General features: G+C 68.7%; 103 protein-coding genes and 2 pseudogenes (2 of these 105 running past the window's edge). 35 read left to right on the top strand and 70 right to left on the bottom strand.

The annotated features are described in order from the left end of the window. The 3 genes from KXD96_RS14220 to trxA form a co-directional block, all read right to left on the bottom strand. Nucleotides 1–127: the beginning of an ABC-F family ATP-binding cassette domain-containing protein gene (locus tag KXD96_RS14220; RefSeq protein ID WP_260745150.1), read on the bottom strand. It extends 1,502 nt beyond the left edge of the window; the window shows 127 of its 1,629 coding nt (coding positions 1–127); the start codon lies at nucleotides 125–127; the stop codon falls past the left edge of the window. A gap of 23 nt (nucleotides 128–150) precedes the next feature. Next, nucleotides 151–960, bottom strand: coding sequence for an enoyl-CoA hydratase (locus tag KXD96_RS14215; protein ID WP_260745149.1), 810 nt, complete (start codon nucleotides 958–960; stop codon nucleotides 151–153). 1,841 nt (nucleotides 961–2,801) lie between these two features. Continuing rightward, entirely contained in the window at nucleotides 2,802–3,155 is a 354-nt protein-coding gene (trxA, locus tag KXD96_RS14210) for a thioredoxin (protein ID WP_260745148.1), read from the bottom strand. Between the two features lie 204 nt (nucleotides 3,156–3,359). On the opposite strand from trxA, the gene KXD96_RS14205 reads away from it, so the two are divergent. Further along, the gene (locus KXD96_RS14205; RefSeq protein ID WP_260745147.1) at nucleotides 3,360–5,186 is read left to right on the top strand and encodes an acyl-CoA dehydrogenase; all 1,827 of its coding nucleotides are present in this window, start codon (nucleotides 3,360–3,362) and stop codon (nucleotides 5,184–5,186) included. 19 nt (nucleotides 5,187–5,205) lie between these two features. Here KXD96_RS14205 and KXD96_RS14200 read toward each other — a convergent pair whose 3' ends face one another. Genes KXD96_RS14200 through KXD96_RS14170 form a run of 7 tightly spaced genes read right to left on the bottom strand, consistent with a single transcriptional unit; the run spans nucleotide 5,206 to nucleotide 11,450 of the window. After that, nucleotides 5,206–5,553: a metal-sulfur cluster assembly factor gene (locus tag KXD96_RS14200; protein ID WP_260745146.1), complete on the bottom strand. Its 348-nt coding sequence runs from the start codon at nucleotides 5,551–5,553 to the stop codon at nucleotides 5,206–5,208. Further along, nucleotides 5,528–6,028 (bottom strand): Fe-S cluster assembly sulfur transfer protein SufU, encoded by a 501-nt coding sequence (sufU, locus tag KXD96_RS14195; RefSeq protein ID WP_260745145.1) that lies wholly within the window; start codon nucleotides 6,026–6,028, stop codon nucleotides 5,528–5,530. The genes KXD96_RS14200 and sufU overlap by 26 nt, the downstream gene beginning before the upstream one ends. Continuing rightward, entirely contained in the window at nucleotides 6,025–7,272 is a 1,248-nt protein-coding gene (locus KXD96_RS14190; RefSeq protein WP_260745144.1) for a cysteine desulfurase, read from the bottom strand. Before KXD96_RS14190 ends, sufU begins: the two co-directional genes overlap by 4 nt. A gap of 2 nt (nucleotides 7,273–7,274) precedes the next feature. Next, nucleotides 7,275–8,057, bottom strand: coding sequence for a Fe-S cluster assembly ATPase SufC (gene sufC, locus KXD96_RS14185; RefSeq protein ID WP_260745143.1), 783 nt, complete (start codon nucleotides 8,055–8,057; stop codon nucleotides 7,275–7,277). Continuing rightward, nucleotides 8,054–9,208, bottom strand: coding sequence for a Fe-S cluster assembly protein SufD (gene sufD, locus KXD96_RS14180; protein ID WP_260745142.1), 1,155 nt, complete (start codon nucleotides 9,206–9,208; stop codon nucleotides 8,054–8,056). The genes sufC and sufD overlap by 4 nt, the downstream gene beginning before the upstream one ends. After that, nucleotides 9,205–10,650, bottom strand: a complete 1,446-nt coding sequence (gene sufB / locus KXD96_RS14175) for a Fe-S cluster assembly protein SufB (protein WP_260745141.1) — start codon at nucleotides 10,648–10,650, stop codon at nucleotides 9,205–9,207. Before sufB ends, sufD begins: the two co-directional genes overlap by 4 nt. Then, nucleotides 10,647–11,450, bottom strand: coding sequence for a metalloregulator ArsR/SmtB family transcription factor (locus KXD96_RS14170; RefSeq protein ID WP_260745140.1), 804 nt, complete (start codon nucleotides 11,448–11,450; stop codon nucleotides 10,647–10,649). The genes sufB and KXD96_RS14170 overlap by 4 nt, the downstream gene beginning before the upstream one ends. A gap of 250 nt (nucleotides 11,451–11,700) precedes the next feature. Between KXD96_RS14170 and mptB the strand changes: the two genes are divergently transcribed. The 4 genes from mptB to KXD96_RS14145 all read left to right on the top strand — a co-directional run bounded on the left by mptB (nucleotide 11,701) and on the right by KXD96_RS14145 (nucleotide 16,190). Beyond that, nucleotides 11,701–13,413, top strand: coding sequence for a polyprenol phosphomannose-dependent alpha 1,6 mannosyltransferase MptB (gene mptB / locus KXD96_RS14160; protein ID WP_260745139.1), 1,713 nt, complete (start codon nucleotides 11,701–11,703; stop codon nucleotides 13,411–13,413). After that, nucleotides 13,410–14,345, top strand: coding sequence for an ABC transporter ATP-binding protein (locus tag KXD96_RS14155; RefSeq protein ID WP_260745138.1), 936 nt, complete (start codon nucleotides 13,410–13,412; stop codon nucleotides 14,343–14,345). The genes mptB and KXD96_RS14155 overlap by 4 nt, the downstream gene beginning before the upstream one ends. Next, complete coding sequence (locus KXD96_RS14150) at nucleotides 14,342–15,115, top strand: ABC transporter permease (RefSeq protein WP_260745137.1); 774 nt, start codon at nucleotides 14,342–14,344, stop codon at nucleotides 15,113–15,115. The genes KXD96_RS14155 and KXD96_RS14150 overlap by 4 nt, the downstream gene beginning before the upstream one ends. A 139-nt stretch (nucleotides 15,116–15,254) precedes the next feature. Next, nucleotides 15,255–16,190: a heme A synthase gene (locus KXD96_RS14145; protein ID WP_260745374.1), complete on the top strand. Its 936-nt coding sequence runs from the start codon at nucleotides 15,255–15,257 to the stop codon at nucleotides 16,188–16,190. Here KXD96_RS14145 and KXD96_RS14140 read toward each other — a convergent pair. Continuing rightward, nucleotides 16,140–16,775 carry a hypothetical protein gene (locus tag KXD96_RS14140; RefSeq protein WP_260745136.1) on the bottom strand — a complete coding sequence of 212 codons (636 nt, stop codon included), beginning with the start codon at nucleotides 16,773–16,775 and terminating at the stop codon, nucleotides 16,140–16,142. The two genes, KXD96_RS14145 and KXD96_RS14140, sit on opposite strands and share 51 nt — an antisense overlap. Nucleotides 16,776–16,794: 19 nt before the next feature. Here KXD96_RS14140 and KXD96_RS14135 point away from each other — a divergent pair, with 19 nt between their 5' ends. After that, nucleotides 16,795–17,769, top strand: a complete 975-nt coding sequence (locus tag KXD96_RS14135) for a quinone oxidoreductase (RefSeq protein ID WP_260745135.1) — start codon at nucleotides 16,795–16,797, stop codon at nucleotides 17,767–17,769. Between the two features lie 4 nt (nucleotides 17,770–17,773). Here KXD96_RS14135 and otsB read toward each other — a convergent pair whose 3' ends face one another. Together otsB and KXD96_RS14125 are read right to left on the bottom strand one after the other, a co-directional pair. Continuing rightward, nucleotides 17,774–21,451, bottom strand: a complete 3,678-nt coding sequence (gene otsB, locus KXD96_RS14130; protein ID WP_260745134.1) for a trehalose-phosphatase — start codon at nucleotides 21,449–21,451, stop codon at nucleotides 17,774–17,776. 356 nt (nucleotides 21,452–21,807) lie between these two features. After that, on the bottom strand, nucleotides 21,808–22,722 hold the full coding sequence (locus KXD96_RS14125; RefSeq protein ID WP_260745133.1) for a heme o synthase: 915 nt from the start codon (nucleotides 22,720–22,722) through the stop codon (nucleotides 21,808–21,810). A 256-nt stretch (nucleotides 22,723–22,978) separates the two neighbouring features. On the opposite strand from KXD96_RS14125, the gene tkt reads away from it, so the two are divergent. Genes tkt through KXD96_RS14095 form a run of 6 tightly spaced genes read left to right on the top strand, consistent with a single transcriptional unit; the run spans nucleotide 22,979 to nucleotide 29,830 of the window. Then, the gene (gene tkt / locus KXD96_RS14120) at nucleotides 22,979–25,066 is read left to right on the top strand and encodes a transketolase (protein ID WP_260745132.1); all 2,088 of its coding nucleotides are present in this window, start codon (nucleotides 22,979–22,981) and stop codon (nucleotides 25,064–25,066) included. A 15-nt stretch (nucleotides 25,067–25,081) separates the two neighbouring features. Further along, entirely contained in the window at nucleotides 25,082–26,200 is a 1,119-nt protein-coding gene (gene tal / locus KXD96_RS14115; RefSeq protein WP_260745131.1) for a transaldolase, read from the top strand. Continuing rightward, a complete protein-coding gene (gene zwf / locus KXD96_RS14110) occupies nucleotides 26,197–27,741 on the top strand; it encodes a glucose-6-phosphate dehydrogenase (RefSeq protein WP_260745130.1) in 1,545 nt (514 codons plus the stop codon). Before tal ends, zwf begins: the two co-directional genes overlap by 4 nt. Beyond that, nucleotides 27,741–28,652 (top strand): glucose-6-phosphate dehydrogenase assembly protein OpcA, encoded by a 912-nt coding sequence (gene opcA / locus KXD96_RS14105; RefSeq protein WP_260745129.1) that lies wholly within the window; start codon nucleotides 27,741–27,743, stop codon nucleotides 28,650–28,652. The genes zwf and opcA overlap by 1 nt, the downstream gene beginning before the upstream one ends. After that, nucleotides 28,649–29,404: a 6-phosphogluconolactonase gene (gene pgl / locus KXD96_RS14100; protein ID WP_260745128.1), complete on the top strand. Its 756-nt coding sequence runs from the start codon at nucleotides 28,649–28,651 to the stop codon at nucleotides 29,402–29,404. Before opcA ends, pgl begins: the two co-directional genes overlap by 4 nt. A 27-nt stretch (nucleotides 29,405–29,431) precedes the next feature. After that, complete coding sequence (locus KXD96_RS14095) at nucleotides 29,432–29,830, top strand: ATPase (RefSeq protein ID WP_260745127.1); 399 nt, start codon at nucleotides 29,432–29,434, stop codon at nucleotides 29,828–29,830. Between the two features lie 22 nt (nucleotides 29,831–29,852). On the opposite strand, the gene KXD96_RS14090 is transcribed toward KXD96_RS14095, so the two are convergent. The 3 genes from KXD96_RS14090 to secG form a co-directional block, all read right to left on the bottom strand. Further along, complete coding sequence (locus KXD96_RS14090; RefSeq protein WP_260745126.1) at nucleotides 29,853–30,629, bottom strand: DUF4239 domain-containing protein; 777 nt, start codon at nucleotides 30,627–30,629, stop codon at nucleotides 29,853–29,855. Nucleotides 30,630–30,747: 118 nt separating this feature from the next. Beyond that, nucleotides 30,748–33,579 (bottom strand): phosphoenolpyruvate carboxylase, encoded by a 2,832-nt coding sequence (gene ppc / locus KXD96_RS14085; RefSeq protein WP_260745125.1) that lies wholly within the window; start codon nucleotides 33,577–33,579, stop codon nucleotides 30,748–30,750. Nucleotides 33,580–33,624: 45 nt separating this feature from the next. Beyond that, nucleotides 33,625–33,858 (bottom strand): preprotein translocase subunit SecG, encoded by a 234-nt coding sequence (gene secG, locus KXD96_RS14080; RefSeq protein ID WP_040624202.1) that lies wholly within the window; start codon nucleotides 33,856–33,858, stop codon nucleotides 33,625–33,627. Nucleotides 33,859–34,064: 206 nt separating this feature from the next. Between secG and KXD96_RS14075 the strand changes: the two genes are divergently transcribed. Beyond that, nucleotides 34,065–34,751 carry a PAS and ANTAR domain-containing protein gene (locus KXD96_RS14075; protein WP_260745124.1) on the top strand — a complete coding sequence of 229 codons (687 nt, stop codon included), beginning with the start codon at nucleotides 34,065–34,067 and terminating at the stop codon, nucleotides 34,749–34,751. A gap of 11 nt (nucleotides 34,752–34,762) precedes the next feature. Here KXD96_RS14075 and tpiA read toward each other — a convergent pair whose 3' ends face one another. The 6 genes and pseudogenes from tpiA to KXD96_RS14040 form a co-directional block, all read right to left on the bottom strand. After that, nucleotides 34,763–35,548, bottom strand: a complete 786-nt coding sequence (gene tpiA, locus KXD96_RS14070) for a triose-phosphate isomerase (protein WP_260745123.1) — start codon at nucleotides 35,546–35,548, stop codon at nucleotides 34,763–34,765. Further along, nucleotides 35,545–36,780 (bottom strand): phosphoglycerate kinase, encoded by a 1,236-nt coding sequence (locus KXD96_RS14065; RefSeq protein WP_260745122.1) that lies wholly within the window; start codon nucleotides 36,778–36,780, stop codon nucleotides 35,545–35,547. The genes tpiA and KXD96_RS14065 overlap by 4 nt, the downstream gene beginning before the upstream one ends. Nucleotides 36,781–36,782: 2 nt before the next feature. After that, nucleotides 36,783–37,802 carry a type I glyceraldehyde-3-phosphate dehydrogenase gene (gene gap, locus KXD96_RS14060; protein WP_260745121.1) on the bottom strand — a complete coding sequence of 340 codons (1,020 nt, stop codon included), beginning with the start codon at nucleotides 37,800–37,802 and terminating at the stop codon, nucleotides 36,783–36,785. Nucleotides 37,803–37,952: 150 nt separating this feature from the next. After that, nucleotides 37,953–39,368, bottom strand: a pseudogene (locus KXD96_RS14055) (phytoene desaturase family protein); the annotation flags it as partial. Nucleotides 39,369–39,544: 176 nt separating this feature from the next. Then, nucleotides 39,545–41,284, bottom strand: a pseudogene (locus KXD96_RS14045) (DUF3556 domain-containing protein); the annotation flags it as partial. 154 nt (nucleotides 41,285–41,438) lie between these two features. Next, nucleotides 41,439–41,885: a hypothetical protein gene (locus tag KXD96_RS14040; RefSeq protein ID WP_260745120.1), complete on the bottom strand. Its 447-nt coding sequence runs from the start codon at nucleotides 41,883–41,885 to the stop codon at nucleotides 41,439–41,441. Between the two features lie 261 nt (nucleotides 41,886–42,146). Between KXD96_RS14040 and KXD96_RS14035 the strand changes: the two genes are divergently transcribed. The 5 genes from KXD96_RS14035 to KXD96_RS14015 all read left to right on the top strand — a co-directional run bounded on the left by KXD96_RS14035 (nucleotide 42,147) and on the right by KXD96_RS14015 (nucleotide 48,625). Further along, nucleotides 42,147–42,887, top strand: a complete 741-nt coding sequence (locus KXD96_RS14035) for a lysophospholipid acyltransferase family protein (protein WP_260745373.1) — start codon at nucleotides 42,147–42,149, stop codon at nucleotides 42,885–42,887. Between the two features lie 69 nt (nucleotides 42,888–42,956). Further along, entirely contained in the window at nucleotides 42,957–44,522 is a 1,566-nt protein-coding gene (gene fadD12, locus KXD96_RS14030) for an acyl-CoA ligase FadD12 (protein WP_260745372.1), read from the top strand. Beyond that, a complete protein-coding gene (locus KXD96_RS14025; RefSeq protein WP_260745119.1) occupies nucleotides 44,522–45,784 on the top strand; it encodes an alpha/beta hydrolase in 1,263 nt (420 codons plus the stop codon). Before fadD12 ends, KXD96_RS14025 begins: the two co-directional genes overlap by 1 nt. 119 nt (nucleotides 45,785–45,903) lie before the next feature. Further along, nucleotides 45,904–47,268 (top strand): HNH endonuclease signature motif containing protein, encoded by a 1,365-nt coding sequence (locus KXD96_RS14020; protein WP_260745118.1) that lies wholly within the window; start codon nucleotides 45,904–45,906, stop codon nucleotides 47,266–47,268. A 211-nt stretch (nucleotides 47,269–47,479) separates the two neighbouring features. After that, nucleotides 47,480–48,625, top strand: a complete 1,146-nt coding sequence (locus KXD96_RS14015) for an aromatic ring-hydroxylating dioxygenase subunit alpha (RefSeq protein WP_260745117.1) — start codon at nucleotides 47,480–47,482, stop codon at nucleotides 48,623–48,625. 47 nt (nucleotides 48,626–48,672) lie between these two features. Here the strand turns inward: KXD96_RS14015 and KXD96_RS14010 are convergent, their stop codons facing one another. From KXD96_RS14010 to uvrC, 7 genes are all read right to left on the bottom strand, one after another. Continuing rightward, nucleotides 48,673–49,923, bottom strand: a complete 1,251-nt coding sequence (locus KXD96_RS14010; protein ID WP_260745116.1) for a cytochrome P450 — start codon at nucleotides 49,921–49,923, stop codon at nucleotides 48,673–48,675. Between the two features lie 18 nt (nucleotides 49,924–49,941). Then, a complete protein-coding gene (gene hsaA, locus KXD96_RS14005) occupies nucleotides 49,942–51,126 on the bottom strand; it encodes a 3-hydroxy-9,10-secoandrosta-1,3,5(10)-triene-9,17-dione monooxygenase oxygenase subunit (protein ID WP_260745115.1) in 1,185 nt (394 codons plus the stop codon). Nucleotides 51,127–51,383: 257 nt separating this feature from the next. Beyond that, nucleotides 51,384–52,772, bottom strand: a complete 1,389-nt coding sequence (locus KXD96_RS14000; protein WP_260745114.1) for a wax ester/triacylglycerol synthase family O-acyltransferase — start codon at nucleotides 52,770–52,772, stop codon at nucleotides 51,384–51,386. Between the two features lie 52 nt (nucleotides 52,773–52,824). Next, nucleotides 52,825–53,802: a DNA-binding protein WhiA gene (whiA, locus tag KXD96_RS13995; protein ID WP_260745371.1), complete on the bottom strand. Its 978-nt coding sequence runs from the start codon at nucleotides 53,800–53,802 to the stop codon at nucleotides 52,825–52,827. Further along, the gene (gene yvcK, locus KXD96_RS13990) at nucleotides 53,799–54,875 is read right to left on the bottom strand and encodes a uridine diphosphate-N-acetylglucosamine-binding protein YvcK (protein ID WP_260745113.1); all 1,077 of its coding nucleotides are present in this window, start codon (nucleotides 54,873–54,875) and stop codon (nucleotides 53,799–53,801) included. The genes whiA and yvcK overlap by 4 nt, the downstream gene beginning before the upstream one ends. Then, entirely contained in the window at nucleotides 54,872–55,759 is an 888-nt protein-coding gene (gene rapZ / locus KXD96_RS13985) for an RNase adapter RapZ (protein ID WP_260745370.1), read from the bottom strand. The genes yvcK and rapZ overlap by 4 nt, the downstream gene beginning before the upstream one ends. Before the next feature lie 26 nt (nucleotides 55,760–55,785). Next, entirely contained in the window at nucleotides 55,786–57,744 is a 1,959-nt protein-coding gene (uvrC, locus tag KXD96_RS13980; protein ID WP_260745112.1) for an excinuclease ABC subunit UvrC, read from the bottom strand. Nucleotides 57,745–57,889: 145 nt separating this feature from the next. On the opposite strand from uvrC, the gene KXD96_RS13975 reads away from it, so the two are divergent. The 3 genes from KXD96_RS13975 (at nucleotide 57,890) to KXD96_RS13965 (ending at nucleotide 61,064) form a co-directional block, all read left to right on the top strand. Further along, nucleotides 57,890–59,044 carry a cupin domain-containing protein gene (locus tag KXD96_RS13975; RefSeq protein WP_260745111.1) on the top strand — a complete coding sequence of 385 codons (1,155 nt, stop codon included), beginning with the start codon at nucleotides 57,890–57,892 and terminating at the stop codon, nucleotides 59,042–59,044. A 122-nt stretch (nucleotides 59,045–59,166) separates the two neighbouring features. Then, a complete protein-coding gene (locus KXD96_RS13970; protein WP_260745110.1) occupies nucleotides 59,167–60,618 on the top strand; it encodes a PPE family protein in 1,452 nt (483 codons plus the stop codon). A 107-nt stretch (nucleotides 60,619–60,725) separates the two neighbouring features. After that, a complete protein-coding gene (locus tag KXD96_RS13965; protein ID WP_260745369.1) occupies nucleotides 60,726–61,064 on the top strand; it encodes a hemophore-related protein in 339 nt (112 codons plus the stop codon). A 49-nt stretch (nucleotides 61,065–61,113) separates the two neighbouring features. On the opposite strand, the gene KXD96_RS13960 is transcribed toward KXD96_RS13965, so the two are convergent. From KXD96_RS13960 to KXD96_RS13950, 3 genes are read right to left on the bottom strand one after another with little or no spacing between them, the layout of a single operon-like run. Beyond that, the gene (locus KXD96_RS13960) at nucleotides 61,114–61,575 is read right to left on the bottom strand and encodes a PH domain-containing protein (protein WP_260745109.1); all 462 of its coding nucleotides are present in this window, start codon (nucleotides 61,573–61,575) and stop codon (nucleotides 61,114–61,116) included. Next, entirely contained in the window at nucleotides 61,572–62,051 is a 480-nt protein-coding gene (gene ribH, locus KXD96_RS13955; RefSeq protein WP_260745108.1) for a 6,7-dimethyl-8-ribityllumazine synthase, read from the bottom strand. The genes KXD96_RS13960 and ribH overlap by 4 nt, the downstream gene beginning before the upstream one ends. A 35-nt stretch (nucleotides 62,052–62,086) precedes the next feature. Next, nucleotides 62,087–63,364 (bottom strand): bifunctional 3,4-dihydroxy-2-butanone-4-phosphate synthase/GTP cyclohydrolase II, encoded by a 1,278-nt coding sequence (locus KXD96_RS13950; RefSeq protein ID WP_260745107.1) that lies wholly within the window; start codon nucleotides 63,362–63,364, stop codon nucleotides 62,087–62,089. A 574-nt stretch (nucleotides 63,365–63,938) separates the two neighbouring features. On the opposite strand from KXD96_RS13950, the gene KXD96_RS13945 reads away from it, so the two are divergent. Further along, nucleotides 63,939–64,214: a hypothetical protein gene (locus KXD96_RS13945; protein WP_260745106.1), complete on the top strand. Its 276-nt coding sequence runs from the start codon at nucleotides 63,939–63,941 to the stop codon at nucleotides 64,212–64,214. Between the two features lie 30 nt (nucleotides 64,215–64,244). On the opposite strand, the gene KXD96_RS13940 is transcribed toward KXD96_RS13945, so the two are convergent. Beyond that, nucleotides 64,245–64,844, bottom strand: a complete 600-nt coding sequence (locus KXD96_RS13940; protein ID WP_260745105.1) for a riboflavin synthase — start codon at nucleotides 64,842–64,844, stop codon at nucleotides 64,245–64,247. Between the two features lie 129 nt (nucleotides 64,845–64,973). On the opposite strand from KXD96_RS13940, the gene KXD96_RS13935 reads away from it, so the two are divergent. Together KXD96_RS13935 and KXD96_RS13930 are read left to right on the top strand one after the other, a co-directional pair. Further along, on the top strand, nucleotides 64,974–65,681 hold the full coding sequence (locus KXD96_RS13935; protein WP_260745104.1) for an LppX_LprAFG lipoprotein: 708 nt from the start codon (nucleotides 64,974–64,976) through the stop codon (nucleotides 65,679–65,681). Beyond that, nucleotides 65,678–67,234, top strand: coding sequence for an MFS transporter (locus tag KXD96_RS13930; protein WP_260745103.1), 1,557 nt, complete (start codon nucleotides 65,678–65,680; stop codon nucleotides 67,232–67,234). Before KXD96_RS13935 ends, KXD96_RS13930 begins: the two co-directional genes overlap by 4 nt. A gap of 6 nt (nucleotides 67,235–67,240) precedes the next feature. Here the strand turns inward: KXD96_RS13930 and ribD are convergent, their stop codons facing one another. From ribD to fmt, 4 genes are all read right to left on the bottom strand, one after another. After that, complete coding sequence (gene ribD / locus KXD96_RS13925) at nucleotides 67,241–68,263, bottom strand: bifunctional diaminohydroxyphosphoribosylaminopyrimidine deaminase/5-amino-6-(5-phosphoribosylamino)uracil reductase RibD (protein WP_260745102.1); 1,023 nt, start codon at nucleotides 68,261–68,263, stop codon at nucleotides 67,241–67,243. After that, on the bottom strand, nucleotides 68,260–68,949 hold the full coding sequence (rpe, locus tag KXD96_RS13920) for a ribulose-phosphate 3-epimerase (RefSeq protein WP_396878643.1): 690 nt from the start codon (nucleotides 68,947–68,949) through the stop codon (nucleotides 68,260–68,262). The genes ribD and rpe overlap by 4 nt, the downstream gene beginning before the upstream one ends. An 86-nt stretch (nucleotides 68,950–69,035) precedes the next feature. After that, entirely contained in the window at nucleotides 69,036–70,424 is a 1,389-nt protein-coding gene (locus KXD96_RS13915) for an RsmB/NOP family class I SAM-dependent RNA methyltransferase (protein ID WP_260745100.1), read from the bottom strand. After that, on the bottom strand, nucleotides 70,421–71,353 hold the full coding sequence (fmt, locus tag KXD96_RS13910; RefSeq protein WP_260745099.1) for a methionyl-tRNA formyltransferase: 933 nt from the start codon (nucleotides 71,351–71,353) through the stop codon (nucleotides 70,421–70,423). Before fmt ends, KXD96_RS13915 begins: the two co-directional genes overlap by 4 nt. A gap of 168 nt (nucleotides 71,354–71,521) precedes the next feature. On the opposite strand from fmt, the gene KXD96_RS13905 reads away from it, so the two are divergent. Beyond that, nucleotides 71,522–72,334: a class I SAM-dependent methyltransferase gene (locus KXD96_RS13905; RefSeq protein WP_260745098.1), complete on the top strand. Its 813-nt coding sequence runs from the start codon at nucleotides 71,522–71,524 to the stop codon at nucleotides 72,332–72,334. Here KXD96_RS13905 and KXD96_RS13900 read toward each other — a convergent pair. From KXD96_RS13900 to KXD96_RS13890, 3 genes are all read right to left on the bottom strand, one after another. Further along, a complete protein-coding gene (locus KXD96_RS13900) occupies nucleotides 72,331–72,819 on the bottom strand; it encodes a MarR family winged helix-turn-helix transcriptional regulator (RefSeq protein ID WP_260745097.1) in 489 nt (162 codons plus the stop codon). The two genes, KXD96_RS13905 and KXD96_RS13900, sit on opposite strands and share 4 nt — an antisense overlap. A gap of 128 nt (nucleotides 72,820–72,947) precedes the next feature. After that, nucleotides 72,948–74,960, bottom strand: coding sequence for a primosomal protein N' (locus tag KXD96_RS13895; protein ID WP_260745096.1), 2,013 nt, complete (start codon nucleotides 74,958–74,960; stop codon nucleotides 72,948–72,950). Between the two features lie 51 nt (nucleotides 74,961–75,011). Continuing rightward, nucleotides 75,012–75,740 carry a lysoplasmalogenase gene (locus KXD96_RS13890; protein ID WP_260745095.1) on the bottom strand — a complete coding sequence of 243 codons (729 nt, stop codon included), beginning with the start codon at nucleotides 75,738–75,740 and terminating at the stop codon, nucleotides 75,012–75,014. On the opposite strand from KXD96_RS13890, the gene KXD96_RS13885 reads away from it, so the two are divergent. From KXD96_RS13885 to KXD96_RS13875, 3 genes are read left to right on the top strand one after another with little or no spacing between them, the layout of a single operon-like run. Further along, nucleotides 75,739–76,701, top strand: coding sequence for an alpha/beta hydrolase (locus KXD96_RS13885; RefSeq protein WP_260745094.1), 963 nt, complete (start codon nucleotides 75,739–75,741; stop codon nucleotides 76,699–76,701). The genes KXD96_RS13890 and KXD96_RS13885 overlap by 2 nt on opposite strands. A 21-nt stretch (nucleotides 76,702–76,722) precedes the next feature. After that, the gene (locus KXD96_RS13880; protein WP_260745093.1) at nucleotides 76,723–77,688 is read left to right on the top strand and encodes an alpha/beta hydrolase; all 966 of its coding nucleotides are present in this window, start codon (nucleotides 76,723–76,725) and stop codon (nucleotides 77,686–77,688) included. A gap of 9 nt (nucleotides 77,689–77,697) precedes the next feature. Next, nucleotides 77,698–79,182, top strand: coding sequence for an NAD(P)/FAD-dependent oxidoreductase (locus KXD96_RS13875; protein ID WP_260745092.1), 1,485 nt, complete (start codon nucleotides 77,698–77,700; stop codon nucleotides 79,180–79,182). A gap of 88 nt (nucleotides 79,183–79,270) precedes the next feature. On the opposite strand, the gene metK is transcribed toward KXD96_RS13875, so the two are convergent. From metK to mihF, 5 genes are all read right to left on the bottom strand, one after another. After that, nucleotides 79,271–80,482 (bottom strand): methionine adenosyltransferase, encoded by a 1,212-nt coding sequence (metK, locus tag KXD96_RS13870; RefSeq protein ID WP_260745091.1) that lies wholly within the window; start codon nucleotides 80,480–80,482, stop codon nucleotides 79,271–79,273. A 98-nt stretch (nucleotides 80,483–80,580) separates the two neighbouring features. Continuing rightward, the gene (gene coaBC / locus KXD96_RS13865; protein WP_260745090.1) at nucleotides 80,581–81,843 is read right to left on the bottom strand and encodes a bifunctional phosphopantothenoylcysteine decarboxylase/phosphopantothenate--cysteine ligase CoaBC; all 1,263 of its coding nucleotides are present in this window, start codon (nucleotides 81,841–81,843) and stop codon (nucleotides 80,581–80,583) included. Between the two features lie 19 nt (nucleotides 81,844–81,862). Then, a complete protein-coding gene (gene rpoZ / locus KXD96_RS13860) occupies nucleotides 81,863–82,189 on the bottom strand; it encodes a DNA-directed RNA polymerase subunit omega (protein ID WP_260745089.1) in 327 nt (108 codons plus the stop codon). 56 nt (nucleotides 82,190–82,245) lie between these two features. Further along, on the bottom strand, nucleotides 82,246–82,917 hold the full coding sequence (gmk, locus tag KXD96_RS13855; protein WP_260745088.1) for a guanylate kinase: 672 nt from the start codon (nucleotides 82,915–82,917) through the stop codon (nucleotides 82,246–82,248). A 49-nt stretch (nucleotides 82,918–82,966) separates the two neighbouring features. Beyond that, nucleotides 82,967–83,281 (bottom strand): integration host factor, actinobacterial type, encoded by a 315-nt coding sequence (gene mihF / locus KXD96_RS13850; protein WP_007171927.1) that lies wholly within the window; start codon nucleotides 83,279–83,281, stop codon nucleotides 82,967–82,969. A gap of 466 nt (nucleotides 83,282–83,747) precedes the next feature. On the opposite strand from mihF, the gene KXD96_RS13845 reads away from it, so the two are divergent. Further along, entirely contained in the window at nucleotides 83,748–84,170 is a 423-nt protein-coding gene (locus KXD96_RS13845) for a molybdopterin-binding protein (RefSeq protein WP_260745080.1), read from the top strand. A 90-nt stretch (nucleotides 84,171–84,260) separates the two neighbouring features. On the opposite strand, the gene pyrF is transcribed toward KXD96_RS13845, so the two are convergent. The 8 genes from pyrF to KXD96_RS13805 form a co-directional block, all read right to left on the bottom strand. Beyond that, nucleotides 84,261–85,088 (bottom strand): orotidine-5'-phosphate decarboxylase, encoded by an 828-nt coding sequence (gene pyrF / locus KXD96_RS13840; protein ID WP_260745079.1) that lies wholly within the window; start codon nucleotides 85,086–85,088, stop codon nucleotides 84,261–84,263. Continuing rightward, nucleotides 85,085–88,450: a carbamoyl-phosphate synthase large subunit gene (carB, locus tag KXD96_RS13835; protein WP_260745078.1), complete on the bottom strand. Its 3,366-nt coding sequence runs from the start codon at nucleotides 88,448–88,450 to the stop codon at nucleotides 85,085–85,087. The genes pyrF and carB overlap by 4 nt, the downstream gene beginning before the upstream one ends. A 91-nt stretch (nucleotides 88,451–88,541) precedes the next feature. Beyond that, the gene (gene carA / locus KXD96_RS13830; RefSeq protein WP_260745077.1) at nucleotides 88,542–89,660 is read right to left on the bottom strand and encodes a glutamine-hydrolyzing carbamoyl-phosphate synthase small subunit; all 1,119 of its coding nucleotides are present in this window, start codon (nucleotides 89,658–89,660) and stop codon (nucleotides 88,542–88,544) included. Further along, nucleotides 89,657–90,166: a transporter gene (locus KXD96_RS13825; RefSeq protein WP_260745076.1), complete on the bottom strand. Its 510-nt coding sequence runs from the start codon at nucleotides 90,164–90,166 to the stop codon at nucleotides 89,657–89,659. The genes carA and KXD96_RS13825 overlap by 4 nt, the downstream gene beginning before the upstream one ends. Next, nucleotides 90,163–91,455: a dihydroorotase gene (locus tag KXD96_RS13820; protein WP_260745075.1), complete on the bottom strand. Its 1,293-nt coding sequence runs from the start codon at nucleotides 91,453–91,455 to the stop codon at nucleotides 90,163–90,165. Before KXD96_RS13820 ends, KXD96_RS13825 begins: the two co-directional genes overlap by 4 nt. After that, complete coding sequence (locus KXD96_RS13815; RefSeq protein ID WP_260745074.1) at nucleotides 91,452–92,411, bottom strand: aspartate carbamoyltransferase catalytic subunit; 960 nt, start codon at nucleotides 92,409–92,411, stop codon at nucleotides 91,452–91,454. The genes KXD96_RS13820 and KXD96_RS13815 overlap by 4 nt, the downstream gene beginning before the upstream one ends. After that, a complete protein-coding gene (gene pyrR, locus KXD96_RS13810; protein WP_260745073.1) occupies nucleotides 92,408–92,965 on the bottom strand; it encodes a bifunctional pyr operon transcriptional regulator/uracil phosphoribosyltransferase PyrR in 558 nt (185 codons plus the stop codon). The genes KXD96_RS13815 and pyrR overlap by 4 nt, the downstream gene beginning before the upstream one ends. A 174-nt stretch (nucleotides 92,966–93,139) precedes the next feature. Beyond that, nucleotides 93,140–93,568, bottom strand: a complete 429-nt coding sequence (locus KXD96_RS13805; protein ID WP_260745072.1) for a cellulose-binding domain-containing protein — start codon at nucleotides 93,566–93,568, stop codon at nucleotides 93,140–93,142. 181 nt (nucleotides 93,569–93,749) lie between these two features. Between KXD96_RS13805 and KXD96_RS13800 the strand changes: the two genes are divergently transcribed. The 4 genes from KXD96_RS13800 to KXD96_RS13785 all read left to right on the top strand — a co-directional run bounded on the left by KXD96_RS13800 (nucleotide 93,750) and on the right by KXD96_RS13785 (nucleotide 96,940). After that, nucleotides 93,750–94,118 (top strand): STAS domain-containing protein, encoded by a 369-nt coding sequence (locus KXD96_RS13800; protein WP_260745071.1) that lies wholly within the window; start codon nucleotides 93,750–93,752, stop codon nucleotides 94,116–94,118. A gap of 4 nt (nucleotides 94,119–94,122) precedes the next feature. Beyond that, the gene (locus tag KXD96_RS13795; RefSeq protein ID WP_260745070.1) at nucleotides 94,123–95,328 is read left to right on the top strand and encodes a serine hydrolase; all 1,206 of its coding nucleotides are present in this window, start codon (nucleotides 94,123–94,125) and stop codon (nucleotides 95,326–95,328) included. Between the two features lies 1 nt (nucleotide 95,329). Beyond that, nucleotides 95,330–95,869 (top strand): GNAT family N-acetyltransferase, encoded by a 540-nt coding sequence (locus KXD96_RS13790; protein ID WP_396878632.1) that lies wholly within the window; start codon nucleotides 95,330–95,332, stop codon nucleotides 95,867–95,869. Nucleotides 95,870–96,271: 402 nt separating this feature from the next. Then, nucleotides 96,272–96,940 carry a response regulator transcription factor gene (locus KXD96_RS13785; protein ID WP_260745069.1) on the top strand — a complete coding sequence of 223 codons (669 nt, stop codon included), beginning with the start codon at nucleotides 96,272–96,274 and terminating at the stop codon, nucleotides 96,938–96,940. On the opposite strand, the gene KXD96_RS13780 is transcribed toward KXD96_RS13785, so the two are convergent. The 7 genes from KXD96_RS13780 to KXD96_RS13750 all read right to left on the bottom strand — a co-directional run bounded on the left by KXD96_RS13780 (nucleotide 96,922) and on the right by KXD96_RS13750 (nucleotide 104,488). Then, nucleotides 96,922–98,343, bottom strand: a complete 1,422-nt coding sequence (locus KXD96_RS13780; protein ID WP_260745068.1) for a HAMP domain-containing sensor histidine kinase — start codon at nucleotides 98,341–98,343, stop codon at nucleotides 96,922–96,924. The genes KXD96_RS13785 and KXD96_RS13780 overlap by 19 nt on opposite strands. A 303-nt stretch (nucleotides 98,344–98,646) precedes the next feature. After that, a complete protein-coding gene (locus tag KXD96_RS13775) occupies nucleotides 98,647–101,493 on the bottom strand; it encodes an aminotransferase class I/II-fold pyridoxal phosphate-dependent enzyme (RefSeq protein ID WP_260745067.1) in 2,847 nt (948 codons plus the stop codon). Between the two features lie 5 nt (nucleotides 101,494–101,498). Beyond that, nucleotides 101,499–101,897, bottom strand: coding sequence for an antitermination protein NusB (locus KXD96_RS13770; RefSeq protein WP_260745066.1), 399 nt, complete (start codon nucleotides 101,895–101,897; stop codon nucleotides 101,499–101,501). Further along, nucleotides 101,894–102,400, bottom strand: coding sequence for a transcription antitermination factor NusB (gene nusB, locus KXD96_RS13765; protein ID WP_260745065.1), 507 nt, complete (start codon nucleotides 102,398–102,400; stop codon nucleotides 101,894–101,896). The genes KXD96_RS13770 and nusB overlap by 4 nt, the downstream gene beginning before the upstream one ends. Next, nucleotides 102,397–102,960 carry an elongation factor P gene (gene efp, locus KXD96_RS13760; RefSeq protein WP_260745064.1) on the bottom strand — a complete coding sequence of 188 codons (564 nt, stop codon included), beginning with the start codon at nucleotides 102,958–102,960 and terminating at the stop codon, nucleotides 102,397–102,399. The genes nusB and efp overlap by 4 nt, the downstream gene beginning before the upstream one ends. Nucleotides 102,961–103,098: 138 nt before the next feature. Next, nucleotides 103,099–103,281 carry a hypothetical protein gene (locus KXD96_RS13755; protein ID WP_260745063.1) on the bottom strand — a complete coding sequence of 61 codons (183 nt, stop codon included), beginning with the start codon at nucleotides 103,279–103,281 and terminating at the stop codon, nucleotides 103,099–103,101. A gap of 88 nt (nucleotides 103,282–103,369) precedes the next feature. Beyond that, nucleotides 103,370–104,488 carry a Xaa-Pro peptidase family protein gene (locus KXD96_RS13750; protein ID WP_260745062.1) on the bottom strand — a complete coding sequence of 373 codons (1,119 nt, stop codon included), beginning with the start codon at nucleotides 104,486–104,488 and terminating at the stop codon, nucleotides 103,370–103,372. Nucleotides 104,489–104,521: 33 nt separating this feature from the next. Here KXD96_RS13750 and KXD96_RS13745 point away from each other — a divergent pair, with 33 nt between their 5' ends. Beyond that, the gene (locus KXD96_RS13745; protein ID WP_260745061.1) at nucleotides 104,522–105,214 is read left to right on the top strand and encodes a B-4DMT family transporter; all 693 of its coding nucleotides are present in this window, start codon (nucleotides 104,522–104,524) and stop codon (nucleotides 105,212–105,214) included. A gap of 56 nt (nucleotides 105,215–105,270) precedes the next feature. Here KXD96_RS13745 and aroQ read toward each other — a convergent pair whose 3' ends face one another. The 10 genes from aroQ to KXD96_RS13695 all read right to left on the bottom strand — a co-directional run bounded on the left by aroQ (nucleotide 105,271) and on the right by KXD96_RS13695 (nucleotide 114,860). Beyond that, nucleotides 105,271–105,711, bottom strand: coding sequence for a type II 3-dehydroquinate dehydratase (gene aroQ, locus KXD96_RS13740; RefSeq protein ID WP_260745060.1), 441 nt, complete (start codon nucleotides 105,709–105,711; stop codon nucleotides 105,271–105,273). Beyond that, nucleotides 105,704–106,789 (bottom strand): 3-dehydroquinate synthase, encoded by a 1,086-nt coding sequence (gene aroB / locus KXD96_RS13735; RefSeq protein WP_260745059.1) that lies wholly within the window; start codon nucleotides 106,787–106,789, stop codon nucleotides 105,704–105,706. The genes aroQ and aroB overlap by 8 nt, the downstream gene beginning before the upstream one ends. Continuing rightward, nucleotides 106,786–107,322 (bottom strand): shikimate kinase, encoded by a 537-nt coding sequence (locus KXD96_RS13730; protein ID WP_260745058.1) that lies wholly within the window; start codon nucleotides 107,320–107,322, stop codon nucleotides 106,786–106,788. The genes aroB and KXD96_RS13730 overlap by 4 nt, the downstream gene beginning before the upstream one ends. After that, the gene (aroC, locus tag KXD96_RS13725; RefSeq protein ID WP_260745057.1) at nucleotides 107,322–108,527 is read right to left on the bottom strand and encodes a chorismate synthase; all 1,206 of its coding nucleotides are present in this window, start codon (nucleotides 108,525–108,527) and stop codon (nucleotides 107,322–107,324) included. The genes KXD96_RS13730 and aroC overlap by 1 nt, the downstream gene beginning before the upstream one ends. A 154-nt stretch (nucleotides 108,528–108,681) precedes the next feature. Then, complete coding sequence (locus tag KXD96_RS13720) at nucleotides 108,682–109,062, bottom strand: A24 family peptidase (RefSeq protein ID WP_260745367.1); 381 nt, start codon at nucleotides 109,060–109,062, stop codon at nucleotides 108,682–108,684. A gap of 35 nt (nucleotides 109,063–109,097) precedes the next feature. Then, nucleotides 109,098–109,946, bottom strand: coding sequence for a shikimate dehydrogenase (locus KXD96_RS13715; protein WP_260745056.1), 849 nt, complete (start codon nucleotides 109,944–109,946; stop codon nucleotides 109,098–109,100). Then, the gene (mltG, locus tag KXD96_RS13710) at nucleotides 109,924–111,165 is read right to left on the bottom strand and encodes an endolytic transglycosylase MltG (RefSeq protein WP_260745055.1); all 1,242 of its coding nucleotides are present in this window, start codon (nucleotides 111,163–111,165) and stop codon (nucleotides 109,924–109,926) included. Before mltG ends, KXD96_RS13715 begins: the two co-directional genes overlap by 23 nt. After that, complete coding sequence (ruvX, locus tag KXD96_RS13705) at nucleotides 111,158–111,682, bottom strand: Holliday junction resolvase RuvX (RefSeq protein ID WP_260745054.1); 525 nt, start codon at nucleotides 111,680–111,682, stop codon at nucleotides 111,158–111,160. The genes mltG and ruvX overlap by 8 nt, the downstream gene beginning before the upstream one ends. After that, the gene (alaS, locus tag KXD96_RS13700) at nucleotides 111,683–114,388 is read right to left on the bottom strand and encodes an alanine--tRNA ligase (protein ID WP_260745053.1); all 2,706 of its coding nucleotides are present in this window, start codon (nucleotides 114,386–114,388) and stop codon (nucleotides 111,683–111,685) included. Between the two features lie 82 nt (nucleotides 114,389–114,470). Beyond that, entirely contained in the window at nucleotides 114,471–114,860 is a 390-nt protein-coding gene (locus KXD96_RS13695) for a secondary thiamine-phosphate synthase enzyme YjbQ (RefSeq protein WP_260745366.1), read from the bottom strand. Nucleotides 114,861–115,138: 278 nt separating this feature from the next. Here KXD96_RS13695 and KXD96_RS13690 point away from each other — a divergent pair, with 278 nt between their 5' ends. Continuing rightward, nucleotides 115,139–115,343, top strand: partial view of a hypothetical protein gene (locus KXD96_RS13690; protein WP_260745052.1) — the 5' end (the start) only. 419 nt of this gene lie beyond the right edge of the window; only the first 205 of its 624 coding nucleotides appear in the window; it begins with the start codon at nucleotides 115,139–115,141; its stop codon lies beyond the right edge, outside the window.

Raw genomic sequence — 115,343 nt, 5'->3', positions numbered from 1 at the left:
TCTTGCCCGCGCCGTTACGGCCGACCAGCCCGATGCGGTCGCCCGGCTGCACGCGCAGGTCCGGGCCGTCGGGCGAGAGCAGGATGCGCGCACCAGCGCGGACCTCGAGGTCCGTGGCCGTGATCACATTCGCTCTCCTGAGTTGGTCGGTTACTTGTCGTCGGTGAACACCGGGGGCCGCCGCTCGGCGCGCGCGGCAACCGCTTCTTCGAAGTTGGCGGTGAGCAGGCGGACGAATAGCTGTCCCAAGCCTTCGGCTTGCATGTGCCCTTCCAGGCTACCGGCGTCCAGTCCACTCCACAGTGTGCGCTTGGTCAATTCGATTCCCGGCCGCGAGAACGCCGCTATGCGCGCGGCGATGGCGTAGCAGGTGTCCAGCAGCTGCTCCCCGGGCACCTGGCACGACACCAGCCCGATGCGCTCGGCCTCCTCGGCGGTGACGTCGCGGCCCGTCAGCATGATTTCGAACGCCCGTGACGATCCGATGGCCCTGGGCAGCAGGTAGCTCAGCCCCAGTTCGCTGGCGGTCAGGCCGTTGTTGATGCCCGCCGCGCGAAAGTACGCGCCGGTCGAGGCCACCCGGATGTCGGCGGCCAGCGCCAAGCACAGCCCACCGCCGATGGCCGGCCCGTTCACTGCGGCGATCACCGGCTGGTGCAGGCGCCGCAGCCCCAGGATCACCTCGTCGAGGAGTTCCATGGAGCGCAGCGCGTAGGTCGGCCGGGTCAGCCCCTCGACGTGGGGCACCGCGCCCGCGGACTTGTGGTCGGCGCCCGAGGAGAACCCCCGGCCCGCCCCGGTCAGCACGACGACGCGCACCTCGTTGTCGTAGGTGACCTTCTCCAGGGCCTCCTTGAGCGGCACCATGACGTCGAACGCCATGGAATTCATCCGCTCGGGGCGATTGAGGGTTATCAGCGCAACGCCGGGCCGCGGGTGCTCCACCAGTACGAGACTCACCCAAGCAACCTAGCGTGTGGGGTGGGCAGTCCCGGGGGCAGACTTCGACCTCACCTGACGCCGGCGCTATGTCCCGCGCCAAGGCCGCTCCATACGGTCGCTGATTCGATCGCTTTGAGGCCAAAAGACCCTTTTAGTTGCCGTGGCCCTGTTGGATTCTCTTTTAACAGATACGTGTGGATCTCGGCCTCGAACAGGTTTACATGCGGTATTGATCCCCGACCGGGCAAGCTTGTAGGTTGCCTAGGTACGCTTCACCAAGCATTCAAGAAGAAGCCTGTCGTTTGTTCAACAACTCAATGACTTGTCCAGATAAAAGCCTAGGGGGGATATCTTGAGTGTCCGCGCGATCGTTGTGCTCGTGGGTGCGATAGTGACGGTGGCCGGACTGGTGATGCCCGTCGCATGTAGTCGCAACGAGCCGACGAAAGGTACGCCGAGCGCGGAAAACGGACCGGCTGCAGATAGAAAGCACGCGGGCCGGTTAATTGATGCCGTTCAGTTGTGCGAGGCTGATATGCAGGCCACTCCGCCACCTGAGACTTGTTTCGTTGTTATCTCATGGGAGAACAATCGGAAAGTCCCCTACCAAGAGGCTGCCGCACTTGCGAAAAGGTTGAGACGTCAATCGCTAGAGGGGGCCATCTCGCAAGCTTCCGAAGCACCGTATGCACCATATTCCTTGCAAGCCTGTAACTGGTATTTAGGCGCGGTCGGAAAGATATTGGATATCCCCTATTTCAGGGACCGTTATTACGATGGATCGGCAGACGAAAAGTTGCGTACTGCTGATAAAATCAACGAGTTCCTGGCTCAAGCGGTCAAAGATCCGCTCAAAACTGGCTGGCGACAAGTCGGCGTGGGTATCGATCCCGGGCAAGAAATAACGGATTTAGCAAATCAGGGTGAGTTTGTTATCGCGTCTTCGCATAGCATTCCGGGCAAGACGGAATATGGTCACATCGCGCTCGCGGCACCGGATTACCTGGCGAAGGAATCCGACCCGGCAATAGCCGGTCTCACCGGGCCTTGGATCAGGTATTCAGTGTATAAAGGCACACCCCATACCACCAAGAGCACCCGAACCAGCATCATCTTCGGTTCACGCGTTAGCCCGCCAATCTGGGTGGAGTATGTCGGGAACGATTGGCGCACAGCTTCCGGGGAGAAGAAGATCCCCTGCGTTGACTTGGACGGCGACGGTGTCTGTGATCCTCTCCCGAGCGGAGGTACACCACCTGAACCGACGCCCCAGTGCGTCGGCTGTCCCCCCGGGTATCACTGCGAGCACAACCCGGAAAGGTGCGTCCGTGACCAAACCACATCGGTGGTAACTCCGCCCACCACGCACCCGCCAGCAACAACCAAACCTACGGTAACTACGCCGAAGACAACCAAACCGACTCCGCCGACAACCAAGCCCACAACGGCTCCGCCGACAACCAAGCCCACAACGGCTCCGCCGACAACCAAGCCGACGACAAAGCCACCCACAACGACCCAACACCCGGCTTGATGAGTCAACATCGACGGATCTTCTGCGCCATCCCGCGGAGAGGTCGAGCCCTAGTGAGTTAGCTGTCTTCGGCACGCCGATTGCTGCGGCGCAACGTTGATCATGGCGCCGTCATGGCGATGGGATGATCACCGCCGGCTTGCTTTAGACGTGCCCAATCGGATAGCCGCATCACCTGGCTACTAGTGGAGATGCACAACGCGGCGCAGACGCTCGATCGCGGGCGGACACCACATGCTGACCGCATAACTAGGTCAGACTGGGCCACGAGCAGCGCTAGTGGTCAGATAGGGGTTAGCAATCAGCCACCCGCCCAGGGTCTGCGCTATTCGGCCTGCCCGGCCTGCGCGGCGTCGACGTCGAACGCCCTGACTTGCTGCACCAGGTCTTCGAGAGCCGCCGGCGGCAACGCCCCGGCCTGGTTGAACAGCAGTTTGCCCTTCTTGAAGGCCATCAGCGTCGGGATGGACCGGATCTGGGCGGCCGCGGCCAGCTGCTGTTCGGCTTCGGTGTCGACCTTGGCGTGCACGATGTCGGGGTGCTTCTCCGAGGACGCCTGGAAAGTGGGGCCGAACTGGCGGCACGGCCCGCACCAGGACGCCCAGAAATCGACGAGCACGATGTCGTTGCCCTCGATGGTTTCGTTGAACTTCTCAGCGGTGAGATCGAGTGTTGTCACATTTGCCGTAACGCCGGAACCCGACGTCATGTTCCCGGGCGGCGAAGCCGGCGCACCGGAAGCTGGCTTGCGCGCGGTTCGCCGCGAAGACGCCGGCGCGTAACCCGCCCGCGGCCCGCCGTAGGTTACGGTTGCGTACGTTTTCCCACGTCGGACACACTGAGCGGACGATCCGCCGCCTCAGGGACCAGTGAGGGAATCGCGTTGGGCCACTACATCGCTAATGTCCGTGATCTCGAGTTCAACCTGTTCGAAGTGCTCGACGTGGGCGCCGTGCTGGGCGACGGGCGCTTCAGCGACCTCGACGAGGAAACCGCTCGAACCATCTTGGCCGAGGCCGCTCGCCTGGCCGAAGGCCCGGTGGCCGAAACCTTCGCCTTCGCCGACCGCAATCCGCCGGTCTTCGACCCGGCCGAGCACGCGATCAGCGTGTCCGACGAGTTGGCCAAGACGGTGGAGGCCATCAAGGAGGCCGGCTGGTGGCGACTGATGCTCGACGAAGAGATCGGCGGCATGGCCGCGCCGCCGCCGCTGGCCTGGGCCGTCAACGAAATGATCATCTGCGCCAACCCTTCTGCTAATTTCTTCAGCCTGGGTCCACTGATGGCGCAGGCCCTCTACGTCGAGGGCAACGAAGAACAGCGGCGCTGGGCGGCGGAGGGTGTGGAGCGCGGCTGGGCGGCCACCATGGTGCTCACCGAACCCGACGCGGGCTCGGACGTCGGGGCCGGCCGCGCCAAGGCCATCGCGCAACCCGACGGCACCTGGCACATCGAGGGCGTCAAGCGGTTCATTTCTGGTGGGGACGTGGGCGACACCGCCGAGAACATCTTCCATCTGGTGCTGGCCCGGCCGGAGGGCGCGGGCCCGGGCACCAAGGGGCTGAGCCTGTTCTACGTGCCGAAATTCCTGTTCGATCCAGAGACATTCGAACTCGGCGCGCGCAACGGCGTTTTCGCCACCGGGCTGGAACACAAGATGGGGATCAAATCCTCCCCGACATGCGAATTGACTTTTGGCGCAACGGACGTGCCCGCGGTCGGTTACCTGGTCGGTGACGTACACAATGGGATCGCGCAGATGTTCACGGTGATCGAGCACGCACGCATGACGATCGGGGTGAAGGCGGCGGGCACGCTGTCCACGGGCTACCTGAATGCGCTGGCCTTCGCCAAAGAGCGGGTGCAGGGTGCGGACCTCACCCAGATGGCGGACAAGACCGCGCCGCGGGTGACCATCATCCACCACCCCGACGTGCGTCGCAGCCTGATGACGCAGAAGGCCTACGCCGAGGGTCTGCGGGCACTGTACCTGTATGCCGCCGCACACCAGGACGACGCTGTGGCGCAACGTGTTTCGGGCGCAGATCACGACATGGCGCACCGCGTAGACGACTTACTGCTGCCGATCGTGAAAGGCGTGAGCTCGGAACGTGCCTACGAAGTCCTGACCGAGTCGCTGCAGACGCTCGGCGGTTCGGGCTTCCTACAGGACTATCCCCTCGAGCAATACATCCGGGACGCCAAGATCGACTCGCTCTACGAGGGCACGACGGCCATTCAGGCGCTGGACTTCTTCTTCCGCAAGATCGTTCGCGACCGCGGCGAGGCCCTGCAGTTCGTGACCGCGCAGATCACCGCGACGATCGATGCCTGCGACGAGGCGCTCAAACCGCAGGCCGAGCTGCTGCAGACCGCGCTCGACGAGGTCACGGCCATGACTGGTGCCCTGACCGGATACCTGATGTCGGCCGCGCAACACCCGACCGAGATCTACAAAGTCGGGCTCGGATCGGTGCGTTATCTGCTCGCGGTCGGTGATCTGCTCATCGGCTGGCGGCTGCTGGTGCAGGCCGGTATCGCGCACGCCGCGCTGGCAGATGCGACCGGAAAGGATGCGTCGTTCTATCGGGGCAAGGTGGCGACCGCGGCGTTCTTCGCCAAGAACATGCTGCCGAAGCTCACCTCGCTGCGGAAAGTCATCGAGTCCATCGACGACGACATCATGCGCGTTTCGGAACAGGCGTTCTGACCGTCCCCGGGTGGGGGGTTCAGACGGTGAAGCCGAGGGCGCGCAGTTGCTCGCGACCGTCGTCGGTGATCTTGTCCGGGCCCCACGGCGGGTTCCACACCCAGTTGATCCGCAGGTCGTCGACCAGACCGCTGCTGACGAGCGCGCTGCGGGACTGGTCCTCGATGACGTCGGTCAGCGGGCAGGCCGCCGAGGTCAACGTCATGTCGAGCAGGGCGACGGTTCCGTCTTCGCCCTCTTCCACGTTGAGCCCGTAGACCAGTCCGAGGTCGACGACATTGATGCCCAATTCGGGGTCGACGACGTCGCGCATCGCCTCCTCGAGGTCGGCAATAAACTCGTCACCCGGTGCGGCGGTCTCGCTCATCTTCCTCCTCCTCGAAGTCCGCGCCCCTGTCTGAGCAGGCCTGGGCCAATGCGTCCTTGAATGCCATCCACCCCAGCAGAGCGCATTTCACCCGGGCCGGATACTTGGCCACTCCGGCGAACGCGATCCCATCGCCCAGGACGTCCTCATCACCTTCGATGGTGCCGCGCGAGGACACCATTTCGGTGAACGCGGCGACGGTGTTCAGCGCCTCGCGCACCGTCTGACCGATCACCTGCTGGGTGAGCACCGAGGTGGCCGCCTGGCTGATCGAACAGCCCTGGCCGTCATAGGACACGTCCGCGATGCGCTGACCGTCCTCGGACAGCGCGACCCGCAGGGTCACCTCGTCACCGCAGACCGGGTTGACGTGGTGGACCTGCGCGCCGAACGGCTCCCGCAGCCCGCGGTGCTGCGGATGCTTGTAGTGGTCGAGGATCACGTCCTGATACATCTGCTCGAGGCGCACTGTCATTCTCTCCCAAAGAATTCGAGCGCGCGGCGCACGCCGGCCACCAGACGCTCGACCTCGTCGGCGGTGTTGTACACCGCGAACGACGCCCGGGCGGTGGCCGCCAGGCCGAACCGGCGGTGCAGCGGCATCGCACAGTGATGCCCCACGCGCACCGCGACGCCGTCGTCGTCGAGCACCTGGCCGACGTCGTGGGCGTGCACACCGTCGACGACGAACGAGACGGGCGACCCGCGGTCTTCCATGACGGTCGGCCCGACGATCCGCACGCCCTCGATGCCCGAGAGGCCCGCCAGGGTCGCGGCGACCAGGTCGCGCTCGTGCGCCTCGACCGCCTCCATGCCGATGGCGCCCAGATACCGTGCGGCCGCGCCCAACCCGACGACCTGGGAGGTCATCGGCGTGCCGGCTTCGAACCGTTGCGGTGCCGGCGCGTAGGTCGACGCCTCCATGGTCACCGTCTCGATCATCGACCCGCCGGTGAGGAAGGGCGGCAGTTCCGACAGCACGTCGCGACGGGCGTAGAGCACGCCGACCCCGTTGGGGGCCAACATCTTGTGTCCGGAGAAGGCGGCGAAGTCGACGTCCAGCGCGTGCAGGTTGACCGGCTGGTGCGGCACCGACTGGCAGGCGTCCAGCACCGTCACGGCGCCCACCGCCTTCGCGCGGCCGACCAGTTCGGCCACCGGCGCCACCGCGCCGGTGACGTTCGAATGATGGCTGAAGGCAACGACTTTCACGCGCTCGTCGAGTTCCAGCGAGTCCAGGTCGATGCGCCCGTCGTCGGTCACGCCGTACCAGCGCAGCGTGGCGCCGCTGCGCCGGGCCAGCTCCTGCCACGGCACGATGTTCGCGTGGTGCTCGAGCTCGGTGGTCACGATGACGTCGCCCTCGCCGACGGCCCGGTCGGACCTCTTGTCGCCCAGCACGTATGACGCGAGGTTGAGCGCCTCGGTGGCATTTCGGGTGAAGACCAGCTCGTCGGCGCCGGCGCCGACGAACGCGGCGACGTCGGCGCGGCCCCGCTCGTAGGCGTCCGTCGCCTCCTCCATCAGCTGGTGCGCGCCGCGATGCACCGCGCCGTTGGAGGTGATCAAGAACTCGCGCTCGGCGTCGAGCACCTGCACTGGGCGCTGCGACGTCGCGCCGGAATCCAGGTACGCCAACTGCTTTCCGCCGCGCATCACGCGCTTCAAGATGGGAAAGTCCGCACGGATGGCGTCGACGTCCAGTTGTGTCGCGGTCATGCTTACGCTCCCGCGGCCGCCGCTTCGGTGAATCGCACGTACCCGTTCTCCTCGAGCTCGTCGGCCAGCTCCGGGCCGCCGGATTCGACGATCCGGCCCCCGACGAACACGTGCACGAATTGCGGGCGGATGTAGCGCAGGATCCGGGTGTAGTGGGTGATCAGCAGGATGCCGCCGTGCTCGGCCTCGGCGTAGCGGTTGACGCCCTCACTGACCACCCGCAGCGCGTCCACGTCAAGACCGGAGTCGGTCTCGTCGAGGATGGCGATCTTCGGCTTGAGCAGGCCCAGCTGCAGGATTTCGTGGCGCTTCTTCTCGCCGCCGGAAAAACCTTCGTTGACACTGCGTTCCGCGAACGCGGGGTCGATGTCGAGGTCGGCCATCGCGGCCTTGACCTCCTTGACCCAGTGCCGCAGTTTCGGCGGCTCGCCACGCACGGCGGTCGCGGCGCTGCGCAGGAAGTTCGACATCGACACGCCCGGCACCTCGACGGGGTACTGCATGGCCAGGAACAACCCGGCGCGGGCGCGTTCGTCGACGCTCATGTCCAGCACGTTCTGGCCGTCCAGCGTGATCGACCCCGACGTCACCCGATACTTCGGGTGGCCCGCGATGGCGTAGGACAGCGTCGACTTTCCCGAGCCGTTGGGACCCATGACCGCGTGCGTCTCACCGGATTTGACCGTCAGGTTGACGCCGTTGAGGATGGGGATCTCGCGGTGTCCCTCGGGGGCGTTCGGGTCTTCGACGCTGACGTGCAGGTCTTTGATTTCCAAAGTCGTCATGAGGCGGCTGTCTTCTCCGTGAGTTCCAGTTCGTGTTCGATGGCGGCGGTCAGGCGTTCCCGGACGTCGGGCACGGCGATCTTCGAGATGATCTCACCGAAGAAGCCGCGCACCACCAGCCGGCGCGCCTGGTCTTCGGGGATGCCGCGGGCACGCAGGTAGAACAGTTGCTCGTCGTCGAAACGCCCGGTGGCACTGGCGTGTCCGGCGCCGAGGATTTCCCCGGTCTCGATCTCCAGGTTGGGCACCGAGTCGGCGCGCGCCCCGTCGGTGAGCACCAGGTTGCGGTTCACCTCGAAGGTGTCGGTGTCGGTGGCCTCGGCGCGGATCAGCACGTCGCCCACCCACACGGTGTGCGCGTCGGGCCGCTCCGATGCCGGATCCCCTTGCAGGGCGCCCTTATAGAGCACGTTCGACTTGCAGTTGGGCTGCGCGTGGTCGATCAGCAGCCGCGACTCCAGGTGCTGCCCGTCGTCGGCGAAGTACAGGCCGAGCAGCTCGGCATCCCCGCCCGGGGCGGCGTACCGCACGGTGGCCGACATCCGCACCACCTCGCCGCCCAGGGTGACCGCGACGTGGCGCAGTACCGCGTCCTTGCCGAGCGTGGCGTGGTGCGCGCTCAGGTGAACCATGTCGTCGGCCCAGTCCGCGATCCACACCACCGTGAGCCGCGCGGCGTCGTCGACGATGAATTCGACGTTGTCGGCGTAGGTTCCGCTGCCCCGGTGGTCGATCACCACGACCGCCGCACCGAGTTCGGCGACGCTGATCTGCAGGTGCCCGTAGGCCACGGCGCCCGCACCGGGGCCCGTCACGGTGATGTTGACCGGCTCGGCGACCTGCGTGTCACGACCGATGCTCACCAGCGTCGCGGAATTGAACGACGAAAAGGCTTGTGCTGCAACCCGGTCGGTGGGCACACCACCGCGGCCGAGCCGCTCGTCGCCGCGGCGGACGGTTTCGACCTGCACGCCCGGTTGCTCACTGACGCTGATCTGCGCCTTGCCGGTGGCCTGAGCCGAGCCGTCGTGCAGCCCGCGCAGCCGCCGCAGCGGGGTGAACCGCCAGATTTCGTCGCGCCCGCTGGGCACCTCGAACGCGTCGACATCGAAGGAAGAGAACAGCTCTCCCTTGTTCAGAACGGCGGTCATCCAACCGCGCCTTCCATCTGCAACTCGATCAGCCGGTTGAGCTCCAGGGCGTACTCCATGGGCAGCTCCTTGGCGATCGGCTCGACGAAGCCGCGTACCACCATCGCCATCGCTTCGTCCTCGGTCAGCCCGCGGCTCATCAGGTAGAACAGCTGGTTGTCGCTGACCTTGGACACGGTGGCCTCGTGGCCCATCGTGACGTCGTCCTCGCGGATGTCGACATAGGGGTAGGTGTCGCTGCGGCTGATCGTATCGACCAGCAGCGCATCGCATTTCACGCTGGAGCGCGAGCCGTGCGCGCCCTTGTTCACCTGTACAAGGCCGCGGTAGGAGGTGCGGCCGCCGCCGCGGGCCACCGACTTCGAGACGATGTTGCTCGACGTATTGGGCGCCAGGTGCAGCATCTTGGCGCCGGCGTCCTGGTGCTGGCCCTCGCCGGCGAAGGCGACCGACAAGACCTCGCCCTTGGCGTGTTCACCGGTCATCCAGACGGCCGGGTATTTCATGGTCACCTTGGACCCGATGTTGCCGTCGACCCATTCCATGGTGGCGCCGGCTTCCGCGCGGGCCCGCTTGGTGACCAGGTTGTAGACGTTGTTCGACCAGTTCTGAATGGTGGTGTAACGGCAACGGCCACCGGGCTTTACGATGATCTCCACCACCGCCGAGTGCAACGAGTCCGACGTGTAGATGGGCGCGGTGCAGCCCTCCACGTAGTGCACGTACGCGTTTTCGTCGACGATGATCAGGGTCCGCTCGAACTGGCCCATGTTCTCGGTGTTGATCCGGAAGTAGGCCTGCAGCGGGATGTCGACGTGCACGCCGGGCGGGACGTAGATGAAGGATCCCCCGCTCCACACGGCGGTGTTCAGCGCGGAGAACTTGTTGTCCCCCGCCGGGATCACGGTGCCGAAGTACTGCTTGAAGAGGTCGGGGTGCTCCCGCAGACCCGTGTCGGTGTCGAGGAAGATCACGCCCTGGGACTCCAGGTCCTCGCGGATCTGGTGGTATACCACCTCCGACTCGTACTGGGCGGCCACACCGGCGACCAGCCGCTGCTTTTCGGCCTCCGGGATGCCAAGGCGGTCGTAGGTGTTGCGGATGTCCTCGGGCAGGTCATCCCAAGTGGCGGCCTGCTTTTCGGTGGACCGCACGAAGTACTTGATGTTGTCGAAGTCGATGCCCCCGAGGTTGGAGCCCCACGTCGGCATCGGCTTGCGATCGAAGATCCGCAGCGCCTTCAGCCGGGTCTGCAGCATCCACTCGGGCTCGTTCTTCTTCGCCGAGATGTCGCGGACCACCGCCTCGGACAGCCCGCGCTGCGCGCTGGCCCCCGCGACGTCGGAGTCCGCCCAGCCATAGCCGTAGCGGCCCAGCGAGGCGATCGCCTGCTCCTGGGTCAACGGCTCGGCAGTCTTCTGGGCCTCTGGCGTGAGGGTCATAACGACGCTCCTTCGATGCTCGTGGTGTCGCGGCGCGGGCCGGGCGCCTTAGAGACGGGAACAGTAAGAGGCACGTGGGTGGTGCAGGCACAGTCCCCGTTGACGATGGTCGCCAACCGCTGCACGTGCGTCCCGAGCACCTCGGCCATGGCCTGCTGCTCGGCTTCACACAGTTCCGGGAACTCCTCGGCGACGTGCGAAACCGGGCAGTGGTGCTGGCAGATCTGCACGCCGTGGATCGGGCCGCCGACCCGCGTCGTGGTTGCGACGTAGCCGGCCTTGCTCAGCGCGCCGGCCACCCGCTCGGCGGCCGCCTCGACTGCGGCGTCATCGGCGTTGTCGTCCGCCGCCGGCACGCCTGCCAGGATTGCGTCGACGCGGCGCCGGGCGAACGCGCGGACGGCGTCCTCGCCACCGATCTCCCGCAGCTGCCGCATGGCCGCCGATGCCAGGTCGTCGTACGCGTGCTCGAGCTTGGCGCGACCCGCCGACGTGAGGCGAAAACGCTTGGCGGGGCGCCCGCGCCCCACCTGCTGCCACGACGCGGCGGGCACCGACTCGGCGTCGCCCGCCTCGATCAAGGCGTCGAGGTGACGCCGCGCGCCGGCGGCCGTAAGCCCGAGCCGGTCGCCGATCTCGCCGGCGGTGATCGATCCGGACTCCACCAGCAGGCGCACGATGGCGCGGCGGGTGTGGCCATCCCGTACCGCCGCGGCCGCCGCGCCCACGGCAGCGTCGTCGAGATCGGTGCGGATTTTCACAACACCAGTGTGACGCAATTCCGGGAATCGGTCTACCAAGGGTCCCCTGACTGGGTGTTGCCCTGGTCACACTCAGTACAACGGGCGGCGACCCGTTGCGCCCGGCTGCGCCGCGCTTGCGATCGCCACCGGGTACAACGGGCGGCGACCCGTTGCGCCCGGCTGCGCCGCGCTTGCGATCGCCACCGGGTACAACGGGCGGCGACCCGTTGCGCCCGGCTGCGCCGCGCTTGCGATCGCCACCGGGTTGGCCAGCGGGCCGGCACGCCTCGGCGGCTACGCTGCTCTGATGGCAGCCCGCCACCACGCGCTGAGCTCGTCGATCGCCAGCCTGCACGGCGACGAGCAAGCGGTGGGCACGCCGCTGAACGATACCGAGCTCACCGCGGTGCAGCGCACCCGGCTCTTCGGCGCCACCGGCACCATCCTGATGGCCATCGGCGCGCTGGGCGCCGGGGCCCGGCCCGTCGTGCAGGACCCCACGTTCGGGGTGCGGTTGCTCAACCTGCCGTCCCGAATCCAGACGGTGTCCCTGACGATGACGACGACCGGCGCGGTCATGATGGCGCTGGCCTGGCTGATGCTCGGGCGATTCGCGCTGGGCAGCAGGCGGATGTCGCGCGGCGACCTGGACCGCACCCTGCTGCTGTGGACGCTGCCGCTGCTGATCGCCCCGCCGATGTACAGCAAGGACGTCTACTCCTATCTGGCGCAGAGCCAGATCTCGCTGGAAGGGCTCGACCCCTACCGGGTGGGCCCGGCGTCGGGGCTCGGCCTGTCCCACGTCTTCACGCTGTCGGTCCCCACCCTGTGGCGGGAGACGCCGGCGCCGTACGGCCCGCTCTTCCTGTGGATCGGGCGGGGCATCTCGGCGCTCACCGGGGAGAACATCGTCGCCGCCGTGCTGTGTCACCGGCTGGTCGAGCTGATCGGCGTGGGGCTGATCGTCTGGGCCACCCCGCGGCTGGCCCGGCGCTGCGGCGTCGCGGAGGTCAGCGCGCTGTGGCTGGGCGCGGCCAATCCACTGCTGATCATGCATCTGGTCGCCGGGGTCCACAACGAGGCGTTGATGCTCGGGCTGATGCTGGCCGGCGCCGAATTCGCGCTGCGGGGTATCGAGTCGCCTCGGCTGTTGCCGGCCTCCTGGCGGCCCGGCCCCGACTGGGAACCGGTGGGCATGCTGCTGGCCGGCGCCGTCCTGATCACGCTGTCGTCGCAGGTGAAGCTGCCGTCGCTGCTGGCGCTCGGCTTCGTCACGATGGCGCTGGCCTACCGCTGCGGCGGCAACCTGCGGGCGTTGCTGCTGACGGGCGGCGCGATGACCGGGCTGTCGCTGGCCGTGATGGCGGTCGTCGGCTGGGCCAGCGGCCTCGGGTTCGGCTGGATCTACACGCTGGGCACCGCCAACGTCGTGCGCAGCTGGATGTCCCCCCCGACCCTGCTGGCGCTGGGCACCGGGCAGGTGGGGATCCTGCTGGGGCTGGGCGATCACACCACCGCGGTGCTGGGGCTCACCCGCGCGATCGGCGTGCTGATCATCACGGTGATGGTGGGCTGGTTGTTGGTGGCCGTCTTCCGCGGCCGGTTGCACCCGGTCGGCGGGCTGGGCGTGGCGCTGGGCGTCACCGTGCTGCTGTTTCCCGTGGTGCAGCCCTGGTACCTGCTGTGGGCGATCATTCCGCTGGCCGCGTGGGCGACCCGCAGCGGCTTCCGGGTCGCCGTCATCGTCATCACGCTCGTCGTCGGCATCTTCGGCCCGACGGCCAACGGGGACCGCTTCGCGCTGTTTCAGATCGTGGACGCCACCCTGGCCAGCACCCTGATCGTGGCGGTGCTCATCGCGGTGACGTACACCCGACTGCCGTGGCGGTGGCTCCCGGCCGACGGCGCCGATACCCGGGAGCCGGCCGTCGAAGCCGCGCCGGCGCCCGCGGCCGATCACACCCCCCGGGCCACCCCCAGTTCCGAGGCGGTACCTGACGCCTACGCTGATTCCACGTGAGCTCGGACGTTCCCGAAACAGTCGTGCGGCTGCGCGGCGTGAGCAAGCATTACGGATCCACCACGGCCGTCGCCGATCTCGACCTCGAGGTGCACGCCGCCGAAGTGCTCGCCCTGCTGGGCCCCAACGGCGCCGGCAAGACCACGACGGTCGAGATGTGCGAGGGCTTCGTGCGCCCGGACGCCGGCACCATCGAGGTGCTGGGGCTGGACCCGATCGCCGACAACGCCCGCCTGCGCACCCGCATCGGGGTGATGTTGCAGGGCGGCGGCGGCTACCCCACCGCCCGCGCGGGCGAAATGCTCAACCTGGTCGCGTCCTACGCGGCCGACCCGCTCGACCCGGCGTGGCTGCTGGACACCCTGGGCCTCACCGATGCCGCCCGCACCACCTACCGCCGGCTCTCCGGCGGGCAGCAGCAGCGGCTCGCGCTGGCCTGCGCGCTGGTCGGCCGCCCCGAACTGGTCTTCCTCGACGAACCGACCGCGGGCATGGACGCGCACGCGCGGCTGCTGGTGTGGGAGCTGATCGACGCGCTGCGCCGCGACGGCGTGACCGTGCTGCTGACCACCCACCAACTCAAGGAGGCCGAGGAGCTCGCCGACCGGCTGGTCATCATCGACCACGGCGCGACCGTGGCCGCCGGCACACCTGCCGAGCTGATGCGCACCGGCGCCAAGGACGAGTTGCGGTTCACCGCGCCGCCGCGGCTCGATCTGTCCCTGCTGAGCGCCGCCCTGCCGGAGAACTACCGGGCCAGCGAGGTGACGCCGGGCGAGTACCTGGTCGAAGGCCCGGTCGACCCGCAGGTGCTGGCCACTGTCACGGCGTGGTGCGCGCGGATCGACGTGCTGGCGACGGACATGCGCGTCGAGCAGCGCAGCCTCGAGGACGTGTTCCTCGACCTCACCGGCAGGAAGTTACGCCAATGAGCGACGTTTTCCCGACGGGGACCTTCACCCCCGACCCGAGGCCCAACACCGTGCCGAGGATGCTGGCCGCGCAGTTCGCCCTGGAGCTCAAGCTGCTGCTGCGCAATGGCGAGCAGCTGCTGCTGACCATGTTCATCCCGATCACGCTGCTGGTCGGGTTGACGCTGCTGCCGTTCGGCTCCTTCGGCCAGAACCGCGCCGCCACCTTCGTCCCGGTCATCATGGCCCTCGCGGTGATCTCGACCGCGTTCACCGGGCAGGCCATCGCGGTGGCTTTCGACCGCCGCTACGGCGCGCTCAAGCGCTTGGGCGCTACCCCGCTTCCGGTGTGGGGCATCATCGCCGGCAAGTCGCTGGCCGTGGTCACGGTGGTGTTCCTACAGGCAATCCTGTTGGGCGCCATCGGGTTTGCGCTGGGCTGGCGGCCCACCCCCTTGTCGCTCGGTCTTGGCGCGGCGGTCATCGCGCTGGGCACCGCGGGCTTCGCGGCCCTGGGGCTGCTGCTCGGCGGGACCTTGCGGGCCGAGATCGTGCTCGCCGTCGCCAACCTGCTGTGGTTCGTCTTCGCCGGGCTCGGCGCGCTGACGGTGGAAAGCGGGATGATCCCGCCCTGGGTTAAATGGTCTTCCCGGCTCACCCCATCGGGTGCGCTCACCGAGGCCCTGACGCGGGCGATGGCGCTGTCGGTGGACTGGTTCGGCGTCCTCGTCCTGGCGGTCTGGGGCGCGCTCGCGGCGCTGGCCGCGCTGCGCTGGTTCCGGTTCACCTGACGCGCGGCGAGATTGCCGCCATGGTCGTGGTCGGTACCGCGAGAACAGCCATGACGGCAATCTCGGCGACGCCGGGGTTTACTACAGGACGTAGTTTTCATTGGCCTACCATCGGGCCATGCCAGTGGGACGGACGCTGATGCGGTTGGTGGACCTCCTCCCCAACCCGAGCGTGCGTGTCCAGCGCCTCATCGCCGCGGCCGTCATCCTCACCCAGGGCGGCATCGCGGTCACCGGGGCGATCGTCCGCGTCACCGCGTCCGGACTGGGGTGTCCCACCTGGCCGCAGTGCTTTCCGGGCAGCTTCACGCCGGTCGCCCACGCCGAGGTGCCGCGCATCCACCAGGCCGTGGAATTCGGCAATCGCATGGTCACCTTCGCGGTGGTCATCGCCGCGGCGCTGGCCGTGCTGGCCGTGACCCGGGCCCGGCGCCGCACGGAAGTCTTGGTGTACGCGTGGCTGATGCCGCTGTCGACGGTGGTGCAGGCGGTCATCGGCGGTATCACCGTGCGCACCGGGTTGCTGTGGTGGACGGTGGCGATCCACCTGCTCACGTCGATGACGATGGTCTGGCTGTCGGTGCTGCTCTACGTCAAGATCGGCGAGCCCGACGACGGGGTGGTGCGCCGGCGCGTCCCGGGGCCGCTGCGGGCCCTGACAGCGCTGATCGGGCTGGACCTGGCCGTGGTGTTGGTCACCGGCACGCTCGTGACGGCCGCGGGCCCGCATGCGGGTGACCGCAGCCCCACCCGGACCGTGCCCCGACTCCAGGTCGCGGTCGACACGCTGGTGCACGCGCATTCGTCGCTGCTGGTCGCCTACCTCGCCCTGGTCGTGGGTCTGGGGTTCGGGCTGCTGGCGGTGCGCGCCGCCCGGCCCATCCTGCGGCGGCTGATCCTGCTGCTCGCCCTGGTGTGCGCGCAGGCCGCCGTCGGCACCGCTCAGTACTTCACGGGGGTGCCCGCCGCGCTGGTCGCGCTGCACGTGGCCGGCGCCGCGGCGTGCACCGCGGCCACCGCCGCGCTATGGGCCTCGATGCGGGAGCGGGCCGAGCCCGAGCCGCTCGCAGGCTGACTCCACGGCCAGCGCGAACTGGCGCTCGGCGCGCTCGCGCTCGGCGGCGTCGAGGTGTCGCCAGCCCAGCGGCGGCGCGACGAGGTCAAGCCCCACCAGCCTGTCGCCTGCCACGTCTGCGCGCGCGTACAGCAGTTCGCGCGGGCCGACTCCGGTGTGGTGAGCGGCCGCCGCGAGCACGGCGTAACCGAGGTCCCACGACTCGAAATCGGGCTCGCCCGGCCAGGCGTGCGACTGCTGCCCGCCGAGAAAGATCAGCGCCGACTGCGCCGTTCCGCCGGGCAGCGTGGGAATCCCGGCGCTCTCGAGGTCGCGCAGATATCCCTCATCGAGGTTCCAGGCGACCGCGTCGGGCGGGTTGAGCAGGTGGCGCACTCGCCGGGTCCAGGCGAGGAACTCGTCGCGCCGGTCCGCGGTGGTGCGCAGGATCACGAGGTCGGCGTCGAGGGTCTCCGGGTCGTCCCACGGCAACCAGCGGGCGTGCAGCCCACGGGTGCGCAGCGCGGGCACCAGCCCGGCATCGTCGTCGCCGGGCCCCGCCAGCACGATGCGGGGATGGAAGATGTCCGGGCGGGCGAGTTTCATGCCCGGGCATCATAAGCACATGCACGCAATCGAAGTCAGGGAAACCGGCGGCCCCGAGGTGCTGCGCTACGTCGACGCGCCGGAACCGGCGCCCGGGCCCGGCGAGGTGCTGATCAAGGCCGAGGCGATCGGCGTCAACTACATCGACACCTACTTCCGCTCGGGGCTGTACCCGCGCGAGCTGCCGTTCATCCTGGGTTCCGAGCTGTGCGGCACCGTCGCGGCCACCGGTGACGGCGTCGACGGTTTCCGCGTGGGTGACCGGGTGGTCAGCGCGTCGGCGTCCGGCAGTTACGCCGAGTACGCCACGGCCCCAGCGTTTTCGACGGCACACGTGCCGGACGGCGTGAGTTCCGACGTGGCGGCGTCGGTACTGCTGAAGGGCCTGACTGCGCACTACCTGCTCAAGTCGGTGTATCCGGTGCAGGCGGGCGACACCGTGTTGGTGCACGCCGGCGCGGGCGGGGTCGGGCTGATCCTGACGCAGTGGGCTCATCTGCTCGGCGCGCGGGTCATCACCACGGTCTCCACGCCGGAGAAGGCCAAGATGTCCAGGCAGGCCGGCGCGGATGAGGTGCTTTCCTACCCCGACGACGCGGACGAATTCGGCCGGCAGATTCGCGGGCTCACCGACGGCGCCGGCGTCGAAGCCGTGTACGACGGCGTCGGCGCCTCCACCTTCGACGCCAGCCTGGCCAGCCTCGCCATCCGGGGGACGCTCGCGTTGTTCGGTGCCGCCAGTGGACCGGTACCCCCTGTGGACCCGCAGCGGCTCAATGCCGCCGGCTCGGTGTACCTGACTCGGCCGATGCTCGCCCACTTCACCCGTAGTGAACAGGAATTCGCTTGGCGCGCAGGGGAATTGTTCGACTCGATCGCCGCGGGCTCGATCAGCGTCACCGTGAGCCGGCGTTACCCACTGGCCGACGCCGCCCGGGCCCACCGCGACCTGCAAGGGCGTCAGACGGTCGGCTCGGTCGTGCTGGTGCCATAGGTTGTCAGGTGAATCGAACGACGCTGCCCGGCATTAACCGCTCCACTCGTCCGCGGCACTCGACTTCGACCGGTGGGACATCGCGTGGGTCGACGCTGATCTCCGCACCCTTACCGCTGACCCGCACGTGCAGGTGGCTGCCTCGGTAATGAATTGGAAAGCCTAGTGGCCCAAGATATTCCGGCCATTGCGGTGACAGCACGATGCGATTGCTACGAATCTCCAGACCGGTGAAGCACCGCTGCACGAAGTCGACGCTGCCGGCCATCGCGGCCAGGTGAACACCTTCGGAAGTGGTGCCGCCCTGGATGTCGGAGATATCGGATGCGAGCGCTTTCTGGAAGAATTCCAGCGCGCGATCGCGATTGGCCCGGGCCAGCACCCATGCGTGAACGACCGCACTCAATGTCGACCCGTCTGAGGTGCGGGCCAGGTAGTAGTCCACCATCTCGGGGATCTTCGCGGGGGCCAGGTGGTAGCCGAGCCGGCTTAGCAGCTCACGCAGTTCGTCCGATGACAGCAGGTAGAGCAGCATCAGTGCGTCGGCCTGCTTGGACGCTTGGTACCGGTTGACGTCGTCATCCTCGGCTTCGAGAATGCGGTCGAGGCGCTGAATGTTGCCGTAGCGCTCCCGGTAGGCATCCCAATCCAGTTCCGCCAGTTCCTCATATCCTTCGAACTGGCTGATCATGCCGTCGTGGAACGGGACGAACATGCGCCGGCTGACGTGGTCCCACTGGGTCAGCTCGTCGTCGGTCAGTTCTAGCTTCTCGCGCAGATCCAACCGGTTGGGCAGCGGCATCAGCTCGAGCGCGTCGATAGCCCGCAGGATCACCCAGGCGGCCATCACGTTCGTATATGCGTTGTTGTTTACCCCCTCATATGGCCGGTCCGGGTAGCCTGCGTGGAATTCGTCGGGTCCGACGACCCCGTTGATGCTGTAGCGATCTCGGTCGGAATCGTAAGTGGCCCTGCTCACCCAGAACCGGGCTATCTCGGCCAGCATCTCGGTCCCGTAGTCGATCAGGTACGCCAGATCGCCGGTGGCTTGGTAGAACTGCCACACGTTGTAGGCGACGGCAATGCCAATGTGGTGCGCGCGATGGCTGGGATCGGGCAGCCACCGGCCGGACCGCGGATTCAGGTGTCGCTCCGGGCTTTCCTCGCGCCCATCGCTGCCGGACTGCCACGGGTACATCGCGCCACGGTAACCGGCCAGCTTGGCGAGGCGGCGGGCCTCCATCAGGCGGCGATATCGGTAGCGCAGCAGCGATCGGGTGACCGTGGGCAGTCTCAGGTTCAGTACCTGGAAGATGAATAGCTCGTCCCAGAAAATGTGCCCGCGGTATGCCTCACCATGCAGCCCGCGGGCTGGTACCCCTACATCGAGTTCCTCGCTGTTGTACGACACAGTCTGCAGCAGGTGCAGCAGGTGTAGGCGCAGGACGCGCAAGTGCTCGGCGTGGTTGCCGAATTCAAAGGACAGCCGTTCCCACAGATGTGCCCAGGCGGTCTTGTGGGCGTCGCATATCCCGGCGTATCGCAGCTGGCGGCCGAGCCTGCGTTCGGCGCCAGTGGCCGGATGGGATGTGGCAACATCACGCCCGGTCACCAGGACGACGACCTTCTCCACGGTCAGCGCCTGGCCCTCTCGCAGGTCGGTGAAGATCTGATGGCCGATTTCGAATTCTTCGTCGAGTACTCGATAGGTTGCGGGCGCCGGCGCGTCGCCGTGCCAGATGCTGGTCCGCACGGCCAGCGCGACCGGGATCTTCGATTGGGTGGTCTCGACGGTCATCAGCACCGAGTTTTCCGACAGCACGCGCTTTTCCAGTCCCTGCAGGTGATTGCTGGCCAAGTCTCGATAACGCTCTACCCCCGAATTGCGGACGTTTCCGTCGATCGTCGACCGGAATTCGACAGTGCCCGACCAGTCCTCGGCCACGATGGTGGTTTCCATCGCGGCCACGTGTACGACGTGCATCGCTACAAACCGCTGCTGTGTCACTGAGGTGGTGCGGCCGGCGTCGTCGCGAAAACGCAGTTTGCGCATCAGCACCGCGCTACGAAGGTCAAGGGTTTGTCGGTAGGACAGCAATTTCACCGCGTCGATGTCGAACCAGTCGCCATCGTTGATGCGAAAGGTAAGCGGAAGCCAGTTGGGCAGATTCACCAAGCTTTCATGTTCTGCTCGGGTTCCGCTGATCAGGTCGTCAAGCCGGTTGTACACGCCGGCCGCGTACGTTCCCGGGTAATGAATCTGACCGGCCCTCGATTCCGGCGCGGCGCCGCGGGTGGCGAAGTAACCGTTACCGACCGTGCACAGTGCTTCGCGCAGCTTTTCGCTGGGCGGGTCATAACCCTCGAACGTGAGAGTCCAAGCGCGACTGTGCGTCTCGCGCTCATATGCCAGCCACCTGCTGCCGCGCTGGACGAAGTCACGGACTTCGGTGGGGCTTCTCAGCGTGAAGCTGGCAGCGGTCGGCCGGTCGCCATCTTCGTCGTGCCGGATTAGTATCCCGATGCCGCTGAAGCGAACCGCATCGAACGCATCCTCGTCGGTAATGTCATCACCGATATAAATGGGCAGCACCCGTTCCGTGTCAAAGATGCGATCGCGGATCCAGGTGAGGGCGGTGCCCTTGTCCCAGCCGATATCCGGCCGCAGCTCGACGACCTTGCGACCGGACGTCAGCCTCAGGCCAGGCCGAAGACCTCGCCGGCGTACCGCCGCGATCACCTCGGCCACGCGGTCGGGTGCGACATTGCGGTAATGCACCGCGATTGCGAACCGCTTGTGTTCGATGCGCGCTCCCGGGATCCGGCTCAGTTCGCCGCGAAGGTCGTCCGCAACTTTCCCAAGCACGCCTACCGCGGCGCCCGCCGCCTCGTATTGGTGGTGGCTGCCGTCGGGTGCGATCAACTCGAAGCCGTGGCTGCCGGCATACCAGATACCCGGGACCCCGACCCGAGCGCGGATATCCGCCAGATCCCGGCCGGACAGTATCGCGACCGGGCACTGCTTCGCCAGATGCGCGAGCGCCTCGGCTGCGCCCTCGACAAGCTTGGCGGTATCGGGGTCCGGCACGATTTCGGATAACGTCCCGTCGTAATCCAGGCAGATGAATGGCTGCCGGCCGGCGACAATACCGATGACCTGACCGTACGAGTCCAGCGCGTTGGGACGCTGTGACATGCGTTTGTTACCCGTGGTGACGTCGACGTAAGCGAGGTCGGGGACGACGACGTCGGCGCCGCAACGCAGGAGCTTGTCGGCTCGCCCGCCCCGCCCGACACCGATGACGAAGGCGAAGCCACCTTCCCGTGCGGCCTCCACCCCGGAATCGGCACCGGCGACGACCACCGACCGCTGCGGGGCCATCCCCAACTTGCGGGCGGCCGCCAATAAAATCGTCGGGTCCGGCAGCGGGGGAACTTCGGGTACTCCTGGGGCACGGTCGAACCGGACGGTGAACGCTTTGGCGATCCGACCCGCTGCCATCGCCTGTCCGGGCTGCGCAGCCAGGGAATAGGCAGCGGTCGCGACGCCGGCCGCCCGCAGCTTCTGCGCTAGCTCAACAGCCGACTCCAACGCCGAGTCATCGGTGCCCGGCCCGATCACGCCGTCGAGATCGAAGATCACCGCATCGTGCGAGCGCGGGTCGATAGTGACCGGCTTCATTGTGGTAGTCCCCCTCCCCGAACTCGTTGCGGCGGCATGAGAACCGGCGGCACACCGGGAGATGTGCTCGCTGTCTCATCGTTGCGTGTGGGTGAAGCGACGAGAACCTTTTGTGCGCGATCCGAGCCCTTCGGCAGCCGGGTTGTGACTAAGGTCCACTGAGAGCGGTTGGGTGCAAACCTCAGCGGCCCGGATCAGGCCACATCTGCCCCATCAGCCTCTGCGCGGGAGGAACTTGCCGTCGTGCCCGCCTCCGCGCGACAACGTAAGCGGCGCGGCACATTGTCGCTTCGATGCGGGCACGACGAGTGCCGTCCGTCCCGCGTGTGGCCGCTGCGACGGGGGCCTAGATGGGCTCAGAACAGGCGGGGCAGCGCGATCACCGAGTCGACCGCCAACGCGCAGAACACGACAGCCAGATAGTTGTTCGATTGCATGAACAACCGCAGCGGCTTGACCGGCTCGCCGGCACGCACCCCGGCGTACAGTTGGTGGGCCATCGCCAGGAACCACACCCCGGCCACCACGGCGACCGCCGCGTAGAGCCAGCCGGTGGCCAGCGCCAGCGCCAGCGTCGACGCCACCGTCAGCCAGGTGTAGATGAGGATCTGCTTGGTGACCTGACGCTCGGTCGCCACGGCGGGCAGCATCGGGACGCCGGCCGCTTTGTAGTCGTCCTTGTAACGCATCGCCAGCGCCCAGGTGTGCGGCGGCGTCCAGAAGAAAATGATCGCGAACATCACCAGCGCCGGCCAGCCGATGGTGCCGGTCACCGCCGACCAGCCGATCATCACCGGCATGCAGCCCGCTGCGCCGCCCCACACCACGTTCTGCGAGGTGCGGCGCTTGAGCAGCAGCGTGTAGACCAGCACGTAGAAGGCGATGGTAGCGCCGGCCAGGTGTGCCGACAGCATGTTCGTCGTCCACCACAGCCAGAAGAACGAGGCCACCGACAGCGCCAACCCGAACACCAGCGCGTGGCTGCGCGGGACCCTGGCATTGGCCAGCGGCCGGCGCGCCGTGCGCTTCATCACCTTGTCGATGTCGGCGTCGGCCACGCAGTTCAGGGTGTTGGCACCCCCGGCGGCGAGCATCCCACCGATCAACGTGTTGAGGACGAGCAGCGGGTCCACCGTGCCGCGGTGGGCGAGCAGCATGGCCGGAATCGTGGTGACGAGCAGCAGCTCGATGACCCGCGGCTTGGTCAGCGCCAAATACGCCAGCACTGTGCTTTGTACTCGGCTCGGGGCGACGCTCCCGCGAACGCTCACGCAATAACTCCTTGGGTCGCAGCAGCGCGCAGCATCTACTACGCACGATGGTAGACCGCGGGCCGGTAATGGCTTGCCCGCAGGGTCCATTCACCCAGATTTTCCCAAGATTTCCGAACTGAATGTTACTGGTCGACGACCACCGCGTAATTTTCACACCAGCCGGCGGCGGGTACCCGAAATCCTGCACTGCAAGAGCCGGCCGTCCCGCACTAGGGTGGGATTGATCAGCTTGATGACCCCAAGGACTGAGTCTGTGACCACACTCGAAGAGATCTCCACGCTGACCCAACCGCACCTCCCCGACGACTGGTCCGAGATCGACTCGGCGGCCGTGGACACGATTCGGGTGCTGGCCGCCGACGCGGTCCAAAAGGTCGGCAACGGACATCCCGGAACGGCGATGAGCCTGGCTCCCCTGGCCTACACCCTGTTCCAGCGCACGATGCGACACGACCCCAGTGACACCCATTGGCTGGGCCGTGACCGGTTCGTGCTGTCCTGCGGGCACAGCAGTCTGACGTTGTACATCCAGCTCTACCTGGGTGGGTTCGGCCTGGAGCTGTCCGACATCGAGTCGCTGCGCACGTGGGGGTCCAAGACGCCCGGACACCCCGAGTTCCGGCACACCAAGGGCGTTGAGATCACCACCGGTCCGCTCGGGCAGGGTCTGGCCTCGGCGGTGGGCATGGCGATGGCGTCGCGCTACGAGCGCGGGCTCTTCGACCCGGACGCCGCCGGAGGCACCAGCCCGTTCGACCACTTCATCTACGTGATCGCCTCCGATGGCGACATCGAGGAGGGCGTCACCTCGGAAGCCTCGTCGCTGGCGGCCGTGCAGCAGCTGGGCAACCTGATCGTCTTCTACGACCACAACCAGATCTCGATCGAGGACGACACCAACATCGCGCTGTGCGAGGACACCGCCGCGCGCTACGAGGCCTACGGCTGGCACGTGCAGAGGGTCGAAGGCGGCGAGAACGTGATCGGCATCGAGGAAGCCATCGCCAACGCCAAGGCCGTCACCGATCGGCCGTCCTTCATCGAGTTGCGCACCATCATCGGCTTCCCGGCGCCCAAGTTGATGAACACCGGCAAGGCGCACGGCGCGGCGCTGGGCGACGAGGAAGTCGCGGCCGTCAAGGAAATCCTGGGCTTCGATCCCGAGAAGAAGTTCCAGGTGCGCGACGAGGTCATCGCCCACACCCGCAAGCTGGTGGACCGGGGCAAGGAAGCGCACGAGAAGTGGCAGGCGGACTTCGACGCGTGGGCGCAGCGCGAACCCGACCGCAAGGCGCTGCTGGACCGGTTGACCGCCGAGGAGCTGCCCGAGGGCTGGGACGCCGACATCCCGTATTGGGAGCCCGGGTCCAAAGCGCTGGCCACCCGCGCCGCCTCGGGTGAGGTGTTGTCCGCGATAGGCCCGAAGCTGCCGGAGTTGTGGGGCGGTTCGGCCGACCTGGCCGGCAGCAACAACACCACCATGAAGGGCGCCGATTCGTTTGGGCCGCCGTCGATTTCGACGAAGGACTACACCGCCCACTGGTACGGCCGCACGCTGCACTTCGGTGTCCGCGAGCACGCGATGGGCGCGATCCTGTCCGGCATCGTGCTGCACGGCCCGACCCGCGCCTACGGCGGCACCTTCCTGCAGTTCTCGGACTACATGCGCCCGGCGGTGCGGCTGGCCGCGCTGATGGACATCGACACCATCTACGTGTGGACGCACGACTCGATCGGGCTTGGCGAGGACGGTCCCACCCATCAGCCGATCGAGCACCTCGCGGCGTTGCGCGCCATCCCCAAGCTCTCGGTGGTGCGCCCGGCCGACGCCAACGAGACCGCCTACGCCTGGCGCACCATCCTGGCCCGCGGCAACGGCAGCGGGCCTGTCGGGCTGGCCCTCACGCGCCAGGGTGTGCCGGTGCTGGAGGGCACCAGCGCCGAGGGGGTGGCCCGGGGTGGTTACATCCTGGGTGACGAAGCAGAGGATCCCGACGTGGTGTTGATCGCCACCGGCTCTGAGGTTCAGCTCGCGGTCGAGGCCCAGAAGCTGTTGGCGGACAAGGACATTGTCGCGCGGGTGGTGTCCATGCCGTGTGTGGAATGGTTCGAGTCGCAGCCCGAGGACTACCGCGACAGCGTGCTGCCCCCGTCGGTGTCAGCCCGGGTGGCCGTCGAGGCGGGCGTCGCGCAGCCCTGGCACAAGCTCGTCGGGGACACCGGCCGGATCGTGTCGATCGAGCACTACGGCGAATCCGCCGATTACAAGACTTTGTTCCGTGAATTCGGTTTCACCGCAGAAGCCGTCGCGGCCGCCGCGGAACAGGTCGTAGACAACTGAGAAGGGGTAATTCACATGACTCAGAACCCTAACCTCGCGGCGCTGTCCGCTGCGGGTGTATCCGTTTGGCTGGACGACCTGTCGCGCCAGCGGCTGCAGTCGGGCAACCTGCAGGAGCTGATCGACACCAAAAGCGTTGTCGGAGTGACCACCAACCCGTCGATCTTCCAGAAGGCGTTCGCCGAGGGCGACATTTACGACGCTCAGATCCACGAGCTCGCGGAGCGTGGCGCCGACGTCGACGCCACCATCCGCACCATCACCACCGACGACGTCCGCAACGGCTGCGACGTGCTGAGACCGCAGTGGGAGGCCTCCGACGGCGTCGACGGCCGGGTGTCCATCGAGGTGGATCCGCGGCTGGCGGCAGAGACCGACAAGACCATCGCGCAGGCCGTCGAGCTGTGGAAGATCGTCGACCGGCCGAACGCCTACATCAAGATCCCGGCGACCAGGGCCGGGATTCCGGCCATCACCGCCGTACTCGCGGAAGGGATTTCGGTCAACGTGACCCTCATCTTCTCGGTGGAGCGGCACCGCGAGGTGATGGACGCCTACCTGGCAGGCATGGAGAAGGCCCGCGAATCAGGACACGACCTGTCCAAGATCCATTCCGTGGCATCGTTTTTCGTGTCCCGGGTGGATACCGAGGTGGACAAGCGACTGGAGAAGATCGGCACCGAGGAGGCGCTGGCGTTGCGAGGCCAGGCCGGTGTGGCCAACGCCCGGCTGGCCTACGCCGCCTACCAGGAGGTGTTCGAGGGCGGCGATCGCTACGAGGCGCTCAAGGCTGACGGCGCCCGCGTGCAGCGCCCGCTGTGGGCGTCGACCGGGGTCAAGAACCCCGACTACTCCGACACCCTGTACGTCACCGAGCTCGTCGCTCCGAACACGGTCAACACCATGCCGGAGAAGACGATTGACGCCGTGGCCGACCACGGCGTGATCAAGGGCGACACCGTCACCGGCACCGCTTCCGCGGCCCAGGAGGTGTTCGACAAGCTCTCCGCGGTCGGGATCGACTTGGCCGACGTGTTCGTGGTGTTGGAGAACGAGGGCGTCGAGAAGTTCGTGGATTCGTGGGCCGAGCTGGCGGAGGAGACGCAGAAGCAGCTGGATTCCGCCTCGAAATGAGCCCGGCTCGTACCGCTGCACAATGGCATAACCCGTTACGGGACAAGCGGGACAAGCGGCTGCCGAGGATCGCCGGCCCCTGCGGCATGGTGATCTTCGGCGTCACCGGCGACCTCGCCCGCAAGAAGGTGATGCCGGCCATCTACGACCTGGCCAACCGCGGGCTGCTGCCGCCGAGCTTCTCGCTGGTGGGCTTCGCCCGTCGCGACTGGGAAACCCAGGATTTCCGCAAGGTGGTCTACCAGGCCGTCAAGGAGCACTGCCGCACGCCCTTTCGGGAGGAAAACTGGGAGCGGCTGGCGGAGGGGTTCCGTTTCGTGCCAGGCTCTTTCGACGACGACGAGTCGTTCGGCCGGCTGGCCGAAACCCTGGACAAGCTGGACGCCGAGCGCGGTACCGGCGGCAACCACGCCTTCTACCTGGCCATCCCGCCCAGGTCCTTTCCGGTGGTGTGCGACCAGCTGCACAAGTCCGGGTTGGCCCGCCCGCAGGGTGATCGATGGAGCCGGGTGGTGATCGAGAAGCCGTTCGGGCACGACCTGGAGAGCGCGCAGGCCCTCAACCATGCGGTCAACGCCGTCTTCCCGGAGGAGGCGGTGTTCCGCATCGACCACTATCTGGGCAAGGAGACCGTGCGCAACATCCTGGCGTTGCGGTTCGCCAATCAGTTGTTCGACCCGATCTGGAACTCGCACTACGTCGATCACGTGCAGATCACCATGGCCGAGGACATCGGATTGGGCGGGCGGGCCGGCTATTACGACGGCATCGGCGCCGCCCGCGATGTCATCCAGAACCACCTGATGCAGCTGCTGGCGCTGACCGCGATGGAAGAGCCGGTCAGCTTCAACCCGGCGGCATTGCAGACCGAGAAGATCAAGGTGCTCTCGGCGACCCAGCTGGCCCAGCCGCTCGACGAGACGACCAGCCGCGGCCAATACACCGGCGGTTGGCAGGGCGGGGAGAAGGTCGTCGGACTGCTCGACGAGGAGGGGTTCGCCAAGGACTCCGCCACCGAGACGTTCGCCGCCATCACGCTCGAGGTCGACACCCGCCGCTGGGCCGGCGTGCCGTTCTATCTGCGGACCGGGAAGCGCTTGGGCCGCAGGGTGACCGAGATCGCGCTGGTCTTCAAACGCGCGCCGCACCTGCCGTTCGACGCCACCATGACCGACGAGCTGGGCGCCAACGCCATGGTCATCCGCGTGCAGCCCGACGAGGGCATCACGCTGCGGTTCGGCTCCAAGGTACCCGGCACCGCGATGGAGGTCCGCGACGTCAACATGGACTTCTCCTACGGCTCGGCGTTCGCCGAGGAGTCGCCGGAAGCCTACGAACAGCTGATCCTCGACGTGCTGCTGGGCGAGCCGTCCCTGTTTCCGGTCAACGCAGAGGTCGAATTGGCTTGGCAGATACTGGATCCCGTCCTCGATAATTGGGCGGCCGACGGCAAACCCGAGCCGTACGAGGCGGGCACCTGGGGGCCGGAGTCGTCGTTCGAGATGCTGCGCCGGACGGGCCGCGAATGGCGGCGGCCCTGATGATTATCGACATGCCGGACACCACCACCACCGCGGTCAACAAGAAGCTCGACGAACTGCGGGAGAGGGTCGGCGCCGTGACGATGGGCCGGGTGCTCACGCTGATCATCGCGCCGGACAGCGAGGCCATCCTGGAGGAGTCGCTCGAAGCGGCCAACGACGCCAGCCACGAGCATCCCAGCCGGATCATCGTCACGATGCGGGGCGACCCGTACGCCGACAAACCGCGCCTGGATGCGCAGTTGCGCGCGGGCGGCGACACCGGCGCCAGCGAGGTGGTGATCCTGAACCTGTCGGGGGCGCTGGCCGGGCACGCCTCCAGCGTCGTGACCCCGTTCCTGCTGCCCGACATCCCGGTGGTGGCGTGGTGGCCTGACATCGCCCCGGCCGTCCCGGCGCAAGACCCGTTGGGCAGGCTGGCGATTCGGCGCATCACCGACGCCACCAACGGAACCGACCCGCTGTCGGCCATCAAGAGCCGGCTGCGCGGGTACACCGCCGGCGACACCGACCTGGCCTGGGCCCGCATCACCTACTGGCGGGCGCTGCTGACCTCCGCGGTCGACCTGGCGCCCCACGAACCGATCGAGTCGGCCCTGGTGTCCGGCTTGAAAACCGAACCGGCGCTTGACATCCTGGCGGGCTGGCTGGCCAGCCGCATCGATGGCCCGGTGCGCCGGGCGGTCGGCGAACTCAAGGTGGAACTCGTACGCAAGAGCGAGACCATCGTCTTGAGCCGGCCCCAAGAGGGCAGGACGGCGACACTGAGCCGCACCGCCAAGCCGGAGGCGCTGCTTCCCTTGGCGCGCAGGGAAACCGGCGAATGCCTGGCCGAGGACCTGCGGCGGCTGGACCCCGACGAGATTTATCAGACAGCGCTGGAAGGCATTGAGAAAGTGCAGTACGTGTGAGCACCATCATCGAAGTTTTTCCGGAAGGTCACGCCCTGATCGAGGCGGCCGCCGCCCGGCTGGCCGAGACCATCCGCACCGCCGTGGCGGCCCGGGACCGGGCACTCGTCGTGCTGACCGGCGGCAGTAACGGCATCGGGTTGCTCAAGTCGTTGGCGGGGCGCGAGATCGCCTGGCCCAAGGTGCACCTGTTCTGGGGTGACGAACGCTACGTCCCCGAGGACGACGACGAGCGCAACGACAAGCAGGCGCGCGAGGCGTTGCTGGACCGGATCGACATTCCGTCCAGCCATGTGCACACGATGCCGGCCAGCGACGGCGAATTCGGCACCGACATCGCCGCCGCGGCACTGGCCTACGAGCAGCTGCTGGCGGCCAACGCCGAACCCGGCCAGCCGGTTCCGAATTTCGACGTGCACCTGTTGGGCATGGGGCCGGAGGGCCACATCAACTCGCTGTTCCCGGATACCCCCGCCGTGCTGGAAACCAGCCGCATGGTGGTCCCGGTCGAGGACTCCCCGAAGCCGCCTCCCCAGCGAATCACCTTGACCCTGCCCGCGGTTCAGCGTTCACGCGAGGTGTGGCTGATGGTGTCGGGAGCGTCGAAGGCCGACGCGGTGGCCGCGGCCATCGGCGGCGCCGCCCCGGTTTCGGTGCCCGCAGCCGGCGCGATCGGCCAGGAAACCACGCTGTGGCTGCTCGACGAGGAGGCGGCGGCCAAACTGCCCGCTCGCCCGGGTCAGCCGGCCTAGCCCCGGCCCGGTGTGATCCGGGCCATAATGACGGTCATGGCAGACAGAACCGTGCGCGGAGGGCAGGAGCGAAGCCGGCTCAAAACCCTCACCCAGGCCGCGTTGAACGCCGACAAGACGGTGGAGCAGGTCGAAGACGTCCTCGACGGCCTGAGCACGACCATGAAAGAGCTGAACACGTCCCTTTCAGCCCTGAACGCCACGGTCGAGCGCATGGAAAGCGGCCTGGACCACCTCGACGGCACCCTGTCGCGGCTCGACGATCTGGCCAGGCGGCTGATCGTCCTGGTCGAGCCCATCGAGGCGATCGTCGGGCGGATCGACGGCATGGTGAAGGTGGGCGAGACGATGATGACGCCGGTCGCGATGACCGAGCACGCCGTGCGCGGCGTTCTGGACCGGCTGCGCAACCGGACGGCGGAGTGACGACGCACCGGATTCGCCGCGTCTAGGTCCCACGGTCGACGGCGTCGAAAACCTCCATCGCATGCCGAAACGGCGCCGAGGTGATTCCCGGGTCCGTGGAGAGCGGATGGTCCAGCGAGAATACGATGGACAGCAGCAGGCCGAGAAGGACTGCAATCGCGCTGGAAACGAGCGCGTGACCGATGGTGCTGCCCAGGCGCAGAAAACCGGTGAACGCTACCAACACGGTCCCACCGAACACCAGCCCCAGCCATAGCAACGGCGGTATGCGCGGCCTGGTGTCGATGATGCGCTGGGTGCGGTCGGACGCCAACACGGTCAACTGGCCGACGAACTCGGCATTGATCGGGCTAGACGCGACGCCAGGCGGCTGACGACCGACGATGCGGTACATGTTGGTGATTGCGGCTCGGGCGCCGTCGTTGCCGCCATTGCTTGGCTTCCGTCCGGAATCCGCGACCGCGGTCGCGTACTGGCGCAGCAGCTGTTGAAGCTGCGTCCGCTCCGGTTCTGGCATGGCGACGGTCTGCCGGTACATCGTCGTCAGCGCCGAGGCCTCGTTGGCGGCAATCGCCTCGGCCGCGGAGAACTGTTGCCAGGAGACGACCACGGTGAATCCGAGCAGAGCCCCGTATACCAGCGCGACAATGGCGATGAACGGTGACACCGACGGGTTGTGCAAGGGATCGACGGTCCGCAGGGTGCGTTTTGCCACCCAAATGCCGCCGAGCGCGAGCGCGATGGCGGCGACGACGACCAGAACCAGAAGTTGCCACAGAGGTGGTCCGGATCCGCGCATCGGCCTCCTGCCAGGCATCGCTCACCGGCGTCCGGGGCGGCTTCCGCCTGGGGCTGGCCGTCATCATATTCGCGTCTTGCTCAACACGCGTCGAATTCGGCCCGGATTCGGCGGGGCGTCACCCGCTGTTGCGCAGCGCGCTGGCCAGCCCGTTCATCGTCAACAGGATGCCGCGCTGCACCAGTTCGTCGTCATCGCCGGAGCGGTAGCGGCGCAGCAGCTCGACCTGCAGGTGGTTGAGCGGTTCGAGATACGGAAACCGGTTGAACACGGAACGGGCCAGCGCCGGGTTGTCGGCCAACAGATCGTCCTGACCGGTGATGAGCTTGTGCATCGCGATGGTTCGCCGGTGCTCGTCGACGATCTTGTCGAACACCCGGCGCCGCAGTTCCTCGTCGTCCACCAGTTCGGCGTACCGGGCCGCCAGGCCGAGGTCGCTCTTGGCCAGCACCTGCGCCATGTTGGACAGCACGCTGGCGAAGAACGGCCACCGCTCGTACAGTCCGTGCAGGACCGCCACGCGCTCGTCTTCGCTTTCCGGGCCAGCCGCGATCCACTGCTCGAACGCCGAGCCGGTGCCATACCAGCCGGGAAGCATGACGCGGGATTGGCTCCACGCGAGCACCCACGGGATGGCGCGCAGGTCCGCGATCGACGACGTCGGTTTGCGTGACGTCGGGCGGCTGCCGATGTTCAACGAACCGATCTCGCTGACCGGCGTGGAAGCCATGAAGTACTCGACGAAACCCGGTGTGTCGTGCACCAATTCGGTGTATGCGCGCTGCGCCAGGCCGGCGACTTCGTCGAGCACCGCGTAGGCCGGCTCCGCCGCGTCGCCGAGGCCCTCGACGTCGAGCAGCGTCGACTCCAGCGTGGCCGCCACCAAGCTCTCCAGGTTGCGCCGCGCCGCCTGGGGTTCGGCGTACTTGGCGGCGATCACCTCGCCCTGCTCGGTGAGCCGCAGCGAGCCGTTCACCGCGCCCGGCGGTTGCGCCAGGATGGCCTGGTAGCTCGGCCCACCGCCGCGGCCGACGGTGCCGCCGCGACCGTGGAAGAGCCGCAACCGGATTCCCGCTTTGCGCGCGACCTCGACCAGGGCCAGCTCGGCTCGGTAGACCGCCCAGCTGGAGGCCAGGTAACCGCCGTCCTTGTTCGAGTCGGAGTAGCCGAGCATCACCTCATGGCGTCCGCCCTGCGCGTCGACGACCGCCCGGTACAGCGGAAGCTCCAGCATCGCCTGCAGGATGGCCGCGCCGTTGTGCAGGTCCTCGATCGTCTCGAAGAGCGGCGAAATGGCCACCGGGCAATACGGTTCCGGCCCCGAGGCGTCCAGCAGCCCAGCCTCTTTCAGCAGGATCGCCACCTCTAAGACGTCGGACACCGAGCGGCACATGGAGATGACGTAGTTCGGGACGGCGGCCGCACCGTAGCGCCCGACGGCGTGCGCCGCGGCGCTGACGACCTCGAGCTCCTTGCGGGCCAGGTCGGACAGGCCCCCGCACGCGGGCGGCACCCCCAGCACCCGATCGCCGACCAAGGGACGGCGGGTGGCCAGTTCGCCGACCAGCAGTTCGACGCGCTCGTCCTCGGGCAGCGAGCCGTAGTCCGGGTGCACCCCGGCCCACGCCAGCAACTCCCCCACCACCTCTTCGTGGACGTCGGAATTCTGCCGCAGGTCCAGCCCGCTCAAGTGAAACCCGAAGACGCTCACGCCTTCTCGCAACAGGGCCAGCCGGTCGTCGGCCAGCAGCGCGCTGCCGTGGGTGCGCAGCGACTGGTCGATCGTGTCCAGATCTGCCTGCAGTTCGGCCGGGTCGGAATACCGTGTCAGGCCGAGGTTGAGCTCGTTCTGCGGTTGGCGGTCCAGGATCTCGGCGGCGGTCGCGGTCAGCCGGGCGCGGATCACCCGCACCGCCCGCCGGTACGGCTCGTCGGCGCGGGCCTTCTCTTGGCAGCCCTCGGCCAGTTCGGCCAGCCCGGGGGTCACGGCCACGAGTCGGGCGGACATCGATAGATCCTGCTCGAGGGCGGTGAGTTCGGCCAGGTAATGCGACAGCGCGGTGAACGCGGCGCTGCCGGTGGCCTCGCGCACCACATCGCCCGTCACGTTCGGATTGCCGTCGCGGTCGCCACCGATCCAGGAGCCCGGCCGCAGGATCGGGGCGGCGAGCAGATCGGTGTCGGGCCAGCGCGCCCGCAACGCGTCGCGCACCTCGGCATTGACCTGCGGGATGACCTGGAAGAAGGCGGCGGGGTAATAGCGCAGCCCCACCTCGATCTCGTCGGTGATCTGCAGCCGGGACAACCGGAGCAGCGCGGTCTGCCACAGGGTGAGGACCTGGCGGCGCAACTCGCGCTCGACGTTGCGGCCGTCGTCGGTTTCGGTGTGCCCCTCCGCGTGCAACCGCATCAGCTGGGTGATCCGGTGCTGGGTGACGAAGACGGTGCGCCGCCGGGTTTCGGTGGGGTGCGCGGTGATCACCGGGGAGATCAGGGCATCCCGCAGCGCATCGGAAACCGTGGCCGAATCCAGTTCGGCCCCATCGAGTTTCGCGTAAGTGGCGGCCAGGCTGCTGTCCTGCGGCGGCTCGCCTGCGGCGACGTGGATCGCACGGCGGCGCTCCCGGTGGATGTCCTCGGCCACATTGGCCAGCAGCGCGAAGTGGCTGAACGCACGGATGACCGGGAGCGCTTGGTGAATGTCGATGCGAAAGAACATCCGCGCCAGGTCGGCCCGGTCGATCTCGGAGCGGCGCACCCGGAACGATTCGACTCGGGCGCGTTCCACGAGGTCGAAAACCTCGTCGCCGTTCTGCTCGCGCACGGTGTCGCCGAGGATCGCGCCCAGCAGCCTGATGTCGGCACGCATCGGCTCGGTCGCCTCGCGACCGACCAGCGTCCGTTGCACGGCGCCGATCGGTTCCAGCGCGATGTCGGAAACGTCAACCATGCGTCCCAGTATCGGCGCGGATCACGTGGTCCGCCCGCCGACGGGTCACCGGTACTTGATGAGCAGCGCCACCCCGATGATGGAAACCAGCCAGATGCCGGTGATGAACAGCGTCAACCGGTCCAGGTTCTTCTCCACGACCGTCGAGCCGGAAAGACTGGACTGCACACCGCCACCGAACAGCGTCGACAGGCCGCCACCCTTGGCGCGGTGCAGCAGCACCAGCAACACCACCAGCACGCTGGTGACCACCAGGGTGATCTGCAGAGCCAACTCCATGACCGGCAGCTTACCGGGCGGCGCTCAATCGGCCGCAAATGGCCTGGATGCTCGTAGCCGATGCCTTGTACTCCCAGTGGGTGCATGCGAGGATCAGCGATAGATGCTCCGCTGACGAAGTCGGCGCCGGCGTTGAGCGATTCCTTGCAACCATCGCTGTTTGTTCCTTTGCACCCTTGCTACGTGCCACAACATTGGACGTAGCGATGGTTACGGATTTCAGCAGACCGAAGCCCGCCGACCCGGTTGTTCAGGCGTTGGCGGCCGGTTCGCCGCAACGCATGGGGACGTTCCGCTTCTACTTCGACGGCGAACGCTGGGAGTGGTGCGAACAGGTGGCACGGTTACACGGCTACGAGCCGGGCACCGTGACACCGACAACGGAGTTGGTGCTATCGCACAAGCATCCCGACGACCGCAAGCAGATCGCGGCCACGCTGGATGACATCCGCCGCACCCAGGGTGCGTTCGGCACGCGGCATCGGATCATCGACGTGCAGGGCCACGTCCACGACGTCGTCGTGATCGGCAACCGGCTCCTGGATGCGGCGGGCAAGGTCGTCGGCACGGAAGGCTTCTACGTCGACGTGACGCCCACCGAGCACGTGGACCAGGAGGCCCTGACCGCCGAAGTGGCGAAGTTCAGCAAGAACCGCGCCGTCATCGAACAGGCCAAGGGCATGCTGATGGTGATCTACGGGATCGACGACAAGACAGCGTTCGGGTTGCTGAGGTGGCGATCCCAGCAGCACAACGTCAAGCTGCGCCCGCTGGCACGACAGATCGTCACCGAGTTTCTGGCCTTGTCGCGCAGGGACTCCCACCCCCTTCGGTCCGCTTACGACGACATCGTGCTGACCGCTCATCTGCGGGTCGGCCCGCAGGTCTGCTGACGCCTGCCGCGTTACGGCAGCGGCCCGCCGGCGGCGATGGCCGCCAGCGTCGCGAACTGCTCACCGTCCAGAGACGCCCCACCGACCAGCGCCCCGTCGATGTCCTCGCGGGCGATGATGTCGCCGATGTTCTTGGCGTTCACCGAGCCGCCGTAGAGCACCCGCACGCCCTCGGCAACCTTCGACGAGGCGAGAGACGCCAACGTCGCGCGGATCGCGGCGCACACCTCCTGAGCATCGGACGCGCTGGCCACCCGTCCGGTTCCGATCGCCCAGACCGGCTCGTAGGCGACGACGACCTTGTCCAGCTGTTCGGCCGACAGGCCGGCCAGCGAGCCGCGCAGCTGCTCCTCGCAGTGGCTGACGTGCCCGCCGGCCTCACGTACCTCCAGGTTTTCACCGATGCACACGATGGGCGTCAGCTCGTGCTTGAGCGCCGCGGCGGCCTTGGCGGCCACCAGCGCGTCGTCCTCGTTGTGGTAGGTGCGCCGCTCGGAGTGGCCGACCACGACGAAGCTGCAGCCGAGCTTGGCCAGGAACGCCCCGCTGATGTCACCGGTGTAGGCGCCGGAGTCGTGCTGGGACAGGTCCTGGCCGCCGTACGTCAGCCGCAGCTTGTCGCCGTCGACCAGGGTCTGCACGCTGCGCAGGTCGGTGAACGGCGGCAAGACCGTGACGTCGACCTTGTCGTAGTACTTGTCCGGCAGCGCGAACGCAATCTTCTGCACCAGCGCGATCGCCTCGAAGTGGTTGAGATTCATCTTCCAGTTGCCGGCGATCAGTGGCTTGCGGCTCACGCGTCTCCTCCACTTGGTTGCGGACGGCCCAGCACCTCGATGCCCGGCAGCGTCTTGCCCTCGAGGTATTCCAGCGACGCGCCCCCGCCGGTGGAGATGTGCGAGAAGTCGCCCTCCGGGATGCCCAGCGCACGCACCGCGGCCGCGGAGTCGCCGCCACCCACCACGCTGAACGCACCCTTGCCGGTGGCCGCGGCGATGGCCTCGGCGACACCGCGGGTGCCCGCGGCGAACGCGGGGAACTCGAACACGCCCATCGGGCCGTTCCAGAAGACGGTCCGGGCGTTGGACAGCAGCGCCGCAAAGCGTTTGACCGATCCCGGCCCGATGTCCAGCCCGATCATGTTGTCTCCGATGGCGTCGGCGGCCACTGTCTGCGACGGCGAGTCGGCGGCGAACTGCTCGGCCACCACGACGTCCACCGGAAGTCGCAACACGTCGACGTAGGTGTCCAGCAGCCGGCGGCAGGTGTCCACCATCTCGGTTTCCAGCAGCGATTTGCCCACCGAAAATCCTTGCGCGGCAAGGAAGGTGAAACACATCCCGCCGCCGATCACGATGCTGTCGGCCTTGGTCGCCAGCGATTCGATGACGCCGAGCTTGTCGGACACCTTCGACCCGCCGAGCACCACCGCGTAGGGACGGGTGGTCGAACTGGTCAATTGCTCCAGCACCCGGATCTCGTCGGCCACCAGCGTGCCGGCGTAGTGCGGCAGCAACGTGGCCACGTCGTACACCGAGGCCTGCTTGCGGTGCACCACCCCGAAGCCGTCGGAGACGAAAGCCCCTCCGGGCGAGACTAATTCGGCGAGTTCACGGGCGAGCGCGAGGCGCTCGCCGTCGTCCTTGCTGGTTTCCCGCGGGTCGAAGCGAATGTTCTCCAGCAGCAACACGTCGCCGTCCGTGAGGCCTTCGGCCCGGGCCAGCGCGTCACCGCCGACGACGTCACCGGCCAGCTGCACGTGCCGGCCCAGTCGCTCACCGAGCGCCGCCGCGACCGGCGCGAGCGACAACTTCGGGTCGGGCCCGTTCTCGGGCCGGCCGAGGTGCGCGGTCACCACCACCTTCGCGCCGGCGTCGACGAGCGCCTGCAACGTCGGCACCGACGCGGTGATCCGGCCCGGGTCGGTGATGGCGCCGTCGTCGAGCGGCACGTTCAGATCGGAGCGCACCAGCACGGCCCGCCCCGAAACCCCCTCGGCCAGCAGGTCTTCGAGTGTCGGAACGGCCACGACTACAGTGACTTGCCGACCAGCGCGACGAGGTCAACGAGGCGGTTGGAGTACCCCCACTCGTTGTCGTACCAGGACACCACCTTGGCCTGGTTGTCGATCACCTTGGTCAGACCGGAGTCGAAGATCGAGCTGTGCGGATCGGTGACGATGTCGCTGGAGACGATCGGGGCGTCGTAGTACTTCAGGATGCCCTTCAGCTTGCCCTCGGCGGCGGCCTTGAAGGCCGCGTTGATGTCTTCGGCGCTGGCGGCCTTGGACAACTCGGCCGTGAGGTCGGTCACCGAGCCGGTGGGGATCGGCACCCGCAGCGCGTAACCGTCGAGCTTGCCCTTCAGTTCGGGCAGTACCAGCCCGATGGCCTTGGCCGCACCGGTCGAGGTCGGCACGATGTTCAGCGCCGCGGCGCGCGCCCGGCGCAGGTCCTTGTGCGGGCCGTCCTGCAGGTTCTGGTCCTGGGTGTAGGCGTGCACGGTGGTCATCAGGCCCTTGACGATGCCGAACTCGTCGTTGAGAACCTTGGCCAGCGGCCCGAGGCAGTTCGTGGTGCACGACGCGTTGGAGATGATGTTCTGGCTGCCGTCGTACTTGTCGTCGTTGACGCCCAGGACGATGGTGATGTCCTCGTCGGTGGCGGGCGCCGAGATGATCACCTTCTTGGCGCCGGCGTCCAGGTGGCCCTTGGCCTTGGCCGCGTTGGTGAACAGGCCGGTGGACTCCACGACGACGTCCACACCCAGGTCGCCCCACGGCAGCGCCGCCGGGCCCTCCCGGACCTCGAGCGCCTTGATCTTGTGCGGGCCCACGACGATGGTGTCCTGGCCTTCCAGGCTGACGTCGAAGGGCAGCCGGCCCAGGATCGAGTCGAATTTGAGCAGGTGCGCCAGTGTGTGGTTGTCGGTGATGTCGTTGACCGCCACCACCTCGATGTCAGCGGTGCCCTGCTCCTGTTGGCCCAGCAGGGCCCGGTAGAAGTTGCGTCCGATTCGGCCGAAGCCGTTGACGCCTACTCGGACCGTCACTTGATCTCTCCCTGTCTTGGTGATGTCTTTCCTGAGTCCGCTGATTTCGCGCTCGTGGTCAGCCTAGATGAGCAGCATGCGCGGTTGCCGCCCCGGTTCCCGCGACCAATGTGACGTCAGCCCGCCGCCCGGCTTCCTCTTCTTCTTGTTCTGCTTCTTAAGCCGCCTCAGCGCCGACTCGGCGGCGTGGTAGCCGCACAGGCCGTGGACGCCGGCCCCCGGCGGCGTGGACTGCGAACACAGATAGACGCCCGGCACGCCGGTCGCGTACGGATCGAGGGCGATGCGGGGACGGAAGATGACCTGGAGCCCGTCGTTGGCGCCGCCGATGATGTCGCCGCCGATGAAATTGGCGTTGTAGGCCTGCAGTTCGGCGGTCCCCTTGCTGACCGTCGCGAGGACGCGCTCGGAGAATCCCGGCGCGAACCGCTCGATCTGGCCGACCACGGCGGCGGTGGCGTCCCCGTCGTAGCCGAACGGCACGTGCGCGTACGCCCAGATCGGGTTGACGCTGCCCGCCGAGCGGGACGGGTCGGCCAGGTATTGCTGGCCGAGCAGAACGAACGGCCGCTCGGGCATCTTGCCTTGTGCGCGTTGGCGTTCCGTGTCCGCGATCTCGGCGAACGTCCCGCCGAGGTGCACGGTCCCGGCCCGGGCGCAGTCGGGGTTCGTCCACGGGATGTCGCCCTCGATGGCGAAGTCGACCTTGAACGCCGAGGAACCCTCGCGGTAGCGCCGATACGACCGCCTGATCCGGGCGGGCATCGCGTCGCCGTAGAGGGCGAGTGCCGCGGCCGGGCTGAGGTCGAGCATGACGATGTCGGCGTCCGGGACATCCTTGCGGCTGGCGACGGTCACCCCGGTGGTAATGCTGCCGGCGTACTCCTTCAGGGCGGCGGTCAGGGCTTGGCTGATCGACCCGGAGCCCCCTTGCGCGACGGGCCAGCCGTACCGGTGCCCGCTGGCCAGGATCATCAGCCCCAGGGACGCGGTGAGCGGGCGGTCCAGCCGGGTGTAGACGTGCGCGGCGGCGCCGCCGAACAACGCGCGGGCCTGCTCGGTGCGAAACCAGCGGGCCATGGTGGTGGCCGGCAGCAGCGCCCGCGGCCCGAAGCCGGCCAGGCGCACCGGGTGACGCGGGATGCCCAGCACCGGGCCGAGCAGATCCTCGGCCAGCTCGTCGAAGCCCGTCGCCAGGTCGCCGATCGCCCGCCGCCACCGGGCGCCATCGGGCCCCATCCGCGCCACCGTCTCGTCGATCGACTGGTAGAGCACGCCGGCGGTGCCATCGTCGAGCGGGTGCGCGCAGTCGACCTCCGGCCACTTCCACTGCAGCCCGTAGCGCTGCAGGTCGATCTCCTTCCACAACGGCGAACCGACGCCCAGCGGGTGAAACGCCGAGCAGTGGTCGTGGATGACGCCGGGCATCGTCAATTCGCCCGAGCGGGCTCCCCCACCGACGGTGTCGCGCGCCTCGAGCACCTGAACGTCGACACCGTGGCGGGCCAGGTGCACCGCCGCCGCCAGGCCGTTGGGGCCGGCACCGACCACCACCGCCCTGGTCATCGATCGGCGCGCCGGGTGGTCCGCGGCGATCGCGAGCGCGGCGAAGCCGGGCGCGGCGGGTCGCCGCCATCGAGGCGCGGCGATCGCGAGCGCGGCGAAGCCGGGCGCGGCGGGTCGCCGCCATCGAGGCGCGGCGATCGCGAGCGCGGCGAAGCCGGGCGCGGCGGGTCGCCGCCATCGGTGACGTGGACCGGGTACTCGTCGCCCGGCTCCGGCCATGGCTGACGGGCCAGCATGCTTTCCACGTCGACGTAACCCTCTTCGATCAGGCCGGTTTTCGCGTCGACGATGCGGTACTCCTGGCGCTGGACGTGGATCGGCTGACTTTCCAGGATGATGACCCGGACGTCCCCGTCCTCGAACTGACAGCGCCGCTGCACCGCCGCGAGCAACTGCTCGTTGTGCAGGTGGCCCTCGCCGAAGTTCCACCCGATCAGCGGTCCGGCGATGATCTCGCCGTCACGCAGTTTGTAGTCCGCCTCGTTCATGCCGTCCAGGGCGCGGGCCACCAGGCCGTTGAGCGTCCGCCCGTGGGTGTGCATGGAGCGCCACCCCATCAACTTGTCGATCATCATCTCGGCGGTGCTCGGATCGTAAAGCCGGGCAAGCTGTTTGGGCACCAGCGCCGAGGCCTTGGTGATGTTGGCGTCCATCTTCTCCTCGGCACCCGCGCGCAGGCACCAGGTGCTGGTGGCCCAGTTTCCAGCGTAATAGCGCATCGCGGGCAGGAACGAAACCTGCTTGGGGAAAAGGTTTCCCACGATGGGGACCACCGCAAGCGCGGCGATCAGGATGGCCAGCAGCAGCGGCGAGCGTAGCCCCGTGGCGGTGACACCGGCATAGTGCCCGAACAAGTAGAACAGCGAGAAGAGGAAGAACACGTTCCACTCCAGGGGCACTCCCATCGGAATGGTCGAGGTGATGTTGAGGTGGAAGAGGACCATGAAGCCGATGAGGAACCACGCCCACCGGTGCCCGTCGGCGAAGAAGACCAGCAGCAAGGGCACTAGGAATTCGGCCGTCGTCCCGCCGACATGGGCCATCACCTTCGGAATCCACGACGGGCGCAGGTCGTCGACCGGGTCGAGGTAGAGCCTGCGCTTGAACCAGTTGAACGCCTTGCTGCGCAACAGCGGACTGTTGCTCATCATGACCGCCACAACGTACGGGAAGTGGTGGTTGAGTTTCGACGTCGCCGCCCCCCACCACAGCGCCAGCATGATGATCTTGAAGGCGGCGATCTGGTCGGTGAACGAAAAGAAGAACACCAGCAGGGTCAGCCCGTAGTGTTCGCCGCGCGCCGCGAGGAAGACGGTCTTGTCGCGCAGCCCCAGCAGGGCCAGCGCGACGATGGTCGGCACCACGAGAACGGGATTGATCAGGCCGACGTCGCCGCCGGCGGTCACCGGCCCGCCCCGCCCGGGCGACAGCAAAGCCCAGGCGCCCGAGACCAGCACGACCAGGTATAGCGCCACGTCGACGAGGGTGCGGTTGTCACCACCGGTGAACGGGACCCTGCCGGGCCACGGCGGCAGCCGGATTGTGTTGGGCCGCAACCAATACAAGAAGCCGCCGAACACCGGCCAGAATCGGGCGGTCAGCGGACCCGATCCACAGCCCAATCCCAGGATCTCGAACAGCAGCGTGAAGATGACCACCTTCTGATACACGATCGGCTGTGTCCACCAGTCGGCGATGCGCCCGAGCCCGCCCAGCCCGGGCGTCAGCGAGATCACCGCGGCGGCGCCCACGACGTACAGGGCGATCTTGACGACATAGAAAAGATAGACCGCGTACGGCGAGCCGAAGCCATGCTCAACCCAGTGCCGGGTCATGATCTGTCGCCTTCTCGATCGGGGCAGACCGGGCCAACTCTCGGGGTCGACGTCGGGAAGGTCCGGGGTCATGAATCCCATGGGCGGCCTCATTCGGTGTCGGTAGAAACCAGGTGGCCCGTCAAATGTATCGGCACCGCGATGCGGGCGTGGCCGATTCCGCGCGCCTCAACCCTTCGCCGGCCGCCCGAGCGGCCAAAAGCTCTGCCACTGAGCTGAATTGATCGTCCAGGAGCTACCGGACCGCGGACCGCGGGGAAGGCGCGGGCGGCCCACCCGGGGTCCGGCGGGCGAATCGGCGCCGCAACTTCTCGAGCATGGCGTTAAGAATTTCCCGATCCTGTTCCTCGATCCGCGCCATGCGCCGAAGGTTGGCTACCGCGTCGACGTCGCCGTTGGCCTGCGCGGCGCCGAGCGCCTTCTGGTAGTCGTCGATCCGCTGGCCGATGAGCCGAAGCTTCTGGGAGAGCAGCCGAACGAAGTAGTCGGCCTGGCGTTGGTCCGCCTCGTCCGGTGCGGCCGGATCGGCGTCACCGGACGGCGGGGGCCCCTGATCGAGCTGGGCCGGTTCCGGGCGGAGGACGCCGGCGCGGGGCCTGCGGGCACGTCGATCAAGAGAGCTAATGCCACGTGCGGTACCCGGGCGAGCGATGGGCTCATGGGACAAGCCGGCAAGGTCCATCGAATTCCCCTTTGCTCGAGGATTCACGCAGGGCGTCGTAACAATAGCGCCCGCGCCCCGCCGGCACCATATCCGCAGACCAGGAAAGAGACAGTCGCCATGACCGCCGCCGCGCCCCGATCGCTACCATCGAGGAACTCGACGCGGCTCTTTAGACCTGAGGCAGCCTCGCGGGAGCGTCAAGGGAGGAACGTGACCGACGACGACCATCCCGATGTCGGCGACATCGGCAAATTCGACCCCGTCTTGACCCAGCGCCTGATGGCGGTGATGCGCCCGGTCCTGAAGACCTACTTCCGGTCGGAGGTGCACGGCCTCAACTCGTTCCCGCCCGGTGGTGCGCTGGTGGTCGGCAACCACTCCGGCGGCATGTTCCCGATGGACGTCCCCATCTTCAGCGTCCACTTCTACGAGAAATTCGGCTACGACAGGCCGGTCTACACGCTCAGCCACGACATCCTGATGACCGGTCCCACCGGCGAGTTCTTCCGGCGCACCGGATACATCCGGGCCAACCGTGAGAACGCGGCCCAGGCCCTGCGGTCCGGGGGGGTGGTGATCGTCTTCCCCGGCGGAGACTACGACGCGTACCGGCCCACGCTCTCGGAGAACGTCATCGACTTCGATGGCCGGAAGGGATACGTCAGGACGGCGATCGAGGCCGGCGTTCCCATCGTGCCTGCGGTGTCCATCGGCGGGCAGGAGACCCAGCTCTACCTGTCCCGCGGCACCTGGTTGGCCGAGCGGCTGGGGGTGAAGCGCTTGCTGCGCAGCGCCATCCTGCCGCTGTCGTTCGGCTTCCCCTTCGGCTTCAGCGCGGTGATCCCGCCCAACCTGCCGCTGCCCACCAAGATCGTCACCCAGGTGCTGGAGCCGATCCACATCGCCGCGCAATTCGGTGACGACCCGGACGTCGACGAGGTCGACGAGCACGTCCGGTCGGTGATGCAGGAGGCCCTCAACGGGCTGGCGGCCAAGCGACGTTTCCCGATCCTGGGCTGAGCCGTGGCTTCTCTGTTGCGTCCCATCAACCAAGCTCTCGGCGTCATCACCACCCTGAGGCGCGCCGGCATGATCGCGCCGATGCGACCCGACCGCTACCTCAAGATCGCCGCGGCCATGCGCCGCGAGGGCCTGGGGATGACCGTGGGCTTCGCCAGTGCGGCACAACGCTGCCCGGACCGGCCCGGCCTGATCGACGAGCTCGGCACACTGACCTGGCGGGAGCTCGACGACCGGATCAACGCGTTCGCCGCGGCGCTGCAGCACCTGCCCGCGGGCCGGCCGAGGGTCGTCGGGGTCATGTGCCGCAACCACCGTGGCTTCGTCGAGGCGGTGGTGGCCGCCAGCCGGCTCGGCTCCGACGTCGTGCTGCTCAACACGTCGTTCGCCGGTCCGGCGCTCGCCGAGGTCGTCAACCGCGAAGGCGTCGACACCGTCGTCTACGACGAGGAATTCACCGAAACCGTGGACCGCGCGCTGGCCGACAAACCGGACGCCACCCGCATCCTGGCCTGGACCTCCGACCGCCAGCGCGAGGCGACGGTGGAGCAGCTCATCGCCGATCACACCGGCCAACGGCCCGAGCTCACGGGCCGCAAGGGCAGGATGATCCTGCTGACTTCCGGCACCACCGGAACACCCAAGGGCGCCAACCAAACTGGCGGCAACGCCGGCGTCGGCACGCTCAAGGCCATCCTGGACCGCACGCCGTGGCGTGCCGAGGAGACGATCGTGATCGTCGCGCCGATGTTCCACGCCTGGGGCTTTTCCCAGTTGATCTTCGCGGCGTCGATGGCGTGCACGGTGGTCACCCGGCGCATGTTCGACCCGGAGGCGACGCTGGACCTCATCGACCGGCACCACGCCACCGGCCTGGCGGTGGTGCCGGTGATGTTCGACCGCATCATGGAGCTGCCGCCCGCGGTGCGAAAGCGGTACAGCTGCAAGTCATTGCGATTCGCGGCGGCATCCGGTTCCCGAATGCGGCCCGACGTCGTCACCGCATTCATGGACGAGTTCGGCGACGTGATCTACAACAACTACAACGCCACCGAGGCCGGCATGATCGCCACCGCTACCCCGCAAGACCTGCGCGCGGCGCCCGACACCGCGGGGCGGGCGGCAGGCGGGACCGAAATCCGGATCCTGGACAAGAATTTCAACGAGATGCCGACCGGCGAGGTGGGCACCATCTACGTCCGCAACGACACCCAATTCGAGGGCTACACGTCGGGCACCACCAAGGATTTTCACGCCGGGTTCATGTCGTCGGGCGACGTCGGCTACCTGGACGAGGCCGGCCGGTTGTTCGTGGTCGGCCGCGACGACGAGATGATCGTCTCCGGCGGCGAGAACGTCTATCCGATCGAGGTGGAGAAGACGCTGGCGGCACACGACGACGTGGCCGAGGCCGCGGTGATCGGCGTCGACGACGAGCAGTACGGGCAGCGCCTGGCGGCGTTCGTGGTGTTGCGCCCGGGCGCCCGGGCCACGCCCGATACCCTCAAACAGCACGTCCGGCAAAACCTGGCCAACTACAAGGTGCCCCGCGAGATCACTGTGCTGGACGAACTCCCGCGCGGCAGCACCGGCAAAATCCTGCGCAACGAACTGCAATCTCAGGTCAACGGCTGATGAGTCGCCTCGTACGCCCCCGGCCTCTGGCGCGCGCCGCATTGGAACTGGCCAACGCCGCCAACGGATTACGGCCGCTGGCCCGCAAGGGCTACAGCACCGTGCTGGTCTTCTGGTTCGGCTGGCCGACGTCGGAGGTGCCGGGCGTCTACTTCACCGTCTCGCTGCTGGACGCGCTGCGGCGCGGGCGGCGCGGCCACTTCTCTGGACGGCGCGGCAAGGCGGCGCTGGCCATGACGGCCGCGTCGTGGGCCGTCCTGGCGGTGATCCGCTACCGCGGCGTCACCACCCCGGGCCCCGTGCTGGAGGCCGGCCTGCGCGAGCAGCTCGGCCACGACTACGAAGAGGCGCTGCACAAGCTGCCCCGCACCAAGCCCACGCGCAGCGGACGGCGCAGCCTGCCGCTGGCCAACACCGTGGCGCGCCGGCGGTACGTCGAGAAGACGAATGTGGTGTCCTACGGCCCGAACGGCCGCGCCAACCTCGCCGACATCTGGCGCCGCCGCGACCTGCCGCGCGACGCCAAGGCGCCGGTGTTGCTGCAAGTTCCGGGCGGCGCCTGGATGATCGGGATGCGCCGGCCGCAGGCCTACCCGCTGATGAGCCACCTGGCCGCCCGCGGCTGGGTGTGCGTGTCGATCGGTTATCGCGTCTCCCCCCGCCACACCTGGCCCGACCACATCGTCGACGTCAAACGGGCGCTGGCGTGGGTCAAAGAGAACATCGCCGACTACGGCGGTGACCCCGACTTCGTCGCGGTCACCGGCGGCTCGGCGGGCGGACACCTGTGCGCGCTGGCCGCGCTCACCCCCAACGACCCGCAATTCCAGCCGGGCTTCGAAGACGCCGACACGTCGGTGGCGGCCGCGGTCCCGATCTACGGCCGCTACGACTGGTTCTCCACCGACGGCGAGGGCCGGCCCGAATTCGTCTCGCTGCTCGAAAAATTCGTGGTGAAGCGGGGATTCGCGTCGCACCGTGACGTCTACGTCGATGCCTCGCCTATCCGGCGACTGCGGGCCGACGCGCCGCCGTTCTTCGTGTTGCACGGCCGCGACGATTCGCTGATCCCCGTCGGCGAGGCCCAGGAGTTCATCGAAGAACTGCGGGCGGTGTCCAAGTCCCCGGTCGCCTACGCCGAATTGCCCAGCGCGCAACACGCCTTCGACATCTTCAGTTCCCCGCGGGCGCATCGATCCGCGGAGGCCGTCGCGCGGTTCCTGTCCTGGGTGTACGCGACGAACCCGCCCGATCGCGACTAGCCGCCTCGCGGTGGCCACTAGGGTGGGGCTTTCAGTCCTCTGTAATCCCTTGTGTCACTTTGGCTTCTGTGGTCACAAGATGGTCTTTTTTGTCGGTGGGTGTTCGTAGGGTTGGGGGCATGGGTGCGAGCAGTCGTGAGGAGATCGTTGAGGTCTTCGACGCGCTCGACGACGACGTGGATCGGCTGTGCGCGTTGTCCTTTGACGTGCTGACCACCGCGGAGCGGTTGCGCGCCCTGGAGCGCCTGGAACGCGCTTATCGCCGGCTGCGCGCCCCCCAGCATGCGTTGATCAACCAACTCGATGCGCAGGCCAGCGCGCAGGAGTTGGGTGGGTCGCTGCGCTGCGGGTTGGCCGACCGGTTGCGCATCACCACCGGCGAGGCCGCCCGGCGCCTCGGGGAAGCCCGCGATCTTGGGGAGCGCCGGGCGTTGACCGGGGAACCGTTGGCGCCGCTGTTGGCCGCGACCGCGGCCGGGCAACGCGACGGGCTGATCGGCGACGGGCACATCAAAGTGATCCGCGGCTTTTTTGCCCAGCTGCCCGCCGCGGTGGACGTGTTCACCCGCCAAGCCGCCGAGGCCGACCTGGCCGCCAAAGCCACCGGATACCGGCCCGACGAGTTGGCCAAATACGCCCAGCGGATCATGGATTGGCTGCACCCCGACGGGGACTTCAGCGACGCCGAGCGGGCCCGCAAACGCGGCATCACCCTGGGCGCCCAGGAATTCGACGGCATGTCCCGCCTGAGCGGCCTGCTGACCCCGGAGTTGCGGGCCGCCGTCGAGGCGATGTTGGCCAAGCTGGCCGCCCCCGGGGTGTGTAATCCCGACGACCAAGCCCCGGTGGTCGACGCCACCCCCGACCAAGACGCGGTGCGCCGCGACACCCGCTCCCCGGCGCAGCGCAACCACGACGCCTTGCTGGCCGGGCTGCGCGGCCTGCTGGCCTCCGGACAACTGGGCCAACATAACGGGCTGCCGGTGTCGATCGTGGTCACCACCACACTGCAGGATCTCGAGGCGGCCGCCGGCAAGGCCCTGACCGCCGGGGGCACCCTGGTGCCCATGTCCGATGTGATCCGTTGGGCCGGCCACGCCCACCACTACCTGGCCATCTTTGAGCAGAGCAAACCCCTGGCGCTGTATCACAGCAAACGGCTGGCCTCCCCGGCGCAACGGATCATGTTGTATGCCAAGGATCGTGGCTGTACCAAGCCGGGCTGTGATGCCCCGGCCTACCACAGCCAGGTCCACCACATCACAGGCTGGCAAGCCACCGGCCGCACCGACATCGACGACCTCACCCTGGCCTGCGGCCCCGACAACCGGCTCGCCGAAAACGGCTGGACCACCCGCACCAACGCCAAAGGCGAAACCGAATGGCTCCCACCACCCCACCTCGACCACGGCCAACCCCGCACCAACAACTTCCACCACCCCGAACGACTCCTCAACGACAGCGACGACGACGAACCCGATTGACGTCCGGCCGCGAGCCGCAAGCGCCCGGCTCCGCGCGGGCGTGGTGTGCATCCCGGCCACTGATCAGCTCAGGGCGCGAGATCGAGCAAGGCTAGTTCGACTAGGGCAATAAGTCACATATTTAGTGGCTTTAGCCTGCATTCCTGCACGGCTGGTGGGCGGAAACTGTAACGTGTTCTAGTTCGGACTAGTCAGCTAGTGGAGGCGCGGAGTGAGTATCGACACCGCTGGGGTCGGCGTCCGGGAAATAGACGTCGGAACGTTGCCGACCCGGTTCGCCCGCGGGTGGCACTGCCTGGGTGTGGCCAAGGACTTCCTCGACGGCAAGCCACACCCGGTCAACATCTTCGGCACCAAGCTGGTCGTCTTCGCCGACACCGACCACAATCTGCGAGTCCTCGACGCGTACTGCCGGCACATGGGCGGAGACCTGTCGCAGGGCATGGTCAAGGGCGACACGGTCGCATGCCCGTTTCACGACTGGCGGTGGGGCGGCGACGGCAGGTGCAAGCAGGTGCCGTACGCCAAGCGCACACCAAAAATGGCACGCACCCGCTCTTGGCTTACCGAGGTGCACAACGGTCTGTTGTTCGTCTGGCACGACCACGAAGGCAACTTGCCGTCACCGGAATTACAGATCCCCGACATTCCCGAGGCCGCTAGCCCCGCATGGACCGACTGGCGGTGGCGCAGTGAGCTCATCGAGGGTTCGAACTGCCGCGAGATCGTCGACAACATCGTCGACATGGCGCACTTCTTCTACATCCACTACGGCTTCCCGACGTACTTCAAGAACGTCTTCGAGGGCCATATCGCTTCGCAATACCTGCGCACCGTCGGCCGGCCCGATGTGCTGCTCGGCGGTTCGCACTACACCGGTGAACAAACTCTGGATTCCGAGGCCTCCTACTTCGGCCCGTCGTTCATGATCAACTGGCTACACAACAGTTACGGCGGCTACAAAGTGGAGTCGATCCTCGTCAACTGCCACTACCCGGTCACGCAGGACTCCTTCATGCTGCAGTGGGGCATCATCGTGCGGAAGCCCGAGGGCATGGACGAGGCCGCAACCGAGAGGCTGTCCAAAGCGTTCACCGATGGCGTCAGCATGGGCTTCCTGCAGGATGTCGAGATCTGGAAGCACAAGACTCGGATCGAAAACCCGTTGCTGGTCGAAGAGGATGGCCCGGTCTATCAGCTGCGCCGCTGGTATCAGCAGTTCTATGAGGATGCCGCCGACGTCACGCCACAGATGACCGACCGCTTCGAGTATGAGGTCGACACCACCGCCGCGAACGAGCACTGGCGCGCCGAGGTGGAAGAGAATCTGCGGCCCAAGATAGAGCAGCCCCAATAGGAGGCCGCGTCAATTGCCTACACCGGCAAGCGGATTCGTCGCGCCATTCAGTGGGCGATTGGACACTTGCCGGTGTAGTCGACTTGCCAGTGCTTGATGCCGTTGAGCCACCCCGACCGGATCCGCTCCGGTTTCGAAATGGGCGTGAGGTCCGGCATGTGGTCGGCGATGGCGTTGAACATGAGGTTGATCGTCAACTTGGCCAGGTTGGCGCCGATGCAGTAGTGCTCGCCGGTGCCGCCAAATCCGACGTGCGGGTTGGGGTTACGCAAGATGTCGAACTTGAACGGATCGGTGAAGACGTCCTCGTCGAAGTTGGCTGAGCGGTAGAACATCAACACCCGCTGGCCCTTCTTGATCGTCACCCCCGACAGTTCGGTGTCCTGGTTGGCGGTGCGCTGGAACGCGGTAACCGGGGTGGCCCACCGGACGATCTCGTCTGCCGCAGTCTCCGGGCGCTCCTTCTTGTACAGCTCCCACTGGTCGGGGAAGTCGACGAACGCCATCATGCCTTGGGTGATCGAATTGCGGGTGGTCTCGTTACCGGCGACCGCCAGCATCATGACGAAAAAGCCGAACTCGTCGTCGGAGAGTTTCTCGCCGTCGATATCCGCCTGCAGCAGCGTGGAAACGATGTCGTCGCCGGGATTTTCGGCCTTGATCTCGGCCATTTTCATGGCGTAGGCCAGCACCTCCGCCGAGGACGCCTTGGGATCGATGTGCGCGTACTCGGGGTCCTCGGCGCCGGTCATCTCGTTGGACCACCGGAACAGCTTGCCGCGGTCCTCCTGGGGCACACCGAGCAGCCCGGCGATGGCCTGCAGCGGCAGTTCGCACGCGACCTGCTCGACGAAATCGCCGGAACCCCCGGCGGCGGCGGCCTTGGCGATGGCCTGCGCACGCTCGTTGAGCTCGTCGCGCAGCCTGCCGATGGCGCGCGGCGTGAATCCGCGCGAGATGATCCTCCGCAGCCGGGTGTGCTGCGGGGGATCCATGTTGAGCAGAACCAACCGCTGCAGGTCGATGTCTTCGCGCTTCATGTCGTCGGCGAAGCGCGGAATGGCACCGTTGAGCCAGCTGGAGAAGACGTCGTTGCGCAGCGAAACCTCCTTCACGTCCTTGTGCTTGGTCACCACCCAGAAGCCGCCGTCGTTGAAGCCACCCTTGCCGATCGGCTGGTCACACCACCAAATGGGCGCGTTGTGGCGCAGCTCGGCGAGCTCCTCGACGGGTAAGCGCTTGGCGTAGATGTCCGGGTCGGTCGGGTCGAAGCCGGGGGGAAGGTGGGGGCAGGTCATCGGTGGCTCCTCTGCGATTCAGACCATCGTGTCGCCGGGCGGCAGCCCGAACTCGTGGTTACCGAAGATCATGTAGGCCCGCTCGGGATCGTTGGCCGCGTGCACGCGGCCGGCGTGTGCGTCGCGCCAGAACCGTTGCAGCGGAGCACTATTGGCCAACGCGGTGGCACCCGAGGCGTCGAATAGACGGTCTATCGAGGCGATGGCGCGGGCGGTGGCACGCACCTGGTCACGACGGGCCCGGGCCCGCAGCTCGAACGGGACCTCCTGACCCGCCACCAGACACGAGTACTCATCACGGACGTTGCCCATCAGCTGTCGCCACGCAGCGTCGATATCGCTGGCCGCCTCGGCGATACGCACCTTGGCGAAGGGGTCGTCTTTCGACTTCTCGCCCGCGAACGCGGCGCGCACCCGCTGGCCTTGATGCTCGACGTGGGATTCGTAGGCGCCGTAGGCCATGCCGACGATGGGGGCTGTGATCGTGGTGGGATGCATAGTGCCCCAAGGCATCTTGTAAACCGGGTCGGTGTTGACCGCCAACCCGCCGGCGGTGTGGTCGTTCATCGACTTGTAGGACAGGAACCGGTGCCGGGGCACGAACACGTCCTTGACTATCAAGGTGTTGCTGCCGGTGCCCTTCAGGCCGACAACATGCCAGACGTCGTCGATGCGGTAATCGCTTATCGGGATCAAGAAGCTGCCGAAGTCGACCGGCTGGCCGTCCTTGATCACCGGGCCACCGACGAAGGTCCACGTGGCGTGGTCGCAACCCGACGACCAGTTCCACGATCCATTGACCAGGTAACCACCGTCGACCACCTGACCGGCGCCCATCGGGGCGTATGACGAGGAGATCCGCACGCCCGTGTCCTTGCCCCACACGTCCTCCTGGGCCTGCTGGTCGAACTGCGCCGCGTGCCAGTTGTGCACGCCGAGGATCGACGCCACCCACCCGGTAGACCCGCACGCACTGGCCAGGCGCCGGACGGCCTCGAAGAACACCGTTGGATCGCATTGCATCCCGCCCCACTGCCCCGGCTGCAGCAGCCGGAAGAAGCCGATTTCTTGGAGCTCGCTGACGGTGGCATCGGGCAGCCGGCGCAGTTCCTCGGTTTCCTGTGCCCGCTGCCGCAGCTTGGGCAAAAGATCGTCGATGGCGGCCAACACGGACTGGGCACCGATTTCTTGAATGGACGTCACTGCTCACCTCCAGACGTGCACTCGATCACAAGACTAGAGCACGTTGCAACTAGCGTCGAGTATTTTATTGTTTTTGCTGTACAGAGGCAATAACCCGCGCACTGTAACTCGTTCTAGTTATGGCCTCACTGCGGGCCCGCGCTAGGGCAGAAAGTCCCAAATCTGTTCCGGAGTTCACCCGCAGCCGGGCTCGGCGTCGGCCATGGCACGACGACGCTTCGCCCGGCTTCGCCGCGCTCGCGATCGCCGCGAGCCGCTCACTCCCGCGCGGCGGCCTTCTCCAACTCGGTGAGCGCCGGCTCGATGCGGTCGGCCATGTCGTCGATGTCGTTGGCCACCTCGGGCGTGGTCACGAAGCCGAAGTCCAAATAGTCGGTGTAGGAGAAGCAGGTGATGTTCAGCGCGACGTCCATGACGGGCGGCCCGAGCGGCACCAGCGAAGCCAGTCGGGCGCCGGCCATGTACAACGGGAACGGCGGGCCCGGCACATTGGAGACAACCAGGTTGATGGGGGCCAGGTTTCGCGACAACCCGCTGGCCGTGTAGGCCCGGGCGGCCAACTGCAGCAGCCCCGGCGGCGTCGTCTCGGTCAGCCCCATGATCTGGTGGGCCGACAACGCCTTGGCCATCAGCTTGGCGTTCTGGGTGCTTTCGTGGATGGCCCGCAACCGCTCGGCCGGATCGTCGATGTGGGTGGCGAGCGACACCGTCATCGAGCTCACCTGGTTGCCGACGTCGTCCTTGTTGTCATCGGTGCGGGTGGAGACGGGGATCTGGGCGATCAGCGGTTTGGCGGGCAGCTCGCCGCGCTTCTGCAAGTACTCGCGGGCCGCGCCGGCCACCAGCGCCAGCACGACGTCGTTGAGCTTGACGCCGTAGGCGTCCTTGACGGCCTTGGCCCGGGCCAGCTCGACGCGGCAGCCGGTGATCCGCCGGTGCGGCGACACGGGCGCGTTGAACCGGGTCTTGGGCGCTTCGAAGTAACGCGGGGGCCGGCCGCTCACGCCCAGCGCGGCGACCTGCTGGCGCACGGTCTGCTCCACGAGCCGGGCGATGCGGAAGGGCGTCTTGACGCCGAGGTTGATCAGCGCGCCCACCGCCCGCCGTTCGATGCCCGGAATCTTCGATCCCACCAGCGATCCCACTGTATCCCGTTGCGGCGGGCGGGGTTCCGGCGTGACGTCCAAGAGGATTTCACCCAGGCCGGCGCCCGAGACGCCGTCGACGATGGCGTGGTGCATCTTGGTCAGCGACGCGACCTGGCCGCCCTCGACGCCCTCGATCACCCACATCTCCCACAGCGGCCGGGAGCGGTCCAGCTTGTAGGACATCAGCCGGCCCACCAGCTCCTCGAGCTCGCGGCGACCCCCTGGCGACGGGACGGCGATGCGCCGGATGTGGAAGTCGATGTCCAGCTCCTCGTCTTCGACGAACCACGGCCGGTCCAACCCGAGCGGCGCCCCGGCGACCCGCCAGCGCAGCTGCGGCAGCTCGGGCAGCCGCTCGATGATCAGTTCGCGCAGCCGCTGAAAGCTGTACTCGGGCGCGTCCTTCGGGTCGCAAATCGCAAGTGCGCCCACGTGCATGTGCCAGCCCGCGGTTTCGGCCGACCAAAACGCCGCATCAACGCTCGAAAGCCGTTTCATCCCCCGACCGTAGCCCCCCGTGACTGTTGCGAACAGCGATTCGCGCGACCAGTTAGGCGTCCTCGAGCAGGTCCGGCGTCACCGCCGACTCGGTGTCGGGAATGCCTTCGATCTTGGCCTTGCGGTCGGCCATCGACAACAACCGCCGAATACGCCCGGCCACAGCGTCTTTCGTCATCGGCGGGTCGGCGAGCCGGCCGAGCTCCTCCAGTGAGGCCTGCCGGTGCTCGACGCGCAGCTTGCCGGCCGAGGCGAGGTGGTCGGGGACGGTGTCGCCGAGAATCTCCAGCGCGCGCTCCACCCGGGCGGCCGCCGCGACCGCGGCCCGCGCCGAGCGGCGCAGGTTGGCATCGTCGAAGTTGGCGAGCCGGTTGGCCGTCGCACGCACCTCGCGGCGCATCCGGCGCTCCTCCCAGATGAGCCGGGTGTCCTGGGCGCCCATCCGGGTCAGCAATGCGCCGATCGCCTCGCCGTCCCGCACCACCACCCGGTCGGCGCCGCGCACCTCGCGGGCCTTCGCGCTCACCCCGAGCCGGCGGGCCGCGCCCACCAACGCCAGCGCGGCCTCCGGTCCGGGACAGCTGACCTCCAGGGCCGACGAGCGTCCCGGCTCGGTCAGCGACCCGTGCGCCAGGAAGGCACCGCGCCAGGCGGCTTCGGCGTCGGCGACGCTGCCGCCCACCACCTGGGCGGGCAGGCCGCGCACCGGCCGGCCGCGGTTGTCGAGCAGCCCGGTCTGGCGGGCCAGCGCCTCGCCGTCGTTGGCCACCCGCAGCACGTAGCGGGTGGTCTTGCGAATCCCGCTGGCCGACAACACATGAACGACCGCGTTGTAGCCGTAGAGCTCGAAGATGTCCTTACGCAGCCGGCGCGCGACGTTGCCCAGGTCCACCTCGGCTTCCACGACCACCCGGCCGCCGACGATGTGCAGCCCGCCGGCAAACCGGAGCAGCGACGTGACCTCCGCGCGGCGCGCGCTGACCGACTTCACGATCAGGCGGCTGAGTTCGTCCTTGACTTCGGTCGTCATCGCCACGCGTCGTCACTCCTCGGTCCGCTGCCGCCCGGTCCATTTCCACCGGGTTGTGGACTTGCACCGTCGACCCGAATATCCGCGGTGGCTGTGAACGGAGGCGCTCCCGTGCCCTTGTGGGCCGCCCGGACGCCGTCCAGGGCCGCCGCGAGCTTGCCTGGATCATGTAAAGGTGTACCAGGTCGGGCCACGTCGGCGAAGTGGACCTCGGCGGAAAGCAGCGTCGCGGTCCGGCGCAGTTGCTCCCGCTCCCGCTCGCCGGGCACCCGTTCGGCGTCGATGATGATGTCGTGCACCGTGAATCCCGGCGCATGTTGCGCCAGCACGTGCAGATGACGCTCGACGGAGAAGCCGGCCGTCTCCCCCGGTTCGGCCACCAGATTGAGCACCAGCGCCCGACGGGCGGTGGTGGCCCGCAGCGCCGCCGCCAGCCCCGGCACCAGCACGTGCGGGATCACGCTGGTGAACCACGAGCCGGGACCCAGCACCACGAGGTCGGCGGCCATGATGGCGTCGACCGCCTGCCGGGTCGCCGGCGGATCGGACGGCAGCAGCCGCACCCGCCGCACCTTGCCCGGTGTGGTGGCGATCGCGACCTGGCCGCGAATCAGCCGGAATATCCGCGGATCGGTCTCCAGCCCCGAGACGTCGGCCTCGATCTGCAGCGCGATCGGGCACATCGGCAACACCCTGCCCTTGACGCCGAGGATGCGGCCCAACTCGTCGAGGGCGGCCACCGGATCGGCCAGCACCTCCGACAGCCCGGCGAGCAGCAGGTTGCCGATCGGGTGCCCGGCCAGCGCCCCGTTGCCCCCGAACCGGTGCTGCAGAATGGTCGCCCACAGCCGGCCGTGCGGGCTGTCAGATGCCAAGGCCGCCAATGCCATTCGGAGGTCACCCGGCGGCACCACATTTAATTCGCTGCGCAGCCGCCCGGACGAGCCACCGTCGTCGGCGACGGTCACCACTGCGGTGACGTGAGGAGTCAGCCGGCGTGCCGCGGACAGCGTCGCGTACAGGCCATGTCCACCGCCCAGCGCTACGATGCCCCGATTCGTCGGCGCGCTCATTCGCGGCCCAGATCCCGGTGCAGCACCCGCACCGACAGTTGAGGATTGGCCTTCAGCAGCCGCATCAGCGCCTCGGCGATCGCGACGCTGCGGTGCTTGCCGCCGGTGCAGCCGATGGCGACCGTCATGTAGCGCTTGCCCTCCCGGCGGTAGCCGTCGACGACCAGGGACAGCAACCGATGGTAGGCGTCGAGAAAGTCCGCGGCGCCGGGCTGACTCAACACGTATTCGCTGACCGCGGGGTCCTGTCCGGTGAGCGGACGCAGCTCGTCGACCCAGTGCGGGTTGGGCAGGAACCGCACGTCCATCACCATGTCGGCGTCCATCGGCAGGCCGTACTTGAACCCGAACGACTCGACGGTGACGCTGATGGACGTGGTGGCGTCGCCGCCGAACGCGCGCTCGATGCTCTCCCGCAACTCGCGCACCGACAGCGTGGAGGTGTCGATGATCAGGTCGGCCGTGGCGCGCACCGGGGCGAGCATGCGGCGCTCGGCGGCGATGCCCTCGGCCAGGGTTTGGTCGCCCTGCAGCGGGTGGCTGCGGCGGTTCTGTTCGTAGCGCCGCACCAGCATGTCGTCGGATGCCTCCATGAACACGACGCGCGGGGTGATGTTGCGGGTGGCGAGCTCGGTGCGCACCTCATCGAGGTCGCCGGTGAAGCCGCGCGACCGCACGTCCATCACCACCGCCAGCCGGGTGATGCGCGACCCCGCGTCCATGCCGAAATCGACCATGCGCGTGATCAGCTGGGGCGGCAGGTTGTCGGCCACGTACCAGCCGAGGTCCTCGAGCACCTTGGCTGCCGTACCCCGCCCGGCCCCCGACAGTCCGGTGACCAGAACGACGTCGATGCCGGCCCCGCCGTCTGGACGTGCCTCCATCGGACGGCCCTCCGCCAACTCACCCGTCATTGGTGTTCTCCGGACTGCTCGGGTCGCAGCGCCTCGGGTCGCAGCGCCTCGAGCACGGCGGTGGCCGTGGCCACACCGATGCCGGGAACGGCCGTGATCTGGTCGACGGTGGCCTCCTTGAGGCGGGCTATCGATCCGAAATGGGTCACCAGCGCCTTGCGGCGATGTTCCCCCAATCCTGGCACCGAATCCAGTGCCGAGGCGGTCATTCGCTTGGATCGCTTGCTGCGATGGTAGGTGATGGCGAACCGGTGCGCCTCGTCACGAATTCGTTGCAGCAGATAAAGCCCCTCGCTGTTGCGCGGCATGATGACGGGATCGGGTTCGGACGGCACCCATATCTCTTCCAGCCGCTTGGCCAGGCCGATCACCGCGACGTCGGTGATGCCGAGGTCTTCGAGCACGGCGCTGGCCGCGTTGACCTGCGGCGCGCCGCCGTCGACGACGTAGAGGTTGGGCGGATAGGCGAACCGGCGCGACTTGCCTTCGGCGGACAGCATATTCGAGTCGTTCTGTTCGGTCAGGTGTCGCGCGAACCGGCGGCGAGTCACCTCGGCGATCGAGGCGACGTCGTCGGAGCGGCCCTGCCCGGCGGCTTCGCGGATCCCGAAGTGGCGGTAGTCCGACTTGCGCGGCAGGCCGTCCTCGAACACCACCAACGAGCCCACCACGTCGGTGCCCTGCACGTGGCTGATGTCGACGCATTCGATGCGCAGCGGCGCATCGGCCAAGCCGAGGGCTTCCTGAATGTTCTGCAGCGCAGCCGATCTGGCGTTAAAGTCGCCGGCCCGCTTCAGCTTATGTTGCTGCAGAGCCTCTTTGGCGTTGCGTTGCACCGTTTCGGCCAGCGCTCGCTTGTCGCCGCGGCGCGGCACCCGCAGCGCGACCCGTGACCCGCGCAGGCCCGACAGCCAGCTGGTCAGCTCCTCGGCATTGGACGGCAGGCACGGCACCAGTACCTCGCGGGGCACCGGGTTGGTGGATTCGTCCGCCGCGCCATCCAATTCGGCCTGCTCGCCGTAGAACTGGGTCAGAAATTGCTCGACCAACCGTTCCTCGCCGGAATCGCCGGGGTCGCCGGACTTTTCGACGATCCAGCCACGCTGGCCACGCACCCGGCCACCGCGCACGTGGAACACCTGCACCGCCGCCTCCAGCTCGTCGTCGGCGAAGGCGACCACGTCGGCGTCGGTGCCGTCACCGAGCACCACGGCCTGCTTCTCCATGGCGCGCTTCAACGCGGACAGGTCGTCACGCAGCCGCGCGGCACGCTCGAAGTCGAGTTGTTCGGCCGCGCCGTTCATCTGGTGTTCCAACTCGCGCGCGAAGCGGTCGGTCTTGCCGGACAGGAAGTCGCAGAAGTCGTCGACGATTTGGCGGTGCTGCTCGGCGCTGACCCTGCCGACACACGGCGCCGAGCATTTGTCGATGTAGCCGAGCAGGCACGGACGGTCGATCTGCTTGTGCCGCTTGAACACACCGGCCGAACAGGTGCGGGCCGGGAAGACCCGGGTAAGCAGGTCCAGCGTCTCCCGGATCGCCCAGGCGTGGGAGTAGGGCCCGAAATAGCGCACGCCCTTGCGGCGCGGGCCGCGATAGACCATCAGCCGGGGGAATTCCTCGCCCAGGGTGACAGCCAGCACCGGGTATGACTTGTCGTCGCGGTAGCGGACGTTGAAGCGCGGATCGAATTCCTTTATCCAGTTGTATTCGAGCTGCAACGCCTCGACTTCGGTGTTGACCACCGTCCACTCCACCTTGGCGGCGGTGGTCACCATCTGCCGCGTCCGCGGGTGCAGACCGGCAACGTCGGCGAAGTATGACGTCAGCCGGCTGCGCAGGCTCTTGGCCTTGCCGACGTAGATGACCCGCCCGTGCACGTCCCGGAATCGGTAGACGCCCGGTTCGACCGGGATCGACCCGGGTGGCGGTCGGTACGTGGCGGGATCTGGCACGAGTCCAGGCTAGTGGCCCGAACCGACGCTGCCACTTGCCCGTCGGAACAACACGGGCGCGCGCGGGAGCGGCCCGTCTACTGTGAGGCCTACGGGTGGTCACGAACTTTGCAAGGGGGTCGCCGTCGAGTCCTCGCTAGCCTGGTTGCTTCGCCCCCTCTCGGTGGAAACCTTCCTCGACGAGATCTGGGGGGCGACGCGCTATCACGTCAAGCGGCGCCAGCCGGACTACTTCGATCGCCTCCTGCCCGGCCCGTCGGCCGCCGAGACGCTCCTGGAACACGTGCGCCCCGAGCCATCGGCGGTGCGGCTGGTGCGGGGTGGCGCGGACAAGGACCCCGGCACCTACCGGCTCGCCGACGGCACCCTCGACTTGGAACGGGTTCGCGGGGGCCTTGCCGATGGCTACACGATCGTCCTGAACGGCCTCGAACGGTACGTGCGCGGGATCGCGTCGCTGTCCCACTCGATCGAGGTCGAGTTGAACTACCCGACGCGGGTCAACGCCTACGTCACGCCCCCCGGGTCGAGGGGCTTCGTCCCGCACTACGACCCGCACGACGTGCTGGTCCTGCAAATCCACGGCTCCAAGACGTGGCGGTTGTCCAACGACGCGGCCGTGCCACCACACGAGATGGAACGCAGGAAGGGCGTCGGTTCGGACTGGGTCGCGCCGCCGACCGAGGTGACCCTGGAGGCCGGCGACACGCTGTACGTGCCACGCGGCCAAGTGCATTCGGCCGAAACAGACGCGGGTTCATCGGTCCATTTGACGGTCGGCATGCACGCGCCCACCGTGCTGACGCTCCTCACCCACCTGTTGCACGCGTTGAGCCTGCGGGATGACCGGGTGCACGCCCGGTTGTCGCCCCGGCACCTCGACGACGCGGGTGCGCGGGCGGGCCTGGCCGGCCTCGTGCGCGACACCCTGCGCGACCTCGAGGACCCGAGCGTCATCGCTGCGGGCCTCGACGCCATGGCAGAAGTCCTGGTCCGGCGCGGCCGATGCCCGCCGGTCGGACAGCTCTCGGAAACCGACGGGATCGACGGGCGGACCCTGGTGGCGAAACACCAACCGCTCTATTCGCGGGTGACGCAGGTGGCGGACGGTGTGGCCCTGCAGTTCGCACAGCTGTCGATGCGCGCGAGCGCCGACCACGAGGAAGCGCTGCGGTTCCTCTCGGGAAGCACTGGGCGGTTTCGCGTGGGCGATCTGCCGGGGTTGACCGCGGCGCAGCAGGCGGCGCTGGCCAGGACGCTGATCCTGAACGGGTTCCTGGTCCGGCTGTCCGACGACTGAGAGCCACCTTCGCGTTTCCGGTGAGTGCGCATTTGACTCCTTACTTACGGTTTCTTTGAGCGTAATTTTCCTCATATGCGTTCATCTGTGCCCCTGACGGCCGCCGGCGCGGGGCCACGGCGGTGAGCATGCCGATCTGGGCGGCCTTCCCTCCGGAGGTCCATTCGGCGGCGCTCTCCAGCGGCCCCGGGCCGGGATCGTTGCTCGCGGCGGCGCAGGCGTGGCAGGCGTTGAAGGCCGAATATGACTCGGCGGCCGCGGAACTCAGTTCGTTGCTGGCCGCGGTGCAGGCCGGTACCTGGCAGGGCCCCAGCGCGGAGGCGTTCGTGGCGGCCCACGTTCCCTATCTGGCCTGGCTGCTGCAGAACAGCGCCAATAGCAGCACGGCGGCCGCCGAGCAGGAGACCGTCGCCGCGGCCTACACGGCGGCGCTGTCGGCCATGCCGACCCTCACCGAACTGGAGGCCAACCACGCCCTCCACGCGCAATTGGTGGCGACCAATTTCTTTGGCGTCAACACGGTTCCGATCGCCCTCAACGAGATCGACTACCTACGGATGTGGCTGCAGGCGGCCACCGTGATGGCGATGTATGAAGCGGTGTCCGAGACCGCGCTCACCTGGACGCCGCCGGCGACCCCGCCACCGCCGATCCAGAAGACCAACGTCGCGAACCACGACGAGGGCGGAGGGCCAACGCAGTTGAGCTGGTGGGTAACTCGGGTCGAGGAGGTCGACAGGGCAATCAGCGGGGACTTGGCGCAATCGTCGTCCGATCCGTCCGGGGCGCTGACGCAGCTGGCCAGCGACCCCCTCCTGGTGACCGAGGTTCCGCACTGGGCGGGCGAATCGCTCCTGACGTTCATCCCGCAGGCGCCGCAACTGACGCAGCTGTCGTACGGCCTGATCGCTCCCTTCATTCCCCTGGCGGGTGGCGGAGGGCTCGCCGGGCTGGCCGGCCTGTCGCAACCCGTCCCCGCCGCCGCACCCGCCCTGCCCGGCGCGACAACGCCGGTCCCGTCCGGCACCGGGACGCCCGCTGCGATGGCGCCCGCCGCGTTGGCGCCCGCGGCCACCCCGGCCACGTCCCCGGCGCCAGCGCCCGCGTCCACGACCGCCCCCGCACCCGGCGCCGCCGCGCCCCCGACGCCGCCCGCCGCTACCCACAGCTTCGGTTACCCCTACGTCGTGGGCCCGCCCGGCGTGGGAACCGGCGGCGAGATGAGCACCCGCAGCCGGGCGGAGCAGAGGTCACCCCAGCCCGACAGCGTCCCGGCGGCGGCCGCCGCGGCCACGGGGGAACGGGCCCGCCGGCGCCGAAGCCCCCGGCCGGCCCAGATCGACCCGGGATACCGCTACGAATACCTCGACGAATACCTCGACGCCGGCGATCCGGCCGCCTCAACGCACGGCGCCGGGACCATCGGCTCGTCCGGCGCCGCTCGGCCGGCGCGCGCCGGGACGGCGGCCGGCCTGACCACCCTGGCCGGGGAGCATTCCCGCGCCGGTCCGACCGTGCCGATGCTGCCGAGCGACCGGACGCCCGAAACCGGCGAAAGGGCAGGTGACCAGTAAGAACGGCGACTCACCGGCGGTGCGGGCGGTTTGGACGATTCCCGATCCGGTTACCAATGACGGAGCAGACGTTACAGTGGCTGGTAATCAATGGAGGGAGTCCACAGATGTTCAAGCGCTCGTTGACCAGGCTCGCGATGGGGGTCGGCGGTCTGGCGTTGGTGTCGACCGCCGCGGCCGGGGTCGCATCCGCTGCGCCCGACTACGGCCCGATGATCCACACAACCTGCAGCTATGACCAGGCGATGCGGGCGGTCCACGCGGAAAACCCAATGGCCGCTCAGTACCTCGACCAGTCGCCGCCGAACCAGCAGTTCTTGCAGCAGTACCTGGCATCCACACCGGATCAGCGCGTGAACCTGCTGCACGCCATCGAGCACAACCAGGGCGCGCAGCAGGCTTTGCCGATCTTCCAGCAAATGATGACCGACTGTAAGAACTTCTGAGTCGTCCACCTGAAAACGGGCTATCCGTCCGAGCACGGATAGCCCGTTTTCAGCGGGTGCGCAGGTCCGGCCGGTAGCGCGCCAGCAGCGACCGGACGGTGTCCATCGCGTCGACCGCGCGTTCCTTGTCGACGGCCTGGATGGCCATCACGGGAATGTATTCATCGTCGGGCAGATCGATGCGCGCCCAGCGGTTGCCTTGCGGGAACGAGACGCCGGTAACGTCTGGCCACTCGATTAGCTTGTCGCCCAACAGGTTACGCACCGAAATCCCGGCCGGCCCGACCCGCAACCGGGGCCGGGCGAACAGCAGCACCACTCCGGCGAGCACCAGACCGAGCAGCGCCATCGCCACCTGGTCGGTGGTCCGAAAAACCACCCCGCTGGATCCGACCTTGAGCAGCAAGCCGATCGCGATGTGCACCGCGGCGATGATGAACGCCGCCCCGTAGACGAATATCGGTGTGCGGTGGGGACGCAACTCGACGTCCCATTGCTCGTGCTCAGTCACGGCCGGGCGCGCAGCTCACGCAGCGTCAGCGCCGCGGTCAGGGCCGCCCCGGCCGCCTGGGCGCCCTTGTCTTCGACCGATTCCGGAAGCCCGGCGCGATCGAGCGCCTGCTGCTCGGTGTTGGTGGTCAACACCCCGTTGGCAACGGGTGTGGACGCGTCCAGCGCGACCCGCGTCAGGCCCTGGGTCACCGCGTCGCAGACGTAGTTGAAATGGGGTGTCTCGCCCTGAATCACGACACCCAGGGCGATGACCGCGTCGTGGTTGCGGGCAAGCTCCTGCGCCACCACGGGAATCTCGATCGCGCCGAGGACGCGCACCACGGTGGGATCGTCGATGCCCGATTTGGCGGCCACCCGGCGGGCGCCCTGCAGCAGTGCTTCGCAGATCTCGCTGTGCCAGGTGCTCGCCACGATGCCGAGCCGCAGGCCGGACGCGTCGAGCGCCGGGATCTCCGGCTCCCCGCTACCGCTCACTTGCGCCGCTCACTTGCCCCACTCACTTGCGCCACTCATAGAGCCCCGCCGAATTCGCCTGGCAGATGAACCGATTCGTGAAAGTCGTCGAGCCCGGCCAGGTCATGGCCCATCCTGTCGCGCTTGGTCATCAGGTAGCGGATGTTCTCGGCGTTGGCGCGCACCGGAAGCGGCACCCGCTCGATGATGTGCAGCCCGTACCCGTCCAGGCCGACCCGCTTGGCCGGGTTGTTGGTCAGCAACCGCATCGAGCGGACCCCGAGGTCGACCAGGATCTGCGCCCCGATGCCGTAATCCCTCGCGTCGGCCGGCAATCCGAGTTTGAGGTTGGCGTCGACGGTGTCCTCGCCGGCGTCCTGCAGCTGGTAGGCCTGCAGTTTGTGCATCAGGCCGATGCCGCGGCCCTCGTGGCCGCGCATGTACAGCACGATGCCACGCCCCTCCCGCGCGACCATCGCCATCGCGGCGTCCAGTTGGGGTCCGCAATCGCAGCGACGGGAACCGAACACGTCGCCGGTCAGGCACTCGGAGTGCACGCGGACCAGCACGTCGTCGCCGTCGGCGTTCGGCCCGGCTATCTCGCCGCGAACCAGCGCGACGTGTTCGACGTCCTCATAGATGCTGGTGTAGCCGATCGCACGAAACTCACCGTGCCGAGTCGGTATACGGGCCTCGGCGATCCGCTCGATGTGCTTCTCGTGCTTGCGCCGCCACTCGATCAGGTCGGCGATGGTGATCAGCGCGAGGTCGTGCTCGTCGGCGAAAACCCGTAGCTCATCGGTCTGCGCCATCGAGCCTTCGTCCTTCTGGCTGACGATCTCGCAGATCGCGCCCGCGGGCTGCAACCCCGCCATCCGGGCCAGGTCGACGGCGGCCTCGGTGTGGCCGGGGCGGCGCAGCACGCCGCCGTCCTTGGCGCGCAACGGAACCACGTGGCCGGGGCGCGTGAAATCGTCGGCTACGCTAGCGGGATCGGCCAACAGGCGCATGGTGGTGGCCCGATCGGAGGCCGAGATCCCGGTGCCCACACCGTTTTTCGCATCGACGGTGACGGTGTAGGCGGTCCCGTGCTTGTCCTGGTTCACCGCGTACATGGGCAGCAGCCCGAGCCGGTCGCAGATCGCGCCGTCCAGCGGGACGCACAGGTACCCGGAGGTGTAACGGACCATGAACGCCACCATCTCCGGGGTCGCCTTCTCGGCGGCGAAAATCAGGTCGCCTTCGTTCTCGCGGTCCTCGTCGTCGATGACAACCACGGCCTTACCGGCCGCAATGTCGGCAACCGCCCTCTCGACGGAGTCCAACCTCGTCATCGTCGCTACCTTGCTGTCGCAGGGGTCCACAGGAAGACCCCAAGTGTTGCATTCAGTATGAACCACCGCGCGGGCCACTATTTGCGGCGGCTTTCACGCGAGATCGGCACCGCCCCGGCATAATGCCGCGCCGCGGCTATGTACATCCGGCGCGGCGAGGTGAAGGATGGCTGTCATGGCGGATCGAACCGCCAGGTTAATCGCCGCAGCGTGTGGTAGTGCCGCAGCGCTAACCCTGGCGTTCGGCGGCGTCGTCGGAGCACTCGGTGTCGGCGGCGCTGGTGTACCGCGCACACAGGCGGACCCTTCGCCGACCGTTGACCCGGCGCCCCCGGCGCCGGACGACCAATGCTGCGACCCGGTCCAACCCCAGGCCGCCGGCTGGCACTGCATAATCGGCCTGAACTGTGGGCAACTTCGCAACCGCACACGGTCGTCCACACCCGCGCCCCCCGCCCCGGGCGCCCCGCAGCAATAACCCGCCCGAGCGCTTCAGCCGGCGACCAGACTGTCGTGGCGGACCGGCGCGGCGAAACGACTCCCGATCCGGTGCTGGCAATCTACGCTGAGCGGCATGAGAATCGCAGTGAGACTGGCGGTACCGGCTGTGACCTTGACGTTTGCGGCCGGAATTGCAGCGGGTATCGCCTGCCCGCAACCGGCGAGGGCGGACGCGTGCGCCGACGTCGGCGGTCGGCATGCGAGCGTCGGTGGGTGCACCGATCCGGGGCGCTGGGGCAACTGGGTCCTTCCGGCGGACGCGATGACGGCCCCACCCCCCGACGCGCCACCGCCGTGCTACACACCGTCCGGCGAGCCGTACTGGACGCCGCCCGGCCAGCCCTGCTGACCGAACCGGCATGGGGCGCACCTCGCCGGACTAACGCGCCATCAACCGCTCGACGTATTTCGCGATCACGTCGACTTCGAGGTTTACCTGCGTGCCGATCGGGGCGCGGCCCAAGGTCGTCAGCTCCCGGGTGGTGGGGATCAGCGAGACCTCGAACCAGTCCTCCGGTCCGGCGCCGAGCCCGGAGACCGTCAGCGAAATGCCGTCGACGGTGATCGATCCCTTTTCGACGACGTAGCGGGACACCGCCGCGGGGATCTCGATCCGCACCACTTCCCAGTGCTCCGACGGCGCCCGGCCCACCACCCGGCCGGTCCCGTCCACGTGCCCCTGCACGATGTGCCCGCCGAGCCGGCTGTTGACCGCGGCGGCGCGCTCCAGGTTGACCGGGCTGCCGACCTGCAGGGCACCCAGGTTGGACCGGTTCAGGGTCTCGGCCATCACGTCGGCGGTGAACTGCCCGTCGGGTAGCAGCTCCGCGACGGTCAGGCAGACGCCGTTGACGGCGATCGAATCGCCGTGCCCGGCGTCGGAGGTCACGACGGGTCCGCGGATGGTCAGCCGTGCGGCGTCGGCCAGCACGTCGCGGCCCGTCACCTCCCCGAGTTCCTCGACAATTCCGGTGAACATCCCATCAGGTTAATCCGCCGCCGAAACGCGGCGGCCGCGCTGGTGAGCACGCCAAAGCGTCGTCGCCGGGCGGACACCACGGCGCCGCGTCCCCAAAGCCCGTCAGCGGAACCCTCTACGATGCAAGGTATGCAGACCCGCCGCCGCCTTTCGGCCGTCCTCGCATCACTGACCCTCGCCACCGCTTTGATCGCCGGCTGCTCGTCGGGCTCAAAGCAGAGCGGCGGACCGCTACCCGACGCAACGACTTTGGTCAAGCAGTCCGCCGACGCCACCAGGTCCGTCAAGAGCGTGCACCTCGTGCTGTCGATCCAGGGCAAGATCCAGGGGCTGCCCATCAAGACGCTGACCGGTGACCTCACCACGACACCGGCCACCGCCGCGTCGGGCAACGCCATGATCACCCTCGGCGGATCCGACATCGACGCCAACTTCGTGGTCGTCGACGGCAACCTGTACGCCACGCTCACGCCGAACAAGTGGAGCGACTTCGGCAAGGCGTCCGACATCTACGACGTCTCGGTGCTGCTGAACCCGGACACCGGCTTGGCCAACGCGCTGGCCAACTTCAGCAACGCCAAGGCCCAGGGCCGCGACACCATCAACGGGCAGAACACCATTCGCATCAGCGGGAACGTGTCGGCGGATGCGGTGAACAAGATCATGCCGCAGTTCAACGCGACTCAGCCGGTGCCGAGCACCGTGTGGGTTCAGGAGACCGGTGAGCACCAGCTGGTGCAGGCTAACCTGCAGAAGAGTTCGGGCAATTCCGTCCAAGTCACGTTGTCCAATTGGGGGGAGCAGGTTCAGGTCACCAAGCCCCCGGTGAGTTCATGAGTTCGCAGGCCGGGCGCCGCGTCGCGATCAGCGCCGGCAGCCTGGCGGTGCTGTTGGGCGCGCTGGACGCCTATGTCGTCGTGACGATCATGCGCGACATCATGAGCGACGTTCACATCCCGATTAACCAGCTGCAGCGCATCACCTGGATCATCACGATGTACCTGCTGGGCTACATCGCCGCCATGCCGCTGCTGGGGCGGGCGTCTGACCGGTTCGGCCGCAAGCTGGTGCTGCAGGTCAGCCTGGCCCTGTTCATGGTGGGGTCGGTGGTGACCGCGCTCGCCGGGCACTGGGGCGACTTCCACCTGCTGATCGGCGGCCGCACCATCCAGGGCGTGGCCAGCGGCGCGCTGCTGCCGGTGACGCTCGCGCTGGGCGCCGACCTGTGGGCTCAGCGCAACCGCGCCGGCGTGCTGGGCGGCATCGGCGCCGCGCAGGAACTCGGCAGCGTGCTGGGCCCGCTGTATGGGATCTTCATCGTGTACCTGTTCCACGACTGGCGCTACGTGTTCTGGATCAACGTCCCGCTGACCCTGATCGCGATGGCGATGATCCAGTTCAGCCTGCCGTCGCACGAGCGCGTGGAAGAACCCGAGCGGGTCGACCTGGTCGGTGGTGTGCTGCTCGCGGTCGCCCTCGGCCTCGCGGTCATCGGCCTGTACAACCCGCAACCCGACGGCAAGCAGATCCTGCCGAGCTACGGGCTGCCCCTGGTCATCGGGGCGGTCGTGGTGGCGGTGCTGTTCATGCTCTGGGAACGGTTCTCGCGCACCCGGCTGATCGAGCCGGCGGGGGTGCACTTCCGCCCCTTCCTGGCCGCGTTGGGCGCATCGTTGGCCGCGGGCGCGGCGCTAATGGTGACCCTGGTCGACGTGGAGCTGTTCGGCCAGGGCGTGCTGCAGATGGACCAGACGCAGGCCGCCGGGTTGCTGCTGTGGTTCTTGATCGCGCTGCCGGTCGGGGCCGTGCTGGGCGGCTGGATCGCCACCCGGGTGGGCGACCGGGTGATGACCTTCATCGGGCTGCTGATCGCGGCATACGGCTACTGGCTGATTCACTACTGGCGCCAAGATGTACTGAGCCAGAAGCACGACATTTTCGGGGTGTTCAGCGTCCCCGTGTTGCACGCCGACCTGCTGGTGGCCGGTGTGGGCCTCGGCCTGGTGATCGGGCCGCTGACCTCCGCGGCGCTGCGGGTTGTCCCGTCCGCCCAGCATGGCATTGCCTCGGCGGCCGTGGTGGTGGCCCGGATGACGGGCATGTTGATCGGTGTGGCCGCGCTCAGCGCGTGGGGCCTGTACCGGTTCAACCAGATCGTGGCGGGGTTGACGGCCGCGATACCCCCCAACGCTTCGCTATTGGAGCGGATCGCCGCGCAGGGGACGATGTACCTCAAGGCGTTCGCCATGATGTACGGCGACATCTTCAGCGCCACCGTGGTCATCTGCATCGTGGGAGCAGTGCTGGGCCTGTTCATCGGCGGCCGCAAGGAACACGCCGAGGAACCGGAAGTCGCTGAGCCGCAAAAGGTCTCGTTGGGAGAGCGCTAAGCGCTCTTAGTCGCCACGCGGCACCAGGCTGAGCACCAGATCCGGCCCGGCGCGGTCGACTCCGTCGAACTGCCAGCGCAACGCCCGCGCGATGGTGGGCACGCCGACGTCGTCGACCGCGGAAACTGGCCCGCCCAACAGCATCGGCGCGATGTAAGCCAGGATGCGGTTGACCGCCCCGGCCCGCAGGAAGGCGCCGGCGAGGGTTGGACCCCCCTCCAGCAGGACGTCGGTGCGATCCGTTAGCGCCTTGATCACCTCCATCGGATCATGCGTGCGGATCACCATGGTGCGTGAATCGTCGTTGAGAACCTTTGCCTCCGACGGTATTTCGCGTAGGCCCACCACCACGCGCAGCGGTTGCCGAGCGGCCAGCGAGCCGTCGGGCAACCGGGCGGTCAACGCCGGGTCGTCGGCCAGCACGGTGCCGGTGCCGACGACGATCGCATCGGCGGCCGCGCGGCGGCGATGCACGTCCAGCCGCGAGGCCTCGCTGGAAATCCATTGGCTGGTGCCATCGGCGGCCGCGCTGCGGCCGTCGACGCTGCTGGCGTATTTCCAGGTCACATGCGGCAGCCCGGTCCGCTGTTTGTGCAGCCACTCCCGCAGCGGCCCGCCGGCCACCTCGTCGGCCAGCACTCCGGGCGTCACCTGCACGCCGGCCTCCGTGAGCCGGGCCGCGCCACCGGCGGCGGCCGGGTTCGGGTCGGCGACGCCGTAAACCACCGCCGCCACCTTCGATTCCAGAAGGGCGTTCACGCACGGCGGGGTCTTGCCGTAGTGGTTGCAGGGCTCGAGGGTGACCACCGCCGTCCCGCCGACCGCCAGGTCGCCGGCTCGCCGCAATGCCAATACCTCGGCGTGGTCCCCACCGGCGGGTTCGGTGCCGCCGACGCCGACGACCACGCCGCCGGCGTCGAGGATGACCGCCCCCACCGGCGGGTTCGGATAGGTGGTGCCCTTGACCTGGTTGGACTGTTCGATCGCCAGGCGCATGGCCGCGTCGAGGCCGCCGTCGGGTCGATTCATCGGCGCAGGTGCGGTGACGCGGCGGCGGCCTGCCTCCGCAGCGCCTCCACGGCGGCCTCCGGGTCCTCGGCGCCGTAGACGGCCGACCCGGCGACGAAGCAGTCGACGCCGGCCTCGGCGGCCTGCTCGATGGTTTCGTCGTTGATGCCGCCGTCGATCTCGACCAGGATCCTCAGCTCTCCAGCGTCGATTAGCTTGCGCACGGCGCGGACCTTGCTCAGCACCTCGGGGATGAAGCTCTGGCCGCCGAAGCCGGGCTCGACCGACATGATGAGCAGGGTGTCGAAGTGCGGCAGGATTTCCAGGTACGGCTCCAGCGGGGTTCCCGGCTTGACACTGATCCCCGCCTTGGCGCCCGCGGCGTGGATGTCGCGCGCCACCGCGACCGGGTTGTCGGTGGCCTCGGCGTGGAAGGTGACGTTGTAGGCGCCGGCCTCGGCGTAGCCGGGCGCCCAACGGTCGGGGTCCTCGATCATCAGATGGCAGTCCATCGGGATGGTCGTGGTCGCCAGCAGGCTCTCGACCACCGGCAGCCCGATGGTCAGGTTAGGCACGAAGTGGTTGTCCATCACATCGACGTGCAGCCAGTCGGCGCCCCCCACCGCGGCCGCCTCATCGGCCAGCCGCGCGAAATCGGCGGCGAGGATGGACGGCGCGATCAGCGGCCTACCGGTGTTGCCAGGCATGTGCGCCACACTACTGAGCGTCGCGCCCCCGTTCACGCTAGGCGGCGCAGCGTGGCGGCGGCCGGGTCCGCTGAGTCGCCGCCCCGCTACCCCGCCTCGCGGCGCAGCGCGGCGGCGAACATGGCGTCGGTGCCGTGCCGATGCGGCCAGAGCTGGACGTACGGCCCGTCCCCCAGCCCGGTGACGGGCTCGAACAGCGGCCGGGCGTCCAACGCGCACACCGGGTGCCGGCGGAGCGCGTCGGCGACCACCCCGACGGTTTCGGCGAGGTGCGGCGAACAGGTCGCATAGAGCACCACACCGCCCGGCCGGGTCAGCGCGATCGCGGCGCCCAGCAGCTCGCGTTGCAGCTTGGTGAGCGCCGGCACGTCGGCCGGCTGGCGCCGCCACCGCGCCTCGGGCCGGCGCCGCAACGCGCCCAGCCCGGTGCACGGCGCGTCGACCAGCACCCGGTCGAAGGCCGGCTCGAGTCCGGTCTGGCGCCCGTCGACGCGCAGCACGTCGACCGGGAGACCGCGGGCGTTCTCGGCCACCAGGTCGGCGCGGCGCGGGGCCGGCTCCACCGCCGTGACGCGGGCCCCGGACCCGGCCGCCACCGCGGCCAGCAGCGCGGTCTTGCCGCCCGGCCCGGCGCACAGATCCAGCCACCGGCCGGTGTCGCCCTCGACCGGCGCCAGCGTCAGCGCCCGCGCGACCAGCTGGCTGCCCTCGTCCTGGACCAGGGCGGCGCCGTCGCGCACCGGCGCCAACCGCCCGGGATCCCCACCCGGCAGGTACACCGCATAGGGCGAATACCGGCCGACCGTGCCGCCGACCGCGTCGGCCAGCTCCGCGGCGGTCAGCACCCCGGGCCGGGCCGCCAGGTGCACCTGCGGCCGTTCGTCGTCGCTGGCCAGCACCGCCTCGAGCTCGTCCGCGGCCGTCCCGAGCGCGTCGGCGAAGGCCTGGGCGATCCAGCGGGGGTGGGCGTGCACGAAGGCGGCATGCCCGACCGGATCCCGCGCCGGGTCGGGCGCCAGCTCCTCGACCCAGGACTTCTCGTCCCGGGCGGCGATGGTGCGCAGCACGCCGTTGACGAAACCCGCTCGGGCCGAATCGAATTCGATACCGGCCTGTTCCACCGTGGTGGATACCGCGGCGTACGTGTCGACCCGGGTGCGTAGCAGCTGGTAAGTGCCGAGACGTAGCAGGTCGAGCAGCACCGGGTCGATGGTGTCCGGCGAGCGCCTCGCGGCGGCGCCGATCACCGCGTCGAGCAGGCCCCGGGTGCGGCAGGTGCCGTAGGTCAGCTCGGTGGCGAACGCGGCGTCGCGACCGCTGATCCCGCGTTCGCGCAGCAGGGCGGGCAGGGCCAGGTTCGCGTAGGCGTCGCGCTCGCTGACCGCGCGCAGCACGTCGAACGCGGCGGCGCGCGCGGGGTCGAGCGGCCGGCGCCGCTTGCCGCGCCCGCGGTCCGGCGGTCGGGGCGGGCTCATGTCGCCCGCGCGGCGGGGTCGAGTCGTGCGCCCCGGGCCCAGTCGACGGCATTCATGAGTTTCTTTCCGGGCGGCTGCATTTGGCCCAGCCGCACGGCTTGCGATCCGGTGCCGATCCACACGTTCTTGCGGTCGACGTGGATCGCGCCGGGCTGCAAGCCCTTTGGCGCATCCGCCTCGATGCGCACCGGGCCGAGCTTGATGCGCAGGTCGCCGATCAGCGTCCAGGCACCCGGGCTGGGTGTGACCGAGCGGATCCGGCGCTCCACGACGTGCGCCGGCAGGTCCCAGCGCACGCGGGCCTGCTGGACGGTGATCTTCGGCGCGATGCTCACCCCGTCGGCGGGCTGCGGTCGGGGCGTCAACGTCTGATCTTCGATGCCGTCCAGTGTGGTCGATAGCAGCGCCGCACCCGAAACGGCCAGCCGCTCAAGCAGTTCGCCCGCGGTGTCGGTCGGCCGGATCGTCTCGGTGACCACGCCGTAGATGGGGCCGGAGTCCAGGCTGGGTTCGATCTGGAACGTCGTCGCCCCGGTGACGGTGTCCCCGGCCGCGATCGCCGCCTGCACCGGTGCCGCCCCACGCCAGGCCGGCAGCAGCGAGAAGTGCAGGTTGATCCACCCACGCGGGGGCACCGCCAGCAGCGCCTCGCGCAGCAACGCGCCGTAGGCCACGACCGCGCAGCAGTCCGGCGCCAACTCCGACAGTTCGGCGACGAACTCGTCCGAATTCGGCCGCGCCGGTCGCAGCAGCGGGATGCCGCGGTCGAGCGCTTCGCGGGCCACCGGCGAGGGCTGCGGCTTGCCGTGCCGGCCGACGGCGGCGTCGGGCCGGGTCAGCACGGCGATCACCTCGTGACGGGGCGAGTCGATGAGCTGGCGCAGCGCGGGCAACGCGGGTTCGGGGGTGCCGGCGAAGACGAGACGCACCGGCCCAGTCTAGAAAGCCGCGGCCGCCGCCCGATCCGAAGTTGCGCATGTGTATTATTGCTACTGCTTACTATTGCTATGGAGCACTATCTGCTGTTGTGACCGCACTGCCGCGCTAAAGACAACGAGGTCGAGTGGGCAGCCCTGTCCTGTCTTGACGGAGGTCTGATGACTCTCGACACCGCGATCGGCGACGCGGCTCCCCATGGAGCGATATGGGCGCTCGGTGACTACCCCCGGATGGCCGAGGAAGTGATGGCCCCGCTGGGCCCGATCCTGGTCGAGGCCACCGGCATCGGCCCCGGCGTGCGGGTGCTCGACGTCGCCGCCGGCTCGGGCAACATCTCAATACCGGCCGCCGCGACGGGCGCCACCGTGGTTTCCAGCGACCTCACCCCCGAGCTGTTGCAGCGGTCGCAGGCCCGGGCCGCCGCACAGGGCGTGACCATCGACTACCGGGAAGCCAACGCGCACGCGCTGCCCTTCGGCGACGGCGAGTTCGACGTCGTCGTCTCCGCGATCGGCGTGCAGTTCGCATCGGACCAACAGCGGGCCGCCGACGAACTGGTCCGGGTCTGCCGGCCGGGCGGAACGATCGGCGTGATCAGCTGGACACCGGCCGGGTTCTTCGGCCGGATGCTTGCCACCATCAGGCCCTATCGGCCCAGCCTGTCGCCGGCCGTACCACCCGCCCCGCTGTGGGGGCGGGAGGGCTATGTCACCAGACTGCTCGGCGACCGCGTCGGCCCGATGACCGCGGTGCGGGGAATGCTGGAAGTGAACCGGTTCGACAGCGCCGACGCGGTGCACACCTACTTCAAGAACCACTACGGCCCGACGATCGAGGCCTACGCGAACATCGGCCACAACCGCGTGTTGGCCGCCGAGCTCGACGCCCAACTCGTCGAACTCGCCCAGCAATACCTCTCCGACGGCACCATGAATTGGGAGTACCTGCTGGTCACCGCCCAGAAGCGCTAAAGGTCGATGTCGGCGTCCAGGTGCACATCGGGCTCACCGCCGGCCGCGGTGAACGCGGTCAGGGCCCGCACCAGCCCGCGCCGCTCCGGCGGCGGCATCTTCCCCACGATGGCCGCGATCTCCGCGCGCCGGAACGAGGTGACCTGACGAACGACCTCGCGCCCCCGCTTGGTCAGCGCGGCCAGCAGCTCGCGCCGGGAGGTCGGGTGCGGGAGGCGGTCGATCAGCCCGGCCGCGACCAGCCGGTCGACCATCCGCCCGGTGGCCGATGGTTGCACCCCGAGCAGCCCGGCCAGTGTGGCCAGGTTGACCGGGCCCCGATTGGACAGGATCACCAGCGTCCGGAATTGCGAAATCGTGATGGTCTCGTCCACCTGTTCGATCGAGCGCGCCGAGATGGCAACCAGCAGGCGGGAAGCCGTCAGCAAAGCGTCGGTGATTACATCCAGCGACTCGTCCGCTGTCGTCGCGTTGTCCGTTGCCATCTGGCCCCTTCTAGGGATCGCCTCCGGCTACCGGCGGCCGGAGAACAGGAAGTGTAACAACCTTCCCAATGTCGTAGTCAGGAATTGTTTCCGATGCATACTATCGCCTCGGGCAGGATTTGGCCAGGTCATCCGATATGCAGTGGATCGATCTGTACCCGGACCGGCTCGTGGGTCTGGCGGGCGGACAGCACGCTCACGCCGCGGCGCAGCGCCGCGGCCAGCGCCAGGCCCTGCTCCCGGCGCGCGCGCACCAGCATCCTGGTCACCGGCACGTCGGCCGGGGTGCCCGCCGGGCGGCGCACGCCCGCCGGCAAATCCACGGGTCCCAGCACGTCGGCCCCCTCCGGCAGGCCGGCCTCTTCGAGCAGCGCCGCCACCGCATCGGCGGCGCCGTCCAGGGCCGCGATGTGCACGCTCGGCGGCAGGCCCAACTCCGTTCGGGCCGCCAAGTCGGCGTCGGCGTGACCCACCGGATCCCAGCGGATCAGCGATTGCACCGTGGGGATAGACGAGTCGGCCACCGCCAGCACGACTCCGCCGTCGCCGCGGGCACGCACGAGCGCCGCGGCGGTCATCCAGCGCCACAACGCGTCCTCGGCGGCACGCAGGTCCTGCCGTCCGAGCAGCGCCCAGGTGTCCAACAACAACGCCGCCCCGTAGCCGCCCGACGCGACCGGTTCCGCCCCCGGGGTGGCCACCACCAGGGCCGGGCCGGCGGCGACCTCCGGCACGACGCCGTCACCCGACGAGGTGATCACCGCGGTACCGGGAAATGCACGCCCGAGCTCCTCGGCGGTGCGGCGCGCCCCCACGACGACGGCGCGCACCGCGTCCGACCCGCAGCGCGCGCACCGCCGCGTCGGGTCGATTCGCCCGCACCACCGGCAGACCAGCGCCTGGCCGCCCTCCTGCGACGGCTCGGCTAGTGAGAGGGGGCCCGTGCAGTGCCGGCACCGGGCGATGGTGCGGCAGCGCGCGCAGGCCAGCGACGGGACATACCCGCGCCGCGGCACCTGCACCAGCACCGGCGCCCCGGCCTGCAGCGACGAACGGGCGGCGCGCAGCGCGATCGACGGGATGCGCGCGGTGCGCGCGGCCGGGTCGCGTTCGTCCGCGTAGCCGGTGTCGTCGAGGGCGACCACGCGCGGCGTGCGGGCGCGCACCACCGCCCGGGCCGCGACGATGTCGTGCGCCCATCCGCTGCGCACCAACGCCTGCGCCTCGGCGGTGCGCGCGTACCCCGCGATCAGCGCGGCGCACCGCGCCTGATGCGCGCGCAGCATCGCCACCTCCCGCGCGTGCGGGTACGGTGCCCGGGGCTCGGCCAGGCTGTCGTCGGCGTCGGCCCACACCATGACGAGGCCCAAATCGCTCAGCGGCGCGAAAACCGCGCTGCGAGTGCCCATTACCAGCCGCGCATGACCGCGCAGCGCGGCAAGCCACCGGCGATAGCGAGCGGCCGGCCCGAGTCCGGCCGCAAGCGCCACCACACCGTTCTCGTCGATCCGCGCGGTCGCGGCCCGCCACAAGGTGTCCAGGTCGCGCTGGTCGGGCACGATCGCCAGGGCCGTCCGCCCGGCGCGGATGGTCTGCGCGGCGGCCTCGGCGAATCGGTCCGCCCACGACTCCCCCGGCAGGGCCTGCCAGACGGCCCGCGCGGCCCGAGACTCGGCCAGAGCGTCCAGGAACTGGGCACCCCGCCCGTACGCCTCCCACGCGGACGGATCGACGGGCGCGGGCACCGGCAGCCGCAGGACGGCCGTCGGTTCCGCCTCCACCCGGGCGTGCCGGGGCGGCACCGCCAGGCGCAGCACGTCCGGCCGGGTTCCGGCGTAGCGCGCCGCCACCGCGTCGACCAACCGACGTATCTCGGGGGTCAGCACCGGTTCGGGCGACACGACGCGGTCCAGCCAACCGAGTTGCCCCTGATGGTCGGTGTCGTTGCGGCGCTCCAGCACGAACGCGTCGACCAGCCGCCCGTGAAACCGCACCCGCACCCGCACACCCGGGTGGGCATCGTCGGACTGCTCGGCCGACACTAGATAGTCGAACTCGCGGTCCAGGTGCGGCACCGAGAGCATCGGCAGCACCCGGGCGATGGGTTCGACCTGGACATGGGTGCGCGCGGGGGTGCTCAAATCGGCCTCATGCGCCGAAATACGTTGCTGTTCAATGCCTTAACGTCCGGGTCAGCTTTCGGCCGGCCCTGGCTGGTCCACCGGTGCCTCACGACCGAAGAAGAACCCGGCTGTCATCAGGATCAGCGCCGCGGCGTACAACCACCAGATCGGCACGGCCAGCGCCTCGTTGCCGAGGATGAAGCGGCCGATGGCGATCAGGGAATCGGACGCCGCGAAACATGCCGCCCCCACCGCCGTCCAGATCGTGGGCAGCTGCGCCACCAGGGCGGCGCACACCATCGCGGTCAGCACCAGGATGTAGGCCGTCACCGGGAGCGTCAGCTTGTCCAGGTGCGGCCAGAACCAGACCAGCAGCGCGATGGTGGCCACACACATCGCGACCACGGCGGCGATGCGCGGCCTCGAGGGGCGCCTCGCCGCCAGGGGCAGCAGCGCGCCCAGGAAACACAAGTGCGCCAACAGGAATGCACCCAGGCCCACGACGAAGGACTGGGACCACCACGGGATCGCCAGCGCCCAGTCGCCGATGGCCGACAGCAGCAGCGCCGGCATCAGCCATCGCCGCTCGCGGACGACGGCGTGGCCCACCGCGGCGGCCGTCAGCAACAACGCCATCGACGCCTTGAACAGCGGCTGCAACGCCCAATGCCCGGTGAGCTCGGTGCCCGGCGGTGAGCCCAAAGCCAGCACCGTCAGGTACACGCCGTAGCCCAGGGCGGCCCAGCCGGCCACCACCCAGCCGCCGAGCACCAGACGAGGTGCGTACGGTACCTCCATGCCCAGCTTGGACAACACAGCCGACGAAAAGCCCGGTATCGACCCCATCCTGCAGAAGGTACTGGATGCGGTTCCCTTCCGGCTATCCACCGACGACGGCGTCGATGCGGCGCGGCAGCGGTTCCGCGACCTGCCCCGCCGGCCGCTGCATCCCGAGCTGCGCGTCGAGGACCGGGCCATCCCCGGACCGGCCGGGTCGATCGGCATCCGGATCTATTGGCCGCCAATAGATTCCGACAGCGCCGCGCCGCCCGTCGTGCTGTATTTTCACGGCGGCGGCTTCGTCGTGGGCGACCTCGACAGCTATGACGGGACGGCTCGCCAACACGCGGTCGGCGCCGACGCGATCGTGGTGTCCGTCGACTATCGGTTGGCGCCGGAGCACCCCTACCCCGCCGCCGTCGAAGACGCTTGGGCCGCAACGCTTTGGGCCGCCGAGCACGCCGACGCGCTGGGCGGTGACCCGAACCGGGTCGCCGTGGCCGGCGATTCGGCCGGCGGAACCATCAGCGCCGTGATGGCACAGCGCGCACGCGATCAAGGCGCACCGCTCATCGCGTTTCAGCTGTTGTGGTATCCCTCCACGATGTGGGACGCCTCCCTGCCGTCCTTCACCGAGAATGCCGGCGCGCCGATCCTCGACGTCAAGGCCGTCGCCGAGTTCTCCCGTTGGTACGCAGGCGAAGTCGACTTGTCCGCCCCGCCGCCGGGTATGGCGCCCGGGCGGGCCCAAGACGTGTCCAACCTGCCGCCCGCCTACATCGCCGTCGCGGGTTACGACCCGCTGCGCGACGACGGCATCCGGTACGGCGAACGGCTGGCCGCGGCCGGCGTGACCGTCGAGGTGCACAACGCCGAGACCCTGGTGCACGGCTACCTCGGCTACGGGGGCGTGGTGCCCGCGGCGACCGCCGCGATGGAACGCGGCCTGAGGGCTCTGCGAACCGGGCTGCGCGGGTGAATCCGGGCGTACGGTGAATCCATGACCGAGCCCAATTTCGCCCGACCGGGCATCGATCCCACATTCAAGGCGTTGCTCGACGCCTTCCCGATGACCTTCAACGCAGCCGACGGCGTGGAGGTCGCGCGCTCGCGGCTGCGGCTGCTCAAGGTGCCGCCCGAAATGCTGCCCGACCTGCGATTCGAGGACCGCACGATCGGTCACGGCGACATCGCCGACGTTCCCGTGCGGATCTACTGGCCGCCCCTGGAGCCGGCGGAGGCGTCGCCCGTCGTCGTCTTCTACCACGGCGGCGGTTTCTGCCTCGGCGGCCTGGACACCCACGACCCCCTCGCCCGCGCGCACGCCGTGGGCGCCGAGGCCATCGTGGTGTCCGTCGACTACCGGCTGGCCCCCGAACACCCGTTCCCGGCCGGGGTCAACGACGCCTGGGCGGCCTTGCAGTGGGTCGCCGAGCACGCCGCGGAGCTGGGCGGCGACCCGAACCGGATCGCCGTCGCGGGTGACTCAGCCGGCGGCAACCTGGCCGCCGTGATGGCGCACCTGGCCAACGAGAACGCCGGGCCCGAGCTCAGGTTCCAGCTGCTGTGGTATCCGGTCGTGACCGCCGACCTGTCGCTGCCGTCCTTCATCGAGAACGCCGACGCGCCCATCCTGGACCGCGACGTGATCGACGCCTTTCTGTCCTGGTATCTGCCCGACATCGACATCAGCGACCCGGGCGCCCTGCCGGTCACCCTCGCGCCGGCGAATGCGACGGATCTGTCCGGCTTGCCGCCCGCCTACATCGGGACCGCCGAACATGATCCGCTGCGCGACGACGGGGCCCGCTATGCCGAGCTGCTGGACGCCGCCGGTGTGCCCGCGGAATTGAGCAACGAGCCCACGCTGGTGCACGGCTACGCCAGCTTCGCTCTGGTGATACCCGCGGCCGCCGACGCCACCGACCGCGGGCTGGCCGCGCTGAAGAAGGCGCTTCACGCCTAGGGGGAACCGATGAACAGCACTCCGGACTACCACACGCTGATCGTGGGTGCCGGCTTCTCGGGGATCGGCGCCGCCATCAAGCTCGACGACGCCGGACTGTCCGACTATCTCGTCGTCGAGGCGGGCGACGGGGTCGGCGGGACGTGGCACTGGAACACCTATCCCGGTATCGCCGTGGACATCCCGTCGTTCTCCTACCAGTTCTCCTTCGAGCAGAGCCCGGACTGGTCGCGAACGTACGCGCGGGGCGGCGAGCTGAAGGCGTACGCCGAGCACTGCGTGGACAAATACGGCCTCCGATCGCGAATCCGGTTGAACACCAAGGTGCAATCGGCTGAGTTCGACGACGAGCAGTCCCTGTGGCGGGTGCAGACCGACCCGGGCGGCACGGTCACAGCCCGGTTCCTGATCAGCGCCTGCGGCGTGCTCACCGTCCCCAAACTGCCCGACATCGACGGCGTGGACGCCTTCGGCGGCGTCACGATGCACACCGCGCGCTGGGACCACGACCAGGACCTGAGCGGCAAGCGCGTCGCGATCATTGGCACCGGCGCCTCGGCCGTGCAAGTCATCCCCGAAATCGCGCCGATCGTCAAGCAGCTCACCGTTTTTCAGCGCACCCCGATCTGGTGCTTCCCCAAGCTGGACGTCGCGTTGCCCGCGCCGGCCCGCTGGGCGATGCGGATTCCCGGCGGCAAGATCGTGCAACGGCTACTCAGCCAGGCCTTCGTCGAGGTCACCTTCCCGATCTCCGCGCACTACTTCACGGTCATGCCGCTGGCCAAGAGGATGAAGAAGGCGGGACTGGCCTATCTGCGCAAACAGGTGCACGACCCGAGGGTGCGCGAACAACTCACCCCGCGCTACGCGGTCGGCTGCAAACGCCCCGGCTTTCACAACGAGTATCTGGCCACCTTCAACCGCGACAACGTGCGACTGGTCACCGAGCCGATCGCCAAGATCACGCCCACGGCGGTGGCCACCACCGACGGCGAAAACCACGAGGTCGACGTCCTGATCCTGGCCACCGGTTTCAAGGTGATGGACCCCGACGACGTCCCGACGTTTGCGGTCACCGGCAGCGGCGGCAAGTCCTTGAGCCGGTTCTGGGACGAGCACCGGTTGCAGGCCTACGAGGGCGTCAGCATTCCCGATTTCCCCAACCTGTTCACGGTTTTCGGCCCGTACGGCTACGTCGGCTCGTCGTATTTCGCGCTGATCGAGACGCAGACTCACCACATCGTGCGGTGCCTCAAACGCGCCGAGCGCAAAGGCGCGACGCGCGTCGAGGTCACCGAGGAAGCCAACGACCGGTATTTCGCCGAGATGATGCGCAAGCGGCACCGGCGGATCTTCTGGCAGGACAGTTGCCGGCTGGCCAACAGCTACTACTTCGACAAGAACGGCGACGTGCCGCTGCGCCCCGCCACCACGGTGGAGGCCTACTGGCGCAGCCGGCGCTTCGACCTGGACGACTACCGATTCACCGGTTAGTTGGCGCGAGCAGACGCAAAATCCCCCGACGGACCGGCGCGTCGGGGGATTTTGCGTCTGCTCGGTCTGCTCGGTCTGCTCGGCGGGATTAGACCGCGCGCTTGAGGTCGTCGACCTTGTTCAGCTGCTCCCACGGCAACTCGATGTCGGTGCGCCCGAAGTGACCGTAGGCGGCGGTCTGCGCGTAGATCGGGCGCAGCAGGTCCAGGTCGCGGATGATGGCGCCGGGCCGCAGGTCGAACACCTCCGGGACGATCTTCTCGATCTTGACCGGGTCGACCGTGGCAGTGCCGAAGGTCTCCACGAACAGGCCGACGGGGGCGGCCTTGCCGATGGCGTAGGCCACCTGCACCTCCACCCGCTGCGCCAGCCCGGCGGCGACGATGTTTTTTGCCACCCAGCGCATCGCGTAGGCCGCCGACCGGTCCACCTTGGACGGATCCTTGCCGGAGAAGGCGCCGCCGCCGTGGCGGGCCCATCCCCCGTAGGTGTCGACGATGATCTTGCGGCCGGTCAGCCCGGCGTCGCCCATCGGGCCGCCGAGCACGAACTTGCCGGTCGGGTTGATCAGCAGCCGCGTCGACGAGGTGTCCAGCGTGCCGTGCGCGAGGTCGTTGAGCACGGTGTTGAGCACCTTTTCCCGGATGTCGGGTGTGAGCGTGTTGTCCAGGTCGACGTCGGCCGCGTGCTGGGTGGAGATCACCACGGTGTCGAGCCGGACCGGGACGTCGTCCTCGTATTCGATGGTGACCTGCGTCTTGCCGTCGGGACGGAGGTAGGGCAGCACGCCGTTCTTGCGCACCTCGGTCAGCCGCCGCGACAGGCGGTGGGCCAGCGCGATGGGCAGCGGCATCAGTTCGGGGGTGTCGTTGATCGCGTAGCCGAACATCAGCCCCTGGTCGCCGGCGCCCTGCGCGTCCAGCGGGTCCTGCTCGCCCTCGACGCGCGCCTCGTAGGCGGTGTCCACGCCCTGGGCGATGTCGGGCGACTGGGCACCGATGCCGATGTTCACCCCGCACGACGCCCCGTCGAAGCCCTTATCCGAGGAGTCGTAGCCGATGTCGAGGATGCGCGCGCGCACCGTGTTGGTGATGTCGGCGAACGCCTCCTTCGCCGTCGTCGTCACCTCACCGACGACGTGCACCTGACCGGTGGTGACCAGCGTCTCGACCGCGACACGTGAGCGGGGGTCCTGCGCCAGCAGGGCGTCGAGGACCGAGTCGCTGATCGCGTCACAGATCTTGTCGGGATGTCCCTCAGTCACCGACTCACTGGTAAACAGGCGACCCTTTTGGCTCACAGTCTCAATTCCTTCCGAATAGTTAGTAAACCGAATTTTATCGGCTGGCATCGGGCCGGCCGGCACCCGGCCCGGCGCCGCGGGGAAACCGAACCGGATTAGCCGCCGCCGTGCAGGAACGCGGCGATCGCATCCACGATACGACTGGCCATCAGCGTCTTGGAGCCGTGCTGCAGCGCGGACTCGGTGCCGTCGGACGCGAGCAGCCACCCGTCGTTGCTGTCCACCTCGAACGCCCTGCCGTCGCCCACCGCGTTGACCACCAACAGGTCACACCCCTTGCGGCGCAACTTATCCCGGGCGTGAAACAGGACATCGCCGTTGCTGTCGCCCGTTTCCGCGGCGAACCCGACGATGGCCCGCATGTTGGGCAGCTCGCCGCTGGCGCGCGCCCGCACCGCGCCGGCCAGTACGTCGTCGTTGCGCACCAGCTCGATGGCCGGTGGCCCGTCCTGGTCGTTCGGGCCCTTCTTGATCTTGGCGGCGGAAACCCGAGCGGGGCGGAAGTCGGCGACCGCCGCGGCCATCACCAGCACATCGGCCGCGGGGGCGTGCTTGGCCACCGCGTCGCCGAGCTGCTGCGCGGAGCTGACATGGACCACCTCGACGCCGGCCGGGTCGATCAGCCCCGCGGTGTGCCCGGCAATCAGCGTCACCTCGGCGCCGCGCTGGGCGGCGACGCGGGCCACCGCGTAGCCCTGCTTGCCGGAACTGCGGTTGCCGATGAAGCGCACCGGGTCGATCGGTTCGCGGGTGCCGCCGGCGGTCACCAGCATCTTGCAGCCGGCGAGGTCGTAGGGAAGCGCGTCGTGGCGTTCCAGCAGCAGCTGGGCCAGGGTGGTGATCTCCTCGGCCTCGGGCAGCCGGCCGGAGCCGCTGTCGGCGCCGGTGAGCCGGCCGAACGCCGGTTCCAGCACCACCGCGCCGCGGCGCCGCAGGGTGGCCACGTTGTCGACGGTGGCCGGGTGCAACCACATCTCGGTGTGCATCGCCGGCGCGAACAGCACCGGACATCTCGCCGTGAGCAGGGTCGCGGTCAGCAGGTCGTCGGCGCGGCCGTGCACCGCCCGGGCCAGCAGATCCGCGGTGGCCGGCGCGACCACAACCAGGTCGGCCTTCTGGCCGAGCTGGACGTGCGGCACCGCCGGGACGTTCTCGAATATCCCGGTGTGCACGGGCTGGCCGGAGAGCGCCTCGAACGTGGCGGCGCCGACGAACCGCAGCGCGGATTCGGTGGGGATGACCCGGACCAGGTGGCCGGCCTCGGAGAGCTGGCGAACGACCGTGCACGCCTTGTAGGCGGCTATGCCACCGGAGACGCCGACGATGACATTTTTCGCGACCCGATCGCGGTCGTTCACAGCGCCGGCCCCTGCCCTGTTACTCGCCCTCGGTGTGCTCGAGCAGGTCGGCGTGGATTTCGCGGAGCGCGATCGACAGCGGCTTCTCCTGAAGTCCCGGCTCGACCAGCGGCCCAACGTATTCGAGGATGCCCTCGCCGAGCTGGTTGTAGTAGTCGTTGATCTGGCGGGCCCGCTTGGCCGCGTAGATCACCAGGGCGTATTTGCTCGACACGCGGTCCAGCAGCTCGTCGATGGGCGGGTTGGTGATGCCCAGCGGGGTGTCGTAGGCGCCGTGCCCTCCCGCCGATGGGTCGAACCGGTCGGGGACGGCGGCCAACGCCGCGTCGGACTGCGGAATAGTCACTGAGGTCAATCTCCCTGGCGGATTAGAGCGGCTGGTACCGCTGGCAATTCGGATGCTCAATCTGGATTCGATGTGGTCTGGCTTTCGGTCTGGCCAGCCGGGTCGTGCCGAGCCGGCGCAGTTCCCACCAGCAAGGATACCAATTCGGCGCACGCAGACTCCAATTGCGTGTTGACCACGACCTCGTCGAAGTCGTCCTGGGCCGCCATTTCGACGCGGGCGGTCTCCAGGCGACGCTGCATGGCCTCCGGCGTTTCGGTGCCCCGGCCGACGAGCCTGGCCTGCAGGTCCTGCCAACTGGGTGGCGCGAGAAACACGGTGATGGCCTCGGGCATCGCCCTCTTGACCGCCCTGGCGCCGGCCAGGTCGACCTCGATGAGCACGGGTTTCCCGGCGGCTGTGGCGGTTCGCACCGGCTCGGCCAGGGTGCCCGATCGGTGCAGCCCGCCGTGGATGTCGGCCCACTCCAGCAGCGCGCCGTCGTCGATGAGCTGCTGGAAGCGGGCGGGGCTGACGAAGTGGTAGTCGACACCGTCGACCTCGCCCGGCCGTGGCGCCCGCGTCGTCGCCGACACGCTGAAATGCAGGTCCGGAATCCGCTCGCGCAGGCACCGGACCACTGTCGACTTGCCGACCGCGGAGGGACCGGACAGCACGACGACACGCCCCTTACCTGGTGGTGCGGGACGCGTCCCGTGCTCGACGTCCGGTCCCCCGCCAGCGCTCACTGGCACTCCTGGGCCGGTGCGCCCACGGGGCGGGTTGGCCGAGGCCTGGCTAGGAGCCGAACTTTTCCAGCAGGGCCTTGCGCTGGCGGTCGCCGAGGCCGCGCAGGCGGCGGGTGGGGGCGATCTCCAGCTCGGTCATGATTTCCTGCGCTTTGACCTTGCCAACCTTGGGCAACGCCTCAAGCAGCGCGGAAACCTTCATCTTGCCCAGGACTTCGTCGGTCTCGGCGTCCTTGAGCACCTGGGTGAGGTTGGTGCCGCCGCGCTTCAGCCGGTCCTTGAGCTCTGCTCTCGCTCGACGTGCGGCAGCCGCCTTCTCCAACGCGGCCGCGCGCTGCTCGTCGGTCAACTGGGGAAGGGCCACGATTCCTCCGTATCTGATCAATCAATCTCAATCGATCGCTTTTTGTCTCTGCCGGGTACTTCAGCCAGCGGAGACGACCGTACTCAGGCCTTCTGACGAAATCTAACCCGACCCCCTCGTTCAGGGGACAAACTCCCAGCATGAGCCGGGCGAATGGTCCCAAAATCCGCCGCCTCGAGCATGGCCGGCGACGGCCCGACGCGGCGAGATCGGGACGGCACCCTCGCCGTGTGGGCCGCCGAAATTGCTGCCCTGACCAGCGGTTTTAATGCGTCGGGTCGGCGCGTTGCTTGCCGCCGCCACGGGGCCGCAGGGCGGCGACGGCGGCGCGAAACGCCTCGTGTCGGGGATCGCGCATTTTTCGTCGCGTGTCGCGCGTGTCGCGCCTGCGCCGCCCGTCGCGGCGCGATCACGCGCGATTGCTGGTACGGCCCGCAGCGAAGACCCGCCGGGTTACCATCTAGCGGTGTCGAACCTGCGGATTCGTCAGGCCGCTGAGCTGCTCGGAGTCAGCGACGACACCGTCCGGCGATGGATCAATCAGGGCTCGTTGGCGGTCGGTCACGACGCGGCCGGCCGCAAGGTCATCGCCAGCGAGGACCTGGCCCGGTTTTCGCGGACCAACGCCCCCGCCCCGCCGCCGGACCCGCTCAGCATCGGCAGCTCGGCCCGCAACCGGTTCGTCGGGCTGGTCACCAAGGTCACCAGCGACAAGGTGATGACCCAGGTGGAGATGCAGTGCGGTCCCTTCACCGTCGTGTCGCTGATGAGCACCGAGGCCGCCGAGGAGTTGCAGCTGCGGCCCGGCAGCGTCGCGGTGGCCGTCGTCAAGGCCACCACCGTGATCGTGGAGACCGCCAGGCCCGGCACCGCGCTCGCGTCGGACTGAGGGGCTGCTAGGCCCCGCGAGCGTGGGCCCTATGGACGAATCTGGGGCGTTTTCGGTGCCTGGGGCGCACAGTCGGCGCCCGACAGGCGCCTACGGGGCTGCCAGATAGGCGACGGCGTCCAGCATCCGCTCGCCGGCCGCGCGCAGCTCGGGCACCCCCGGCCCGGCGCGCAGCACCTCGCGGGCCACCGCGGGCAGCAGCTGGCCGGGATCCGCCCCGCCCAGCCCGGCGAGCGCCTCGGGCCGTCCGCCCTGCACACCCAGCCCCGGCACCAGCACCGGCCCGCCCAGCGCGCTGAGGTCGGGGGCCTCGAGCACCGTCGCGCCCACCACCACGCCGACGTACCCGGGCCCCGACGGCGTGGCGGACCGGTTCACCACCGCCGCCTGGTCGACGACCAGCTGGGCCACCGTGCGGCCGTCGAACGTGGCGCGCTGCACGGTCGCGCCCTCGGGATTGGATGTCGCCGCCAGCACGAACACGCCCCGGTCGTTCGCCGCGGCGGCTTCCAGCAGCGGCCGCAGCGAGCCGAAGCCCAGGTACGGCGAGGCCGTCACGGCGTCGGCGGCCAGCGGCGAGTCGCCCGCCCAGGCGGCGGCATAGGCGGCCATCGTCGTGCCGATGTCACCGCGCTTGGCGTCGGCCAGCACCAGCACGCCGAGCGATCGCAGGGCCGCGATCGTGCGTTCCAGCACCGCGAACCCGGCGGCGCCGTAAGGCTCGAAGAAGGCCACCTGGGGCTTGACGACGGCGAAGCCGGCGAACGCCTCGACGCAGGCGTCGCAGAACGCGGCCAACCCGTCGGCCGTCGTCGGCAGGTCCCAGGCGCGGAGCAGCTCGGGATGCGGGTCGATGCCCACGCACAGCGGGCCGCGTTGCGCTTTCGCCTCGGCCAGCCGGAGGCCGAACCGTGTCACCGGGCGCCTCCGTCGGGCGCGGGGCCCTGGCCGATGAGGCTGTGCAGCTCTTGCAGGGAACGGACGCCGATGTGTCCGCGGATGCCCGCCTCGATGCCCTGGATGGCGGCGGAGGCGCCCTGCACCGTCGTGACGCACGGGATGTTGACCGACACCGCGGCCGAACGGATCTCGTAGCCGTCGATGCGTGGACCGGAGTTGCCGTACGGCGTGTTGATCACCATGTCGACTTCGCCTGCCCTGATCGCGTCGACGGCGGAGGCGGCCGGGCGCCCGGGCTGCGGCGGCTCGAAGTGCTTGCGCACCTCGTCGCAGGGAATCCCGTTGCGGCGCAACATCTCCGCGGTGCCCTCGGTGGCCAGGACGCGGAAGCCCAGGTCGGCGAGGCGCTTGACCGGGAACACCAGCGACCGCTTGTCCCGATTGGCGACCGACACGAACACGGTGCCCGCGGCCGGCAGCGAGCCGTAGGCGGCGGTCTGGCTCTTGGCGAAGGCGGTGCCGAAGTCGCGGTCGATGCCCATCACCTCGCCGGTCGATTTCATCTCCGGGCCCAGCAGCGAATCGATGGCGGCCCCGTCGGCGCGGCGGAAGCGGTGGAACGGCAACACCGCCTCCTTGACCGCGATCGGGGCGTTCTGGGCCGCGTGCGCGCCGTCCCCGGAAGCCGCCAGCATGCCTTCGGCGCGCAGTTGCGGGATGTTGGCGCCCAACATGATCCGGGCGCACGCCTTGGCGAGCGGGACGGCGGTGGCCTTGGATACGAAGGGGACGGTACGGCTTGCTCTCGGGTTGGCCTCCAGGACATAGAGCACGTCGTCCTTGAGGGCGTACTGCACGTTGAGCAGTCCGACCACGCCGATGCCGTGCGCGATGGCCTCCGTCGCACGGCGCACCTTCTCGATGTCGCTGCGGCCCAACGTGACCGGCGGCAGCGCGCACGCCGAGTCGCCGGAGTGGATGCCGGCCTCCTCGATGTGCTCCATGATGCCGCCGATGTAGACCTCGCTGCCGTCGCACAGCGCGTCGACGTCGATCTCGACCGCGTCCTCGAGGAATCGGTCCACCAGCACCGGGTGCTCGGGCGAGAGCGCGGTGGCGCGGGTGATGTAGCCCTCCAGCGTCTCCTCGTCGTAGACGATCTCCATCCCGCGGCCGCCCAGCACGTAGGACGGCCGCACCAGCACCGGATAACCGATGTCCTCGGCGATCCGGCGGGCCTGCGCGAAAGTCGTTGCCATGCCGTATTTCGGCGCCGGCAATCCGGCGCCGGCCAGCACGTCACCGAAAGCGCCGCGGTCCTCGGCCAGGTCTATCGCCTCCGGCGGGGTGCCCACGATCGGGACCCCGGCGTCGGCCAGGCGCTGGGCCAACCCGAGCGGGGTCTGGCCGCCCAGTTGCACGATGACGCCCGCGACTCCCGGGCCGCCCTGTGCCGACTGCTGTTCGGCGCGGAAGACCTCCAAGACGTCCTCGAACGTCAGCGGCTCGAAGTACAGCCGGTCGGCGGTGTCGTAGTCGGTGGACACCGTCTCCGGGTTGCAGTTGACCATCACGGTCTCAAAACCCGCCTGGCTCAGCGTGGTAGCCGCGTGCACGCAGCTGTAGTCGAATTCGATGCCCTGGCCGATGCGGTTCGGCCCCGACCCGAGGATGAGCACCTTGGGCCGCTCGGCCTGCGGGGCCACCTCCGTCTCGGCGGCCGGGTCGAGTTCGTAGCTGCTGTAGTGATACGGCGTCTTGGCCTCGAACTCGGCCGCGCAGGTGTCCACCGTCTTGTACACCGGGTGGATGCCCAGCCGCGAGCGCAGCGAGCGCACCCCGTTCTCCCCGGCCAATTCGGGCCGCAGCGCGGCGATCTGGCGGTCCGACAGCCCGCTGTGCTTGGCCCGCCGCAGCAGCTCGGTGTCGAGCACCGGGGCGTCCAGCAGCTCGGTACGCAGCTTGCCCAGCTCCGCGATCTGGGCGAGAAACCATGGGTCGACGCCGCTGGCCTCGGCGACCTGTTCGATCGAGGCGCCCAGCCGCAGCGCCAGTTCGATGTCGTAGAGCCGGCCCTCGGTGGCGGTCCGCAGCCGGGTCAGCACCTCATCGATGTCCCGCTCGTCGTCGGGCTTGGTCCAGAAGCCGGCGCGGTCGGTCTCCAGCGACCGCATCACCTTGCCGAGCGCCTCGATGAAGTTGCGGCCCAGCGACATTGCCTCACCGACGGATTTCATCGTGGTGGTCAGGGTCGGGTCGGCCCCGGGGAATTTCTCGAACGCGAACCGCGGCGCCTTGACGACGACGTAGTCGAGCGTGGGTTCGAAGCAGGCCGGTGTCTCCTTGGTGATGTCGTTGACGATCTCGTCGAGGGTGTAGCCGATGGCCAGCTTCGCGGCGATCTTGGCGATGGGAAAGCCGGTGGCCTTGGAGGCCAACGCGCTGGACCGGGACACCCGCGGGTTCATCTCGACGACGATCAGCCGGCCGTCGCGGGGGTTGACGGCGAATTGGATGTTGCAGCCGCCGGTGTCCACGCCGACCTCGCGCAGGATCGCGATGCCCAGGTCGCGCATCCGCTGGTATTCGCGGTCGGTGAGCGTCATGGCGGGCGCGACGGTGACCGAGTCGCCGGTGTGCACGCCCATGGGGTCGACGTTCTCGATGGAGCACACCACCACGACGTTGTCGTGGCCGTCGCGCATCAGCTCGAGCTCGAATTCCTTCCAGCCGTAGATCGATTCCTCGATGAGCACGTTGGCGCTGGGCGAGGCGGCCAGCCCGGCGCCGGCCATCCGGTCGACGGCTTCGGCGGAGTCGGCCATCCCCGAGCCCAGCCCGCCCATGGTGAAGCTGGGCCGCACGACGACGGGCAGGCCGAGTTCGGAGACCGTCTCGCGCACCTCGTCCATGGTGAAACACACACGGCTGCGGGCGGATTCGCCGCCCACCTTGGCGACGATGTCCTTGAAGCGCTGGCGGTCCTCGCCGCGCTGGATGGCGTCGAAGTCGGCACCGATCAGTTCGACGCCGTAGCGCTCCAGCGCCCCGTTCTCATACAGCGCGACCGCGGTGTTGAGCGCGGTCTGCCCGCCCAGCGTGGCCAGCAGCGCGTCGATCTTGTTGCCGCGGTCGGCCTGCTGGGCTATCACCCGCTCGACGAACGCCGGGGTGATGGGCTCGACGTAGGTGTGGTCGGCGTACTCCGGGTCGGTCATGATGGTGGCCGGGTTGGAGTTGATCAGGCTGACCTGCAGCCCCTCCGCTCGCAGCACCCGGCAGGCCTGGGTGCCGGAATAATCGAATTCGGCCGCCTGGCCGATGACGATCGGCCCCGAGCCGATCACCAGCACGTGGCGCAGGTCGGTGCGGCGCGGCACTACCTCCCCCTTTCCGTGGCGCGAGCGACCGCGTTTGCACACCGTCTCCGGCGTGTCGCCGTACAAACACGGTCGCTCGCGGGGAGAAACATCAGCGCTCACCTGCCATCAGGTCGATGAATTGGTCGAACAGGTATTCCGCGTCGTGTGGACCGGCGGCGGCCTCCGGGTGGTACTGCACCGAGAACGCCCGGCCGTCAGCGAGTTTGACGCCCTCGACCACCCCGTCGTTGGCGCAGGTGTGGCTGACGATCGCCGCGCCGAACGGCGTGTCGAACGACTGGCCCGCCTCGCCCTCCAGCGCGAAGCCGTGGTTCTGCGCGGTCACCGCGACCCGCCCGGTCGCATGGTCGATGACCGGGATGTTGATGCCGCGGTGGCCGAAGACCATCTTGTAGGTGGACAGGCCCAGCGCCCGGCCGAGGATCTGGTTGCCGAAACAGATGCCGAACAGCGGGATCCCGGCGCCCAGCACCTCGCGGGTGACCGTGACGACATGGTCGGCGGTGGCGGGGTCGCCGGGGCCGTTGGACAGGAACACTCCGTCGGGCTTGATGTCGGCGATCTGCTCGAAGGTCGCCGAGGACGGCAGCACGTGGCTGCGCACGCCGCGCCGGGCGAAATTGCGTGGGGTGTTGGTCTTGATGCCCAGGTCCAGGGCGGCCACGGTGAACCGTTGCGGCCCTTCCGGTTCCACTATGTAGACGCGCTCGGTGCTGACCTCGCCGGCCAGGTCGGCGCCCAGCATCGACTGCTGGCCCCGCACCCGCTCCAGCAGCTCGGCCGGCGCGGCCAGCGACTCGCCGGAGAACACCCCGGCCTTCATCGAGCCGCGGCTGCGCAGGTGCCGAACCACCGCGCGGGTGTCGATACCGGCGATCGCGACGATGCCCTGGCGGACCAGCTCGTCCTCCAACGTGCCGGTGGCGCGCCAGCTGGAGGCGCGCGGCGACGGGTCGCGCACCGCATAGCCGGCAACCCAGATCTTGTCGCCGCGGCTCTCGGCGTCCTCGTCGTTCCAGCCGGTATTTCCGATCTGCGGCGCGGTGGCCACCACGATCTGCCGGTGATAGCTGGGGTCGGTCAGCGTCTCCTGGTAGCCGGACATGCCGGTGGAAAACACGGCCTCGCCGAGCGTTTGACCCACCTTGCCGAACGGCGTTCCGGTGAACACGCGCCCGTCCTCGAGCACCAGCAGGGCTTTACTCACGAGCGCCGATCCTCCTCAGACCCCAGCCACGCGGCGTAGTCGTCGCGGTGGTTTGCCCGAAAGCCGCTGTCGATCTCGACTCCTGACGGCAGCCGCCACCGAATTGCCAATATGCCGATCCTGGCCGCGACCATGCCGCCCATGCCGCGCTCCATACGAATAGCGGTGATCGAGTCCTGCGGAATCCAAATGGGTTGGGCCCGTTGGCGTTCCACCATGATTCCGCCGGAATAGCGGGTCAACACAGCTTTGCTGCGGAAACCCAGATCGCCGGCGGCGATCCGCTCGTTCCAGCCCGGCGCCATCATCGAGCCGCAATAGTGGCCGCGGCTGGTGAGGAGCGCCGCGCCCACCTGGGCGGGCACGTCGGGCAGGCCGCCGATCAGTTCCGCCTGCCGCTGCGAGCGACGCCGCCAGCTGCGCATCATCAGCTGGATCACCACCGCGATCACCACCACCAGCGCGGCCGCGAAAATCAGCGACCCCACCAGCGTGCCTGAATTCATACCGGGCACTTCCCGTCTCGAGCGGTGACCTTGCCCCGCAGCAGGGTCGCCGTCACGGTGGCGGGCAGGGCCATCGACTCGAACGGCGTGTTGGCAGACCGGCTGGCCAGATCGGAGCCGGCGACGGTCCAGGTGGCGTCGGGGTCCACCACCGTGAGGTTGGCCGGCTCCCCCACCTCCAGCGGGCGGCCGTGATCGGGTAGCCCGACGATGCGCGCTGGGTTCTCGCTCATCACCCGCGCGACATCGCGCCATGTCAACAGCCCGGGCGTCACCATCGTCTGCACGACGACCGACAGCGCGGTCTGCAGCCCCAGCATGCCGGGACGCGCCGAGGCGAATTCCACGCACTTCTCGTGCTCGGCGTGCGGGGCATGGTCGGTGGCCACACAGTCGATTACCCCATCGGCCAGGGCCTGACGCAACGCCGCCGCGTCGGCGGCTTCGCGCAGCGGCGGATTGACCCGATTCACCCCGTCGTAGCTGGCCAGCCTGCTGTCGTCGAGCAACAGGTGATGCGGGGTGACCTCGGCGGTGATCGAGATCCCTTGGTCCTTGGCCCATTTCAGGATCTCGACGGTACCCGCGGTGGAAGCGTGGCAGATGTGCACGCGGGCGCCGGCGTCGCGCGCCAGCAGCGCGTCGCGGGCGACGATCGATTCCTCGGCGGCCCGCGGCCAGCCCGACAGTCCCAGCCGGGCCGCGGTGGGTCCCTCGTGGGCGACGGCGCCGACGGTCAACCGGGGTTCCTCGGCGTGCTGGGCGATGAGCACGCCCAGGCCGGTGGCGTACTCGAGCGCGCGGCGCATCACCAGCGGGTCGTGCACGCAGACGCCGTCGTCGGAGAACATCCGGACCTGCGCGGCCCCGTCGGCCATCATGCCCATTTCGGTGAGCTCGGTGCCGGCCAGCCCGACGGTGACGGCGCCGACGGGGTGCACGTCGACCAGGCCGACCTGCTGGCCGCGGTGCCAGACGTGGTCGGTGACCACCGGGCTGTCGGCGACGGGATTGGTGTTGGCCATCGCGAACACCGCGGTGTACCCACCCAAGGCCGCTGCGGCCGAGCCGGTTTCGATGTCCTCGGCGTATTCGCGGCCCGGCTCGCGCAGGTGGGTGTGCAGGTCGACGAATCCGGGCAGCAGCACCTGATCCGTGGCGTCGATGACGTCGGCGGTGTCGGGGACGGCCAGTCCCGCCCCGATTTCGGCGATCTGGCCGTCATCGACCAGCACGTCGACCCGGTCGCCGTCGCCGTACAACCGGACCCCGCGGATCAGCACGCTCACGCCGCCCCCTCACTTCCGGCCGACTCGGCGCCGACGAGCACATGAAACAGCACCGCCATCCGCACGTGTACACCGTTGGAGACCTGTTGCAGCACAGCCGATTGCGACGAGTCGGCCACCGAGGATGCGATCTCCATGCCGCGCAGCATCGGACCCGGGTGCAGCACCACGGCGTGGCCGGGCAGCATGGCCTGGCGGCGATCGGAAAGCCCGTAGCGGGAGGAGTATTCGCGCACGGACGGGAAGAAGCCGCCGTTCATCCGCTCGGCCTGCACGCGCAGCATCAGCACCGCGTCGGCGCCGGGCAGCTCGGCGTCGAAGTCGCCTGCGACGGTGACCGGCCACCCGTCGACGCCTACCGGCAACAGCGTCGGCGGCGCCACCAGCACCACCTCGGCGCCCAGGGTGTTCAGCAGCATGACGTTGGAGCGGGCGACCCGGCTGTGCAGGATGTCGCCGACGATCACGATGCGCCGGCCCTCGATGCCGCCGAGGCGCTGGCGGATGGTCAGCGCGTCGAGGAGCGCCTGCGTCGGGTGCTCATGGGTGCCGTCCCCGGCGTTGATCACCGAGGGGCCGGCGTCGTTGTCGGCGCACGTCCAGTCGGCGAGCAGGTGGGCCGCGCCGGACGCCGGATGCCGGATGATCAGCGCGTCGGCGCCGGCGGCCCGCAGGGTCAACGCGGTGTCGCGTAGCGACTCGCCCTTGCCCACCGACGACCCGGCCGCGCTCACGTTGACCACGTCGGCGCTCATCCACTTGCCGGCCACCTCGAACGAGACCCGGGTGCGGGTGGAGTTCTCGTAGAACATCGTGATCACGGTGCGGCCGCGCAGCGTCGGCAGTTTCTTGATCTCGCGGCCCACCAACGCCTGGGCGAACCGGTCCGCGTCGTCGAGGATGGCGGTGGCCTCGTCGCGGCTCAGGTCGCCGGCGGCCAGCAGGTGACGCGTCATCGCGAGATCACCACCCCGTCGCGCCCGTCCTGCTCGCTCAGCAGCACGTGCACGCTCTCGCTGCGGGACGTCGGGACGTTCTTGCCGACGTAGTCGGCGCGCAGCGGCAGCTCGCGGTGGCCGCGGTCGACCAGCACCGCGAGCTGCACCGCCCGCGGACGGCCCACGTCGCGCAGCGCGTCCAGCGCCGAGCGCACCGAGCGCCCGGAGTACAGGACGTCGTCGATGAGGATCACCAGCGCGTCATCGATGCCGCCCGCCGGGATCGAGGTGGCCTCCAGCGGCCGCGGCGGCTTCTGCATCAGATCGTCCCGGTACAGGGTGATATCGAGGGCGCCGCGCCCGACTTCCACCCCGCTGTATTCGGCGATGTTGGTGGCCAGCCGCTCGGCCAAGATCACGCCCCGCGTGGGGATGCCCAGCAGCACCACCCGCGGCGCGTCGGGACCGTCGAGCGCGGTCTTTTCGATGATCTGATGGGCGATGCGGGAAATGGTGCGGCCCACGTCGGCCGCCGACATCAATTCGCGGCCGGTGTCACTCGCGGCGCACATACCAGACTTGACCTCCTTCTCCGCCTCTCTGGACGGATCGTTAAAGGATGTCGACTGCCCGGCAGCGTAGCACTTCTCCGACAGAGCGGCGGCGCCAGGCACGAGCGCGCCGTCGTCGCTGCGTCCCACCCGCCCCACGCGTCTCCCCCGGGGGGTAGGCGTGCGCCGACGCCGCTAGGTGCAGGGATATTGCCCGTTGAGCACGCAATTCGCAGGCGGCGAGTAGGTACCGCTCAACACGCCTCTGAAACCACCGGTGGCCGAACCGCCGGGTGCGATAACGCGATTCCAATTCGCGGGGGTGAGCACATAGTGCGTGCCGGATTGGGTAACGGTGCTGTTCCACGCGTGCGAGACGGATTGTCCGGCCGGCATATCGAATTCAAGCTTCCAATCGCTTAGCGGCGCCATGCTCAAGTTGGTGACGGTGAAGCGGGCGATGAAACCGGTCTGCCATGTATGTTCCACCGACAACGTCGCCGCGGCCGCGGCCGCATGAGCCACGGGGGTGACGGCGAGTCCGAGGATGGCAACTATGAATGCCGACACGGTTACGTGAAGCGCTGTGCGCCAGCGCTTCACGGAATTGTCCAGTCCGGCCATAACAGCCAACACTAAGGTCGAACAGGCGATATCGGCCCTCGCATCGCGGGTACGCTGCAGTTCCTTTGCTCAACCGAAACCGTCGTGAAACTTTGGCCTCGATACCGATGTCCCCTCTTGGCGTGGGGCCCGCGACGCCCCGGGTCATCGGCCGCCGCGGAGGAGACAGTACGTTCGGGTGGTGAGGAGCGAGGAGTTCTCCGTAACCCGCCGCGATGCCGATGGCGCGGTGGTGTTGCAGGTCAGTGGTGCGGTGGACATCATCACCGCGCCCTCGCTCGCGACGCACATCGACATCGCCCTGGCCGGCACGCCTGCGGTGCTGGTCATCGACCTCACCGAGGTCGACTTCTTGTCCTCGGCCGGCATCACCGTGCTGGTCGAGGTGCATCGCCTGACCGAGAACAGCCCGACCTCACTGCGGGTGGCGGCCGACGGCTCGGGCACCGGCCGGTCGCTGCGCATCGTGGGCCTCGACGAGTTCATCGACCTCTACCCCACGGTGGACGAAGCCTTGGCCGGGGCGCCCCCGGGCCCGCCGCTAACCTGATCGGGTGAACCTCGACGCCAATGCGGCCTCCATCCGCGAAGTGTGCGACGCGGGCCTGCTCGCCGGTGCGGTGACGATGGTCTGGCAGCGCGGACAAGTGTTGCAGGTCAACGAAATCGGTTACCGCGACGCGGACGCGGGCCTGCCGATGCAGCGCGACACGCTGTTCCGGATCGCGTCGATGACCAAGCCGGTCACCGTCGCGGCCGTGATGACCCTCGTGGACGAGGGCAAGCTGACGCTCAAAGACCCGGTGGTGCACTGGGCGCCGGAGTTGGCCGACGTGCGGGTGCTCGACGACCCGCGCGGCCCGCTGGACCACACGCATCCGGCGCAGCGGGCCATCCTGATCGAGGACCTGCTCACCCACACCAGCGGCCTGGCCTACGGCTTCTCGGTGTCCGGGCCGATCGCCAAGGCCTACGTGCGGCTGCCCTTCAATCAAGGCCCCGACGCCTGGCTGGCCGAGCTGGCGAAGCTGCCGCTGGTGCATCAGCCGGGTGACCGGCTCACCTACAGCCATTCCATCGACCTGCTGGGCGTCATCGCGTCACGCATCGAGGACAAGCCGTTTCACCAGGTTCTCGACGAGCGGGTGTTGGGCCCGGTCGGCATGCCCGACACCGGGTTCTTCGTGTCCCCCGAGGCGCGCGGCCGCGCCGCCACCATGTACCGGCTCGACGAGCGGGGCCAACTGCACCACGACGCGATGGGGCCGCCGCACATCAAGCCGCCCTCGTTCTGCAACGCGGGCGGCGGCCTGTGGTCGACGGCCGACGACTACCTGCGGTTCGTGCGGATGCTGCTGAATGACGGAACCATCGACGGCGTGCGGGTGCTGTCGCCCGAGTCCGCACGCCTGATGCGCACCGACCGGCTGACCGACGAACAGAAGCGTCACGACTTTCTGGGGGCGCCGTATTGGGTCGGTCGCGGCTTCGGCCTCAACCTGTCGGTGGTGACCGATCCGGCCAAGAGCGCGCCGCTGTTTGGGCCGGGCGGTCTCGGGACGTTCAGCTGGCCCGGCGCCTACGGGACGTGGTGGCAGGCCGACCCGACCACGGATCTGGTGCTGCTGTACCTGGTCCAGAACCTGCCCGATATGTCCGTGGACGCGGCAGCGGCGATAGCCGGCAACACGTCGCTGGCGAAACTCCGATCGGCCCAACCGAAATTCGTCCGCCGCACCTATCAAGCGCTCGGCCTCTGACGTGGCCGACTACCCACCCGAGCGCATCACCGGGCCGCGTGTCGTGCTGCGGCGGCCCGTGCTCGACGACGCCGGCGCGCTCTTCCAGCGGGTCGCCCGCGATCCGGAGGTCACCAAGTATCTGATGTGGACGCCGCACCCCGACGTGGCGGCGACGCGTCGGGTGATCACCGAAAAGCTCAACGTCAGCCCCGACGAGCGGACCTGGGTGATCGAGTTGCGGCACAGCGGTGAGGTGGTCGGGCTGACCAGCTGCCGGCGCACCCAGCCGCACTCGGTCGAGATCGGTTACTGCCTGGGTCGGCGGTGGTGGGGCAAGGGTTTGATGGCCGAGGTGCTCGACATGCTGCTGGCCGCCCTCGACACCGACCGGGCGGTGTATCGGGTGTGGGCCACGTGCAATGTCGAGAACGACCGCTCGGCGCGGTTGCTCGAGCGCGCCGGCTTCGTGTTGGAGGGGCGACTGGCCCGCCACGCCGCCTACCCCAACCTGGGGATCGAGCCGCAGGACAGTCTGCTCTACGCCAGGATCCTGCGCTGAGTGTGCGGCCGGGGCGGGCGTCGCCGGCGTATCGCCGCCCTGGGCGCACACGCGAAGCCGTCAGCGCACACTCGATCGCCGGCTACCCGGGGGGACGGGCGACGTTCGTCGGGCGCCATGACACCGCGGCAGCGCGGTAATTTACTGAATGCGAAGCGACTTCGTACGTAAGCCCGCGCCGGCGCGGACCGGGCTGACATGGTCAGAGTTACGAGATACCTTGTACGAGCGCAGGTTTGGATACAGTGTGGAAGGTCCACCGCGCGAGCGCGATTCACAGTCTGGACATATCATGGACGCAGTCAGCGTTTCCTCAGCGCGGCTACCCTGGAAATACATGAACGACGACACCGGAAGACCGCCGCGCCGACCGCGGCCCGGCCGGCCAGTAAGCCCGACGGCATGAGAGTCCTGCTCGTCGAGGACGAAGCGCGGCTTTCGGCGACCCTGGCCAGGGGGCTGAAGGCCGAGGGATTCGTCGTCGTTGCGGTCGGCACGGGTGTCGACGGCCTACAGCAGGCGCTCGAGAACAGCTTCGACGCGGTGATCCTCGACATCATGCTGCCCGGCCACAGCGGATACGAGGTGCTGCGCCGGATGCGGGCGCGCAACGTGTGGACACCGGTCCTCATGCTGACCGCCAAGGACGGTGAGTACGACGAGACCGACGCGTTCGACCTCGGCGCCGACGATTACCTGACCAAACCGTTTTCGTTCCGGGTGCTGGTGGCGCGGCTGCGTGCGCTGGTGCGCCGCGGCGTGCCGGCGCGGCCGGCGGTGCTGACCGCCGGATCACTGCTGCTGGACCCGGCGCGGCACTCCGTTAGCCGTGATTCGACGCCAATCACCTTGACGCCACGCGAGTTTGGAGTGCTCGAGTTTCTGATGCGCAACAAGGACGTGGTCGTGACCAAGGCCGAAATCCTGCGCAACGTCTGGGATGCGCACTATCGCGGCCCCGACAACGTGGTCGAGGTCTACGTGGGATATCTGCGCCGCAAGATCGACGTTCCCTTCGGTACCAACACCATCGAAACGGTCCGCGGCGTCGGTTACCGACTGTTGTGCTGAGGCTCGCACTGCGGCAGGGACACGATCATCCGCGTTCCGCCGCCCGGTCGGTCGTCGACGTCGACCGCGCCGCCGTGAGCGGCGACGACCTCGGCGACGATCGCGAGCCCCAGGCCGGCTCCCCCACCGCTGCGGGCACGGTCCGAATCCAGCCGCACGAAACGTTCGAACACCCGGGCCCGTTCGGCCGGCGAGATTCCGGGACCGTCATCGCTGACGGTGAGGATGGCCGCGCCGTTGCTGCTGCCGACGGCCACGGTGACCCGCGAATCAGCATGGCGGACGGCGTTTTCCACCAGGTTGCGGATCATTCGCGAGATCGCCATCGGGTCACCGGTGCAACGCGCCGGTCGGATGTCGGTGTCGATTTCGCAGCGCGCCTCGCGGCGCGCCCGGGCGGTTTCGGCCTCGGCGATGTCATCGAGGGCGAGCTCTTCTTTGCGCCGCAGCAGGCTCTGCTCGTCGGCGCGGGCCAGCAGCAGCAGATCTTCGATCAGGGTGTGCATGCGTTGTGCCTCGGGGAGAAGGGTGTTGATCGCCAACTCCGCGTCGAGCAGATCGGGGTGCGCCTCGGCGACTTCCAATCCGGAGATGATCGTCGCCAGCGGGCTGCGCAGTTCGTGCGACGCGTCGGCGAGAAAGCGTTGCTGCACGCGGTGGCCGGCCTCGATACGGGACAGCATCCGGTTCATCGTGACGGCCAGCGCCGCGATCTCGTCGCGGCCGCTCGGCACGGGGACCCGTTCGGCCAGGCCCGATGTCGAGATTTCGGCCACCCGGGCGCGGATCGCGTCGACCGATCGCAGCGACCGGCGCACGAGCCAGTACGTCGCGCCCGCCGCCACCGCGACGACGATGGGCGCGCCCCCGGCCAACAGCAGCGCAACGGTCCGTGCCGTCGCCTCGACCGAGTGGCTCCCCCCTCCCACGAGCACCGTGTAGTCGCCGGCTGCGGTCGCGACCCGTTGCCCGCTGACGCGCATGTTCTCACCAGGCACCGCGTCGTCGGGCAGGCCGCGACGAAGAGCGGGGCCGAAGTTCGCGACGGACACGAGCGGCCTGCCGGGCGCGGAGCGCGAACGCCTCACCACCGTGCCGTCGGGGGCGATCACTTGGATCGCGACCACCCGTTGGTCGGTGCCGAACAGGGTGCTGTCCAAGCCGCCCGGCGGATCGGACTGCAGCGCCTTCGCCAGATCGCGAACCCGTTCGGCGGACGCGTAGTCGACGCCCACCAACAGCGACCGATACAGGATCGCGTCCAACCCCGCGCCGGCGAAAGCCAGTGCGCAGAGCACGACGACGGCCGACACCGCTGCCGACCGAGCGGGGATGCCCCAGTTCCGGGGCCGAAGCCACTGCACACCTTCGATTCTGCAGGCCCGTGGACCGCCGGGAAACACCGAGCTCAGCGGCCTTCTCAGCGGCTTCTCAGCGATCCACTCCTAGGCTGGCAGCGTCATGTCTGGCACTGCACGCCTCAGGCGTCCTCAGCACCGGGCGACCACCCGAATATTGGTCTACGTCGCCATCATTTTCGGAGCCGGGCTGGTAGCGGCGGCACCCGCGGGCGCCGAACCGAGCCCCTTCAGCACCCTCAGCTGCAGCTGTCACGAGACGGCTCCAGCCGGCAGCGCGGCCCTCCGCGAGGAGATCGAGCGAGGGATCCTGCAGGGTCAGGCCAACGGGCCGCCGAGCCCCTAGGCTCAGGCATCTTCGCTGACGACTTGCCCGGACCGGTCGCCATTGCGAGTCCCGTTCATGCCCGAGGCATCCGACGGCAACTCGAACGACGGGTAGGCGGTCCCGACCGCGGCCAACGCCGCGTTCCGTTGCGCCTCCATCCGTTTCAGCGCGGCCTCGGTGAACACCGACAGACCGAGTTCGGGGTTGTAGCCGTGGATTTCCTTGACGTCGAGCTGGGCGAGGAAATAGACGATCTCCTTGGAGACCACCTGACCCGGCACCAGCACCGGGAACCCCGGCGGGTAGGGCACCACGAACGTGGTGGACACCAGGGTCTTGCCCGCGCTCAGCCGCCGCCCGGCCCTGCCGATCAGCACGTGCTCGCGATCGGACCCCTCGTATCCGGCGTAGAAGGCCGACCGCATGTCGCCGAACTTGCAGGCGTCCACGGGGCGGAAGGCGACGTCGAACTCGCTGAAATCGGGCAGGTGCGGCAGGTCCTCGGTGATCTCCTCGACCCGGCGCTTCTGCAGGGCGCGGTCCTCCTTGCCGCCCGCGTTCTGGCTGCGCTCGAAGTCGGCGGCGATCCGCCGCAGCACGTCGAGCAGGTAGTGCACGCTCGACCAGGTGACCCCGATGGTGAAGATCAGCAGCACGCTGTTGATCGAGGTCTTGTTGATCTGGATGCCGAACCGGTCCATCAGGATCTTCTCGCGGAAGTCGTACCCGGTCATCCCGGTCTTGCCGATGAACAGGGTCACCCGGGTCGCGTCGAGCACGAACTGGTCGGAGCGCCACGCCTCGTTCCACTCTGCCAGCGCGCCCTGCCTGACCTGACGGTACGAGCTGACCGACGACGCGCGGAATTCGTCGGGCACCAGGTCGGACTCGTCGAGGATGCGGAACCACTTGCCGATCAGCCGGTCCTTGCGGACCCGGTGGCGGAAGATCAGCGCCATGTTGTAGACGTGGCGGACCATTTCGAAGCCTTCGATGTCGACCTGGCGGCGCGCCAGGTCCAACGACGCGAGCAGCTGCTGGTTCGGGGACGTCGAGGTGTGGGTCAGGAACGCCTCGGCGAATTCGTCGCGGGTGAGCGCCTTGAAATCCTGGTCGCGGACATGGATCATCGACGCCTGCCGAAACGCCGACAGCGACTTGTGTGTGGAGTGTGTCGCGTACACCCGCACCCGCGCGCGGGCCGGGTCGGGAAGCAGCCGGCGTTCGACCCACTCGGACCGCTCGGCCCCTTCCATGGATGCGGCCCAATCACGGTACTGGACAGCGTATTCCGGGGACGCCAGCATCTGCTCGAGGCGTTCCGCGGCCACCATCGCGGTCCGCTGCCGGGCCCACGGCACCGCGGTCGCGAACGCGTACCACGCCTCGTCCCACAAAAAGCAGATGTCCGGCTTGATCGCCAGCACCTCCTGCATCACCTGCAGCGGGTTGTAGACCACGCCGTCGAAGGTGCAGTTGGTGAGCAGCAGCATGCGCACCCGGTGCAGCTGTCCGGCCGCGTCGAGGTCCAGCAGCGTCTTCTTGATCGTGTGCAGGGGCACGGCCCCATAGATCGCGTACTCGGGCAACGGGTAGGCGTCCAGGTACAGCGGGTAGGCCCCGGCCAGCACCAGGCCGTAGTGGTGCGACTTGTGGCAGTTGCGGTCGATGAGCACGATGTCGCCCGGGCGCGTCAGGGCCTGCACGACGATCTTGTTGGCGGTCGAGGTGCCGTTGGTGACGAAGTAGGTCTGATTGGCGTTCCAGGTCACCGCGGCCTTGTCCATCGCCGCCTTGATGTTGCCGTGCGGGTCCAGCAGCGAATCCAGCCCCCCGGAGGTGGTCGACGTCTCGGCCATGAAGATGTTGCGGCCGTAGAACTCGCCCATGTCCTGCAGGGACTTGGAGTTGAAGATGCTGGCGCCGCGCGCGACGGGAAGCGCGTGGAACTGGCCGACCGGGGCCGCCGCGTAGGCGCGCAGGGCGTCGAAAAACGGTGTGGCGAAACGGTTCCGCAGGCCCGCGAGCACGGTGCTGTTGAGGTCGGTGACGTCGTTGAGCCGGTAGAAAGTGCGATCGTAGACGGCGGTTTCGTCCTCGGTCTCCGCGGCGATCGACTCGTCGGTGAGCAGGTACAGGTCGATGTGTGGCCGCAGCTCCCTGATCCATTCGCCGCATTCGACCCAGTCGTGGGTTTCGGCGGCCAACGCGTCGTCGCCGGCGGCACCCAGCAGCGTGTTCATCAACGGCACCCGGTCGCGGGACCGCAGCGGCAGGTCGCTGCGGATGATCGCCGCCTGAATTTCGCCGTTCAGCGCGACGGCGGTGATCGCATCCTCGATGCTCGCCACCACCAGCAGCTCGTACTGCACCCCGTCTGAGGCGTTGCGCAGCGCGCGTAGGCACTCCGCCAGGCTGTCGGGGGCATTCTCGGGGGCGTCGTCGGCGAGCAGCACCGTGTAGAACTGCTGTTTTTTGGCCTGCGCGACCAGCTCCTGCTCGGCCAGCGGCGCGGTGGTGTCGAAAAGCCCTGCGCGGTCGCCGTATTCACTCAGCAGCCGCACGGCCAGCGACACCTCCTCGGCGAGCCGCAACGGCAACTGCTTGTCGAGGTAACCGCGGAAGTTCGCTAGATTCTGCGCGCCCGGGTACAGCCAGTACCGCTCGTAGGCGGCGAGCCGATCCATCAGCCGCCGCACCCGGCACAGGTCGTGTTCGGTGTCCAGCCCGGCGCGGTTGACCTCGGCGAGGTGACGGCACGCGTCGTCGAGCAGGTTCCACGTGTCCAGGCGCGTGTACGACGGGTTGGCCACCGCCGCCAGCGCCGACACACGAAGCCGGCGCGGGTGGGCGCTGTCTCGAGTCATCTGGCCTATTGTGCCCGCTCGTCCTCGCCGTCGTCGCCGTTCAGGGCGCGCCGATTGGCCCTCGTGCCCTCCACCCATCGCAGCACCGGGAGCTCCCGGCTGCGCGCCGGCAACTCGGTGACGTCGGACAGCGACCGCACCACGGACTGCGTCAGGCCCATGAGCGCGGCCATCACCGGCAGCAGCGGCTGCAGCGGCCTGGCGGCCGTGCGCACCGTGCTGATGCGACGGGCCACGATCAGCCGTTCGACGCAGTGGTACAGCCAGGCGCCCACGCCCAGCGCGTAAATCGAAAGCGCCGACGCGACGATCGTCCACCCGAAGGCGGCGCACATGACGGCGCCCAGCACCACCGTCGCGGCGAGCAAACCCGCGACGACGGCGCGCATCTCCAGCCGGGTCACCCCTGGCGTTCCTCGTTCTCCGGCGTGCCCGCGGAACGGATGCGGACCGCCGCGGCGGCCGCCCTGATCTGCGGCGTCACCAGCATGACCTGACCGAGCACGCCATTGACGAAGGCCGGCGACTCGTCGGTGGACAGTTCCTTGGCCAGCTGCACGGCCTCGTCCACGGCGACCGGCTCCGGGACGTCCTCGGCGTAGAGCAGTTCCCACACCGCGACCCGCAGGATGGCGCGATCCACGGCCGGCAGCCGGTCCAGCGTCCAGCCCTGCAGGTGCGAGCTGATCAGGTCGTCGATGTGGGCGGCGTGTTCGCCGACCCCGCGAGCCGCCGCGACGGTGTACGGCTGCAGCGGCGCCACGTCGGGGTTGGCCGCGGCCAGCGTGGCGCGCGCGTCGACGACCTCGGCCGGGCCCAGCCCGCGCGCCTCGGCCTCGAACAACAGGTCGACGGCACGCTTGCGGGCCTGATGGCGCCCTTTAACGGGTCGCGCGGGCCTGCTCACGCGTTGACGCGCCCCAGATAGCTGCCGTCGCGGGTGTCCACCTTGAGCTTGTCGCCGGTGTTGATGAACAGCGGCACCTGGATCTCCGCGCCGGTCTCCACGGTGGCGGGCTTGGTGCCGGCGCTGGACCGGTCGCCCTGCAGGCCGGGCTCGGTGTGGGTGACCTCGAGTTCGACCGAGACCGGCAGCTCGATGTACAGCGGCGCCCCGTTGTGGAACGCCACCTGCACCGGCATGCCCTCGAGCAGGAATCGGGCGGCGTCGCCGACCAGCGACTCCGGCAGCGGGTGCTGCTCGTAGTCCTGGCTGTCCATGAACACGAAGTCCGAGCCGTCGCGGTACAGGTAGGTGGTGTCGCGCCGGTCGACCGTGGCCGTCTCCACCTTCACGCCGGCGTTGTACGTCTTGTCGACGACCTTGCCGGAGAGCACGTTCTTCAGCTTGGTGCGCACGAAGGCCGGGCCCTTGCCGGGTTTGACGTGCTGGAACTCGACGATCTGCCAGAGCTGGCCGTCGATCACCAGCACGAGTCCATTCTTGAAGTCGGCAGTCGTTGCCACGGTCGGTGTATCTCCTAGGGGATGGGCAGCCGTTCGCGAACGGTCTGCAATTTGTTCGTCAGTCTAGAGCGGGCCGCGGCCGGGGCCCGCGCGTCGGGCGGCCCGTGACCGACGGGCAGCCGCTTTCCCGCTCCCGCGTTACGGGCCGGCCTGGGTCGGCTCGCTGTGCGATGCGGGCATCCGCTTGATCATCGTCAAGAAGGGGACATTCAGCTTGACCCCGCCGGAAAACGGCACGGGCAGGCCAAAATACACGATGTCTATCTCCAGCCGCAGCTCCCGCATGGGCTGGGCGTGCAAGTCCCAGCGAAAATCCCGCAAGCGCGCAAGGCTACGCTCGATTGGTCCCACCCCGTACACGTCACCCGACTTTACCCCCGGGGCCCGGTCCGCCATACGGCGCGTTTGCCTAGCTGAGAACGGCCAACTCCTTGGGGAATCTGGTCAGCAGTTCCGGTGCGTGCCCGCGGCTCGCCGCCGTCTCGTCCGGCACGACCAGGGTGTCCTCGATGCGCACGCCGCCGCGGCCCGGCAGGTAGACGCCGGGCTCGACGGTCACCACCGAACCAGCCAGCAGGGTGCCGGTGGACGTGGCGCCGATGCCGGGCGCCTCGTGGATCTGCAACCCCACGCCGTGCCCCAGGCCGTGGCCGAAGTGCTCGCCGTAGCCCGCGTCGACGATCAGCTGCCGCGCCGCCCCGTCGACCTCGCGCAGGTTTGCGCCGGGGCGCAGCGCCTCCCGGCCGGCCCGCTGCGCGTCGGCGACCAGCTGGTAGATCTCCCGCTGCCAGTCCGCGGCCTTGCCGAGCACGAATGTCCGGGTCATGTCGGAGTGATAGCCGGCCACCAGTGCGCCGAAGTCGATCTTGACGAAGTCGCCCGTGGCCAGCTCCGCGTCGGTGGGGCGGTGATGCGGGATCGCCGAGTTCGGCCCGGTGGCCACGATGGTTTCGAACGAGATCGCATCGGCGCCGTGGTCGAGCATCAGGGCCTCCAGCTCCCGGCTCACCTCGCGTTCGGTTCGCCCGGGCCGCAGCCCACCGCGCTCCACCAGGTCGGCGAGCGCGGCGTCGGCCGCCTCGCAGGCCAGCCGCAACAGCGCCACCTCACCGTCGTCCTTGACCTCGCGCAACGCCTCGACGGTTCCGGCGGCCCGCACCAGCTCGGTGGCCGCCTTGCGTTCGTCGAGTTCGCCGGTCAGGGCGTCGAAGGCATCGACGGTCACCACGTTGCTCTCGAAGCCGAGCTTGCCCACCCCGTCCTCGGCGGCGCGGCCGACCAGATAGCGGCCGAGGGCGCGTTCGATGGCGATCTCGAGCCCCGGCGCCTGCTCCGCGGCCTGGGTGCGATACCGACCGTCGGTGGCCAGCACCGGGCCGCGATCGTCGGCGAAAACCAGCAACGCGCCGTTCGATCCGGTGAAACCGGACAGGTAGCGCACGTTGTTCAGGTCGCTGACCAGCATCGCGTCCAGTCCGTTGGCACTGAGCCGCGCTTTCAGGTTGTCCCGACGCTGAGAATGTGTCACGACCCTTGACGGTACTCGCTAGGCTGATTGCCCATGACTAACTGGATGCTGCGCGGATTGGTGTATGCCGCAGCGATGGTCGTCGTTCGCTTGTTCCAAGGGGCGCTGATCAACGCGTGGCAGACGCAGGCCGGGCTTTTTAGCGTGGTGCTGCTGCTTCTCTTCATCATCGGCGTGGCCGTATGGGGGGTATTCGACGGCCGGGCGGACGCTATCGCGAACCCGGACCCGGACCGTCGTCGCGATTTGGCGATGACGTGGCTGCTGGCCGGCCTGGTGGCGGGCGTGCTGTCCGGCGCCGTCTCCTGGCTCATCGCGCTGGCGTACAAGGGCCTCTACACGGGCGGGCTGATCAATGAGGTGACCACGTTCGCGGCGTTCACCGCGCTGTGCGTGTTCCTGCCCGGGATCGTCGGCGTCACCATCGGCCGCTGGCGGGTGGACCGCAACCCGCCGCCCCGCCAGCCGGGAGCGGCCCCCGAGCGGGCCGACACCGACGTGTTCTCCGCGGTGCGCGGTGACGACGCGCCGACCGGTGAGATTCCCGCGGCGGGAGCCCAGCAGGAGGAGCGGACCGCGGCGGTCGCCACGGCCGAACGTGAGGCGCCGACCGAGACGGTCGAGGCCGCCGCGCACGAGGCCCCCACCGAAACGATCGCCAAGCCGGAGGAAGACCCCAAGACCGAGGTGATCCGCAAGCCGGGCGCTGAGCCCGGCAAGGATTAAGCTTCGGCGGATTAAGCTTGGGCGACTTAAGCTTTGCCGGATTAAGCTTTGCCGGCTTAAGCTTTGCCGGCTTCCGCCAGGTAGCGCAGGGCGAGCAGGTAGCCCTGGACGCCCAGCCCGACGATCACTCCGGTGGCGACCGGGCTGAGGTAGGAGTGGCGCCGAAAGTCCTCGCGGGCATGCACATTGGAGATGTGCACCTCGATCAGGGGCGCGCGCAACTCGGCGCACGCGTCGCGCAGCGCCACCGATGTGTGGGTCAGGCCGCCGGCGTTGAGGATCACCGGTTCGCCCGCGTCGGCGGCCGAATGGATCCAGTCCAGCAGCTCGGCCTCGCTGTCACTTTGGCGCACAACGGCTTTGAGCCCGAGCGCGGTGGCCTCCCGCTCGATGAGCGCGGCCAGTTGGTCATGCGTGGTATCCCCGTAGACGTCGGGCTCGCGACGGCCCAGCCGGCCCAGGTTCGGTCCGTTGATGATGTTCACCGTCTTACTCATGAGCCACACCCGCGTATGCCGCGGCCAGCAGCGCCGGGTCGGGGCCGGCCAGCCGCCCCGGCTTGGCCAGCCCGTCGAGCACCACAAACCTCAGCACACCGGCCCGCGACTTCTTGTCCTGGGCCATGTATTCCAGCAGCTGCGGTAGCGCGTCGGCGTCGTAGCTGACCGGCAGGCCAAGCGCCGACAGGACGCTGCGATGGCGCTGCGCGGTCGCGTCGTCGAGCCGGCCGGCGAGCCTGGCCAGTTCCGCGGCGAACACCAGGCCCACGGACACCGCGGCGCCGTGACGCCACTCGTAGCGCTCCCTGCGCTCGATCGCATGCCCCAAAGTGTGCCCGTAGTTTAAGATTTCGCGCAGCTCCGACTCCTTTTCGTCGGCGGCGACGACCTGTGCCTTGACGGCGATCGAGCGCCGCACCAGCTCCGGCAGCACGTCGCCGGTGGGGTCCACGGCCGCCTGCGGGTCGGCCTCGATGAGATCGAGGATCACCGGGTCGGCGATGAATCCGGTCTTGACCACCTCGGCCATCCCGGCGACGAGCTCGTTGTGCGGCAACGTTTCCAGGGTCGCCAGGTCGACCAGCACCGCCAGCGGCTGGTGAAACGCGCCCACCAGGTTCTTGCCCGCGTCGGTGTTGATGCCCGTCTTGCCGCCGACGGCCGCGTCGACCATGCCGAGCAACGTGGTGGGAATGTGGACGACGTCGACGCCGCGCAGCCAGGTGGCCGCCGCGAACCCGGCCACGTCGGTGGCGGCGCCGCCGCCGAGGCTGACCACCGCGTCTTTTCGGTCAATCCCGATGCGGCCGAACACTTCCCAGAGGAATCCGACGACCGGCAGGTCCTTGCCTGCTTCGGCGTCCGGAATTTCGATGCGGTGTGCGTCAACACCCTTGTCCGCCAGGCGGCTTCGGATCGCCTCGGCGGTCTGCGCCAGCACCGGTTGATGCACTACGGCCACCCGGTGCCGGTCGCAGAGGAACTCGACCAGCTGGTCGCCCAGGTCGGTGCCGATGACCACCGGGTACGGCGGATCGACGGCCACCTGCACGGTGACCGGCGCGGGGTGGATCATGTGCCGGCCTCCGCGTGCGTGTTCTCGGGCGTCTGCAGCCTGGACACGATGTAGCGCACCACCGCCCCGGGATTGCGGCGGTTGGTGTCGACGCGGATCGTCGACACGCGCCGGTACAACGGGACCCGCTTCGCCATCAGCGCGCGGAACTTCTCCGCGCGGTCGGGGCCGGCGAGCAGCGGGCGCACGGTGTTGCCGCCGGTGCGCCGGACGCCCTCGCCGGCGCTGATCTCCAGGTAGATGACGGTGTGGCCGGCGAGCGCCTCGCAGACGCCCGGGCTGGTGACCGCCCCACCTCCGAGCGACAGCACGCCGTCGTGCTCGGCCAGCGCCGCGCGCACCGCGTCCTCCTCGATGCGGCGGAACTCCTGCTCCCCGTCGGTGGCGAAGATGTCGGCGATGCTGCGACCGGTCCGCTGCTCGATCGCCGCGTCGGTGTCGAGGAATCCGACGCCGAGCGCCTTGGCCAGGCGCCTCCCGATGGTGGACTTGCCCGAGCCGGGCAGCCCGACGAGTACCGCCCTGGGTGCCATCACGCGGTACCCCGGGCGGCCGGCGCTTCCCGCTCGGCGACCGCGCGCTGATACGCCTCGATGTTGCGCCGGGTTTCGGTGAGCGAATCGCCGCCGAACTTCTCCAGCGCGGCCCGGGCCAGCACCAACGCCACCATGGCCTCGACCACGACGCCGGCGGCGGGCACCGCGCACACGTCCGAGCGCTGGTGAATGGCGACGGCCTCGTCCCCGGTCGCCATGTCGACGGTGGCCAGCGCCCGCGGCACGGTGGAGATGGGCTTCATGGCGGCGCGCACCCGCAGCGGCTGGCCGTTGGTCATGCCGCCCTCCAGCCCGCCTGCGCGGTTGGTCGAGCGGACCACACCGTCGGGCCCGGGATACATCTCGTCGTGGGCGCCGCTGCCGCGGCGGCGCGCCGTCTCGAACCCGTCGCCGATCTCCACGCCCTTGATGGCTTGGATGCCCATCACCGCGGCGGCGAGCTGGCTGTCCAGCCGGTTGTCGCCGCTGGTGAACGAACCCAGCCCGACCGGCAGGCCCAGGGCGACCACCTCGACCACGCCGCCGAGGGTGTCGCCGTCCTTCTTGGCCGCCTCGATCTCGGCGACCATGGACCGCTCGGCCTCTGCGTCGAACGCGCGCACCGGGCTGGCGTCGATCGCGGCCAGATCTTCGGCGCGCGGCGGGGGGCCGTGGTAGGGCGCCGACGGGCCGATCGCGATGACGTGCGAGAGCACCTCCACACCCAGCGCCTGGCGCAGGAAGGACCGCGCGACCGTGCCCACCGCGACGCGGGCGGCGGTCTCCCGGGCGCTGGCCCGCTCCAGCACCGGCCGGGCGTCGTCGAAGCCGTACTTGAGCATGCCGGCGTAGTCGGCATGCCCGGGCCGCGGACGGGTGAGCGGTTCGTTGCGTGCGATGTTGGCCAGCTCCGACGGATCGACCGGGTCGGCGGCCATCACGGTTTCCCACTTGGGCCATTCGGTGTTGCCGATCTCGATGGCGATGGGGCCGCCCAGCGTGAGGCCGTGGCGCACCCCGGAGAGCACCGTCACCGCGTCGCGCTCGAACTTCATCCGCGCGCCGCGGCCGTAACCGAGCCGGCGGCGGGCCAATTGGTCGGCGATATCGGTCGAGGTGACCTCCACGCCGGCGACCATGCCCTCGAGCATGGCCACCAACGCGCGGCCATGCGACTCCCCGGCGGTGATCCAACGCAACACCCGATCATCTTCCCATGTGCGGCATGGGCCGCCCAAAAGCCGCCGGGTGCGCCGAACGTGTAACTACTGCGAAAAATGCGCCGGAATTTCGCAGTGGCTGCACGTTCGGCGGCGACGACCCGAACACGTCCGCAGGTGTCGGTGCCCGCAATCGTCACCCGAGAACCAGGCCGATCGCGGCGGCAGTGGCCAGGCACATCGACGGGCCGTGCGGGACCTCGCGCACGCCGCGCAGCAGGCCCCACGTCACGGTCAGCAGCGGGGCCGCCAGCGCCGCCAGGAACCACGCCCCGACGCCGAAGCGGCCGGCCAGCGCGCCCAGCCCGATCGCCAGCTTGACGTCGCCGGCGCCCATCCCCGCCGGGGCGACCGCGTACGCCAGCAGGTAGGTCGCGGTCAGCGCCGCCGCCCCGGCCAGCGCGGGCCAGCCGCGACCGGCCGCCGCGGCGGCCAGCAGGATCACCCCGGCCCCGGGCAGCGTCAAAGCGTTGGGCAACCGCCGGTGCCGGATGTCCCAGATGCTCAGGGCGCACATCCACAGCGCCACGATCCCGGCCACGACGCGGGACGCTAGCCCAAAGCGGCGGCCATCGCCTCTCGCGGCGCCGGTAGCCCTGTGAATAACTCGACTTGGGTAAACGCCTGGTGCAGCAGCATCTGCAGGCCGCTGACCACGCGGCCGCCGGCGGCGGCCACCGCGGCGGCCAGTGGCGTGGGCCACGGGTCGTAGACGGCGTCGAGCAGGACGGGAATCGGCGCGAAGATGTCCGCATACCGCGCCGCGACGTCCGCGGGGATCGTGCTGACCAGCACCTCCGCACCGGCCACCGCGCGGGCCAGCTCGGCGCTGTCCAGGCTCACGAACCGCGTTGGCACCCCGATCCCGGCGCCGAGGTCCACCAGCCGGGCCGCCTTGTCCGGGTTGCGCGCGACGACGGTGATGGCGCCGACACCCAATTGGGCCAGCCCCAGGACGGCCGCCGGCGCGGTGCCGCCCGACCCGCACACCAGCGCCGGCCCGGCCGCTCCCCCTGTTGACGCCAGCGCCCCCGCTACCCCGTCGATGTCGGTGTTGTCGGCCCGCCAGCCCGACGGCGTGCGGACCAGGGTGTTGGCCGACCCCACCCGCTCGGCCCGTTCGGTGCGCTCGTCGGCGAACCGCAGCGCGGCGAACTTGCCCGGCATGGTCACCGACACCCCGACCCACTCGGGCCCGAACCCGCTGACCACTGCGGGCAGCTGCTCGGCGTCGCACTCGATGCGCTCGTAGGTCCAGTCGTGCAGGCCCAGGGCCCGGTAGGCGGCCAGGTGCAGTTGCGGGGACTTCGAGTGGGCGATCGGCTTGCCCAGCACGCCCGCTTTTCTGGCGCGTCCGGCCGCCCTGCGGGCGGCGCCGCTAGCGTGCGGAGTCGAGGACACCGTTGCGCTTAGCCAGCTCGATGTTGGCCAGATGCTGCTGATAGTCCTTGGTGAACAGCGTCGTCCCCTGGGCGTCGATGGTGACGAAGTAGAGCCAGTCACCTGGTTCGGGATGCTCGGCGGCGTGCAGCGCGTCGACGCCGGGCGAACAGATCGCGGTGGCGGGCAGCCCCAGCGACACATAGGTGTTCCAGGGCGTCTTCTGGGCCCGGTCGGCGTCGGTGGTGGCCACCTCGCGGCGGTCCAGCGGGTAGTTGACCGTCGAGTCGAATTCCAGCGTGTGGTGAGCGTGCAGCCGGTTGTAGATGACCTGCGCCACCTTCGCGAAGTCCTGCGATCTGGACTCCTGTTCCACCAGCGAGGCCACCACCAGGATGTCGTAGGGCGACAGGCCCATGGCCTGGGCGGTGTCCACCAACCCGGACTTCATGTTCTCGACGGCCCCCGCGCTGATCAGGCCGGACAGGATGGTCTCGGCCGAGGCGGACGGGTCGACGTTGAAGGTTCCGGGCGCGATCAGCCCCTCGATCCGGCGATGGTCCCTGCCGAGCTCGGTGAACGGCTCGACGGCCCATAGCGGCACGGCCAGCGCGGCGGGCGTGCTGTTGGTCGCCGCCGCCCGCAGCCCCTCCACCGCGACGCAGTGCTGGTTGCCGTCCAGGGTCACGCACGTGGCGCGGGAGATCAGTGAAAAGATGCCGGGATTGACCTTATTGGTCTTCATGTCGGTGGTGTCGTCGAGCTGACGCCCCTCAGGGATGACCAGCCGGCCCACCCGGCTGTTGGGATCGGTGAGCCGCGCGACGGCGTCGGCCGCCGGGATCTCGGTGCGCATCCGGTAGAAGCCGGGCTGGATCGAGGAGATCTTGCTGTTGCCGTGCGCGGCGTTGACGAATGCCCGGATGGTCTTGATCACCTGCTCGCGCTGCAGCGTCTCCCCGACCATGGTGGTCGAGTCACCGTCCTTGATCTGAATTACGATGTCCTGCTTGCCGTTTCCGCTGTAGTCGTCGCCGGCCACGAACACCGTGTGCCACAGCTTGGCGCCGAAGAAGACTCCTACCAGCACGACGACGGCGAGGACCGCGAGCACGATCTTGCCGGCGAACCGCCGCCGGCGTCGCCCCCGCTCGTGCCGGTTCCGGGCGACGCGGCTGCGCTTTCGGGGCGGGCCGACGGCTTCGGGCTCGGCCCGTTCCCGCCGTGCGCTGTCAACCATCGGCGGGCTCCGTCGGCGTCGGGGTGGCGCGGCGCTGGTCGAGCCAGCTCTGCAGGATGGCCACCGCGGCCGCCTGGTCGATCACCGCCCGCTGTTCCCGGGCGCGGACGCCGGCCGCACGCAGCGATCGTTGCGCGCTGACGGTGGTCAGGCGCTCGTCGGCCATGCGTACCGGCGTCGGGGCGATCCGCTGGGCCAGCGCGTCGGCCAGCTCGATCGCGTCGATGGCCGAGGGGCCGGTGCGGTCGGCCAGCGTCCGCGGCAGCCCCACGACCACCTCGACCACCCCGAGCTCGGCGGCCAGCTCGGCCAGCCGCCGCAGGTGCTTGCCGGAGCGATCGCGGCGCACGGTCTGAACGGGGGTGGCAAGGATGCCGTCGGGGTCGCTGCAGGCGACGCCGATGCGCACGCTGCCCACGTCGATGCCGAGGCTTCTCCCGGGTCGGGACCCCCGACCTGGACTGTTCTGGTCAGGGTCGCCGGGCCGGTCGGGCAAGCGATGCTGGGTGGGAACCACTCAACCGACCCGCGCTATCTCCGAGCGGACCGCGTCGAGCGCCGCGTCGATGCGGGTCGGGTCCTTGCCGGAACCCTGCGCCAGGTCCGGCTTGCCGCCGCCACGGCCGTCGACGGTCGCGGCCAGCCGCTTGATCAGGTCGTTGGCGCGGATCCCGAGTTCCTGGGCGGCCGGGTTCGCCGCGACCGCATAGGGCACGGTGCCGCCCTCACCCTCCGCGATGAGCGCCACCACGGCGGGCTCGCTGCCAAGCTTGCCGCGGATGTCGCCCACCAGGGACCGGAGGTCGCCGGCCGTCATCCCGGCCGACATGCGTTGCGCCACCACACGGACGTTACCGATACGCTCCGCGCCGGCCGCGGCGTTGGTCGCGGCCGCCCGCGCGCTCGCCAGCCGCGCGCGTTCGAGTTCCTTCTCGGCGGCCTTCAGCCGCTCGACCAGGCCGGCCACCCGGGCGGGCACCTCGTCGGACGGCACCTTCAGCGACGACGCCAGCCCCGCCATCAGGGCGCGCTCCCTGGCCAGGTGGCGGAACGAGTCCAGCCCGACGTAGGCCTCCACCCGGCGCACCCCGGAACCGACCGACGATTCGCCCAGAATGGTCACCGGCCCGATCTGCGCCGAGTTGTGCACATGGGTCCCGCCGCAGAGCTCCAGCGAGAACGGGCCCCCGATCTCCACCACCCGCACCTCGTCCGGGTAGGCCTCGCCGAACATGGCCATCGCGCCCATCGCCTTGGCCCGTTCGAGCTTCTCGGTGAACGTGTGCACCTCGAAGTCGGCCTGGACGGCCTCGTTGGTCACTTCCTCGACCTGCGTGCGCTGCTCGTCGGAGAGCGGACCCTGCCAGTTGAAGTCGAAACGCAGGTAGCCGGGGCGGTTCAGCGATCCCGCCTGAACGGCGTTGGGGCCCAGCACCTGTCGCAACGCCGCGTGCACCATGTGGGTGCCCGAGTGGCCCTGGGTGGCGCCCCGGCGCCATTCCGGATCGACCGCCGCGACGACGGTGTCGCCCTCCACGAATTCCCCGGACTCGACGTTGACCCGGTGCACCCACAGGGTTTTGGCGATCTTCTGCACGTCGGTCACCGCCGCGCGGGCGCTCTCGCCGGCCCCCGTCCCGCTGATGGTGCCCTCGTCGGCGATCTGCCCGCCGGACTCGGCGTAGAGCGGGGTGCGGTCCAGCACCAGCTCGACCTGGTGCGCCCCGTCCCCTCCGGTTTGCGTGCCATGTGTGACGACCGGCACGCGCTTACCGTCGACGAAGATGCCCAGAATCCTTGCCTCCGAGGTCAATTCGTCGAAGCCAGTGAATTCGGTGGGGCCGGCGTCGACCAGCTCGCGGTAGGCGGTCAGGTCGGCGTGCGCGTGCTTGCGGGCGGCGGCGTCCGCCTTGGCGCGACGACGCTGTTCGGCCATCAGTTCCCGGAAGCCGATTTCGTCGACCTGCAGGCCGGCCTCGGCGGCCATCTCCAGGGTCAGCTCGATCGGGAAGCCGTAGGTGTCGTGCAGCGTGAAGGCGTCCGAGCCGGAGATCGCTTTGGCCCCGGCGGCTTTGGTGGTGCCGGCCACCTCGTCGAACAGCCTCGAGCCGGCCGCCAGCGTGCGGTTGAACGCGGTCTCCTCGGCGACGGCGATACGGCGGATCCGCTTGAAGTCGGCGACGAGTTCGGGATACGACGGCCCCATCGCGTCCCGCACGGTGGTCATCAGGTCTTTGACGATGGGACCCTCGACGTCGAGCAGCTTGGCCGAGCGGATCACCCGGCGCAGCAGCCGGCGCAGGACGTACCCGCGGCCGTCGTTGCCGGGAGTGACGCCGTCGCCGATCAGGATCGCCGCGGTGCGGCTGTGGTCCGCGATGACCCGGTAGCGCACGTCGTCGTCGCGGTTGCCGACGTCGTACCCGCGCGGCGCGCGCGCGGCCACGGCATCGATGACCGGGCGCAGCAGGTCGGTCTCGTAGACGTTGTGCACGCCCTGCAGCACGAAGGCGACCCGCTCCACGCCCATGCCGGTGTCGATGTTCTTGCGGGGCAACGGTCCGAGGATCTTGAAGTCGGTCTTGCCGGTCCCCTCGCCGCGTTCGCTCTGCATGAACACTAGGTTCCACAGCTCGACGTAGCGGTCCTCGTTGGCCACCGGGCCGCCGCCGACGCCGAACTCTTCCCCGCGGTCGTAGTAGATCTCCGACGACGGCCCGCACGGACCGGGGATCCCCATGGACCAGTAGTTGTCCTCCATGCCGCGGCGCTGGATCCGCTCGGCCGGCAGGCCGGCGATCTCCTGCCACAGCCGCACGGCCTCGTCGTCGTCGAAATAGACCGTGGTCCAGATTCGTTCGGGGTCCAGGCCGTAGCCGCCCTCGGACACGCTGTTGGTCAGCAGGGTCCACGCCAGTTCGATGGCACCGCGCTTGAAATAGTCGCCGAACGAGAAGTTGCCGGCCATCTGGAAGAACGTGTTATGCCGGGTGGTGATGCCGACCTCGTCGATGTCGGGCGTTCGGATGCACTTCTGGATGCTGGTGGCGGTCTTGTACGGCGGGGTGCGCGCGCCCAGGAAGTACGGTACGAACTGCACCATGCCCGCGTTGACGAAAAGCAGGTTGGGGTCGTCGAGGATCACCGAGGCGCTGGGCACCTCGGTGTGTCCCGCCTTCACGAAATGATCAAGAAACCTCTTCCTGATCTCGTGTGTCTGCACTTGAAGTCCGCTTCTTCCTGTTGCTTTTTTGCGTTGACGTCTACTCCCAGCCTATTCGCTGGAATGTTGGACCAGCGGTCCGCTAACCCTCCAGGAAGCTCAGCCGAACCGAGCGTCGCGGATTGTCCCGGTTCAGATCGACCAGCACGATGCTTTGCCAGGTGCCCAGCATCGGCTCGCCGCCGGAGACCGGCACGGTCACCGACGGCGCGACCAGCGCCGGCAGCACATGGTCGGCGCCGTGCCCCGGGGAGCCGTGCGCGTGCCGGTAACGGTCGTCGCGCGGGAGCAGCCGTTCCAGCGTGTCGACCAGGTCGTCGTCGGAGCCGGCCCCGGTCTCGATGATGGCGACGCCCGCCGTCGCGTGCGGGACGAAGACATTGCACAGGCCGTCGCCCCTCGACCAGCAGAAGCCCCGCACCGCCTCGGTGAGATCGACGATGCGGCGCCGGGTTGTGTCCACGTCCAGCACGTCGGTATGCATTCCGACCAGCCTACGGGGCACCAGCTGCGACCAGCCAATCGTTTGTGAGCGCGGCCACATTAGGGCACTGCCACATTCGGGCACTGCGGCATTCGGGCACTGCGGCATTCGGGCACTGCGGCATTCGGGCACTGCGGCATTCGGGCACTGCGGCGCAGGCATTGCGGCATTAGGGCATTGCGGCGCGCAACGGGCAGGAGGAAGGTAACGGGTGGGACCGGTGGCGCCACCGGCTCGGTATCAACCCTCGACAGAGGAGGTCGGCCGTGTACGCACGCTCTACCACCATCCAGGCGCAACCCTTGTCGGTCGACATCGGGATCGCGCACGTCCGCGACGTCGTCATGCCGGCCCTCACGGAGATCGATGGATGTGTCGGACTGTCACTGTTGGTCGACCGGCAGTCCGGGACCTGCATCGCCACCAGCTCGTGGGACAGCATCGACGCGATGCGCGCCAGCGCCGAACGGG

Origin of the sequence: Mycobacterium sp. SMC-2 (assembly GCF_025263485.1) — a bacterium.
Lineage (GTDB): Bacteria > Actinomycetota > Actinomycetes > Mycobacteriales > Mycobacteriaceae > Mycobacterium.
This window is presented reverse-complemented; position numbering and strand designations above follow the sequence as displayed.

Excerpts from the sequence above, each read along its gene's own strand:
- KXD96_RS14200 (WP_260745146.1), bottom strand. The coding sequence starts at position 5,553 with ATGAGCGAGACCGCCGCACCGGGTGACGAGTTTATTGCCGACCTCGAG.
- sufU (WP_260745145.1), bottom strand. The coding sequence starts at position 6,028 with ATGACAGTGCGCCTCGAGCAGATGTATCAGGACGTGATCCTCGACCAC.
- KXD96_RS14190 (WP_260745144.1), bottom strand. The coding sequence starts at position 7,272 with ATGACCGCGACACAACTGGACGTCGACGCCATCCGTGCGGACTTTCCC.
- sufC (WP_260745143.1), bottom strand. The coding sequence starts at position 8,057 with ATGACGACTTTGGAAATCAAAGACCTGCACGTCAGCGTCGAAGACCCG.
- sufD (WP_260745142.1), bottom strand. The coding sequence starts at position 9,208 with ATGACCGCCGTTCTGAACAAGGGAGAGCTGTTCTCTTCCTTCGATGTC.
- sufB (WP_260745141.1), bottom strand. The coding sequence starts at position 10,650 with ATGACCCTCACGCCAGAGGCCCAGAAGACTGCCGAGCCGTTGACCCAG.
- mptB (WP_260745139.1), top strand. The coding sequence starts at position 11,701 with ATGGCAGCCCGCCACCACGCGCTGAGCTCGTCGATCGCCAGCCTGCAC.
- KXD96_RS14150 (WP_260745137.1), top strand. The coding sequence starts at position 14,342 with ATGAGCGACGTTTTCCCGACGGGGACCTTCACCCCCGACCCGAGGCCC.
- KXD96_RS14145 (WP_260745374.1), top strand. The coding sequence starts at position 15,255 with ATGCGGTTGGTGGACCTCCTCCCCAACCCGAGCGTGCGTGTCCAGCGC.
- KXD96_RS14140 (WP_260745136.1), bottom strand. The coding sequence starts at position 16,775 with ATGAAACTCGCCCGCCCGGACATCTTCCATCCCCGCATCGTGCTGGCG.
- KXD96_RS14135 (WP_260745135.1), top strand. The coding sequence starts at position 16,795 with ATGCACGCAATCGAAGTCAGGGAAACCGGCGGCCCCGAGGTGCTGCGC.
- otsB (WP_260745134.1), bottom strand. The coding sequence starts at position 21,451 with ATGAAGCCGGTCACTATCGACCCGCGCTCGCACGATGCGGTGATCTTC.
- tal (WP_260745131.1), top strand. The coding sequence starts at position 25,082 with ATGACTCAGAACCCTAACCTCGCGGCGCTGTCCGCTGCGGGTGTATCC.
- zwf (WP_260745130.1), top strand. The coding sequence starts at position 26,197 with ATGAGCCCGGCTCGTACCGCTGCACAATGGCATAACCCGTTACGGGAC.
- opcA (WP_260745129.1), top strand. The coding sequence starts at position 27,741 with ATGATTATCGACATGCCGGACACCACCACCACCGCGGTCAACAAGAAG.
- KXD96_RS14095 (WP_260745127.1), top strand. The coding sequence starts at position 29,432 with ATGACGGTCATGGCAGACAGAACCGTGCGCGGAGGGCAGGAGCGAAGC.
- KXD96_RS14090 (WP_260745126.1), bottom strand. The coding sequence starts at position 30,629 with ATGCGCGGATCCGGACCACCTCTGTGGCAACTTCTGGTTCTGGTCGTC.
- ppc (WP_260745125.1), bottom strand. The coding sequence starts at position 33,579 with ATGGTTGACGTTTCCGACATCGCGCTGGAACCGATCGGCGCCGTGCAA.
- secG (WP_040624202.1), bottom strand. The coding sequence starts at position 33,858 with ATGGAGTTGGCTCTGCAGATCACCCTGGTGGTCACCAGCGTGCTGGTG.
- KXD96_RS14075 (WP_260745124.1), top strand. The coding sequence starts at position 34,065 with ATGGTTACGGATTTCAGCAGACCGAAGCCCGCCGACCCGGTTGTTCAG.
- KXD96_RS14040 (WP_260745120.1), bottom strand. The coding sequence starts at position 41,885 with ATGGACCTTGCCGGCTTGTCCCATGAGCCCATCGCTCGCCCGGGTACC.
- KXD96_RS14035 (WP_260745373.1), top strand. The coding sequence starts at position 42,147 with ATGGCGGTGATGCGCCCGGTCCTGAAGACCTACTTCCGGTCGGAGGTG.
- fadD12 (WP_260745372.1), top strand. The coding sequence starts at position 42,957 with ATGATCGCGCCGATGCGACCCGACCGCTACCTCAAGATCGCCGCGGCC.
- KXD96_RS14025 (WP_260745119.1), top strand. The coding sequence starts at position 44,522 with ATGAGTCGCCTCGTACGCCCCCGGCCTCTGGCGCGCGCCGCATTGGAA.
- KXD96_RS14020 (WP_260745118.1), top strand. The coding sequence starts at position 45,904 with ATGGGTGCGAGCAGTCGTGAGGAGATCGTTGAGGTCTTCGACGCGCTC.
- KXD96_RS14010 (WP_260745116.1), bottom strand. The coding sequence starts at position 49,923 with ATGACCTGCCCCCACCTTCCCCCCGGCTTCGACCCGACCGACCCGGAC.
- KXD96_RS14000 (WP_260745114.1), bottom strand. The coding sequence starts at position 52,772 with ATGAAACGGCTTTCGAGCGTTGATGCGGCGTTTTGGTCGGCCGAAACC.
- whiA (WP_260745371.1), bottom strand. The coding sequence starts at position 53,802 with ATGACGACCGAAGTCAAGGACGAACTCAGCCGCCTGATCGTGAAGTCG.
- yvcK (WP_260745113.1), bottom strand. The coding sequence starts at position 54,875 with ATGAGCGCGCCGACGAATCGGGGCATCGTAGCGCTGGGCGGTGGACAT.
- rapZ (WP_260745370.1), bottom strand. The coding sequence starts at position 55,759 with ATGGAGGCACGTCCAGACGGCGGGGCCGGCATCGACGTCGTTCTGGTC.
- KXD96_RS13965 (WP_260745369.1), top strand. The coding sequence starts at position 60,726 with ATGTTCAAGCGCTCGTTGACCAGGCTCGCGATGGGGGTCGGCGGTCTG.
- KXD96_RS13950 (WP_260745107.1), bottom strand. The coding sequence starts at position 63,364 with ATGACGAGGTTGGACTCCGTCGAGAGGGCGGTTGCCGACATTGCGGCC.
- KXD96_RS13945 (WP_260745106.1), top strand. The coding sequence starts at position 63,939 with ATGAGAATCGCAGTGAGACTGGCGGTACCGGCTGTGACCTTGACGTTT.
- KXD96_RS13940 (WP_260745105.1), bottom strand. The coding sequence starts at position 64,844 with ATGTTCACCGGAATTGTCGAGGAACTCGGGGAGGTGACGGGCCGCGAC.
- KXD96_RS13935 (WP_260745104.1), top strand. The coding sequence starts at position 64,974 with ATGCAGACCCGCCGCCGCCTTTCGGCCGTCCTCGCATCACTGACCCTC.
- KXD96_RS13930 (WP_260745103.1), top strand. The coding sequence starts at position 65,678 with ATGAGTTCGCAGGCCGGGCGCCGCGTCGCGATCAGCGCCGGCAGCCTG.
- ribD (WP_260745102.1), bottom strand. The coding sequence starts at position 68,263 with ATGAATCGACCCGACGGCGGCCTCGACGCGGCCATGCGCCTGGCGATC.
- rpe (WP_396878643.1), bottom strand. The coding sequence starts at position 68,949 with ATGCCTGGCAACACCGGTAGGCCGCTGATCGCGCCGTCCATCCTCGCC.
- KXD96_RS13915 (WP_260745100.1), bottom strand. The coding sequence starts at position 70,424 with ATGAGCCCGCCCCGACCGCCGGACCGCGGGCGCGGCAAGCGGCGCCGG.
- KXD96_RS13905 (WP_260745098.1), top strand. The coding sequence starts at position 71,522 with ATGACTCTCGACACCGCGATCGGCGACGCGGCTCCCCATGGAGCGATA.
- KXD96_RS13900 (WP_260745097.1), bottom strand. The coding sequence starts at position 72,819 with ATGGCAACGGACAACGCGACGACAGCGGACGAGTCGCTGGATGTAATC.
- KXD96_RS13885 (WP_260745094.1), top strand. The coding sequence starts at position 75,739 with ATGCCCAGCTTGGACAACACAGCCGACGAAAAGCCCGGTATCGACCCC.
- KXD96_RS13890 (WP_260745095.1), bottom strand. The coding sequence starts at position 75,740 with ATGGAGGTACCGTACGCACCTCGTCTGGTGCTCGGCGGCTGGGTGGTG.
- KXD96_RS13880 (WP_260745093.1), top strand. The coding sequence starts at position 76,723 with ATGACCGAGCCCAATTTCGCCCGACCGGGCATCGATCCCACATTCAAG.
- KXD96_RS13875 (WP_260745092.1), top strand. The coding sequence starts at position 77,698 with ATGAACAGCACTCCGGACTACCACACGCTGATCGTGGGTGCCGGCTTC.
- KXD96_RS13825 (WP_260745076.1), bottom strand. The coding sequence starts at position 90,166 with ATGAATTCAGGCACGCTGGTGGGGTCGCTGATTTTCGCGGCCGCGCTG.
- KXD96_RS13815 (WP_260745074.1), bottom strand. The coding sequence starts at position 92,411 with ATGACGCGTCACCTGCTGGCCGCCGGCGACCTGAGCCGCGACGAGGCC.
- pyrR (WP_260745073.1), bottom strand. The coding sequence starts at position 92,965 with ATGTGCGCCGCGAGTGACACCGGCCGCGAATTGATGTCGGCGGCCGAC.
- KXD96_RS13805 (WP_260745072.1), bottom strand. The coding sequence starts at position 93,568 with ATGGCCGGACTGGACAATTCCGTGAAGCGCTGGCGCACAGCGCTTCAC.
- KXD96_RS13785 (WP_260745069.1), top strand. The coding sequence starts at position 96,272 with ATGAGAGTCCTGCTCGTCGAGGACGAAGCGCGGCTTTCGGCGACCCTG.
- KXD96_RS13775 (WP_260745067.1), bottom strand. The coding sequence starts at position 101,493 with ATGACTCGAGACAGCGCCCACCCGCGCCGGCTTCGTGTGTCGGCGCTG.
- KXD96_RS13745 (WP_260745061.1), top strand. The coding sequence starts at position 104,522 with ATGACTAACTGGATGCTGCGCGGATTGGTGTATGCCGCAGCGATGGTC.
- aroQ (WP_260745060.1), bottom strand. The coding sequence starts at position 105,711 with ATGAGTAAGACGGTGAACATCATCAACGGACCGAACCTGGGCCGGCTG.
- aroB (WP_260745059.1), bottom strand. The coding sequence starts at position 106,789 with ATGATCCACCCCGCGCCGGTCACCGTGCAGGTGGCCGTCGATCCGCCG.
- KXD96_RS13730 (WP_260745058.1), bottom strand. The coding sequence starts at position 107,322 with ATGGCACCCAGGGCGGTACTCGTCGGGCTGCCCGGCTCGGGCAAGTCC.
- KXD96_RS13720 (WP_260745367.1), bottom strand. The coding sequence starts at position 109,062 with ATGTGCGCCCTGAGCATCTGGGACATCCGGCACCGGCGGTTGCCCAAC.
- mltG (WP_260745055.1), bottom strand. The coding sequence starts at position 111,165 with ATGGTTGACAGCGCACGGCGGGAACGGGCCGAGCCCGAAGCCGTCGGC.